Below are 111,834 nucleotides of genomic sequence, written 5' to 3'. Positions count from 1 at the left end.
GGGCCGCCGCAGCGTTCTGCGCGGCTCGCTCGCCGCTTCGGCGGCGCTCACCCTGCCAACGGCACTCGGCTCGGCACCGGCGTTCGCCCTGTCGGGGCGTCCCAAGGCGGGCTGGGGCGTCCAGACGGGCGACGTGACCTGCGACTCGGGGCTGGTGTGGGTGCGGTCCGATCGTCCGGCCCGGATGATCGTCGAGACGTCCGCGACCGAGTCGTTCCGTAAACCGCACAGATGGCACGGCCCGCTGCTCGGCGCGGACACGGACTTCACCGGCACGACCCGACTGCGCGGCCTGCCGTCCGGCGAGCAGATCCACTACCGCGTGCTGCTCGCCGACCCGGACGACCCGCGCCGCACCGGTGAGCCGGTCGCCGGCACGTTCCGTACGGCCTCCGCGCGGCGGCGCGACGGGGTGCGCTTCGTGTGGTCGGGCGACCTCGCCGGGCAGGGCTGGGGCATCAACCCGGAGTTCGGCGGCTACCGGATCTACAACGCGATGGCGGCGCTGGACCCGGACTTCTTCCTCTGCAGCGGCGACAACATCTACGCCGACGGCCCGATCACGGCGTCGGTCGCGCTGCCCGACGGCAGCACTTGGCGGAACATCACCACCGAGGAGAAGTCCAAGGTCGCCGAGACCCTGGCCGAGTTCCGCGGCAACTTCCGCTACAACCTGCTCGACGACAACCTCAAGCGCTTCAACGCGCAGGTTCCGTCGATCATCCAGTGGGACGACCACGAGGTCACCAACAACTGGTACCCCGGCGAGATCCTCGCCGACTCCCGCTACACCGAGAAGAACGTCGACGTCCTGGCCACACGCGCCCGGCAGGCGTTCTCGGAGTACTTCCCCATCTCCACCCTGCGCCGCCCCGACGGCCGCGTGTACCGGGTGGTCAACCACGGTCCGCTGCTGGACGTGTTCGTGCTGGACATGCGCACCTACCGCAACGCCAACTCGACGGACGACCAGGCCACCGACGCGCAGGGCATCCTCGGCGCCGAGCAGCTGAGGTGGCTCAAGCGCGAGCTGTCCCGCTCGCGGGCGGTGTGGAAGGTCATCGCCTCCGACATGCCGCTGGGCCTGGTGGTACCGGACACCGGCGACGGCAAGCCGAACGTCGAGGCCGTGGCGCAGGGCGACCCGGGAGCTCCGCTCGGGCGGGAGCTGCAGATCGCCGAGCTGCTGCGCTTCATCAAGCACCGCAGGATCACCGGCACCGTGTGGCTGACCGCCGACGTGCACTACACGTCGGCCCAGCACTACCAGCCGTCGCGGGCCGCGTTCACCGACTTCGAGCCCTTCTGGGAGTTCGTCTCCGGCCCGCTCAACGCGGGCGCGTTCCCGGCGAACACCCTCGACAACACCTTCGGTCCGGACCGGGTGTTCATCAAGGCGCCCACGACCGCGAACGTCTCGCCCGCCGGCGGCTACCAGTTCTTCGGCGAGGTCGACATCGACGGCGGCAGCGGCGAGCTGACGGTGCGGCTGCGCGAGTCCGACGGCACCGTGCTGTTCACGCAGGTCCTGCAGCCGGGCCGGATCGGTCAGTAACTCCCGTGCCCGGGAGGCCGTAGCCTGGAATCCGTGCCGCGCACCGGCGTCATCCCCCGGGGCGCGGCACGGTCGTATTCCCCGCCCCAGACGGTGTCTTCGCAGGTCAGAGTCCATTGTCAGTGGTCGCCTCTACGGTCTTTCCATGACGCGATCTTTGCAGGCCGTGGCCTACAGCCGACCCTCCGTGCTGGAGTCCGCGGCGGACGGACAGCGCCTGGGGCTCGAGACCTCACGGGGTGCGACGCCCTCGGGCGTGGAGGACCATCCGCGTTTCTTCGCAGGCTTCCTGACGTCTCCTCAGGTGGCTTCCGCCGGGCTGCTCGCGGTGGCCGACGTGGCGGCGGCGCGGTACTACCAGCGGCAGTTGCGCGCCTCTCTCGACCCGGTGGTGACGGGGAACGGCGACCGGCTGCGCTTCGAGTCCTTCTCCGGCTGCTGCGGGGTGTACGCCCGCCTGGACGTGCTGGAGTCGGGCCTGGACGGCGGCGAGGTGGGACACGGCACGACGAACGTCGACGTCAACAACCCCCTGCGTGAGGCCCTGTCGAGGATCGGCGCGGACGATCCGCTCCATCTGCGGGTGGGTCCGCAGGAGTTGGCGGTGACCACGCTGGACGGCCCGGTCGTGGAGAAGAAGGTGCCCCTCCCCGACCGCTGGCTGCGCGGCTTCGCGGAGGCGCAGGTGATAGCGGCCGGCTTCGACCTGCGGGCCGAGCTGCCGGCCGCGGAGGCGGTGCGGTTCCTGCGGGCGCTGCCGCGCGGTGGGGCGCGGGGCGCCTCGATCGGCGCGCGATGGGTGGTGTCTTCGGGGAGCGGGCTGCGGCCGACCATGCGCGCGGTGCCCGGTGCGGTGTGCCTGCCCGGCCCCGAGCGGCTGGTCGCGCTCCAGCGGGTGCTGAGGCATGCCACGGCTCTGCGGGTCTACGGCCCTTCGGTCACGGGCGGCGCCGCCGCGACGGCCAGTGCCTGGGAGGTGGTCCTGCCGGGCATGCGGCTGACCCTGACGCTGTCACCCGACGCCTCGCGCGGCTTCTCCGGCGAGGGCGGTGTCCTGGACGCCCTCGCGGCGGACGAGGCCGCCGAGGACGCGGAGCTGATCGCGGTACTCCTCGCGTGGGAGCCTCGCGTCGAGGTGACCGACCTGTCCACCGCCTCGGGACTCACGCCCGAGCGCGTCCGGGCGGCGCTGGTCCGCCTGGGCACGTCGGGGCGGGTCGGATACGACACGGCGGAGGCGGCCTACTTCCACCGGGAGCTGCCGTACGACGCCGAGCGCGTGGAGCGCCACAACCCGCGGTTGCGTTCGGCACAGGCACTGGTGGCGGCGGGCGCGGTCGCGCTGGACGGCGCCATCGGGACGGTGACGGCCGAGGACGGGCATGTGCACCGGGTGCGCGACGCGGCGGGCGTGCTCAGCTGCAGCTGTCCGTGGTGGGCGAAGTACCGGGGTGGGCGCGGGCCGTGCAAGCACGCGCTGGCGGTGCGGATGGTGCGGCGGGGCATCGCCGCTGCGGAGCGGGACATGGCACGAATCGACGGGGGTGCGCGATGAGTTCGCTGATGGAAGCGGTCCGGGCCGGGCGGACGGCCGAGGTGGTGAGCCTGCTGGACGGGATGACGGATGCCGAACGACGGGCGGTCTTCCCGGAGTTGAAGGCGCTGCGCAAGGAGCTGAGGGCGGATCAGTGGACCGCGCAGGCGCGCAGCGCCTATCCCACCCTGCATGCGGCGGGGACCGCCTGCCAGACCGGTGCGGCCGGCGTATCGAGTTGGCTTGCGGCCTCCGACATGCGCTGGTGGCCCGCTCCGCCCGGGGTGCTGATCGACCTCCTGGGCGACCGGTCCCCCGGCTGGCTCGGCGACGTGGCGCACCGGCTGGCCGAGCGGCCGACCAGCTCGCGTGTGCCGTACGAACTGATGGCGGGACTGGTGCGGCTCTCCGGCTGCCCGGTGCCGACCACGGAGGCCTATGTCCACGGGTGGGTGGAGCACATCGGCCATGTGTGGCAGCGCGGTGACACGATCCTGGACCGGCTGCGCAAGGACCCGCACCTCGCGCAGCTCGCGGCCGCGCTCTTCGAGACGAACGACATCGGCAGCCGTCTGGCATGGACCGCGGACGAGGGTCCGAACAGCTGGACCGAGGCGCTGGCTACGCTCACCGCCGACGGCGTCCTGGACCGGAAGGCGACGGTCGACGCATGCCTGGCCCGGCTGTTGCGCGGCGGTCCGGCCGCCGACCACCGGGTGTTCCTGCGCATGCTGCGCGCCCTCGCACTCACCCGGGACGAGGAGCGGGAGCACACGGCCGAGTGGCTGGCCCTGGCTTCCGACGCCGCGTCCGTGGTGGCCGCGCACGCCCAGTCGGTGCTGGCGTCGCTGGCCCTGGACGGCGAACTGACCACCCGTCAACTGGCCGAGATGTCGGGCGCGGTCCTCTTCCGCACCGAGAAGAAGCTCGTGCGCGCCCAGCTGGTCCTGCTGGGCAACGTTCTCGCCCGCGACGCAGCCGCAGCCGATGAGCTGCTGCCCGCCGCCGCCCAGGCCTTCGGACACGAGGACTCGGACGTGCAGGAGCGGGCACTGAAACTGGTGGAACGGCATGCGGGCAAGGTCGGTACGGCCAAGACACGGGAGGAACTCGGCTGCGCCGCCGTACAGTTGATCCCCACGCTCCGGATGCGAGCCGCCCGGAGCCTGGGGGCGTCCTCCGTGGCGTCGGAGCCGGTGCCCTACGAGGAGATGCTGCCGCCCGCGCCTGAGCCCGTCCGACTCGCGCCCGCACCCGAGTCCGCGGAGGAACTGGCCGAGGAAGTCGGCGCGTTGCTTGCGTCCGACGATGACGTGGCGGCGTTCGAGCGGGCCCTCGACGGACTCGTGCGGCACGCGTACCGCGATCGGGACGTGCTGCTGGAGGCACTCGACCCCGTCGTGGCGCGCCGCTGGTGGGACGGTCGGGAACAGGCGTACGCGTACAGCGCGGACGACTACTTCACCAGGCACCACGGCCTGATCAACGCGGCGCACGGTCTCGAACTCCTGCTGGCGACGCTGCGGGGCAAAGTGCTCACGACCACGCTCCACAAGGCCCTCCACAGCGGGACCGTCACCAGCGACTGCGGCCACAGCCCCCTCACCCGGGCCTTCGAGGCCCGCATCTGGGAGGTGGCGTACCGCATCCGCACCGAGCCTCTGCCGTTCCTGCTCTCCACGCCCACCTGGGGCACGGGCCTGCTGGAGCCGCACGAGTTGGTGACGCGTCTCGACGAGTACCGACAGCTCGGCGCACGGGTGTCGAAGGCCGACTTCGCGCAGGCGCTGCTGCGGGTCCGACGCGGCGACCGTGCGGTGGCCGAGGCGGCCGCGGAGCGGGCGGCGGCGCTGGACACGGCGGAAGGGACGCGTCTCGCCGGGTGGCTGACAGCCGGGGCTCCGGCCGCGCCGGCGTTCCGGCGGCAGACGTCGGGGGACCGCATACTCGTCGAATCCGGGGAGATCGCCGAGCTGCAGAGCGACTTGCCGGCCGAGTTCCGTCCGTTGGGACGGCCGGTGAGCTTCGTCCAGGATCGCCGGCACTGCTGGCACTGGGGCGACGGCATGCGCCGGCACTGGCTGGCCCTGCTGCCGGAGCAGCGCGAACTCGTGGCGGTCAGAATGCTGCGCGAGATGTCGTCGGTCGCCGTCGACGACACCCGGGGCGACGCGGAGGTCCTGCCGCGGCTGGCCGAATCGGGCGGCGAGGCCGGTGACGCGGTGCACCTGGCCGTCGCGTACGGGCTGGGTGCGCGGCACCCGGAGGACCGGCTCGCCGCCGTGGACGCCCTGCTGGTGCTGGCGGCGCGCGGGCAGCTCGACGGGGCCCGGATGGGCGCGGATCTGGGGCAGTTGGTGCGGCGCGGGGCCGTGAAGCCGTCGCGGCTCGTGGAGTCGGCGCGCACCGCGGCGGCCACGGGGGCGAACGCCACCATCTGGGGGATGCTCCGGCACACCCTGCCCGTCCTGCTCGAAGACCTCGCGACTGCCACCGGGGCAACCGCGCCCCCACGAGGACTCGCGGCTCTCGTGGCCGTCGCTGCGGAGTGCGCCGAGCGAACGGGGGCACGCGGGGAACTGCCGCATCTGGCGCGGACAGCGGATCGCCGTGGCTCGTCCCGGCTCGTGGCCCAGGCTCGGCGACTGCGCAGCGCGTTGACGGCCGCCTGACTCGACGAGAAAAGTAAAAAACAATACAAAAAGGTTCTTTACCGCCCGGTCACAAAGCGTTCGTGATCACGCAACACCGTTCCTTCACAGTGGATGCATGAGTCGAGACATATCTGATGTGACGCGTGCGAAATCCGGACGTTCCGCCCACCCCTGGCGGAGGAACGTCGTCCAGGTCGCCGAACTCTTCACGGCGGGGTTCCACTCATGGTGGTCACGCCGCCACGGTCACGCGCCTCCGACGAGCGATACCGGTGCCCGGCCGCGCCCCGAGGCGCAGGCCGGGCCGTCGGAGCCGTCGCCGGAGACGTCCGCGACGGTGACCGATGAAGGCGCCCTCTGGCGGATGCGGACGACAGTGCAGGACGAACCGGGGTCGCTGGCCGTGCTGTGCACGGCCCTCGCCGGCCGGCGGGTGGACATCCTGAGCCTGCAGACACATCCGCTGGCCGAGGGCACGGTGGACGAGTTCCTGCTCCGTGCGCCCGGCGGTCTCACGGCGGCCGACATCGCCCGTGCGGTCTCGGAGGCCGGCGGTGCCGAGACCTGGATCGAGCGGGCCGACGCCCACGACCTGGTGGACGCGCCGACGAGGGTGCTGGGGCTTGCCACCCGTACCGCTCTCGACGCCGCCGAACTACCGCTGGCGCTGCGTCAGTTGCTCGGCCGGTGCACCATCCGCTCGCTGCCCGCCGTGGGCGGAAGGGGCCCCGCACCGGTCCCGGTGGAGGGCGCGCTCGAGGACACCGTGATGCGGCTGCGGGCGCCGGAAGGCGGAGTGATCACCGTGGAGCGGCCGTATCTGCCGTTCACGCCGACCGAGTTCGCGCGGGCGCGGGCCCTCGTGGAGCTGGACGCCCGGCTCGGCCCGCGCGTGCCGCGCAGCCAGGACGTGCTGACCCTGCCCGAGGGCAATGACATCACGGTGCGCCGAGCGGACACCGGTGACGTTCGGGCCGCCAAGGAGATGCACGAGCGGTGCTCGACGCGGACGCTCGGGATGCGGTACCACGGGCCGGTCGGTGACGCGGACCGCTATCTGAACCACCTGCTCAGCCCCCGCTTCGGCCGCACGATCGCCGTGCAGACCGCGTCGGGCCGCATCGTCGGGCTCGGCCACCTGCTGTGGGACGGCGACGAGACGGAGGTCGCACTGCTCGTCGAGGACACCTGGCAGCGGCGCGGCATCGGCAGCGAGTTGCTGCGCAGGCTGGTGGGGATGGCGGTCGAGGCGGGCTGCGAGAGCGTGTACGCCGTGACGCAGTCGTCCAACACCGGCATGGTCGCCGCGATGCGCGCCCTGGGCCTCCCCCTCGACTATCAGATCGAGGAGGGGACCCTGGTGATCACGGCCCGCCTGGCTGCGTCGGAAGTCGAGCCGGAGGGCGCCGTGGGGGTTACGGGGCGACTGTCGAGTGCGGGTGAGATGGGGAGGGTCCAAGCGCCGTAGAGGCCAGGGGCCGTTTGACGGCCGCGGGTGCGCTGTGGCTGGGCGTGACCTGCGGTCGGGCCGCATGCCGTGCCGAAGCCGCTCCCTTGTCGGGGCGCGCCGGCGTTCCCAGCGCTGCGTCGAGATCCGCCCACAGGTCCTCGACGTCTTCGAGCCCCACCGACATCCGCAGCAGTCGGTCGCTCACCCCGGCGTCACGTCGGTCGTCCGCGTCGACGATGCGGTGGCTGATGGACGCCGGGTGCTGGATGAGGGTGTCGACGCTGCCGAGGCTCACGGCGGGGGTGATCAGACGGACGTCGGCGATGACCTCGTGCGGGTCGCCGTGGACCTCGAAGGCGATCATGGCGCCGCCGATGCGCGGATAGTGGACGCGGGAGACGCGCGGGTCGTCGGCGAGGCGGCGGGCGAGTTCGGCGGCGCTCGCCGAGGCGGCCCGTACCCGCACCGGGAGGGTCGACAGGCCCCGCAGCAGCAGATAGCCGGCCAGCGGATGCAGGACACCGCCCGTGGCGAAACGTATCTGCCGCAGCCGCCCGGCGAACTCCTCGTCACAGGCCACCACGCCCGCCATCACGTCCCCGTGCCCGCCGAGGTACTTGGTGGCGCTGTGCAGCACCAGCCGCGCGCCCTGTTCCGCGGGGCGCTGGAGCACCGGGGTGGCGAAGGTGTTGTCCGCGAGCAGCGGCACGGAGCCGCAGGCGTGGGCCACCGCCCGCAGGTCCACCTCGGCGAGCGTGGGATTCGCCGGGGACTCGACCATCACCAGGCCGGTGTCCGGACGCAGCGCCTCCGCTATGCCGGCCGGGTCGGTCCAGGTCACCTCCGAGCCCAGCACTCCGGCGGTGAGCAGATGGTCGCTGCAGCCGTACAGGGGGCGTACGGCGACGACGTGGCGCAGGCCCATCGAGGCGCGTGCGAGCAGGACGGCGCTCAGTGCCGCCATCCCGCTGGCGAAGGCGACCGACGCCTCGGTGCCCTCCAGCCGGGCCAGGGCGGTCTCGAAGCGGGCGACGGTCGGGTTGCCCAGGCGGCCGTAGACGGGTGGGCCGTCCGGCTCGGCTCCGGTGGTGGCGAAGGCGTCGATGCGGGCGGCCTCGCCGCGGCTGTCGTAGGAGGGGTAGGTGGTGGACAGGTCGATCGGCGGAGCGTGCAGGCCCTGCCGGGCGAGGTCGTCGCGGCCGGCGTGGACGGCCTCGGTGGCGAGTGCTCTCGGTGCGGTGCGTACGTCGTCGTACCCGTGCATAAGGTCGTATGCCTCCCTGCTCGCGGGGTCCATGGGCATCCATGGGCTGAAGGCCGAACAGCGGAAGACTGAACAGTGGACGGGGTTCAGCGGTGGAGGACCGTGTTACGTTCGGCCAATGGCCGAATCTGTCGCACTGGATCCGGTCGATCTGCATCTGCTGCGGCTCCTGCAGAACGACGCCCGGACCACCTACCGTGACCTCGCCACGCAGGTCGGGGTCGCGCCGTCGACGTGTCTGGACCGGGTGACGCGGCTGCGCCGTTCGGGCGTGATCCTCGGGCATCAGCTCCGGCTGGACCCGGCCAAGCTGGGCCGTGGGCTTCAGGCGCTGCTGTCCGTGCAGGTCAGGCCGCATCGGCGGGAGTTGGTGGGACCGTTCGTGGAGCGGATCCGGGCGATGCCGGAGTCGCTGACCGTCTTCCATCTGACCGGGCCGGACGACTATCTGGTCCACGTCGCGGTAGCGGACATGGCGGATCTGCAGCGGCTGGTGCTGGACGAGTTCACCTCCCGGCGCGAAGTGGCGAGGGTGGAGACCCGGTTGATCTTCCAGCAGTGGGACTGCGGGCCGCTTCTGCCCCATGACGCGCCGGAGAACACGCCCTCAGCGAAATCGGGCTGATGTGGGACAAGCGCCGGTGAAACCGGGCTGACGCGGCGCCGGTCGCCGTATGAGGATGGACCGCATGTCTGAGACCAACAGCCCGCTGCCCCGCGAGGTCGCCGACGCGTATGTCGACGAACTCATCGCCCTCGACCCGGTGACCGGTACGTACCTCGGCGTGAGGGAGAGTTCGAGCAAGCTTCCCGACCTCTCGCCCGCGGGCCAGGAGGCGCTCGCGGACCTCTCGCGGGCCACGCTCGCCCGGCTCGACGAGGCCGAGCGGCAGCCCGGCGCGGACAGTGACATCGAGCGCCGGTGCGCGCGCCTGCTGCGCGAGCGTCTCACCGCGGAACTCGCCGTGCACGAGGCCGACGAAGGCCTGCGCGCGGTCGGCAACATGGCCACGCCCGCGCATTCGGTGCGCGAGATCTTCACCGTCACCCCGAATCAGACCGACGAGGACTGGGCCGCGATCGCCGAGCGGCTGCGCGCGGTGCCGGTCGCGTACGCGGGCTACCGCGAGTCCCTCGCGCTGGGCCTGGAGCGCAAGCTGTACGCGGCCCCGCGTCCCACCGCCACGTTCGTGGAGCAGCTCACCGAGTGGTCCGACACGGGCGAAGGGCATGGCTGGTTCGAGGACTTCGTGTCCGCCGGGCCCGATGCGCTGCGCGCGGAGCTGGACGAGGCCGCCCGCGGGGCCACGGCCGCCGTGGTGGAGCTGCGGGACTGGATGCGCGACGTGTACGCGCCGGCGATCGAGAGCGCCCCGAACACGGTCGGCCGCGAGCGCTACGCCCGCTGGGCGCGCTACTTCAACGGCACGGACCTCGACCTGGACGAGGCGTACGCGTACGGCTGGTCCGAGTACCACCGGCTGCTCGGCGAGATGAAGAAGGAGGCGGAGAGGATCCTTCCCGGCGCCGCGACCCCGTGGGTGGCGCTGGCGCACCTCGATGAGCGCGGCCACCACATCGAGGGCGTCGACGAGGTCCGCGACTGGCTCCAGGGCCTGATGGACGAGGCGATCGAGAAGCTCGACGGCACGCACTTCGAACTCGCCGAGCCGGTACGCAAGGTGGAGTCCTGCATCGCCCCGCCCGGCGGCGCGGCGGCGCCCTACTACACGGCCCCCTCCGAGGACTTCTCACGGCCGGGTCGCACCTGGCTGCCGACGATGGGGCAGACCCGCTTCCCGGTCTACGACCTGGTCTCGACCTGGTACCACGAGGGCGTGCCGGGCCATCACCTCCAGCTCGCGCAGTGGACGTACGTCGCCGGGAACCTCTCCCGCTACCAGGCCACCATCGGCGGGGTCAGCGCCAACGCCGAGGGCTGGGCACTGTACGCGGAACGGCTCATGGACGAGCTCGGTTTCCTCACGGACCCGGAGCACCGGCTCGGCTACCTCGACGCGCAGATGATGCGGGCCGCCCGGGTCATCGTCGACATCGGCATGCACCTGGAGCTGGAGATCCCGGCCGACTCCCCGTTCCACCCGGGTGAGCGCTGGACTCCGGAGCTCGCCCAGGAGTTCTTCGGCGCGCACAGCAGCCGTCCGGCGGACTTCGTGGAGAGCGAGCTGACCCGCTATCTGACGATTCCGGGCCAGGCCATCGGCTACAAGCTCGGTGAGCGGGCGTGGCTGCTGGGCCGCGAGAAGGCACGCGAGCGGCACGGCGACGCCTTCGACCTCAAGGCGTGGCACATGGCGGCCCTGTCCCAGGGTTCCCTGGGCCTGGACGACCTGGTGGACGAGCTGGCCCGGCTCTGAGGCGGACGCCGGCGCCTGCTGCGGAAGTCACCTTCTGCTGCACGCGCCGGCATCGCCCCCCTCGACGCCGGCATCGCACCCTCAACGCCCGAATCCGCCCTCGGAGTTGATGACCTCCCCGGTGATCCAGCCCGCCTCGTCCGTCGCCAGCCAGGCGATGAGGCGGGCGGGGTCGTCGGGCATACCCCATCGGCCGGTCGGGAAGCGGTCGGCCACGGCCTCGTACGCCTCACCGGTCAGGTAGTCCGTGTCCACGGGGCCGGGGTTGACGGTGTTCACCGTGATGCCCTGTTCGGCGAGCGTGGTCGAGAGCGAGCGGGTGATCGAGGCCAGGGCGCCCTTCTGAAGGGCGTAGGCGATCTCCCCCGGCATGCCGCCCGCGATGTCCTGCCCGGAGGTCATCATCACGACACGGCCGCCGGGACCGGCCGGCCTCAGCCGGGCGTGGGCCTGGACGAGGAGCAGTACGGCGCGGGTGTCGACCGCCCAGTGCGTGTCGAGCATCGCGGCGTCGATCTCGTCGAGGGTGCCGTCGGAGCCGCTGACGGCGTGGTTGGCGATCAGGATGTCGAGTCTTCCGCCGAGTGCCTCCGTGGCCGTGGCGATCAGCTCGGCGGGCGCGGCCGGGTCCGACAGGTCACCGGGTCCCGCGAGGACCTGGGCCTCGGGGTCGCCGAGCGCCTCACGCACGGAGGCGACGACGTCGTCCGGGCTGTCGGCTCCCCAGGGCATCGCGGCGTCGTGCGGCACATGGTGGTGCAGATAGACGCTCGCCCCGTACGCGGCGAGCCGCCGTGCCACCGCATGGCCGATGCCGGCGCGTCTGCTGGCTCCGGTGACCAGAGCGGTCCGGCCGCGCAGGGGCAGGGGGTCGCGGCGCAGGTCTTGGAGGGTGGGGTGCGGGAGTCGGGGCATGGCAGATCATGATGGTGATCTGCCGGGTGCGGCGCACCTGGATATTCACGCAGCTACGTGGCGTCAGTGCGGCAGTCGTCTCAGTTGGACGAGCCCCAGCCAGACCTCGGGGCCTGGCTGCACCTGGGCGGCTCGGACGGCGTACGCCCCCGGCTCCAGGGCCACTCGCAGATGCTCGGTGCGTTCCGTCTCCCGTCCGGGCCAGGCGGAGTCGAACAGGACGACCGTTCCCGGCACCTTCCAGCGCACTTCGTGTCCCCAGACCGCCGTGGCGAGGGCGTCCGGAACCCGGGCCAGCAGTTCCGCTTCGGAGTCGGCCGCGCACCAGCGCACGAAGATGCCCTGGTCGGGCAGGTAGGAGGTCGAGGCGGGCTCGTCGCCGAACACCAGTGCCGCGCTGTCTCCGACAGGAAGCAGTCCGACGAAGCCGTCGATCTCGCAGGCCCGGTCGTAGTCCGAGGCCGTCTCGTCACCGTCCGCGCCCGCCCAGAACGGCAGCACCGTCTCCGGCACCGCTATCAGCGGGCCGCCGCCCGACTCCACCCACTCCACCGCGCCCGGTTCCGCGTATCGCACCATGGCAGCAGAACCTACACGCACCGCGTTGCGCTCGGATCACCGTGCCCAACCCACGTCTCAGCAGCCGCAGTTGTCGGCACCCGCTCGCGGTGCGGTCAGCGGGTCGGCCTCCCGACGCTCCCGCCCCTGCCAGGTCTCGTACTCGAAGCCCTCACGCGCCCAGTACTCGAAACCGCCCAGCATCTCCTTGACCTGGTAGCCGAGTTCGGCGAGGGCCAGGGCGGCGCGGGTGGCGCCGTTGCAGCCAGGGCCCCAGCAGTACGTCACGACGGGTACGGACCTGTCGAGGAGCTGATCTGCCTGCTCGGGGATCAGCGCGGTGGGGAGGTGGAGCGCGCCGGGGATGTGGCCCTGGTCCCAGGACTCGGTGGAACGGGAGTCCAGGACGACGAAGCCGGCGTCGGCATCGGCCGCGAGCGCGGCGGCGACGTCGGACACGTCGGCGTGGAAGACGAGGCTCGCACGGAAGTGGGCGGCGGCGTCGGCAGGCGTGGCGGGCGCGACGCGCAGGACAGCGTTGGGCGTAGTCGTCATGACCGGAAATCTACGACCGGTGATCCACGCCCTGAAGAGGAAATCCCCTCCGCTTCTCTTGTTCCACCGGGGAATGCCCTGCTATTCCTCGCCCATGACCGCGTATTCCCCGGACGCCACCGACTGGCGCATCCTCGACGTCCTCCAGCGCGACGGCCGCGCCAGTTTCGCCGAGCTCGCTCGTGCCGTGTCCATGTCCGCGAGCGCGGTCACCGAACGGGTGCGTCGGCTGGAGGAGGCGGGCGTCATCCAGGGCTACGCCGCCGTGGTGGACCCCGAGCGGCTGGGCATGCCGATCCTGGCCTTCGTCCGCCTTCGGTACCCGAACGGCAACTACAAGCCGTTCCACGACCTGGTCGCCGCGACGCCCGAGATCCTGGAGGCCCATCACGTCACCGGCGACGACTGCTTCGTCATCAAGGTCACGGCCCGTTCGATGCGGCATCTGGAGGAGGTGTCAGGCAAGATCGGCACACTGGGCTCGGTGACGACGAGCGTCGTCTACTCGTCCCCGCTGCCACGCCGCCCGCTCGGTCACTAGCGTCATCCGACACCCCGCTGCCGCAGCACCGATCCCGATCTCCCCTTCACGACCTCCAACTGCGCATGGATCCGCCGCCGCAGATCCGCGACATGGCTGACGATCCCGACGCTGCGGTCGCGCTCGCGCAGGGAGTCGAGAACGTCGAGCACCTCGTCGAGAGTCTGGTCGTCGAGGCTGCCGAAGCCCTCGTCGATGAAGAGCGTGTCCAGGCGGACCCCGCCGGCCTCGTCGGTCACGACGTCCGCGAGACCGAGAGCGAGAGCGAGAGACGCGAAGAACGTCTCACCGCCCGACAGCGTCGCCGTGTCCCGCTCCCGCCCCGTCCAGGCGTCGACGACATGCAGCCCGAGCCCGCTGCGGCCACGACCGGCCCGGTCGTCGGAGTGGACGAGGGTGTAGCGGCCGGACGACATGCGTTGCAGCCGTACGGTCGCGGCGGCGGCGACCTGTTCGAGGCGGGCAGCCAGGACGTACGACTCCAGGCGCATCTTGCGTTCGTTGTCCGACGAGGTTCCGGCCGTGAGTGTGGCGAGGCGGGCCACGCGGTCGTACTCCCGGCGCAGCGGGGCGAGTTGGCGCACGGCGGCGGTCGCGCGCGTGGACAGCCGATCGAGCTCGGTGCAGCGCCGGGCTGCGGCGTCGCGCGCGGAGGCGGCGTCGCGGGCCCGCTGGACCGCTGCGGAAGCGGCCCGCTCCGCGGACCCCACATCGGCCGGCGGCTGCTGGGCGGCGGCCGCGGTGTCGGCCTCGGCGAGGACGGCGCGTACGGCGGACTCCTCGGACTGCCAGGCGTCCAGCCGTCGTTGGAGGTCCCGGTGGGCGGCGTCGTCGAGGAGCGCGGCGGCCGCGGCGTGCGGGGTGTCGAAGCCCGCGCGGAAGGCGGCGTCGGCCAGGCGGGCGTCGGCGTCCTTGAGCCGTTGAGCGACGTCCTCGGCGATACGCGCGGTGTCGGCGGCGTCGGTGAGCAGCTCGGCCTGCCGCTCCAGTTGGCCGGCTCGCGCGGCCACGCTGGCTGCGGTGCCGCGGGCCTGGGTCAACTCCCCCTCCAGAGTGGCCCGTTCCCGGTCCAGCCGCTCGCGGTGGCCCACCCGGGACGCGACTCTGACCGCCGCCCGCTGCCGGTCGGCGGTCCGCTGCTCGTACTCCGCCTCGGCCCGGCGCAGCTCCTCGTGTGCCGGATGCAGCGCGGAGGCGTCCCGGCGGGCCTGCGCCCACAGGCGCTCCAGCTCCTCGCAGTGCGCGGCGAGTTGGTCGGTCGGCGAGTCACCGGCCTCGGCCGTGGCCGCGGCGAGCGCCTCGCGTACGACGCCCAGGTGCCGTTCCTTCTCGCTGTGCCGCTCCTCCGCGTGCTGGTAGGCGGTCAGCGCGCGCTCCTCCGCCTCCCGGTCCACATGCCCGGCGTCCTTGCGGGCGGGGGCGGGGTGGTCGGTGGCGCCGCAGACCGCGCAGGGTTCGCCGTCCTGCAGCTGGGCGGCCAGTTCGGCGGCGATGCCGTTCAGTCGCTGTTCCCTGACGTCGAGCCAGTGCGCCTTGGCCTCGAGCACCTGTTCCTGGGCGAGCCGGGCGTGTTCGGCGGCGGCGTCCGTGTCCCCGGCGAGCTGGTCACGCATCCGCGCGGCACCGAGCCGCTGCTGCGCGGGCTCCCGCTGTACGGCGAACTGCTCGGCCCGGGTCGCGGCGTCCTGGGCGGTGTCGATCCGGGCCTGGAGTGCGGCGCGGCTGTCCTCCCACCCGGCGAGCCAGTCCTCGGCGTCCTGCAGCAGGCCCTCGTCGGCCCGCTCCTGACGGTCCAACTCACCGCGCTCGTCGACGAGTTCGGCCAGGCGCTGCTCACCGCGACGCGCCGACTCCAGTCCGCCCAGTTCCTCGGCCGCCCGGCGCGCGGCGACCGCGAGCCCGGCGGCGCCGGCGCCCGCGAAGGTCTCCGGCAGCAGTCCACGCGCGCGTGCCTCGGCCGCCGTCGCCCGGCGGTGCTCCGCCTCGGCCGTGTCACGCAGCTCCAGCGCGGGCGCCACGGCCTCCGCCTTGCGGGACCGCTCCATCCGGGCCAACGCCTGCCGGTAGCCGTCGGCACGCTCCTCCAGCAGTGCGGCCCGCTCCCCTGCCTCGGCGAACCTCCGCTGCAACCGGGCCACTTCGCGTACGTCGGCCAGGGCGCGATCGGCGGCTGCCTGAGCGGACTCGGCGGCCAGGAGGCGGCAGTGGGCGACGGTCAGCTGCTCGCGGGCGGCGCTGCGGGCGATGGCGGCAGCACCGAGGATGGCCTCGGCAAGGCCCGGCTCGCCCGGTGCGAGGTCCGGCGGCAACCGCATGGCGTTTCCCGCCGCCTGCTGCATCCGGTGGGCGTCGGCCAGCAACGCGGCGTCGCCGTCCCGCACCTGCGCCTCGGCCGCCCGTCGGCGCTCGGCGAGGCGCTTCTCCACCTCGGCGAAACGGTGGGTGTCGAAGAGACGGCCCAGCAGCTTGCCGCGCGCTTCGGCGTCGGCGCGCAGGAAGCGCGCGAAGTCGCCCTGGGGCAACAGCACCACCTGGCAGAACTGCTCGCGGCTCATGCCGAGCAGTTGGGTGATCTCCTCACCGATCTCCTGGTGCGAACGGCTGAGGTCCTTCCAGCTGCCGGCCTGCGCGTCGTACTCACGCAGCCAGGTCTGAGCCTTGTCGACCGTGGTCCCGGGCCGCCCCTTCTTCTTGGCCCGCTCCCAGGGCGGCTGCCGGCTGACCTCCAACCGACGGCCCGCGACGGTGAGTTCGAGCCGGACCTCCGTGCGCGTGCCGGCCGTGGCGTGGTCGCTGCGCAGGGTCATGCCCTGACCGCTCTGACGGGCACCCGGCACGGAGCCGTAGAGCGCATAGCAGACGGCGTCCAGGACGGAGGTCTTGCCGGCGCCTGTCGGTCCGTGCAACAGGAAGAGGCCGGCGAGGGACAGCGCGTCGAAGTCGACGGTCTGCGAACCTCCGAAGGGCCCGAAGGCCGTCACGTCGAGGCGATGGAGCCTCACCGCGCCACCTCCCGCACAACCTCGTCGGCGCGCACCGCGTCGAAGGCGTCCCTCAGCACGCCCTGTTCGTGCTCGTCCGGTCCGGCCCCGCGCACATGCGCCACGAAGTCCTCCGCGATCTCCTGATCGCTCCTGCCCGCGAGCCGTTGCGCATAGGAAACCTCGGGATCGTCGGGTGCGCGCTCGGGGTCGAAGACGAGACTGAGCGTGTGCGGGAAGCGCTCGGCGAGGCGGGCCATGGGGTCCGCCGGGCGCACCGCGTCCGTGAGCGTCGCCTCGACCCAGGCCTCCTCGCACCGCGTGAGCGCCGGGTCGGCGAGCAGGTCCTCCAGCGCCCCCCGGATCCGGGCCAGCGCACGCGGCACCGGGCACTCGACCCGCTCGGCGGTGACCGCTCCGTCGGCGTCCAGATCGACGAGCCACATGCTCTTGCGGTGATCGGCCTCCGAGAAGGAGTACGGCAGCGGCGAGCCCGAGTAGCGGACGCGCTCGGTGATGGTCTGGCAGCCGTGGAGGTGGCCCAGCGCCGCATAGTCGACGCCGTCGAAGACCCCCGCGGGCACTGCGGCCACCCCGCCGACAGTGATGTCCCGCTCGCTGTCGCTGGCCTCGCCCCCGGTGACGAAGGCATGCGCGAGGACGACGGACCGCGTGCCACGCGCGCGTGCGGCGAGGTCGTCGCGCACTCGGTCCATCGCGGCGGCGAGCACTGCCTCGTGCCCGGGCCTGTCGACGCCGAACTCGTCCTTCACCAGGGCGGGTTCGAGATACGGAAGCCCGTAGCAGGCCACATCGCCGAAGTCGTCCCGCAGCACGACCGGCGTCCCGCACGCCTCCGGCTCGGTCCGCAGATGAACACCCGCGCGGCCGATCAGCCCGGCTCCCACACCGAGCCGACGCGCCGAGTCGTGATTCCCGGAGATCATCACGGTGGGCACACCGAGGTCGGCGAGCCGGTGCAGGGCGTCGTCGAACAACTCGACCGCGGCCAGTGGCGGAACCGCCCGGTCGTACACGTCTCCCGACACGACCACCGCGTCCACACCGCGCTCACGCACGGTCGCGACGAGGTGACCGATGAACTCGGCCTGGGCCCCGAGCATGTTCACCCGGTGGAACGCCCTGCCGAGATGCCAGTCGGAAGTGTGCAGCAGTCTCATGATCCCCGAGACTAACGGCCGGGTCTGACAGCACGGGCGCTTACTCCCGTATCGCCCCGTCATGACAGGGGCGCTATACGCCCGTTACGGACATTTCACCCAGCACGCCCTGCCCGCCGTGCAGCACGCCGCGCCACCAGACCCCTCACACGGCCGCTCATGCGTCCCCGTACGCCTCTCCCCCGAGCTCGAACCCCGCCGCCCCCGCCGTCGCGTCCGCGAGCCACGCCCGGAACGACTCCACGTCGGCGTCCGGCAGACCGATCTCGATCGTGACCGCCTCCCCGTACCGCACATCCCGCACCTGGCGCCCGGTCGACCTGAGGTCGTTCTCCACCTTGCCCGCGCGCTGGTGGTCGACGGTCACCGTGGCCAGCCGGAAGCGGCGGCGGGTGAGCGTGCCGAGCTCGTCCATCGCCTCTCCCACGGCGCCGCCGTAGGCCCGGATGAGCCCGCCCGCGCCGAGCTTCACGCCGCCGTAGTAGCGGGTGACGACGGCGACGACGTACCGCATGTCGCGGCGCAGCAGCATCTGGAGCATGGGGACGCCGGCGGTGCCGCCCGGTTCGCCGTCGTCGTTGGCCTTCTGGACCGCGGCGTCGGCGCCGATGACGTAGGCCCAGCAGTTGTGGGTGGCGTCGGCGTGCTCCTTGCGGATGCCGGCGATGAAGTCCTGGGCCTCCTGTTCGGTGGCCGCCGGGGCGAGCGCACAGATGAAGCGCGAGCGGTTGACCTCGGTCTCGTGCACGCCCGCGTGGGCGACTGTGCGGTACTCGTCCTGCATCCGGCCAGCCTATGCCGACCTTCCGCCAACCCTCGTCCGAGGCCCGAGGCCCGAGCCGGGGATCGGTTCACGTCGGCTTCTTGCCTCGCGCCACCATCACCCCCGTCAGCAACGCCGTGCCCGGCGTGAGAGCCCGCCAGCTGGTGCCGTGCCAGGCGAGCACGGCGATCGCCGACGTCGGGAACTTCGTACGGACCTCGTCGAGCGCGCCGTCGAGGTCGTCGCCCGCGAGGGCGAGGACGAGTTCCTCCAGGCCGGGGTTGTGCCCCACCAGCAGCAGCGTCTCGACCTCGGCGGGCACCTCGTGCACGACCGCCAGCAGGTCGGGCACGTCGGCCGCGTACAACCGCGGGTCGTGACGCACCGGTGGCGGCGTGCCCCACTGGGAGGCCGCAAGGTCCCAGGTCGCACGCGCGCGTACGGCGGTCGAGCACAGGGCGAGGTCCGGCAGACAGTCGGCCTCGGCGAGCATCCGTCCCGCAGCCGGGGCGTCGCGGCGGCCGCGTGGGCCGAGCGGACGTTGATGGTCGGCGACGCCCTCCGGCCAGGCGGACTTGGCGTGGCGCAGGACGACCAGGCGACGCAGCGGACCCGCTCCCATGCGCGCGCTCACGCCTGGCTTCCCAGGTCGCGCGCGAGGTCGAGGCCGAGGAGCCGGTCGGCGTAGGCGTACGTCTCGAAGCGAGCGCCGTCCGAGAGCTCCGGCGCGGTCTCCACCCAGCGCAGGACGCCGAGCACGCCGGGTACGTCGAGGTCGTCCTCCCAGGCGGTACGCAGCTCTGTGCGCACCTCGTCGGGGATGGGCCGTGACGGCCGCTGCGCCCAGCCGGCAACGGCACCACGCCAGCGGGCGAGGGTTTCCTGGGCCTCGGCGAGCGCGGCCGCGTCGAGCCGTACGGGCACGTCTCTGCGCCGGGACAGCAGTGCGAGGCGCAGGGCGGCGGGTTCACCCTCCTGCGGCGGCGCCTCCGAGTGAACGGGCGCGACGGCGACCCGTACGCCGTCGGGTTCCGCGTCACCGCCTTCGCGCACGACGTGGATCACCTGCGCCTCGCCCAGGCCGCCCGAGGCCGCGTCCCGGCCGTCCTCGAAGGGCCGGATGCCGAGCGCCGCGGCGCCCGCCTGGAGCTCCGCCTGCTGCCGCTCCTCGTCGAGCAGCGCCCAGACCGGCGTACCGCCGAGCTCCAGGGCGCGGACGAGGAGGTCGGCGACCAAAAGCACCCGCAGGGCGGTGACGTCGAAGCCCTCCGTATGCGCCTCGATGCGGGTCAGGCCGCGGCGGGCGGGCGCGGCGTCGACGGGCTTGCCGGTTCGGGCGTCGATGATGCGCAGCACGGAGCGAGCGTAGGCGCCCGCGCGGTCGTCCGCAGTCATCCGACCCGCTTTCCGGTCAGCGTGGCGGGCGTCCGGTCCGTCCGGAGTTCGCTGGTCATCCATGGTCGTACGGCCCACTCACGCGCGCGAGGCGTCTGTCGTACCCGGGCATCGCCACCCCCTGCCGTGCGGACTGCCCGAACCGTACTGCGCACCTGCCCGCCCGGACAGGAGTTCGGGCCTGGGTTCCCAGAATCCGCGGCGTGTCGGGGAATCCTCGTGGGCCGTCGGCCGTTGTGGGTCATGAAAACAGCTGGACGGCAGTGGTACGAATCACCGGTACGTACGAAGCACAGGGAGGCCCACGGTGTACGGCGACGAGGCAGCGGTCCGCAGGATCCTCACCGAACTGGGCGACACCTGGGCCGTCGTGGGCCTGTCGTCGAACGAGCGGCGGGCGGCGTACGGGGTCGCCGATGTGCTGCAGCGCTACGGCAAGCGCATCGTGCCCGTTCATCCCAAGGCCGAGACGGTCCACGGCGAGCGCGGCTATACCTCCTTGGCGGACATCCCCTTCGACGTGGACGTGGTCGACGTCTTCGTGAACAGCGACCTCGCCGGCCCGATCGCCGACGACGCGGTCGCCAAAGGCGCGAAGGCGGTCTGGTTCCAGCTGGGCGTCATCGACGAGGCGGCGTACGAGCGCACACGCGCGGCGGGACTGGAGATGGTCATGGACCGCTGCCCGGCGATCGAGATACCGCGCCTCGGCGGTCCCCAACGCTGAATCGCCGTTGCCTCGGCCGTCCCCACCACTGAATCGCCGGCCCCGCCGAGCTGCCGTCCCACTGCGCCGCCACTGCACCGAGCCGCCTCCGGGACCCTCCCCTGGCCACGACGACCACCCCATAATGCTCGGGTGACTTCCACCTCCCCCCACCCCAACTCCAGCGCCACGCACCGCTTTCCGGTCGTCATCGTTGGCGCCGGCCCGGCCGGCCTCACCCTCGGGAACATCCTGCGGGCGGCGTCCGTCGACTGTCTGGTCCTGGAGATCGAGACACGCCAGTTCATCGAGCAGCGGCCGCGGGCCGGCGTCATCGAGGAGTGGGCCGTACGCGGACTTCAGCGGCGAGGGCTCGCCGACACGCTGCTGGAGCGGGCACAGCGGCACACCGAGTGCGAGTTCCGGTTCGCCGGGGAGCGCTACCGGTTCGAGTACGCACAGCTGACGGGCGCTCATCACTGGGTCTATCCCCAGCAGTTCCTGGTGACGGACCTGGTGCGCGAGTACGCGGACGTGCGCGGCGGCGCCATACGGTTCGGCGTGCGGGACGTACAACTGCAGGACCTCGACACCGACCGCCCCTCGGTGTCGTACACCTGCCCGGAGACGGGACAGCGGGAGATCGTGCACTGCGACTTCGTCACGGGCTGTGACGGCGCGCGCGGAGTGACGCGGTCGGCCCTGCCCGCCGACCGCGCCCACATCTCCCGCAGCGACTACGGCATCGGCTGGCTGGCGCTGCTCGCCGAGGCACCGCCGTCCTCGGACTGCGTCCTGTTCGGCATGCATCCCAGCGGCTTCGCCGGGCACATGCCGCGCAGCGCCGAGGTGACCCGCTACTACCTCGAGTGCCCGTCCGGCGACGACCCGGAGAACTGGTCGCACGACCGGGTCTGGACGGAGTTGCAGCAACGGCTCGGGGCGACCGGCGCGCCGCCGCTCACGGAGGGGCGCCTCATCGAGAAGCGTGTCCTCGACATGCACAACTACGTGGTCGAGCCCATGGTGTTCGGCCGCCTCTTCCTGGCAGGCGACGCCGCCCACCTGACCGCCCCCATCGCCGCGAAGGGCATGAATCTCGCCCTGCACGACGCCTTCCTGCTCGGCGACGGACTCATCGCCCACCTGACGAAGGGCGACAGCTCCGGCCTGGACGGCTACTCGCAGGCCTGCCTGAACCGGGTGTGGGACTACCAGGAGTTCTCCCACTGGCTCTCCGAGGTCTACCACGGCACGTCCTCGGGCGACCCGTACCGCGCGGGCACCACCCTCGCCCGCCTCCGCCGCATCTTCGACTCCCCGACGGCCGCGATGGCGTTCGCGGAGCAGTACCTGGGCAAGCACGCGAACGCCTGACTACGCTGCTTCGGGACCGAGGTCGCCTTCGAGAACGGTCCGGGTGATCGGGGGACGGTCCCACAGGGCGAGGATCTCGTTGGCGAGGTCCACGATCGGGAGCGGGTGCGGGGCCCCGTCCACCTGGATGGCGGCGGCCGACAGGCTGCGCGGGACGGCCCCGGCGGCGAGCAGGGCGCGCCACTCCTGGGGGCCGAGCTTCAGGAACTCCAGCCCGGTCAGCTTGGCGATCTCCTGCGGGTCGGCGAGTGTGCCGGAGTATGCGGTGAGGGTGCGCAGGCGCGGCAGGCCGGTGAGGGGCGCGAGGCTGAACGGCTCACCGTCCCACACACCGATGCTCAGCGCTTCCAGCCCGGGGTGGGCGGCGGCCTGGATGCTGGTCAGGCTGCTGCTGTTGACCCGCACCACGGCCGGCGGCCGGTCCCCGCGAGAGTCACTGCCCGCTTCCCCGCTCTCCCCGTTCAGCACCAGAGCGGTCAGCGAGTCGGCGAGCAGTTCGGCGCCGATGTTCCACTCGTGGCTGAGCATGACGATCTGCCCGAGGTGCCCGCGCGGGCCGGGTGTCAGGTCGACCGCGATGCGGTCGCCGCCGCCGTTGCCGCCGAAGACGATCCAGCCGGGTGAGCCGACCAGTTGCTGCACTGCGGCGTCGGGCGGGGTGACGACCGCCTCCATCGCCGCGAACTCCCAGCGGCACGGGCGGGAGGAGGCGTCGGCGACGAACAGGTCCTCCAGCGCGAGGAGTTCACAGCCGACTGCGTCGTAGACGACTTCCGCCGTCTCGTAGTCGCCCCAGTCCGCCCATCGCGCCCGCGTCACCCGGTAGAGCGCCTTGAGTTCGTCGGGCAGCGTGACGCCGAGGCGTGCTTCCGCGGCGGCGACTTCCGCCTCGGTGGCGCCGATGGCGTCGGGGAGCCGCTCGCGCAGGGTCCGTTCCAGCTGCGCCGGGTCCGCCGACGGCGCCGGTACCGCGCCGGGCATCGGATCGGGGAGGCGGCGCCACGGCTCGGCCACGGCGTCCTCGACCAGGAGGAGCGAGCCCGGGTACGGACCGGCGATGCCGGGATCCGCGGCGGGACCACAACTGATCAGATGGAGCACGGTCCGACCCGCCGGCGAGATCTCGGCCACGAAGGCGATGTCGTCGGTGTCGGCCTCCAGGAGAGCGTTGCGCACCACCTCGACCGCGTCCCACTCGTCCTGCATGTCCTCGACCTGGGCGGCTCGTCCCGGCTCCGGTGACCGGCGCCGCACGGGCACGCTCCATCCGTACACACCGATCTGGCCGGTCACATACCCGCCCGGGGCGGCCAAGCGCTCCTCGTTGCTCGCCCGCAGGACCCGCAGGATGGGTTCCCAGGTCGCGAAGTCATGTATCGATGGCAACGGTGGCCTCCGGTCGTTCCGTCGGTCGTGACGGAGCCGATTATCGCCGGGACCGGTCGTTCGTCCGCCGGGCGGTGCGACCGGCTTCAGTCGTGCAGCGGCCGGTCGCTGAGCCGGTGGTCCGCCACGTTCAGCGCCTCGTCGAGGAGGCGGCGCAGATGACCGTCGCCGAGCGAGTAGATCACCCGGCGGCCCTCCTTGCGCGTGTTCACCAGACCGGCGAGACGCAGCCGCGCCAGATGCTGGCTGACGGCGGGCCGGGCCGCGCCGCAGGCCTCGGTGAGGGTCGTGACATCCGCCTCGCCGGAGGTCAGCGCGTGCAGCAGCGTGAGGCGGGTGCGGTCGCCGAGCAGGGCGAGGAGTTCGGCGGCGAGTGCGAACTGTTCCTCGCCCGGGGTGCGCGGGTGCGCATCGTGCGCAGTTGATAGGTGCATGCGTGCGCTCATACGCACATAATGGCCTCGTGGACGGCCCGCGTCCACACCCGCGCAACAGACCTCCACACACTCGGGCGACGGAAGGGGAACGCCGTGGGCGAGCGGCACGAGCACCACCACGGGCACGGTCACGACCGGGGCCCGGCGAGCGAGCACGAGCACGCGCACGACCATCCCCACCCGCACGACCACTCCTCCACCGGCCTCCGCCACCGCCTCGCCCACCTCTTCACCCCCCACTCCCACGAGACGGCCGACAAGCTCGACTCCGCGCTGGAGTCCTCGGTCCGCGGCATGCGCGCCCTGTGGGTCTCGCTGGCGGTGCTCGGCCTGACGGCGCTCGCCCAGGCGGTCGTCGTGGTCGCGTCCGGGTCAGTGGCGCTGCTCGGCGACACGGTGCACAACGCCGCGGACGCGCTGACGGCCGTACCACTCGGGATCGCCTTCGTACTGGGCCGGCGCGTGGCCACTCGCCGCTTCACCTACGGCTATGGACGGGCGGAGGATCTGGCGGGCATCGCCATCGTGCTGACGATCGCCGCGTCCGCGGCCTTCGCGGCGTGGACGGCCGTCGACCGCCTCCTCGACCCCCGCCCCATGCAGCAGATCCCGGCGGTGGCCGTGGCGGCAATCGTCGGGTTCGCGGGCAACGAGTGGGTGGCCCGCTACCGGATCCGGGTCGGCCGGGCGATCGGCTCGGCCGCCCTCGTGGCGGACGGCCTGCACGCGCGGACGGACGGCTTCACCTCACTGGCCGTCCTGTTGAGCGCGTGCGGTGCGGCACTGGGCTGGCAACTCGCGGACCCGATCGTGGGGTTGGCGATCACGGCCGCGATCACGCTGGTGCTGCGGGACGCCGCGCGCGAGGTGTTCCGGCGGGTGATGGACGCCGTGGACCCGGCCCTGGTGGACCGGTCCGAGCAGGCGCTGCGGGAGGTCGAGGGCGTACGAGAGGTCGGCGAGTTGCGGCTGCGCTGGATCGGGCACCGGCTGCGCGCCGAGGTGGCGGTCGTCGTGGACGGCGAGGCGACGGTACGGCAGGCACACGCCATCGCCGTCGACGCCGAACACGCGCTGCTGCACGCGGTGCCCCGGCTCACCGCCGCCCTGGTCCACGCCGACCCGGCACCGGTGCCGGGCGAGGCGGATCCGCACCACGCCCTCGCCCACCACACCGTGGCCTGAACCCGCGTACTCAGGAGACGCCGAGCCCCTCCAGCACGACCGCCCCCGGCAGTTCGGCGAACGCCTTGCCCGGCACGAGCAGCTTGCCGCGCCGCCGGCCGCTGCCGACCAGGACGTACGGCAGATCGAGGACGGCCGAGTCCACCAGCACCGGCCAGCCGTCGGGCAGCCCGATCGGGGTGATGCCGCCGTACTCCATGCCGGTCTCGCTCGTCGCCGTGTCCATCGAGGCGAACGACGCCTTACGGGCGCCCAGTTGACGGCGCACCACGCCATTGACGTCGACCCGGGTGGTGGAGAGCACGACACACGCGGCCAGGGACGTCTCGCCGCCGCGCTTGCCGGCGACGACAACGCAGTTCGCGGACTGTTCGAGCAGCTCCCGCCCGTAGTGCTCCACGAACACGGCGGTGTCGGCCCACTGCGGATCGGTCTCGACGTAGATGATCTGCTCGGCGGGGACGCTGCCTTGCCACTGGCGTACGGCGTCGGCAACCGGCCGGGTGAGCTCGTCGAGGCAGTCCGGGGCGGGAGCGGCGTGGTCGAAGTGTCCGATGGGTGCGTCCATGAGCGCACGCTAACAGGACCGCGGAGGCTTCCGGCCGGGCGCCTCAGTGCACGAGGGGAACCGAGACCGTCAGGGTCATCCGCATCGGGACGTCGCCCTGATTGGCATAGGTGTGCGGGGCGTTGGCGTCGAAGGTGACGCTGGAGCCGGCCGCGACGCGGTACTCCACACCCTCGACGGTCAGGGTCAGTTCGCCCGTCGTGACATGGGCGATCTCGACGGTGCCGGCCGGATGCGGGTCCGATCCGCTGTTCTCGCCCGGCATCAGCTTCCAGTCCCACATCTCCAGCGGACCGGGGGCCTCCGTGCCGGCGAGGAGCCTGCTGTAGCTGCCCGCGTCGGTGTGCCACAGCCGGACCACCTGCTCGGGCGGGACGACGCGCACCTTCGGGCCCTGCTCGTAATCGAGGAGGGTCGTGATGCTGACCCCGAGCGCGTCGCCGATCTTGACCACGGTGCCGAGGCTCGGATTCGTGCGGGCCTGTTCGATCTGGATGAGCATGCCGCGGCTGACCCCGGCACGCGCGGCGAGCGTGTCCAGAGTGAAGCCGCGCTCGGTGCGCCAGCGCTTGACGTTGCGCGCCAGGGACTGGGTCAGCAGGTCGAGGTCCGACACATTCCGTCCAACGTTGCGGAGTCCAATATTCTGGATGACAGGGTTTATCCCACTGCACTACGGTGGGATGCACCCGATCGTGCACCGAACTGTACTGCGAGGCATCCGTGACAGCACTCTTCGCCCTGGCCACCAGCCTGCTGTGGGGGCTGGCCGACTTCGGCGGCGGACTGCTGACGCGACGCACCCCGGCCCTGACGGTGGTCGTGGTCTCGCAGGGGATCGCGGCGGTCGTGCTCGGTGTGATCGTGGTGGCCACCGGCGCGTGGAGCGAGGCCGGTGACCAGCTGTGGTTCGCGGTCGCCGCCGGAATCGTGGGCCCGGTCGCCCTGCTCTGCTTCTACAAGGCACTCGCGCTGGGCCCGATGGGCGTGGTCTCCCCGCTCGGCACCGTGGGCGTGGCCGTCCCGGTCGGGGTGGGCCTCTTCCTCGGCGAGCGGCCCGGACTGATGCAGGTCGCGGGGATCGCCGTCGCCGTGCTCGGTGTGGTGCTCGCGGGCGGACCACAGCTGCGGGGCGCACCCGTGCAGCGCCAGGCCATCCTGCTCACGCTGATCGCCGCCTTCGGCTTCGGCACGGTGTTCGCGCTGATCGCGGAGGCGTCGACCACCATCACCGGCCTGTTCCTCGCGCTCTTCGTCCAGCGTGTGGTCAACGTGGCGGCGGGCGGCCTCGCCCTGTACGCCTCCGTCCGGCGGGGCGCCGCCGCGCTCCCGGACGGCATCTTCCCTTGGCGCTCCCTGCCGGCGCTCGCCTTCGTCGGCCTCGCCGATGTGGCGGCGAACGGCACGTATGTGGTCGCCGCCCACCACGGCCCGGTCACCGTGGCCGCCGTGCTCGCCTCGCTCTACCCGGTGGTGACGGCGATGGCCGCGCGCGGTTTCCTCAAAGAGCGGTTGCGGGGCGTGCAGGCGGCGGGCGCGGGGCTCGCCCTGGTGGGGACGCTGGTGCTGGCGACCGGCTGACTCAGGACTCCGCATCCAGCCCAACAAGCTCGGCAGCCCCAGCTCATCCGGCTGAAGACGCTGCCGCCCCCAACCGGCTGACTCAGGACTCCGCATCCAGCTCAACGAGCTCGGCAGCCGCAGGCTCATCCGGCTGGAGACGCTGCCGCCCGCAACCGGCTGACTCAGGACTCCGCATCCAGCCCGACGAACCCGGCAGCCCCCAGCTCATCCTGCTGGAGACGCTGCCGCCCCCAACCGGCTGACTCAGGACTCCGCATCCAGCTCAACGAGCTCGGCAGCCGCAGGCTCATCCGGCTCGGCCGCCGCCTTCTCGCCCGGCCCGTCCTGCTTCGCAGCCGCCTGCTCGACCAGCTCCGCCACCGTCTCGTCGTCCAGCTCGGCCAGCGCCTGGAGCTGCGCGGGGGTGATCCCGTCGGGTATCGGCACGGGCGCCGGAGTCCGAAGCGGCGGCTGCCAGCCGTCGTCGGGGGTCCAGCGCCGTACGACCCGGGCGGGCGCCCCCGCGACGACGGCGTGGTCGGGCACCACGCCCCGGACCACCGCGCCGGCCGCGACGACGACGTTCCGCCCGATCCGCGCCCCCGGCAGGATCACCGCGCCGGTGCCGATCCAGCACCCGGGACCGATCTCGACCGGCTCCATCCGCGGCCACTGCTTGCCGATGGGCTCGTGCGGATCGTCGTACGAGTGGTTCGTGGACGTGACGTACACGTACGGCCCGAAGTAGCAGTCGCTGCCGATGGTGACCGTCGTGTCGGCGATGACATGGCTGCCGCGGCCCAGCACGACGCCGTCCCCTATCCGCAGGATCGGCTCCGGGCCGAGGTCCAGGTCGGGCATCAGACCGGCCGTCAGCGTCACCTGCTCGCCGACGATGCAGTGGGAGCCGAGATGGATCCAGGGTTCGCCGAAGACGGTGCCGAGCGGGAAGGCCAGCCGGGTGGCCTCGCCGATCGAACCGAAGTGGAAGCGGCCGGGGTTCTCGGACGTCACCGAACCCGTGCGCTGCACCCAGGCCCAGCCCGCATGGACGGCGCGCTGCGTGAGGCCGCGCCGCCAGGACGAGAACGTGTTCTTGCGCTTGGGCACCCGCTTACCGTACTGAGCGCGCCGGGCCCTTATGAGGTCGAGGGCCTGTGATCTTCGCCCTACCGGGTGGCGTACGGTGCGCAGTGTCGACGACGTTTGCGGTGAGGAGAGGGCGATGACGCAGAAGGCGCTGGTCATGGGCATCGGGGGCCGGGAGCCGAAGATCGACGAGGCTGCGTTCGTGGCGCCGACCTCGTCGGTGATCGGCGACGTGACGCTGGAGGCGGGGGCCAGCGTTTGGTACGGCGCCGTGGTGCGGGGGGACGTGGAGCGGATCTCCGTCGGGGCCGCGTCCAATGTCCAGGACAACTGCACGTTGCATGCCGATCCCGGTTTCCCCGTGCGCATCGGTGCGCGAGTCTCGGTCGGTCACAACGCCGTGGTGCACGGCGCGACCGTCGAGGACGACTGTCTGATCGGGATGGGGGCGACCGTCCTGAACGGTGCGGTGATCGGGGCGGGGTCCCTGGTGGCTGCTCAGGCCCTGGTGCCGCAGGGGATGCAGGTGCCGCCCGGGTCGCTGGTGGCGGGGGTGCCGGCGAAGGTGAAGCGGGAGCTGACGGAGGAAGAGCGGCAGGGCGTCACGTTGAACGGAACCCTGTATGCGGACTTGGCGAAGGCCCACCGGGACGAGCACGGGGCGTAGAGGTCCTACGCGGTCCGCGGCCCGTCCGTGGCTGGTCGCGCCGTTCTCCACGCCCCTTCAGGACGCGCTTCAGTCCCCGGCGGCCACCGGTTCCGGCTCCGCGTGTGCCGTCTGGACCTTCTTCGCCTTGCGCTTGATGATCAGCATTGACGTCAGGCCGATCAGGACGGCCGCCACCAGGCCCAGCCAGGAGAAGCGCTTCAGCCAGGACTCGGCGACCACTCCGACGTAGTAGATGACCGCGGTCGTGCCGCCCGCCCAGAGGATGCCGCCGAGGACGTTGGCGGTCAGGAACTTCCAGTACGGCATCCGCAGGACGCCCGCGAGGGGCCCGGCGAAGATGCGCAGGAGGGCGACGAAGCGGCCGAAGAAGACGGCCCACATGCCCCACTTCTGGAAGGAGCGCTCGGCGGTGGCGATATGGCCCTCGCTGAAGTGCTTGGGGAATTTCGCGCCCAGCCATGCCAGCAGTGGGCGCCCGCCCTTGCGGCCGATCGCGTAGCCGATGGAGTCACCGATGATCGCACCCGCGGTCGCGCAGGCGCCGAGCACGAAGGGGTCGATCTCACCGTGCTGCGAGGCGAGCAGCGCCGAGGAGACCAGGATGATCTCGCCGGGCAGCGGGATGCCCAGGCTCTCCAGACCGATGACCACGCCGACCAGTAGATAGATGGCGAGCGGGGGCACCGTTTCGAGCCATTCCTGGACGTGCAACGCCGCTTCCTCCCATGTCGTGCACCCTGTGCTTCCCGGCGCACACTCGGTCCTGAGCGTGCGCCGGGGCAGCCTACCCGTTCAGGGTGACGCTCTCGGAGTCCCACAGGTTGCACTGGTGCTCACGGTGCACACCGGTGCTCGGCACGTTCCCGCCGGCGGACGAGGTGCGCAGCGACAGCACCGTGCCGGGCCGGGCCGGCATCGCGGGCTGTCCTGTGGCGCGCGGCACTCCGTCGCGGACGAAGGAGCCCCAGTACTGGATCATCTGCCGCGCCAGCGTCCGCTGCTCGGCGTTCAGCGGTGACCGGAGCCCGAAGTGCTTGAAGAGGTACTGCACCTCGTTGACGTGGGTCGCACCGAAGTCGAAGTCGGTGCCGAGGTTGCGCAGGGAGGCGAACGGCGGGGAGGTGCGGTCGGCGAACTCGTACGCGTAGACCTTGCCGCGCCCGGCGAGCGTGCGGTCGAGGCGGAGCGCCGGGCAGGCGAACAGCTGGTCACCCTGGGCGGTGGCGTACGCGATGGTCGGCGAGGGGTGGGCGGACAGCGGGTAGCGGGCGAGGACCTCGTCGCCGTAGTCCTCCCGCATGACGGCCGGGTACCGCTCGGCGGTCAGCGGGGTTCCGCTCAGGTCGAACCGGGCGAAGGCGAACAGCCGGCCTTCGTCCTGGTTGGCCCCGTTCATGACCGGCACTCCTGCGGCCGCCCCGCGCGCGAACGCCTCCTCGGGCTGCCTCGGCAAGAAGTCGCCGCCGGCCACGGGCGCCCAGTCGAACGCGCTCTGAGCGGCCAGAATCTCGGCGGCCGGCTTGGCACGCAGACATGCCAGGTCGGTACAGCCGAGCTTCTGTGCGAAGTCGGCGCCCTGGGCCACGGCCGTCCCGTGCGGACGGGCGCCGCAGTCGCCGTACGCCCCGCTCTGGATGATCCCGGCCCTGAACAGCCCCTTCGCCGTCGGCGAGGCCAGCTGGGTGCAGACCGAGCGGCCGCCCGCCGACTCGCCCGCGATGGTCACGCGACCCGGATCACCGCCGAAGCGGCCGATGTTGGCGCGCACCCAGCGCAGTGCGGCCTGCTGGTCGAGCATGCCGAAGTTGCCGGAGACGCCGTCGTGCGCCTCGCCGTCGAGCCCGGTCGTGGCGAGGAAGCCCATCGCCCCGAGGCGGTAGTTCACGGTCACCACGACGGTGCCGGTCTGCCGGGCGAAGGTGTCGGGGACGACGTCCTGACCGGCCCCGGCGGTGAGTCCGCCACCGTGGAACCAGACCAGGACCGCACGACGGGCCACACTCTCGGGGACGGACACATGGGGGACGTACACATTGAGGTCGAGGCAGCCCTCGGTGTGGCTGGGTTCCTCGTAGCCGGGGTCCCAACTCGCCCCCTGCACACAGGTATTGCCGAAGTCCTGTGCCGTACGCACCCCTTGCCAGGGCCGGACGGGTCGCGGCTCCTTCCAACGGAGCTTTCCGACCGGCGGCTCGGCGTACGGGATGCCGAGGAACTGCTTCCCCTCGACGGTGATTTCACCCCGCACCCGGCCCGCGTCCGTGCGGATGACGGGCGGGTCGGCGGCGGCCTGCGCGGGCACGGGCGTGACGAGGGCGGCCGCGAGGGCCATCAGCGCGACGGACATACGACGTAACACCGGTCCACCTCCACATTCGTTGACTGTCGAAGGTCGTCGAAGGTTCGAGCGGGGCTGCTGGGCGCGGCGGGAAAGCTATGAGCGTCAGTGACTCGTGTCAACGATCTACGCAAGGAACGGCCGAATGACGCAGGGAACGAAGGAGGGGTCACCCCGGTGGGGTGACCCCTGACTGACTGAGGTCCTAGCGGCGGAGTATGGAGTCGACGGTCGCGCCGGCCGTGCCCACGACCGTGGAGACCGTGGTCGGCACCTTGGCCGTCACATTGGCCGGAAGGGCCACGACGGCATCGACGGGGGTGGCGGGGTCGGCTCCGTTGCCGGAGTCGTCCTGGACGTAGCGGGTCTCGTAGTGCGACTGCGGATCCCCCTCCGGCGGGGCCTGCTCATCGCGTGGAGACTCCGCGTCGGGCGGCTCGGGGCGGGTGGTGCCCGGCGACTCGCGCTCGGGCTCCGAGGGGGCGTCGGGCTGCGCAGGTGCCCCGTTCTCCGGCCCCTGCTTCTCCTCCGGCTTCTCCCCTTTCTTCTCCCCTCTCTTCTCCTCGGCCTTCTTGTCGGACCCGGATCTCTCCCCGCGTACGTCCGCGAGCCCGCCGTCGAGCATCCAGCGCTGCGCCTCGGACCCGTCCCGTTCGGCGACCACCACGCTCACGCCTTCACCGGACGCGACGGCCAGCCCCTCGGAGCGGCGTGGCAGAAGCTCGCCGTGGACGGTGAGGTCGTAGCGCACCTCACCGGCGTGCGCGAGGCAGTCCGCCAGGACGACGGTGCCCTCGTCGGCGTCGGAGTCGAGGCAGAGGGCGGGGTCGGCGGCGCTGCCCAGCAGGCCGTTGTCCCGGTACGACCACTGCTGGGACGCGGCGGACGAGCACGCCGCCAGCTCGGCTCGGGCACCGGTGCGGATCTCGCCGTCGCGGAGGTCCAGGCACAGGCCGCTGTCGAGATTGCGGAGCCGGCCCTGGGCGATCTCGACCGGGTCCTCGGCCGAGGCGGCCGACGGTGAGCCGCCGGACGAGGGCGGGGACTCCGCGCCCGGACGGACGGTCTTGCCGCTGGGCGCACCCCAGGTGGCGCCCGGGGCGGGGACGCCGCTCTCCTCGGTCCAGCCCTTGGCCGTGAGCACCGTCACGAGCAGCGCGAGAGCGGTGAGACCGACTCCCATGGCGACGGCTTTCGGGCGGACGCGCGGCGGAGCCAAGCGCTCCGGCCGGTGCCGCCCGCCATGGCGCGGGCCTTCCAACGGCGTCGGCCCCGAGCCGCCCCGCCGGGGCCGGGAGTCGAGATAGCGCCGGGCGCCCCAGCCGAGCACGGTCTCGGCGAGCAGCACTTCGAGGCCGCCCTCGAAGTGGCTGAGCTGCTCGGCGGCGTGACGGCAGTAGCGGCACTCCATCAGATGCTGCTGGACATCGGGCAGCAGGGCTCCGCCCCGGCGAATGGGGACATCCAGAAGCCGGTTGTAGTAACGGCATTCCCGGGTGGGCGCGAGTTCGCCGTGGGCGCGGACGCATCCTCGTCTGAATTGTTCGCGCACTCCCTCCAGTGCGGCGGAGGCGGTTGCCGCTTCCACCCCCAGCAGACCAGCGGGTATGGTTATCGGTTCCGCCTCGACCTCGGTGTGCCAGAGAAGGCATTGCGAGGCCCCCGACAGAGCACGGAAAGCGCGTTCTGCGATATGCCGCCTTTCGGGCGTCACGGACCGCGCGGCACGCAGCCCGCGGCCGCCCGTCGGTTTGCCGAGTTCCGGCAGCAGAGCGGAAATTTGACCGTCGGACGCCCACTCCTTCACCAGATCCCTTACAGCGGTGAGGAGTTGGGGACGCAGTGCGCCGCCGCCCGGCCGGGCGAGCACGCGGTGGAACGCGGCGGCGGCCACCATGGAGGCCGAACTCTCCGTGGACACCAGGCAGATGGCCGCGTAGTCGTAGGTGGCGCGCCAGTGCCGGGCCATCAGCAGCGCGACGGCATGAGCGTCCTCACCGGCCTTGCCGAGGCGCGCGACGAGATCACGGTCGGACTCTGTGGGGCTCGCCCCGGGCCGTGGCGGGTAGGGCGGTCGTGGGGGGTAAGGGGATTGCACTGAACCATTTCCTTCCCGGCCTCAGGACGGCATGGGGAATGCACGCCCGTCGGAAAGCAGGTGCCTGATTGGTGCGTACCTAGGCCGCGTCACCTGTGGACCGGCTATCGGGGCCGCTCACTTTCGCACAAGCGACGCACAAGAAACAAGAAGTTCGAGTGACCAACGTTCAAAAGACAAGAAATTCAGAATAGTTACCGGCGGTATCCGCACCCGCATTCGATAGCACCGCCAGCGGTACGCCAAGTTGTGTGCAGCCAAGGGCACTTGGTCCACGGAATCTTCAACTCCGCATCGACCGACGACATGAGGGCTGCCGCTCGGCCAGGACGAAGAATCGGCCAGGACACAGAAGAGGGGCCCCGCACCTTCGGCGGGGCCCCTCTTCGTGGTCGTACGGTTCGACTCAGCCGTTCGGCCTCAGCGTCCAGACGACGGTCATCTCTCCGGTCACGGCTCCGTCACCGCGCTGGATCTCGATGGCCACGGGAAACTCGGGCCGCTCCCCCGCGTCCAGCTCCGCGACGACGTCGGCGGCCGGACGGCCCAGCGTCGCGGTGGCGGTGACGGCGCCCATGGCGAGCTTCTTGTAGGCGATCTCGGCGCTGACGGCGAGCGGCACGGCGCGCGAGAGCTGGTCGCCGAACGCGGCCAGCACGATCGCCCCGCTGGCGGACTCTCCGAGCGTGAACACGGCGCCGGCGTGCGGCCCGCCCACGTGGTTGTGGAACTCGCCCTGGTCCGGCAGAGCCACCACGGCCTTCTCCGGCGTGGTCTCCAGGAACTCGAGGTTCAGGGTCCGGGCCATGGGCACGGTGGCGGCGAGCATCTCGCCGATCGACATCTGGTCTGCGCTCATGGCGGTCATGTTACCCATGAGTAGGCTCCGGCGAACAGGTCGTGTGACGGAACAGATAGGTGGTCCGTGAAGGGGACCCGATGGCTGCGACGGCGACGGACGCCGCACGGCTCGAAGCTGTCCATCCGGCCCGTGACCTGCCATTCGTTTGGCAAATCGAGGGCCGGACGGCGATAGTCGGCCGGTGACCTCCGCCGCCGATCCGCCCCGCCGTTCCCGCCGCCCCGCCTGGGCGGGCCGCAACTACAGCCTTCTGACCGCCTCGGCGTTCGTCACGAACCTCGGCAGTCACGGCGCGCTGATCGCCGCGGCGTTCGCGGTGCTGGAGGCCGGCGGCGACGGGGGCGACGTGGGGCTGGTGGCCGCCTCCCGCACGCTGCCCCTGGTGCTGTTCCTGCTGATCGGGGGCGCCGTCGCGGACCGGGTCCCGCGGCACCGGGTGATGGTCGCGGCCAACGCCCTCAACTGTCTCTCCCAAGCCGTGTTCGCCGCGCTCGTCCTCGCCGGCGAGGCCCAGCTGTGGCAGATGATGCTGCTGACCGCCCTCGGCGGTACCGGGCAGGCGTTCTTCAGCCCGGCGGCCGAGGGCATGCTGCTGTCGTCGGTGCGGGGCGAGCAGGCGAGCCGGGCGTTCGCCGTGTTCCGGATGGCCATGCAGGGGGCAGCGGTCGGCGGTGCCGCGCTCGGCGGTGCCATGGTGGCGGCGATCGGGCCCGGGTGGGTGCTGGCGGCGGACGCGGCGGCCTTCGCCGTCGCCGGATCCATGCGGGCGTTCCTCGACGTGAGTCACATTCCGCAGCGCGCGCCGGGCGGCGGCATGCTCGCCGATCTGCGGGACGGCTGGCGGGAGTTCGCCGGGCGGCCGTGGCTGTGGGCGGTCGTGGTCCAGTTCTCCATCGCGAACGCGGTCGTCGCCGCGGCCGACGCGGTCTACGGTCCGCTGGTCGCCCGCGACCACCTGGGCGGGGCGGGCCCATGGGGTCTGGCGCTGGGCTTCTTTGGCGCGGGCACGGTCGCCGGAGCCCTGCTCATGACCCGCTGGAAGCCACGCCGCCTGCTCCTCGCCGGCACTCTGTGCGTCTTCCCGCTCGCCCTCCCTTCCGCCGCGCTCGCGATTCCGGCGCCGATCAGCGTGCTGTGCACGGTGATGTGCCTGACCGGCGTGACGGTGGAGGTGTTCGGCGTCTCCTGGATGACGGCACTCCATCAGGAGATCCCGGAGGAAAAGCTGTCCCGGGTCGCCGCATACGACTGGTTCGGCTCGGTCGCCCTGGTCCCGCTGGCGACAGCCCTGGCCGGCCCCGCGGAGGCGGCGGTCGGGCGCACGTCCGCGCTGTGGGGTTGCGCCGCCCTGGTCGTGGTCGTCACAGCGGGGGCCCTGTGCGTACCGGACGTACGGAACCTACGGCGCCGTACCAAGCAGGTCACCGCGAGCGGCCACCTCGGCTCAGCCGATGCTGAAAGCCCCGTCCGGGGGCTCGGGTGAGGGTACGGCGTCCTCGTCCCGCACCGGGCGGGCCCCGCCGATGAAGTCCCGCAGCGCCGATCCGTGTTCGACCCTCGCAGGAAAGGCATCGGAGGCGGTCAGGCGGGCCAGGGGCGCCAGGTCGAGGGGCCGGTGCGCGGCCACGAGAACCGCGTTGCCGAACCGCCTGCCGCGCAGCACACCCGGCTCGGCGATCAGCGCCAGCTCCTCGAACACCGTGCCGTAGGTGGCGATCTGGGAGCGCAGGAAGGCGAAGGGTGCGGCATCGGCGAGGTTGGCCGCATAGACGCCGCTCCCCCGCAGGACCCGGTCGGCCTGACGGACGTACGCGAGCGACGTCAGGTGGGCCGGCACCCGTGACCCGCCGAAGACATCGGCGACGAGCACGTCGGCCGAGTCGTCCTCGGCCGCTTCCAGCCAGCCCCGGGCGTCCCCGGCGTGCAGCCGGATGCCGGCCCCGTCCGGAACCGGCAGATGCTCGGCGACCAGCTTCAGCAGCCCACGGTCGGCCTCGACCACGTCCTGCCGTGAGCCGGGCCTGGTGGCCGCCAGATACCGGGGCAGGGTGAAGGCCCCGCCCCCGAGATGGAACACGTCCAGCGGACGCCCCGCCTCGGCCACTATGTCCAGAACATGGCCGAGGCGGCGCGCGTACTCGAACTCCAGATGGGTGGGCTCGTCAAGATCGACGTACGACTGAGGAGCCCCGTCGACGGTGAGCAACCAAGCCCGCTTCCGATCGACGTCGGGCATCAGCTTGGCGGTGCCGTAGTCGACGGCGCGGGTGACGGGTATGGGATCGCTCACCTGCTCATTGTGCAGTCCCCCCGAGCCGGGCGACCCTCACACGACGGCAGTCACGGTCCCCGCCCCGACGGTCCGGCCACCCTCGCGGATGGCGAACCCGAGCCCCGGCTCCAACGGCACCTCGCGCCCCAGCTCGACGGTCATCGCAACCGTCTCCCCGGGCCGCGCGACACCCACCTCACCGAGGTCGATGTCACCCACCACATCCGCCGTACGGATGTAGAACTGCGGTCGATACCCGGTGACGACAGGCGTCGTACGCCCGCCCTCACGGGCCGAGAGCACGTACACCTGCGCCGAGAACCGGCGCCGCGGCACCACACTCCCCGGTGCCGCCACGACATGCCCCCGTCGCACCGCGTCCCGGGGAACCCCGCGCAGCAGCAGCGCCACGTTGTCCCCGGCCTGCGCCTCGTCCATCGGCTTGCCGAACGTCTCCAGGCCGGTGACCACGCTCTCCAGCCCGGCCCCGAGCACTTCGACCCGGTCGCCGACCCGCACCCTGCCCCGCTCCACGGCGCCGGTCACCACGGTCCCCCGACCGGTGATGGTGAGCACGTTCTCGACGGACAGCAGGAACGGAGCGTCCACGTACCGCTCCGGCATCGGAACGTACGTGTCCACCGCGTCGAGCAGCGCCTCGACGGACGCCGTCCACTTGGGGTCCCCCTCCAGGGCCTTCAGCCCCGACACCCGTACGACGGGCGCGGCGTCGCCGCCGTAGCCGTGCTCGGTGAGCAGGTCGCGGACCTCCAGCTCGACGAGGTCGATGAGCTCCTCGTCACCAGCGTCGGCCTTGTTGAGCGCGACCACGATGTGGTCGACGCCCACCTGCCGGGCGAGCAGCACGTGTTCGGCGGTCTGCGGCATGATCCCGTCGAGCGCGGAGACGACGAGGATCGCCCCGTCGAGCTGCGCGGCGCCGGTGACCATGTTCTTGACGTAGTCGGCGTGGCCGGGCATGTCGACGTGCGCATAGTGACGGGTGTCGGTCTCGTACTCGACGTGCGCGATGTTGATGGTGATGCCCCGCGCGGCCTCCTCCGGCGCCCGGTCGATGCGGTCGAACGGAACGAAGGCGGAGGACCCGCGCTCGGCGAGGACCTTGGTGATGGCGGCGGTCAACGTGGTCTTGCCGTGGTCGACATGACCCATCGTGCCGATGTTCAGATGCGGTTTGGTGCGCACGTATGCCGTCTTGGACATGGCTGTACCTCGAAGTCTCTGAAGTCTCTGCAAAGGTGATCTCGCGTACGAGCGCTCTCGTGCGAGATGGGGACCCCAAGGACCTGCCGACCCTCCCCCTGCGGGGTCCGCCGGACTTTCCGGAGAGGGTCAGCTTCGGGCGCCGTCGACGGCGGTCAGGAAGACCTGAACGGCAGCCTTCGTGGCATCCGCGACTGCGGATGCTGCGAGGACGAAGGCGTGCCGGAACATGAGGTCGATCATCGTCGACGCCGTGCCCGGCGTCGAATGGTTTTCCGCGGATGGGGAGTTCGAGGCCTTAGGCCCCGATGTTCTTCAGTGCCTCCCGCACCGACAGCGGCGCGAACCTCCCCCGCTCCCGCGCCAGGAACTCCCGTACGGCCTCGGGATCGGTCTTGGCGTACTCGCGCAGGCACCAGCCGATCGCCTTGCGGATGAAGAAGTCGGTGTGTCCGGACTGGCGCAGGCAGTAGGCGAAGAGGCGCCGGGTGTCGGTGTGGTCCTTGTAGCGCAGTTGGTGGAGGAGGGCGGTGCGGGCGACCCACAGGTCGTCGTCGACGATCCAGGCGTCCATGTCGGCGGTGAGCTTCGGGTCGGCCGCGACGAGCCCGCCGACGACGTGCGCGGCGAGTGCGTCGACGGTGTCCCACCAGGAGACGGTGGTGATGAGGTGCCGGGTCACCGGCAGGAAGCCGGAGGAGCAGCGCCCCACGTGCCGGCGCAGATAGTCGACGGCGAAGTAGTGGTACTCGCGCTCGGGCAGCTCCCAGCAGCGCAGGGCAATCGCGGTGCAGTCGGCCTCGTCGGGGCGTGGTGCGACGCCCTTGAGGACGGCGCGGGAGAGGGCGCGGCGCTCGGGGGTGGGGATGCCCAGGAACGGGGCGACGTCCTTCATGTACGCCCGGGCGCCGGCAGCGCGCACCGGGTCCGCTGCGGCGGCGTACGCGGCGGTGAGCCGCTCCAGGACGGTGTCGGCCAGACCACTGCGGGGAACTTCCGTTGTTCCCCCAGCTGTGACGCTCATGAGACGAACCATACGGCGATCACACATCTTTGTCGGTTAGTGTCGCCGGATGCTCGACGATGCCACCACCCGCTCTGGGGGCACCGCCAAGGCCTCTTCCCGGGCCGCCGCCACGGAGCTCGCAGTAGCCGCCCCCGCAGCCGTGACCGTTCCTGTCCCTGTCCCCGTGCCCGCGGGCTTCGCCGCGCGCTGCACGAGAACGCTGCTGTCGCCGTGGTCCCGGCTGTCCCTGCTCCTGGTCCTGCTCGCGGCGGCCGCTTCGTCCGTGCTGCTCTTCGAACCTCAGAAGCTGCTGGCGAACGGCTGGCCGCCCCACGTTGCGGGCCCGGCCGCGATGGTGTTGTTCGCCGTGGCGTACGGGCTGATCACGGTGGCCTTCGTGCCACGGCCGCTGCTGAACCTCGCGGCGGGCGCGCTCTTCGGCTCCGAGTGGGGCATCGGCGCGGCCATGGCGGGCACGGTCCTGGGGGCCGGGCTCGCCTTCGGGCTGGGCCGGTTGCTCGGCCAGGAGGCGCTGCGCCCGCTGCTGCGCGGCCGGTTGCTGAAGGCGGCGGACGGCCAGTTCAGCCGGCACGGCTTCCGTTCGATGCTGGCGGTGCGACTGTTCCCGGGTGTGCCGTTCTGGGCCGCGAACTACGCCGCCGCCGTCTCCCGCATGGGCTACGTGCCGTTCCTGCTCGCGACGGCCATCGGGTCGATCCCGAACGTCGCCGCGTACGTCGTCGCCGGCGCCCGTGCCTCCACGCCGACGTCGCCCGCCTTCCTGATCGCGCTCGCCTGTATCGCCCTGCCGGCGCTGGCCGGCGCGGTGGTGGCGTGGCGCAAGCGCCACCACCTCCGGGGCCGCTGAACCGTTTCGCCTGCTGCGAGGGCGGCTACACCGCCTCCAGGATCATCGCGTTGGCGAGGCCGCCCGCCTCGCACATCGTCTGCAGGGCGTAGCGGGCGCCGCGCTCGCGCATCGCGTGCACCAGGGTCGTCGTCAGTCGGGTGCCGCTGGCGCCGAGCGGGTGGCCGATCGCGATCGCGCCGCCGTGCACATTGACCTTGGCGAGATCGGCGCCGGTCTCCTGCCGCCAGGCGAGCACCACGCTGGAGAAGGCCTCGTTGACCTCGAACAGGTCGATGTCCCCGAGGGACAGGTTCGCCCGGCGGAGCACCTTCTCCGTCGCGGGTATCACCCCGGTGAGCATGAGGACGGGGTCGGAGCCGGTGACGGCGAAGCTGTGCAGCCGGGCCAGGGGGCGCAGGCCGAGCCGGGCGGCCGTCTCACTGGACGTGATGAGCACGGCGGAGGCACCGTCGTTGATGGGGCTCGCGTTGCCCGCGGTGACGTTCCACTCGATCTGCGGGAAGCGCTCGGCGAAGGTGGGGTCCTGGTAGGCGGGCTTGAGGCCGGCGAGGATCTCCGGGGTGCTGCCGGGTCGTACGCACTCGTCGCGCGAGACGCCGTCCAGGGGCGCGACCTCGGCGTCGAAGAGTCCCTTGTCCCAGGCCGCGGCGGCCTTGTGGTGCGAGGAGACGGCGAACGCGTCCATCTGCTCGCGCGTGATCGACCACTTGGCCGCGATCAGCTCGGCGCTGATGCCCTGCGGGACGAGGCCCTCGGGGTAGCGCTCGGCGATGCCGGGGCCGAAGGGGTCCTTGCCGGGCGGCACGTTCGACCACATCGGCACCCGGCTCATCGACTCGACCCCGCAGGCGACGACCATGTCGTACGCGCCCGCGATGACGCCCTGGGCGGCGAAGTGCACGGCCTGCTGGGAGGAGCCGCACTGACGGTCCACGGTGGTCGCCGGGACCGTCTCCGGGAAGCCTGCCGACAGGGCGGCGTAGCGGGTGGTGTTCATGGCCTGCTCGCCGACCTGGTCGACGGTGCCGCCGATGACGTCGTCGATCAGCGCCGGGTCGACGCCCGAGCGCTCGACAAGGGTGCGCAGGGTGTGGGCGAGGAGTTCGACGGGGTGGACGTGCGCCAGGGCGCCGTTCGGCTTGCCCTTGCCTATCGGGGTGCGTACGGCTTCGACGATGACTGCGTCACGCATGGTGCGGGCCTCCTTGGCCGCCGGGGTTCCCGTCGGCGCGATTACCGGTGAGTAGGAAAGTCCAACTCACCATAGCCTGGCGAGTTGGAAAATCAAACCCTCCAGGTTGGAAAGTCGAACCCTCCCCCTAAACTGAGCCGCATGGCCGCCACCAAAGACCCGCGCCCCTGTTCCATCGCCGATGCGCTGGCGCTGGTCGGCGAGAAGTACTCGCTGCTCGTCCTGCGCGAGGTGTGCCTGGGCAACGGCCGCTTCGACCAGCTCGTGCGCAACATCGGCGCCCCGCGCGACATCCTGGCCACCCGGCTGCGCCGCCTCGTCGACGCCGGCATCCTCACCAAGCGCGCCTACAGCGAGCGCCCGCAGCGGTTCGAGTACCGGCCCACGCCGGCGGGGCTGGAGCTGGAGCCCGTCCTGATGACCCTCATGGCGTGGGGCGACCGCCACCTCCGCACGGACGGCGACCGTCCCATGGTGATCGAGCACACCTGCGGCAACGAACTGGTCGCGGTCGTCACCTGCCGGGCCTGTGGCGGCGCGGTGCACCACCAGGACCTCACGGCGCACCCCCAGGCGCCCGGATGGACGGTGACGGGACCGACGGCAGCCTGAGGCCCGTCGCCGCGGCCGGAGCGAGGCCCCTGTGCCGGAGCCGACTTCGAGGGACGCTACGCTGCCCCTCGACACCCGCGATCACTGCGCCGCCACGCGGTGTCCCCCTTCATCCCTTGCCACCATCAGCACTTGGACTCCGTAACTTCATGTCTTGGTTTGAATCCCTCATCCTCGGACTCGTCCAGGGGCTGACCGAGTTCCTCCCCGTGTCCTCCAGCGCGCACCTGCGACTGACCGCGGCGTTCTCGGGATGGGACGACCCGGGTGCGGCCTTCACGGCGATCACGCAGATCGGCACGGAGATTGCCGTACTGATCTACTTCCGCAAGGACATCGGGCGGATCATCTCGGCGTGGCTGCGCTCGCTGACCAACAAGGAGATGCGGCAGGACCACGACGCCCAGATGGGCTGGCTGGTGATCGTCGGCTCGATCCCGATCGGCGTGCTGGGCCTGACGCTCAAGGACCAGATCGAGGGCCCCTTCCGCGACCTGCGCATCACGGCCACCATGCTGATCGTCGTCGGCATCATCATCGGCATCGCGGACCGGCTGGCGGCACGCGACGAGTCGGGTGGCCGGCACCGCGCCGCCAAGCAGCGCAAGGGACTTGAGGACCTGGGCGTGAAGGACGGCCTGATCTTCGGCCTGTGCCAGTCCGCGGCGCTCATCCCCGGAGTCTCCCGCTCCGGCGCCACCATCAGCGGCGGCCTCTTCATGGGCTACTCCCGCGAGTCCGCGGCCCGCTACTCCTTCCTCCTCGCGATCCCGGCCGTCCTCGCCTCCGGCCTGTTCGAGCTCAAGGACGCGATGGAGAGCGACCACGTGTCCTGGGGCCCGACGATCTTCGCGACGGTGATCGCCTTCGTGACCGGCTACGCCGTCATCGCCTGGTTCATGAAGTTCATCTCGACCAAGAGCTTCATGCCGTTCGTCTGGTACCGCATCGCGCTCGGCATCGTCATCATCGTCCTGGTGGCGACGGGCGTCCTGAGCCCGCACGCGGCGGAGTCGGCGGGCTGACGAGACGCCGCCCATGGCGCTCACGCAGCAGTTCGCCCGCGTCACCCCGGCCTACCTCGAACGTTGCCGCACCTTGGCACTCGACTCGCCGGGTGGAGCGCCCGGCTGGGGTCCCCCACCGACCGATCTCCTCGACACGGGCTGGGCGCTTTGGGGCCTCATCCGGTACTGCCGCGCGACGGGAACCGACGCGGACCTGATCGCACTGCTCGACCGGGCTGTCTCCGGGGACACCGGCGGGGACATCGGCTTCCTCGACCACGACGAGTTGTACGACGGCATCGACGGCCCGCCCCGCCTGCTCGCCCCTGCCGCAGTCGCGGAGATTGCCCGCGCCCTCCACGCCGTCGACCTGGACGCCCTCCTGGCCGACCTGCCGTCCCGCCCCGAGGACGCGGCGGCCGCGTGCGGGTTCGGCCGTGAATTCGCCGGTGACGTACGGGACTACCTCATCGCGCGCTTCACGGCGATGCGGGAGTTCTACGGCGGCGCGACGCGGCGTGGGCAGTGCATGGTCCTGTGGACCGACTGAGCGTCCGACCCGCTGACCTTGAGTCAGTGCGAACGCCCGCCGAAACGTCCGCCGCGAAATCCGTGACCAATCACATACGTTCTGCGTAGCCGTCCGGTAGCGCACTGTCAGTCCTTGCCCCTAGGCTTGGCCGCATGTCCCCCCATTCCTTAGGCCCTGGTTCCGTGCGGTCTGCTGCCGAGGTGAACGAGGAGATTCGCGCCCTGTGGCTGCGCGCGGGCGGCTCGCTGTCGGCCCAAGAGCGCGCGGAGTACGAGCTGTTGGTCGTCGAGTGGGCGGCCGCGATCCGCGGTGCGGTCATCGAGGCGGCTTGAAGCAGGACCCCCGGGGCGAGCAGCGCCGGTTGACGTTCGGCCGCGTCCAGGCGGCCAGGTGCGCCAGGACGCCCTCACCCAACGGGTACGGCCGCTCCTTCGGCAACGACTCGGCCGCGCGCACCAGTTCACCCGCCCGCACACGCGCGTGCGTCTCTCTGGCGAGCGGCGTCACATCCTCGATGCCGACGATCCACTCGTCCGCATACCGTGCCGTCGCCTCCCCGCCGAGCCCGAACTGCAGGGACCGGTACGGCAGGGGGTTGAGGCGCGGATCGCGTTCCGGACCCCACTGCACGCGCGCGGGTGCCGCCCTCAACTGCTGCCTCCAGGCGCCCCGGCCACCGTGCAGGGCAGGCACGCAGTGCGAAAGACACGCGTGACGCGGCGCCCACACGAAGCCCTCGCGGCTGATCCCGACGGCGAGGAAGGTCTCCTGACCCTCCTTGGTGGCCCAGCCGCAGCGGTACATCATCCACAGGAAGCGACGGCTTGATCCACGTCATGCGGTCGCGGTTCCAGGAGGACGGAAACCGCCCCCCAGGGCCGCGGCCCGACCGATCTCGGGTCGGTAGGCCTGATAGACGGTGACGGTGGACTCGGTGTGCTGCGCGCACACGGAACTTGGGTTCACGCCCGACGGACCGACCGTTCTGATCATTCACGGGAACAGCCTCGCCCCCGAGCACACCCACATCCACATCCACATCCACCGAATATCGCTGCACGCCCCCTTGGCTCCGTGCACCTCATGCCCAACACTGAGCCGATGACGCAGCGTGTGGAGCTCGCCACCCTGAGGGACCGGCTGGCAGTCGACGGAATGGTCACCGAGTACGCCGTGGCCGTGGACGACGGGGACTGGGAGGCGTACCGGAGTCTGTTCACCCCGGACGGACGCGCGGACTACCGGTCGGCCGGCGGCATCGAGGGGGACGCCGGGAGCGTCGCGACGTGGCTCGCGGAGAGCATGCAGCTGTTCTCGATGCGTCAGTACCTGATCGTCAACCGCAGGGTGCGCTTCGGAATCCTGGAACAGGACATCGGCGACACCGCCGGGGTGCAGGCCGACTACGTCAATCCGATGCGGTTCGCCGAGAACGGCGCCGGCTCCGCCGCCCCCGACTTCGTGTGCGGGGGCCGCTACGCCTTCGGGCTGCTGCGCACGGACGACGGCTGGCGGCTGCGCGAGGTGGTCGTGCAGGAGAAGTGGCGCCGTCTGCCCGACCGGACCGCACCGGCCGTGGCCACCTGACGTGATCACCGGGCCTGATCACCAGGCCTGGTCACGGGGCGTGATCACCTGAGCGGACGCCCACTGTCCCAGTGTCAGTGCCTGGCCTCACACTGGAAGGACGACGGGGTAGGAGGCGATACATGAAGACGATCAACCACTGGCTCGCCTCCCCGTGGCGGCGCTCGATCATCGCCGTCCTGGCCGGCGCACTGCCCGTGCTGGCCTTCCCCGAGCCGTCGTGGTGGTGGTTCGCGTACGTCGCCCTGGTCCCGTGGATCGCGCTGCTGCGCTCCGCCCCGACCGGGCGGCGGGCGCTGCACGACGGCTGGTGGGGCGGATTCGGCTTCATGCTGGCGATGCACCACTGGCTGCTGCCGAACCTGCATGTCTTCACGTTCGTCATCGCCGCCCTGCTGGGGGCGCTGTGGGCCCCCTGGGGCTGGCTGGTGCGCCGCTTCCTGGCCGCGCGGCCCTCCCCGGGGCGGGTCGCGGCGGCTCTCGTCGTGCTGCCGTCCGGCTGGCTGCTGATCGAGCTCGTCCGCTCCTGGCAGGGGCTCGGCGGGCCATGGGGCGTGCTGGGCTCCAGCCAGTGGGAGGTGGAGCCCGCGCTGCGGGTCGCCTCGGTGGGCGGCGTGTGGCTGATCAGCTTCCTGATCGTGGCCGTGAATGTCGCGGTCGCCGTGCTGGTGGTGCTGCGCAGGTGCCGGATCCCCGCGCTGGCCGGGCTGCTCGCCACGGCCGTCGCCGCCTCGGCCGCCTGGGTGTGGTCCCCGCGCCCGCACGTCGAGGACCGGGTCCGGATAGCCGTGGTGCAGCCGGGCGTCATCCCGGGCGCGGGCAAGACCGCCGACCGGCGTTTCGACCGGGAGGAGCAGCTCACCCGCGAGTTGGCCGGCCGGGGCGTCGACCTGGTCGTCTGGGGCGAGAGCAGCGTCGGCTACGACCTCGACGACCGGCCCGACTTCGCGCGCCGTCTCGCGGCACTGTCCCGCGAGACGGAGGCGAACATCCTGGTCAACGTGGACGCGCAGCGCTCCGACCGGCCCGGCATCTACAAGAGCTCGATCCTCGTCGGCCCGGACGGCCCGACCGGCGCCCGCTACGACAAGATGCGCCTGGTGCCCTTCGGTGAGTACATACCGCTGCGCTCGATGCTGGGCTGGGCCACGTCCGTCGGCAAGGCTGCCGCCGAGGACCGCCGACAGGGCACGGAGCAGGTCGTGATGGACGCCGGGCACGGGCTGCGCGTCGGTCCGATGGTCTGCTTCGAGTCCGCGTTCTCCGACATGAGCCGCAACCTCGTCGACAGCGGCGCCGAGGTACTGATCGCCCAGTCGGCGACCTCGACGTTTCAGCAGAGCTGGGCCCCGGAGCAGCACGCCTCCCTCGCCGCACTGCGCGCCGCGGAGACCGGCCGGCCGATGGTGCACGCGACGCTGACCGGCGTCTCCGCCGTCTACGGTCCCAGCGGACAGCGCATGGGGTCCTGGCTGGGGACGAGTGAGAGCACCAGCGCGGTCTTTGAGGTTCCGCTGGCCGGCGGTGTCACGCCGTACGTCCGCTTCGGCGACTGGCCGCTGCAGGCGGCAGTGCTGATCATGGCCGCCTGGGCCGCGACCGAGGGCGTTTCGACCCTGCGGCCCCGCTTCAGGCGCCCTGCTCCTGAACCGCGCGTACGACCCGCTCGCACAGCTCATGGGTCGCCAGCGCGTCCCGGGCGCTGAGCACCTTGCCCGTGCGCACGGCGTCGAGGAAGGCGAGCACCACCTGCTCGATGCCGCGCTGCCGTGCCACCGGCACCCAGTCGCCGCGCCGTCGCACGGTCGGCTGTCCCTTGTGGTCGACGACCTCGGCGAGGTTGAGGACCTGACGCTTGGTGTCCTGCCCGGACACCTCGAGGATCTCCTCGGCCGACCCGCTGAGCCGGTTCATCACGCCGAGCGCGGTGAAGCCGTCCCCGGCTAGCTGCAGCACGACATGGTGCAGCAGCCCGCCCTCGACGCGGGCACGCACGGTCACGTCGTCGACCGGGCCTGGCGCCAGGAAGCGGAGTGTGTCCACGACGTGGATGAAGTCGTCCAGGATCATCGAGCGCGGCTCTTCCGGCAGCCCGATCCGGTTCTTCTGCATCAGGATCAGCTCGCGCGGATGGTCGGCGCACTGCGCGTATCCGGGGGCGTAGCGCCGGTTGAAGCCGACGGCGAGGCTCACGTTCCGCTGCTCGGCGAGCGCCACCAGCCGCTCGGAGTCGGCGAGTTGATAGGCGAGCGGCTTGTCGACGTAGGTCGGCACGCCCGCCTCCAGCAGCCGGGTCACGATCTCCGGGTGTACGACGGTCGGCGCGTGCACGAAGGCGGCGTCGAGGCCCTGGGCGAGGAGCGAGTCGAGGTCCGAGTGCCGCCGCTCCGCCGGCAGATGGAGGCCGTCGGCGACCCGGGCGAGCGTCGCGGGCGTACGGGTCTGCAGATGCAGTTCGACCCCGGGCTGCACACCCAGCACCGGCAGGTAGGCCTTCTGCGCGATGTCACCGAGTCCGATGCAGCCGACCTTCACTGGGTGTTCTCCTCAACTGCTTGCCTGCCGGGGTCTGCCTGGAAGCATACGGCTGCTGCGGCGGCCCCCAGTCGGCGATCGCCTCGAAGCTGCGCAGGAACAGCGCGGGCGCGACCTTGGACAGGCCGGCGAGCGTGGTGTTCCGTACGGCGATCCCGGGGCGGTTCGTCATCAGGTTCAGGCGGGCGACCTTGACGGCCTGGCGGGCCAGGGCGGTCGTACGCGGAAGGCGGGCTGCCGAGTAGGCCGGGAGGTCCGCGCAGTGGTGGGCGAGGACCACGGCGTCCTCGATGGCCTGGTTGCCGCCCTGCCCGAGCATCGGCGGCATGGCGTGCGCGGCGTCCCCGACCAGGGCGACCCGCCCGCGGTGGTAGGCGGGCAGCGGCTCTGCGATGTGGTGGACGTCGTGACGCAGGACGTCCTCGGGGCGGGCGGCGGCGAGGATCGCGGGGATCGGGTCGTGCCAGTCGCCGTAGCGGCGGAGCAGTTCGGCCTTCTCGTCGTCGGGAGCGCGCTCCGAGGCGGGCGTGATCGCGGCGGCGTAGGCGTAGACCCGGCCGTCCTTGAGCGGATGCGAGCCCCAGATGCGGCCCCGGCCCCAGGTCTCGTGCGAGGCGAACTGCGCGCCGGGCACCGGGACCACGACCCGCCACGTGGTGAAACCGGAGTACACGGTGCCGGGATGGTCCGCGAAGAGCACCGGGCGGACGGCGGACCGGATGCCGTCGGCGGCCACCACGAGGTCGGCGTCCATCTCGTCGTCCGGGGTCGCCACGCGCGCCGGACGACCGGCATCGCCGGGGTCGGTGACGGTCGCGGCGACCCCGGTGCGGACGGTCCCGGACGGGAGCAGCGCGGCGAGGCTGTTGATGAGGGTGGCTCGGTGAAGGAGGACGAGGGGGCCGCCGAAGCGTGCGGCCACGGCGTCGGCGTCGGTGCGGGAGAGCCAGCGTCCCGACGGTGTCCGCACTCCCCCGTCGCCCTGCCATGCGGCCAGGTCGCGGATCTCGTCGCCGAGCCCGATGACGTCCAGCGCGCGCAGGGAGTTGGGGGCGAGAGAGATGGCTGCGCCGACCGGCTCCAGGGACGGCGCCCGCTCCAGAACGGTGACGTCCCACCCGCTCCGGTGCAGCGCGGCGGCCGCGGTCAGGCCTCCGATGCCGCCGCCGATCACGACGGCCCGCTTGGACTGTGCCATGGCTCCTCCTGCTGCGACTACAGGTGTAGTGCTCCGGTGCGTCGACTGTACTACAGATGTAGTAACGCGCACTACAGACGTAGTGCAGGAGGTAGGTTGATCTCCATGTCCGTACACACGCCGGGTACCTCGCGCCCCGACCTCATCGCCGACACAGCCCTTGCGCTGCTCGCCGAGCGAGGGATGCGCGGGTTGACGCACCGGGCGGTCGACGAGACGGCCGCGCTCCCCCAGGGCTCGACGTCCAATCTGGCGCGCACCCGACAGGCCCTGCTGGAACTTGCGCTGCGGCGCCTCGCCGACCGCGAGGCGCGGGTCCTGGCGCTGGAGGAGATGCCCGACCCGCGGGGCGGTCTCGACTCGCTGGCCGACGGCCTGGCCCTGGCGACACACCGGGCCCTGACCCGCCACCGCGAACTGACGCTGGCCCGCTACGAACTGGCCCTGGAAGCCACGCGCCGCCCCGAGCTGCGCGCCTACTTCGACGCGACCGGCGCCCGCTTCCGCGACCAGCTCACCGTCCTGATGACCGCAATGGGGTCGACGGACCCGGACCGGCACGTGCTGTCACTGGTCGCCTGGGCGGACGGACTGATGTTCAGCTGCATCGCCGGGTCCTTCGGCTCGGAGGCGCCGAGCCTGGACGAAGTGCGGACGGGTCTGCGCGAGCTGCTCGACGGGATGTTCGGCCGGTGAGCCCCGCGACAGCGAAAACTCCTGTTCAAACGCCCCGAGTTGGGCCACGATGCGGGCATGACCATCGAACGCCATGAGCCCGACACCACCGCCGACGAGCGCTCCATGCTGGAGGGCTGGCTGGACTACCACCGGCAGACCCTCGCCTGGAAGTGCGAAGGCCTGACCGACGCCCAGCTCAGGACGGCCTCCGTGGAGCCGTCCGAGCTGACCCTGATGGGTCTGGTGCGGCACATGGCGGAGGTCGAGCGGTTCTGGTTCCACGAGATCCTCCTGGACGACGACCTCGGGGTGCTCTATTGCAGCGAGGAGGACCCGGATGGCGACTTCCACTTCACCGAGGCCGACACCTGGGACGAGGCGCGCGCGACTTGGCGGAGCGAGATCGACAACGCCCGTCGCAACGCGGCCGGCTTCGGTCTGGACGACCTCGCCAAGGGCCGGAGCCGCAGGGGTGAGCCCTTCAATCTGCGCTGGATCATCACCCACATGATCGAGGAGTACGCCCGTCACAACGGCCACGCCGACCTGCTCCGCGAGCGCGCCGACGGTGCCACCGGCGACTGACGTCAGCCGCGGCAAGAGCGCGCCGCCCTAACGGGGTCAGAGATCACCCGTAGGGAGCAAGGTTCACCCATCCGCTGTCCCGACGGCCGCCGAACCCAGCAGAGTTGCGCGGGTGCATCGAACGACGACCACCGCAACGCTCCTGGTCACCGTGGCCGTCTCGGCCCTCTCCGGCTGTACGACGGTCCAGCGACCGCCGACGTCCGACGCGCCGTCCCAGCCGGCGGCCCCGCGGCCGAGCGGGCACAGGGACCCCGAGATCGTGCAGGCACCGGCCCGCGAGGCCCTGGCGTTCATCGGCCCGTCCCGCCGACCGACCCCCACATCGTCCGCCGCACACTCGACGCGCCCCGGCTCCCCGCCCCCGGCCCACACACCACCGGCACCTGACGCGCACCCTCACCGCCGTCCCGAGCACCAGGAGCCCCACCGCCCGGCCCCCAGGGTCCCGAAGGCGCCGCCGGCCAGCATCCCCGACATGCGGGATTCGCCCCGCCCCGAGGTCCCGAAGAACACGAACGTATGCGCGCTGGGCAAGCAGTACGGCGGCTGGCGGGCCGACAGCCCGGAGTCGAGGATCTGCGAGCAGACATACGGCCATTGAGCGGCGGGTGAGCGGAGGCGGGTGAGCGGACATCCGCCGCCCGCCTCGGTGCCGCCAGGGCCCGGCTCCTCGTTCGCCCCTGTGCTACGGACCCTCCCCCAACCACACTTCCAACCGCCTGATCTCCGCCCGCACCCCGTCCCCGTACCTGTCGTCCGCCAACGCTCCCGCCGCTCCGCGCGCCCGGTGCAGGTGGACGCGGGCGGCCTCGGCGCGATCGAGCTTCACATAGTCGGCGGCCAGATTCAGATGCAGTGAGGGATACAGCGCCCGTACGGCCGGCGCGTCACGTCCGTCGCCGGCACCGGCCCCCTCGGCCTCGGTCAACGCCCGCAGATCCCATGCCAGTTCGTCCGAGGGGTCGTCCTGGGTGTCGGCCAGGTAGTGCGCCAGGGTGCAGCGGTGCAGTGGGTCGCCGTCCTCGCCGAGCTCCGTCCACAGGTCCAGCAGCCGACGCCGGGCCTCCACGCGGTCACCCGCGTGATGCAGCATGACGACCTGGCCGATCCGCGTCAGCACGGCGTCGGGCGCCGTACGCTCCTGTCGCTCCGCCACCGCGTCCTCCGGGCCCTCGTCGGCTGATCCCTCGACGCTAACGGCCCTCACGGGCAATCCCGGTCAGGCGGCTCCGTACGGCACCGGGCCGGTCCGGCGCGGAACCGGCCCGGCCGGGGTTCAGCCGAGGTCGGGGATCCGCCAGTCGATGGGGTCGTGCCCCTGCAGAGCCACCGCTTCGTCGATCTGCGTGAAGGGGCGGGAACCGAAGAACTTCTTCGCCGACAGCGGCGAGGGATGCGCCCCCTTGACCACCACGTGCCGCGTCTCGTCGATGAGCGGGAGCTTCTTCTGGGCGTAATTGCCCCAGAGGACGAAGACCGCGGGGTCGGGCCGGGTCGCCACGGCCCGGATCACCGCGTCGGTGAATTTCTCCCAGCCCTTGCCCTTGTGCGAGTTGGCCTCGCCGCCGCGGACCGTGAGCACCGCGTTGAGCAGCAGGACGCCCTGCTGGGCCCAGGGCATCAGATAGCCGTTGTCGGGGACAGGGAGGCCGAGCTCCTCCTTCATCTCCTTGTAGATGTTCCGCAGCGACGGCGGCGTCTTCACGCCGGGACGCACCGAGAAGCACAGGCCGTGGCCCTGGCCCTCACCGTGGTAGGGGTCCTGGCCGAGGACCAAGACCTTCACCTTGTCGTACGGAGTCGCGTCCAGCGCGGCGAAGACCTCCTCGCGCGGAGGGTAGACGGGGCCCTTCGCCCGCTCCTCCTCGACGAACTCGGTCAGCTCCTTGAAGTAGGGCTGCTGAAGCTCGTCGCCCAGAACCCCGCGCCAGGACTCGGGCAGCATGGCGATGTCGGTCACGTCAACTTCCTCCGGTGTGCGCTCACTTCAGGGTCGCACCAGGTGCGACCCGCGGACGGCCGCGCCGGAGCGCGGCCCCCTTTCGAGCACAGAACCTACAGGCGCCCACTGACAATCGCGCTACCAGCTGGTCTTCCGGGACAGCGTCCACATCGTCATCATTGTGGCGACGTCGATGGACTGCTCCGCGCCGGAGATCTCCTCGCTCGCGGCCACGAACTGCTTGCCTTGCCACAGCGGCAGAAGTCGCGAGTCCTCCACGACGATCTGCTGGACTTCCTCGAACTCCTTGGCCACGGCGCCGCGGTCGCTCTTGCGGCGCGACTGGGGCAGCAACGTTTCGGTGATCTTGGGCGCCACGTAGGGGGTACCGAGTGCGTTCTCCGGGCCGACGAAGGGCGCGACGAAGTTGTCGGCATCGGCGAAGTCAGGGAACCAACCACGGCCGAACACCGGGTATTCGCCGTTCTGGTAGCCCTGCACGTACGTCTTCCAGGGGCGGCTCTTGAGGGTGACGGTGAACAGTCCGGACTCCTCCAGCTGCCGCTTCAGCTCCTCGAACGCGGGCTTGGTCTGCGAGCCGTAGCGGTCGCTGGTGTACCAGAGCTGGAGCGGGACCGGATCGGTGATGCCTGCCTCGGTGAGGATCTTCTTGGCCTTGTCGGGGTTGGGGTTCCCGAAGCTGTCGAAGAAGCTGGTGGTGTGGCCGACCAGACCCCGGGGGATCATGGAGTACAGCGGTTCGACGGTGTCCTTGTAGATCTTGTGGGCGAGCAGCGGTCGGTCGATGACCTGGGCGATCGCCTTGCGAACCTCGGGCCTCTTGGCCCATGGGTCCTTGGGGTTGAACACCAGGTAACTGATCTCCGTCGTGGAGTTCTCGACGAGCTGGAGCCCCTGGTCCTTGCCCTTCACCTGGATGTCCACGGTTTCGGAGGCGGGCAGTCCGCGGTAGATGACGTCGATCTGCTTGTCCTTCAGGGCGTCGACCATGTCGGACGACTGCTTGAAGTAGCGGATGGTGACGCCGTTGTTCTTGCGGTCCGCGATTCCCTTGTAGTTGTCGTTGCTGACGAGCTCGGCCCGCTCGCCGTCCTGGTAGGAGGAGACGCTGTACGGCCCCGAGCCACCGATCTTTCCGTCCTCGCGGAGCTTGTCCGCGGCGTACTCGTCGGGGTTCACGATGGACATCGCGGGCGTGGACAGTACGAACGGGAAGGTGGCGTCGGGCTCGTTGAGGTGGAAGAGGACCTCGCGGTCGCCCTTCACCTGGACCCGGGAGAGGCTCCCCAGCAGTCCCACAGGGCCGCCGTTGACCTTGATCTTCTTGATCCGGTCGATGGAGTACTTGACGGCCTGAGCGTCCAGGTCCCGTCCGTCGGAGAACTTCAGACCCTCGCGCAGCGTGCAGCTGTAGACCGTGGTCGAGGCGTCCGTGAACCTGCAGCTCTCGGCAGCGTCGGGCTCGGGCTCGGACGCGCCGGGGCTGTAGTTCAACAGGGTCTGGAAGACATTGCGGAACAGCTCCCAGGAACTGTCCCAGGCGGCCGCCGGATCCAGCGTGCTTGGGGCACTGGTGGTCCCCACAACAATCGGACTCTCACTTTCGGACGAGTCCGAGGAGAAGACACCACAACCGGCGACCATGCCTATGGCCGTGACCGCCGCCAGCTGGCGGAGGTATCTGTCCCGCTTGAACACGCGCACCATCCTCGATCGGGCATATCACAAGGGTGGCCAGACCATACCGCAGTGTTCGGCCGCTTGGACCTCCGCCCTGGCAAGCCCTTGATCAGCGGGTATGTCGGTGGCAGGAAACCACGGCGCTCTCCCTGTTCACGCCCCCACGAGGTGGGCGCCCGCGCGTTCGTCGACCTCGCCGCGCAGGCGCCCACCGCCGCCGTCAGCCGACGCCGGCGTTGAGGAAGATGCCGCCGTCGACGACCAGCGTCTGCCCGGTGACCCAGTCGGACTGGTCCGAGGTGAGGAACGCGGCGGCGCCGCCGATGTCGGAGGGCACGCCGAGCCGGCCCAGCGGGTAGGACGCGGCAGCCTCCGCCTCCCGGCCCTCGTACAGGGCCTGCGCGAACTTGGTCTTCACGACGGCCGGGGCGATCGCGTTGACCCGCACCTTGGGCGCGAACTCGTGCGCCAGCTGCTGGGTCAGGTTGATCAGCGCGGCCTTGCTGACGCCGTAGGCCGCGATGAACGGCGAGGGCGCGATGCCCGCGACGGAGGCGATGTTGACGATCGCGCCGCCGTTGTCCTTCTGCCAGGCGTGCCAGGTCCGCTGCGCGAAGCCGAGCGCAGAGATCACGTTGGTCTCGAAGACCTTGCGCGCGACGTTCAGGTCGAGGTCGGCGATCGGCCCGAACACCGGGTTCGTACCGGCGTTGTTGACCAGGTGGTCGACGCGGCCGAAGGCCTCCATGGTGCGCTCGACGGCGACGGCCTGGTGGGCCTCGTCGTGCGCCTTGCCGGCCACGTAGATGGCGCGGTCGGCGCCGAGCTGCTCGACGGCCTCCTTGAGGGCGTCCTCGTTGCGGCCGGTGATGCACACGCGGTCGCCGCGGGCGACGAGCGCCTCGGCGACGCCGTAGCCGATGCCTCGGCTGGCGCCCGTGATGAGGGCGACCTTGCCGGAGAGTGCTGGCAGTTCAGTCATGTCCGTGTCTCCCAAGGCCCTAGTCGAGCGGTCCGCCGGCGACGTACAGCACCTGGCCGGAGACGAATCCGGCCGCCTCGCCCGTGAAGAAGGCGATGGCGTTGGCGATGTCGTCCGGCTCGCCGACCCGTGCGACCGGGATCTGCGTGGCGGCGGCGGCCTTGAAGTCCTCGAAGCCCATGCCGACGCGGTCGGCGGTGGCCTTGGTCATCTCGGTGGCGATGAAGCCGGGCGCGACGGCGTTGGCGGTGACGCCGAACTTGCCGAGCTCCTTGGCGAGGGTCTTGGTGAAGCCCTGGAGACCCGCCTTGGCGGCCGAGTAGTTCACCTGGCCGCGGTTGCCCAGCGCGGAGGACGAGGAGAGGTTGACGATCCGGCCGAAGCCCGCGTCCACCATGTGCTTCTGGCAGGCCTTGGACATCAGGAAGGCGCCGCGCAGATGCACGTTCATGACGGTGTCCCAGTCGGCGACGCTCATCTTGAACAGCAGGTTGTCGCGGAGCACGCCCGCGTTGTTGACCAGGATCGTCGGGGCGCCGAGCTCCTCGGCGATCCGCGCCACGGCCGCCTCGACCTGCGCCTCGTCGGAGACGTCGCAGCCGACCGCGATGGCCTTGCCGCCTGCCGCGGTGATCTTCTCCACGGTGTCCTTGCAGGCTGCCTCGTCGAGGTCGATCACGGCGACCGCGCGGCCCTCTGCGGCCAGTCGTACGGCGGTGGCGGCACCGATGCCACGCGCTCCGCCGGTAACCACGGCGACCCGCTGCTCAGTGGTGGACATTGCTGGTTCTCCTCGCCCTCGAGATGCGGCTCGTGCGGCGCGCTCGTTGGTGAGCGACCGCTTAGTACCTTCAGCAGACGTGACGCTAGAAGCCCTGGCACCCGGTGTCAACGGCCGACCGGCTGCGTGTGATCGATTCCCCGTACGACCGGCGCGAACCGGGCGCACCCAGCCATGGTCCCCGCTCGGCCGTGGCCCGCAGTGCATACCCGAACGGCCTACGGCTGCGAGCCGCCGAGCGCAAGGGCCCATAGCGTCGAAGCGCGAAGTCATCGATGGCCGGAAAGGAGGCGCTCCATGCGCCGTCGCACCGGTGCCGTCGGCACGCTGTTCGTGCTCGCCGCGATCGTGCCGTTCGCCGAACCCGCTCATGCACGGGACCTGGACTGCCGCAGTTTCACGTATCAGGAGGACGCGCAGGCCCACTTCGACTCGGACCGGGATGATCCTGATCGACTCGACGAGGATCGGGGACGGGACGACGGGATCGCCTGCGAGTCGCTGCCCCGTCGGGGCGGCAACGGGGACCGCGGCGGCAACGGGGACGACGGGGGCATCATCTCGTCCACGACACGCCCCAGAACCCCTCCCCCGGCGCCCGTGACGCCCGACACTCCGGCCACTGCCATCACGCCTGCCACACCGGCCACTCCTGCCACGCCAGTCACGCCTGCGACTCCGCGTCCGGCCGCCACGCCGACCCGCGGCACGCGAGGCGGGCTGGGCGGGGCCACGTCGTCCGGGCCCGGCGGCTGGGACATCGCGATCGGCCTGGCCTTCGTCACGGGCTCCGCACTCGCGGCCGGTTACGTGGTCAAGCGGCGCAGGGGCTGACGCCCGGCGCGCGTGCGGTGCCGACGCGGGGGCGGTCACCGCACCAGCAGGTCCAGCAGTCGCTCCGTCTCGGCCGCCGGGTCGGCGGTGAGCCCCGTGTGCACGGGCCCGGGCTGCACGACCGTCGAGCGGGGCGCGATCAGCCAGCGGAAGCGTCGCCCCGGATCGTCGCCCGCGGCCTGCCCCGCCGCGTCGCCGCCCGCGCAGACGCCCTCGACGGCACGGAGTGCGGCCCGTACCCCTGCGACGTCGGCATCGGGGTCCAGCGCGCGCAGCCTGGTCTCGTCCAGGTGGGTCCGGGCGGCGACGTAGGACTTCGCCCGGCAGTACACGAGCACCCCGGCGTTGATGCACTCGCCACGCTCGATGCGGGGCACGACGCGCAGGACGGCGTACTCGAAGACGTCGCGGTCGCCGCCCTGGCCCGGCCTGATGAAGTGGCGGTCGCTCACTTGGTCCCCTCGATTCCGTTGACGCGCTCGTGGACGACGGCTGCCCGTGCCAGCAGCGGACGCGCGTAGGCCCGCCTGAGGTCGTCCGCGGTGTCGAAGCCGGGCTCCGCGGCCAGCCAGGCGTCCGGGATCTCGGCGGTCACCTCGGCGAGGAGGTCCTCCGTGACCAGCGGCGCCAACTCGGCGGCGGCCGCCCGTACGTCGGGGGCGAAGCGGGCGAGGGCGTGGTCGAAGGCGTCGTACGGGCGCTCCGCGGAGGCCTGTGCGCCGGGCCAGTTGTGCTGCCAGATCATGGTCGCGCCGTGGTCGATGAGCCACAGTTCGCCCTGCCACATCAGCAGGTTGGGGTTGCGCCAGGACCGGTCGACGTTGTTGACGAGGGCGTCGAACCAGACGACCCGGCCGGCGTCCTCGGAGCTCACCTCGAAGGCGAGGGGATCGAAGCCGAGCGCGCCGGAGAGGAAGTCCATACCGAGGTTGGTGCCGGCGCTGGACCTGAGCAACTCCTGGACCTGCTGGTCGGGTTCGCCGAGCCCGAGCACCGTGTCGAGCTCCACCGTCACCAGCCGGGGCACCCTGAAGCCCAGCCTGCGGGCGAGTTCACCGCAGACGACCTCCGCGACGAGCGTCTTGCGGCCCTGTCCGGCGCCGGTGAACTTCATGACGTACGTCCCGAAGTCGTCGGCCTCGACGAGTCCCGGCAGCGAGCCGCCCTCACGCAGCGGCGTGATGTAGCGGGTCGCGATGACTTCCTTGAGCATCGCCCCAGGTTACTGGCGCGAGGACGGCGCCCGGGGGCGGCCCGGGGGTGCGGTGCGCCGCCGCGTCGACAGCAAACTGACAGCCCTCGACAGGGAACCGACAGCTCCGCTTTACCCACGTCCAGTCGGGACCGGGTCAGGATTTCGACAGCGTCTGAACAGCCGGTCCGAACGGACCGTACCTCTCGGCAGATCACGAATGACCGGAAGGAACGTCAGCATGACCAGCGAATCAGTACAGCCCGTGTCGGGTCCGAGCCGCCGTACCGTCGTGGCGGCGGTCGGCGCGGCGGGGCTCGCCGTTGCGCTGACCGCGTGCGGATCGGACGACGACGCGTCCGGCTCGGCCACCGAACAGGGCGCCGGCGCCGGCGCGACCACCGAAGCGGGTTCGTCCGGCGGCGCCGGTGCCGGCGGTGCGGCGCTCGCGAAGACCGCCGACATCCCGGAGGGCAGCGGCAAGGTCTTCAGCGACGAGAAGGTCGTGGTCTCGCAGCCCGCGGCGGGTGACTACAAGGCGTTCTCCACGATCTGCACCCACCAGAACTGCCCGATGACGGACCTCAAGGAGGACACCCTCTCCTGCGCCTGTCACGGCAGCCAGTTCTCCGTTCTGGACGGCAGCGTGAAGAAGGGCCCCGCGACCCAGCCGCTGGCCGCCAAGCAGATCAACGTGTCGGGCGACTCGATCACGCTCGCCTGACCCGCGACGGCCGCTTGAGGCCGCCCAGTACCTCGTCCGTGGTCGCGACCGTGGCGACCAATGCGAGGGTGTGGCGGATCATCGCCGGGGTGTAGTCGCAGGGCACTCCGGCGATGGCGTCCCGGGGCACGACCACGACGTATCCCCGGTTCACCGCGTCGAAGACGGTGTTGGGGATCGCGACGTTGGCCGAGACACCGGTGACGACGAGCGTGCGGCAGCCGAGGTTGCGCAACAGTGCGTCGACGTCGGTGCCCTGGACCGGGGACAGGCCGTGCAGGCGTCGTACGACGAGGTCCTCCTCGGTGACCTCGATCGGCGCCGCCACGCGCACCGCCGCCGTTCCGGACAACTGCTGGACGGGGAGCCGTTCGGCGGCACGGAAGAGGCGGGCGTTGTGATTGGCGCCACGGCCGTCGGGACGGCGTTCGGCGATCGCGTGGATCACCTGGACGCCGCTCTCGTGGGCGGCGGCGACCAGCCGGGCGACGTTGTCGAGGGCGCCCGAGGAGCGGGCCTCCTCGGCGAGTTCGGGCAGCGCACTGTCCGGTCCGACGACGCCCTGCTGGCATTCGACGGTGAGCAGGACGGTGGTCGCGGGGTCGAGGAGTTCACTGAGCTGTGCGGACGACGGCATGGTTCCCCCTGTGACCTACGGCGTGGGCGGGCGAGCGTAGCCACCATTGCGTGTGGACGGAAGACGACTCATCCTTTTCTGACGTGATGTCAGAGGATCTCTCCTCTGACACGACGTGAGAGAAGAGGGGGCCGCATGACCGTCACTCAGCGCCGGGGCCGGAAGATCATGATGACGTCCGGCGAGCTGGACGAGTTCCTCACCACGCAGCGCACCTGCCGGGTCGCCACGGTGTCCGCCGATGGGTTCCCGCATGTCAGCGCCCTGTGGTTCGCCTGGGACGGCACCTCGCTGTGGCTGTACTCGGTGGTGCGCAGCAAGCGGTGGACCGAGCTGCGCCACGATCCGCGGGTCGCCGTCGTGATCGACACGGGTGAGGAGTACGAGCAGTTGCGCGGTGTCGAACTGTCCGGCACCGTCGAGTTCGTGGGCGAGAGCCCGCGCGTCGGCGAGCTGCGCGCCGAACTCGACGTCCCCGAGATGCTGTTCGCGCGCAAGAACTTCGGCCTCGACGAGATGCCGCACGACGGCAGGCACGCCTGGATGCGGCTGACGCCGCAGAAGATCGTGTCCTGGGACTTCCGGAAACTGGGGTCGCGCTAGGTCGTGTCCGCAAAGTCCCGTCGCGGGGCAGGCGGGACTTTGCGGACACGGCCTAGGGACCTTCAGCCTCCGGCGATCTTCTCGGCCGCCGCCTGCAGGGCCTCCACCGCCGCCCGGATCGACGGGCGGCGGTCGGCGTCCGCTCGCCACACCGCGTACACGTACCGGTGGACCCGGTGGCGCACAGGCACGACCCGCACCCCGGGCGGCATCGGGTCGCGACCCAGCCGGGGCGCGACGCAGACGCCCAACCCGGCGGCGACCAGGGCGAGTTGGGTGTGGTGTTCCTCCGCGCGGTGGGCGATACAGGGCTCGATGCCCTTGGTGCGCAGCGTGTAGACCAGCCACTCGTGACAGAACTCGCCCTCGGGCCAGGAAACCCACTCGTCGTCCGCGAAGTCCTCCAGATCGACCTCCCGCCGCTCCGCGAGCGGATGCCCCTCGGGCATGGCGATCTCCACTCGGTCGTCGAGGATCGCGGCCTTGGCGAGCCCCTCAGGCATGGGCAGTGGCTTGTTGTACCAGTCGAGGACGAGGGCGAGGTCGGCGTCCCCCCGGACCACGGCGGCGACGCCCTCCTCGGGCTCCAGCTCCCGCGACCGCAGGCGCAGCGCCGGGTGGCCGGCCCGCAGCGTGGTGAGCGCTGCGGGGAACAGGCCCCGCAGGGCGGTGGGAAATGCGACCAGCCGGAGCTCACCGACCACCTGGCCGCGCTGTGCCTCCAGATCGGACTGGGCGAGCTCGACCTGCGACAGGATGCGTGCCGCGTGCTCGGCGAGCAGCCGTCCCGCGTCCGTGAGCCGCACGCCCCGGCCGTTCTTGGCGAGGAGCTGCTGGCCGACCTCCCGCTCCAGCTTGGACATCTGCTGCGAGACGGCCGAGGTCGTGATGTGCAGACCCTCGGCGGCACCGCTGACCGAGCCGTGCCGGGCGAGGGCGTCGAGGGTGCGCAGGCGCTCCAGGTTCAACATGTAAGCAATGCTACGAGATACAGCGCCAAAAAACTCGATTGTGCTACGAGATTGTGTGGCGGATCGTTGATCCCATGAGCACCGCCTCCTCCACCAGCGCCGCCTCCACCGGCCCCATCCCCGCCGACCCCGCTTCCACCGGCTCCCGCGCACCGGCCGGGGCCGCGCCGCGCGCCCGCCTCGACTGGCGGCTGCGCTTCGCCGCGCTCTCCCTGATCTGGGGCTTCAGCTTCCTGCTGATCAAGGTCGGCACCGACGGCTACGCCCCCTTCCAGGTCACGCTGGGGCGGCTGTTGTTCGGCACGGCGGTACTCGCGGTCGCGATGGCGGTGAAGCGGGAGCGGTTGCCGCGAGGGGTGCGGACCTGGGGGCATCTGGCTGTCGCCGCGCTCCTGCTCAACGCGCTGCCGTTCTCCCTGTTCGCGTACTCCGAGCTGACGATCCCGTCCACGCTGGCGGGCATCTGCAACGCGACCTCGCCTCTGTGGGGGATGGCCCTGTCCCTGGTCGCCCTCTCGGAGGACCGGCCGACTCGGGTCAGGGTCGCCGGGCTCGGGATCGGCTTCCTCGGCGTGCTGACCGTGCTCGGGGCGTGGCAGGGCTTTCACGGGCTGGACGCCACGGGTACGGCGATGGCACTGCTGGCCTCTTTGAGCTACCCCATCGGCTGGATATACGTCCGGCGTACGCTGGCCGGCTCCGGTGAGTCGCATCTGTCGCTCACCGGTGCGCAGCTGTTGCTCGCCTCGGTACAACTCGCCGTCGTGACGCCGGTGTTCACCTCCGCGCCGACCCGCTTTCCGATGCTGCCGCTGCTCGCGATCGTGGCCCTGGGGGCGCTCGGTACGGGGCTCGCGGTGCTGCTTCAGTACGGGCTGGTCGCGGAGGTCGGGCCGACCACGGCTCAGATGGTCACGTACTTCATTCCTGTCATCGCCACGGCCGCGGGGGTCGCTGTGCTCGGCGAATCGTTGAGCTGGTCCACGCCGGTGGGGGCGGTGATCGTCCTTGTGGGGGCGGCTCTCACTCAGGTGAAGCGGGGCGCCTGACGGGGTGGTCGAGCAGGTCGGCAAGGCCTCGCCACGTCTGGGGCCTGCCGTTCGGATCCAGCCGACAGGCCCTGGGTCGTGTCCGCGAAGTCCCGTCGTTCGCCCGGAGGGCGGGCCCGGCGGCGTCTGGTGCGTGCTCTCGGCGTGCCGGGCGGAGGCCTCGTACTGGACGTACTTGGGCCTTCGCCCGGTGCGGCGGTGGGGGCCCTCCCGCCGCACCCGGCGAAGAGAGTGGGGGAGCGTGCCAGGCGCCGCGGGGCAGGCCGGACCTTGCGGACACGACCTAGGCGTACCCCCTCGGCGGCGCCGAAGCCACCGCCGTCGCCACCGCGTCGGCCAGCGGGGCGATCTCGTCCGCTGCCAGGGTCGCGACGGTGATCCTGATTCCGGGTGGAGCGCTCATCCGGAATCGGGCGCCCGGCGCCACGGCCCAGCCGGCGTGCAGCAGTCGGGCCACTGCACCCGTCTCGTCGGGTACCGGGATCCACACGTTCATGCCGCTGCGGCCGTGTGCCGTGATGCCCCGCTCCGCCAGCGCGGCGATGAGTGCGTCGCGGCGAGCGGCGTACGCCGCTGCCACCGTCGCGGGGTCGACGGCACCCTCGGCCCACAGCCGCGCCAGCGCCCGCTGGCCGATACGGCTCACCCAGCCGGGACCGAGGCGCTGGCGGCCGCGCACCCGGTCGACGGTGACGGGGTCGCCCGTGAAGACGGCGAGCCGCAGGTCGGGGCCGTAGGCCTTGGCGGCCGAGCGGACGAAGGCCCAGGTGCGGGTGGTGCCGGCGAGGGCGTGCAGAGGCAGGTCGACGATGCCGTGGCCGTGGTCGTCCTCGATGAGCAGCACGTCCGGGTGGTCCGTCAGCACGGAGCGCAGGGCACGCGCGCGTGCGGCGGTCACGACCGCGCCCGTCGGGTTCTGCGCCCGGTCGGTGACGATCAGGGCGCGTGCTCCCGCCTCCAGGGCCCGGCGCACGTCGTCCGGCAGCGGACCCTCGTCGTCCACGCCGACGGGTGCCGTCCGCAGCCCCACCGCCGGGACGAGGTCGAGCAGGCTGCCCCAGCCGGGGTCCTCGACGGCGACGGTGTCGCCGGGCTTGAGGTGGGCCGCGAGGACCCGTTCGATCACGTCGAGTGAGCCGGAGGCGACGGCGATCGGACCGTCCGCGACGCCGTCCGCGTCGAACACGGCCCGCGCGCTGCGCGCCAGCTCCGGGTCCACGGCCTCGTCCCCGTACATGACGGGTTCCCTGTCGTTCTGCTCGGCGGCCGCCGTGAACGCCCTGGCCAGGGGCGGCAGCAGCGCGGGGTCCGGGTTGCCTGCGGCCACGTTCCGCACCCCCTCCGGCACGTCCACCCGGATGGACTCGCGCCAGGTCGTGGCCGGCTTGGGGCGTACCCGGCTGCCCCGGCGCCCGGCGGTCTCGATGACCCCGCGCTCCCGCAGGATCCGGTAGGCGGCAGCGACCGTATTGGGATTGACGCCCAGCTCCACCGCCAACTCCCTCATGGGTGGCAGGAGTTGCCCCGGTTCCAGCTCACCGGCACCCACCGCACGCTCGACGCTCGACGCGATGTCCGCTGCGCGACGCCCTTCGATCCGATATCCTCCTAGCACAAAGCAGATTATGCACTAGTGCAATGCAGATCGCAATACGCATCGCAAGGGAGACCGAAATGCAGGGGACCACACAGCCGACGCAGCAGCCCGCCGCCTATCCGGCGACCGACCGCACGGTCCCCACGCGCTCCCCGGACCGGGCCTCGTACGACAAGGAACTCGTGCACGCGATACTCGACGAGGCCTATGTCTGCCACCTCGGCTTCGTCCGCGACGGCGCGCCGGTCGTGCTGCCCACGCTGTTCGCCCGGGTCGGCGAGACGCTGTACGTCCACGGGTCGACGGGTTCGCGCCCGCTGCGGATGACCGGCCAAGCCGATCCGGGCCTGGCGGTGTGCCTGACGGTCACGCATGTCGACGCGCTGATCCTTGCCCGCTCGGCCTTCCACCACTCGATCAACTACCGGTCCGTGGTGGTGCACGGCACCGCGTACGACGTGACGGACCCGCAGGAGAAGCGCACCGCGCTCGACGCGCTCGTCGACCACGTCGTGGCCGGCCGGTCCCAGGACTCACGGCCCGCCAACAAGAAGGAACTGGCCGCCACCGCCGTCATCCGCCTCGACCTCGACGAGGTCTCGGCCAAGCTCCGCACCGGCGGCGTGAACGACGAGCCCGAGGACCTCGCCCTCGCCCACTGGGCCGGTGTCGTCCCCCTGCGCAAGGGCTACGACGCGCCCGTCGGCGACCCCGAACTGGCCCCCGGCACCGAACTCCCGCCCTACCTCAGGGCCCTGTGATGCTGATACACCCCTGGGACGCGCCCCGCGACGACACCGAGTGGCAGCGTTGGCTGGCCGTCCACGACTTCGGGCACCTCGTCGTCAACGGCCCGGACGGCGAGCCGCCGTTCGCCCAGCCCCTGCACTTCGCGTACGACGGCGAGCGCGGCGAGGTCGTCACCCACCTGGCCCGCCCGAACCCGATGTGGCCGGCACTGCTGACGCGCCCCGAGGTCGTACTGAGCGTGGTCGACGACTACGCGTACGTCCCCGGCCCGTGGCAGGCGGCGCCGGACCAGGCACCCGAGCACGGCGAACCGACCAGCTTCTACGCAGCGGTCCAACTCCGCTGCCGGGCCCATGTCGTGGACGAACCGGCCGAGAAGGCCGAGCTGCTCAACCGCCAGGTCGGCCACTTCCAGCCGGAGGGAGGCTCGGCGGAGGTGGCGGTCGGCGAGGCGCCGTTCGGCAGGCTGTTGGCCGGCATCCGCGGGCTGCGGCTCGAAGTCACCGGCGTGCGCGCGAAGTTCAAGTACGCGGGCAGGCGCACCCCGGAGGTGCAGGACCGGATCGCCGCGAAGCTGGCGGACCGGGCCGGCCCGGGTGACGCGGCGGCTCGTGAGCACCTGCTGCGCCGGCGCGCGGACTGAGGGAGCGGGCGCTCGACGACCCTCCACCCACCCGAGGGGCCCCGCACCGGGCGGTGCGGGGCCCCTCGCACTCACGCCGGCAGCCGCCGCGCGCCCCGGGCCTCCGCCACCGCGAGCCCCGTGACGGACCCGAGCATCAGCAGGGTGCCCGCGAGGGTCGGTGCCGTCAGGTGCTCGCCGAGCAGGACGACGGCCAGCACCGCCGCGCTGACCGGCTCCAGCAGCATGATCACGGACACGGTGGCCGACCGTACGGCGGCCGCGCCCGCGAAGTAGAGGGCGTACGCGAGGGCGGTGGGGACGGCCGCGATGTACGCCAGCAGCCAGCCGAGCCGTACGGGTTCGGCCGTGTGCGGCACGAGTCCCTCGGCGAGGGCGAACGGCAGCAGGCACAGGCTGGTGACCGCGAAGGACCGGACGGACGTACTGGCGGCGTCGGCCCCGCCGTCGCGGCCCCACTTCCGGGTCAGCAGGGTCATCACGGAGTACCCGGCCGCGGAGACGAGCGCGAGCAGCACGCCCCACGGCCGTACGGTCGCGCCCTCGCCGCCGAGGGCCAGCACCGCGAGCCCGACAAGAGCGCCGGCCACGGCCGCGACGCCCCCGCGGCCGAGCCGCTCCCCCAGCGTCAGCCGGGCGCCGAGCGCGATGAAGACGGGGCCGGCGCCGAGGGTGACCACCGTGCCCACGGCGAGTCCGGTGACGTCGACGGCAGCGAAGTACGCCGTCTGGAACACGGCGAGTCCTACGCCGGTGGCCCCGGCCCGCAGCGCCTTGCGACGGAACGGCTCGGCCGGGACGGCCTGCGCATGCGCACGGACGCGTGGCCGCAGGAGGCGGACGGCCAGCAGCAGCACGAACCCGATCGCGCAACGCCAGAAGGAGAGGGCGACCGGTCCCATGTCACTGGCGCGGTAGACCAGGGAGGCGGCGGCGCCCGCGGTTCCCCAGGCGGCACCGGCGACGATCAGATAGAGAAGGCCACGCCCGATGGGCAGGCCGGAGACAGCGGTGTTCGACACGAGTTTTTCTCCGCAGACATGCAGAAGTGCTGGGTGGAGCCCGGCTCAGCGGGTTCCGTGGACTTCGTCTGCGGGCAGCACCGTTCTGCCCGGCGTGACGCCGGGCAGGCGTTCCGGAGGGCCCGCCTCAGGCGGCCGGAGGCGGAAGAACGAGTGCCGTGGAGTGCATGATCCGGACCCTATGCGGCCGGCTCGCGGGCGGACAAATCCCTTTCCGGACCGCCGCTCGCCACCGGCTCCGAGGAGCCCTTCGCGGGCGCCGACGACTGCGCGATGAAGGCACCGGCCAGGACGACCGCGCCACCGATGATCTGCGGCGCGGAAAGGTGCTCGCCCAGCAGGAACCATGCGAGGACGGTCGCGATGACCGCTTCGAGGCATGCGACGACACCGGCGACCTGCGGTGAGAGCCGGCGTACGGAGACGACTCCGGTGACGTACGCGATGACGGTGGCGACCAGGACGATCCAGGACAGCAGGAGGGCGGCCGCGACCGGGGTGCCGTCCATGTGCGCGGTGCCGCCGAGCACGGACCAGTCCATCGTCCAGGGGCGGGCCACCACGGTGAGTACGCCGGCACCGATCAGGAGGCCGTAGGCGATCACTCCGAGCGGGTCGGGGGCGTCGGCGCCGGAGTCGCTGCCCTGGTCGGACAGGACGAAGTAGCCGACCTGGCAGCAGGCGGCGCCGAGGGCGAGGAGCAGACCGAGCGCGTCGAAGCTCAGCCCTGACCAGATCTCGACGACACAGGCGAGTCCGCCGACCGCGAGGACGACCCCGACCGCTGCGGCGGGCGTGACGGGCCGCCGCTGCACGAACCGCACCCAGCCAAGGACGAGCGCGGGGGCGAGGTACTCGACTAGCAGCGCGACCCCGACCGGGATACGGGATATCGAAGCGAAGTAGAAGGCCTGCACACCGGCCACGCCGAGCAGTCCGAACCCGGCGAGCAGGGCGGGGCGGCGGCGCAGCAGCGCGCGGTGGCGCACGGCGAGCGGCAGCATCACGAGGGCCGCGCCGGCGACCCGCAGCCACACGACGTGCAGTGGGTCGAGCCCCGCCTCGATCAGTGGCTTGGCCGCGACGCCGGACCCTCCGAAGGCGACCGCGGAACCGAGCGCCAGACCGAGCCCGACGCCCTTGCCGCGGCCGGCCTGACGTTTTTCAGACATACGCACCGACACATGATGACAGCCGATGACATGAGCGTCATCCCCAATGACACCTGTCTCAGCGGGTGGACGAGGAGTCGCCTCGCGATGCAGCCGGCGAGTGCGCGGGCCTGGGTCGTGTCCGCAAAGTCCCGCCCGCCCTCCGGGCGAACGACGGGACTTTGCGGACACGACCTAGCAGGCGGGTTCGGCGCCGCCGACGTATTCGTCCCGGTGTTCGTCGATGCGGGTGCGCAGCGCGTCCGCGTCGATTCCGGCGCGTGCGAGCACCTCGACGGCGCGGGCCTGCGGGTCCACGACGATCGCCGCGAGGAGGTCGATGCCGCGGGCCTGTGTGTCGCCGCGCAGGGTGGCGCGTCGGCAGGCGTACTCCATCGCGCCCGCGGCCAGCGGGGAGAACCCGTCACCCGCCATCGCCACGGGGACGCCGCCGGAGTCCTCGACGGAGCCCTGCCAGCGCAGGCCGTAGCCGATGGTGCGCTGGACGAGGTAGCCGAGGAGGCGGGCGATCTGGGGTCCGTCGCCGAAGGCGGCGTACACGTCCCGGTCGTGCTCAAGGAGCGAGTGCAGCAGATGGGCCGTGTCGATCTGCCGGTCCCCGTCCCTGACCGCGCGGCGGCGGGCGCCGGAGATCACCGCTGCCAGCTCGTCGCTCAGCCTGGCATCGTCCGCCGCGGCGTCCGGGCGCCGGCAGTCCTGCGTCTGGGCCGGCTGCCGGGGGATACGGGGTTGCACATCCCCTACCTCATCAACCACTTCGAGCCGAGTCATCCCCGAGGGGAAGCATTTGCGCGTCCCACACAGAGTGGACTCCGGAGGCCGGAATCTCCTCCTTACGGATGAGATCACGCCGAACGACGCTGATGGGCGCGCGCCGCCTTGTGGTGCACCTCGGTCGACCTGTCCGGCGTCTCCACATTTCCTGACGGTTCATCAGTATTGAATGTTCCACGTCCCACGGCTACGTTCCGCGACACCGTAGCCCGAGACGAAGGGGTGGTCGCATGGCCGAAGTCAGCGCGGAGGCACGCATCGAGGCACCGGCCGAAAAGGTCTGGGCGCAGCTGACGGACTGGTCGTCATGGAGCCAGTGGAACGCCACCCACACCAGCTTCCCGGGCGGCGGCCCCGCGGCCCTCGAAGTGGGCGGGACCTTCCAGGAGAACATGAAGCTGATGGGGTTCCCGGCCGAGGTCGAGTGGACCATCGAGGAACTGGAGCCGGCACGGGTGCTCGCCATTCGCGGCAAGGGGCCGATGGCGGTGACCGTGGCGACGCGCTACACCCTGACCCCGGACGGCGACAGCGCCACGACCGTGCGCATCGACGGGGAGTTCACGGGTGCGGCGGTGTCGTTGATGGCGGGCAAGCTCAAGGACTCGGCGACGGCAGCCCTGAACGAGTCGCTGCGGAAGCTGGCGGGCCTGGTGACCTGAAGGCCCTCGCCGCACACGTGAAAGCGCCCCGCGGATCACTCCACGGGGCGCATTCAGCCGCTCCTCGCCCGACCGTCAGTCCTCGTCGGCGAGGATCAGGTACAGCCGCTTGCGGGCGTCGTTGATGACGGTCAGCGCCTTCTCGCGCTGCTCCTTGCTGCCCGTCTTCCAGACCTGCCCGAAGGCCTCCATCAGACCGAAGCCGGCCTGGCGGATCTCACCGAGGGCCTCCCAGTCGACACCACGGGAGGCTTCCTCCCAGGGCGCCTCGGGCCCTGCCTCGGCCGCCTCGCGGCCCGCTTCCGTGAGCGAGAACAGCTTCTTGCCGCCCTCGCTCTCACTGGCGATCAGGCCCTCGTCCTCCAGCAGCTGAAGGGTGGGGTACACCGAGCCGGGGCTGGGCTTCCACGCCCCGCCGCTGCGCTCGGCGATCTCCTGGATCATCTCGTAGCCGTGCATGGGGCGGTCCTTCAGCAGGGCGAGGATCGACGCGCGCACATCACCGCGCCGTGCCCTCCCCCGCGGTCCGCCTCGACCACCCCTCGGCCCCCAGGGCCCGGGCCCGAATCCAGGCCCACCGAAACCGGGGCCCCCATGGCCACCCGGCCCGAACGGCCCGAAGGCGCCGCGAAGCCCCTCGAAGCCACCTCGGCCGTGATGGCCGTGTCCACCGTGTCCACGCTCGAATCCATGGGAACGCATCGCAATCACTCCATCCATCGTTGATCTGTCGCGATGGCTCAACGATATATCGGTAGAGTTCGTTAGGCAAGAGTGGAGGTGAGATGCGGTGGCGACCCGAAATCGGTCCAGCACCCCCGAATTGGCCTTGGCCGCCCGCTCCGCACGCCCCCTACCGTCTCCGTCATGCGGATTCGAATCGTCGATGCCTTCTCCGACCGCCCCTTCGGCGGCAACCCGGCCGGGGTGCTCCTCCTGGACGGCTTCCCTGAGGACGGTTGGCTCCAGAACGTGGCCATGGAGGTCAATCACGCCGAGACGGCGTTCGCCCACCCGTTGGAGGAGGGCGGGGAGGCGGACTGGGCGTTGCGGTGGTTCACGCCCGTCGCGGAGGTGGCGATGTGCGGGCACGCCACGCTCGCCACGGCCCACGTGCTGCACAGCACCGGCGCTCACGAGGGACCCGTACGGTTCGCCACCCGCAGCGGCGTCCTCGTCGCCACGCCCCGCGAGGACGGCTCCATCACGCTCGACTTCCCCACCGCCCCCCTCACCCCGGTCGACGTACCCGACGGGGTCGCGCAGGCGCTGGGCACAGAGCCGCTCGTGGCCCTCGACACGGGTCCGAACGTGGGCGACCTGCTCCTCGAAGTCGCCGACGAGAAGACGGTCCGCTCCCTGCGCCCCGACCTCAAGGCTCTCGGCGCGTATTCCGAGCGCGGCATCATCGCCACCGCCCGCGCCGAAGACCCCGCCCGCGGCTACGACTACGTCTCCCGCTGCTTCTTCCCGAATGTAGGCATCGACGAGGACCCCGTCACCGGCAGCGCCCACACGGCCCTCGCCCCCTTCTGGTCCGAGCGCCTCGGGCGCACCGACCTCACCGGCCTGCAGGCCTCCCGACGCTCCGGCCGCATCCGCACAAAACTGCGCGGCGACCGCACGCTGCTGAGCGGCCACGCGGTGACCGTCATCGAGGGCGAGCTGATCGCCTGACAACGTCATCCGGCCTGCGAGTCGACGGTGCCGCGGGCCCGGCCGGGCATGCCGAGGGGGGCGTACGACGGTCTCGTACACCCCCCTCGGCATGCTTACGGCGACTGTCCACCCGTCGGCCTGTCGACCTGTCGACCTGTCGACCTGTCGATCCATCGACCGATGTCACGCCGTAGGCAGCCACCCCACCTTCCCGGCCAGCAGCGCATACCCCACGAACGCCCCTATGTCGAGCAGGGAATGCGCCACGACCAGCGGACCCACCCGGCCCCAGCGCCGGTACAGGTAGACGAACACCACGCCCATCGCCATGTTTCCGATGAAGCCGCCGATGCCCTGGTAAAGGTGGTACGAGCCGCGCAGTACGGAACTGGCCACCAGCGCGGTGCCGGGCGTCCAGCCCAACTGGTCCAGCCGGCGCAGCAGATAGCCGACGACGATGACCTCTTCGAGGATCGCGTTCTGCATCGCCGAGAGGATCAGCACCGGGTACTTCCACCACACGTCGGGCAGCGCCTCGGGCACCACGGTGAGGTTGAAGCCGAGGCCGCGAGCGGCCAGGTAGAAGGCGATTCCGGTGCTGCCGATCACCGCCGCGACGCCCGCGCCACGGCCGAGGTCCAGCCAGGGGCGAGTGCGGTCGAAGCCGAGGGTGCGCAGGCTCTGCCCCTCGCGCATCAGGAAGTGCGCGACGAGCGCGACGGGGATCAGGGCGGTGGTGATGCCGAAGAGCTGCCAGGCGAGATCCAGCCAGGGACGCCCTGGCGCGGCCGAGGCGTTGAGCGTGGCCGCCTGGTCCTTGAGGCCCCCCGGTTTGGTGACCGAGCCGACAAAGCTGATCAGGGCGGACACACCACTCGCACCGAGCGAAAGCCCCAGGACAAGCAGCGTCTCATCACGGAAGATCCGTCGCGAGGGCCGCTCATGCGGAAAAGAATCGGCCACGGGGCCTGCCTCGCCCTGCACACCTGCCTCCAGTTGAGTAATCCCGCCTCATCCTCATCGCCACCCCGCTAGGGTCTCGAATGCACTTACGAAGACCGTGCGCGACAGGCCGTTGGGGGGACGGGCGCCGTACGGGGCGTACCGCCCCTTTGCCTGCCATACGGCCGGACTCCGGCACGGGGTTCAGCAGGGCAACAGGGAGGGGCACCACCGTCATGGGACGTCACAGCTTGCCCGATCAGTATGGGGCGGGCGGCAGCGACCCCCGTCGACCCGGCCTCCGTCGACGCGCCCGCCGCCGCACGGTGGTCATCGCGACCGTCCTCGTCCTGACCGTCGCCGGCGGTACGGCTGTGGCGGTCAGGGGCGGGTTGCTCTCCTTCGGCTCCTCCTGCCAGGACGACCCGGTACGACTGACCCTCGCAGTCTCCCCCGACCTGGCCCCGGCGCTGCAAACGGCGGCGAAGCAGGCCAGGGAGGCCGACCTCACCTCCGATGGGCGTTGCGTTGCCGTGACGGTGAGCGCTCGCGAGTCCTACGAGGTCGCGGACACGCTCCGGGCGGGCAAGGGCCCCGACGCCGAGGTGTGGGTGCCGGACTCGGAGCTGTGGCTCCAGCGGCTCACGGCGGACGGCGGCGTGTCCGCGGTCTCCACGGTGGGCCATGTCGCCTCCACGCCGGTCGGGGTGGCGATGGTGCCCGCGGCCGCGAAGTCGTTGGGGTGGCCGAGGAAGACGTACAGCTGGCTGGAGCTGGCGGGCGCCCGCCTGCGCGACGACTCACTCCGGCTCGGCGCGGCCGACCCCGCGCGCAGCGCGAGCGGGCTGCTCGCCCTCACGCAACTGAGCACGGCCGCCGCCGAGGGCGAGGGCGGGGACACGCAGGCCGCGGCGCTGATGAAGGCGCTGTCGCAACGTGTCTCCGACAGCGACGGCCAGGTGCTGGAGACCCTGCCGCGCGATTCCTCGGGCACCGAGCTGGGCAACCCGAAACGCAATCAGGCGCTGGTCGTGAGCGAGCAGGCGGCGCACATGTACAACTCGGGGACGGACGGCGGGAGCAGCCTGGACTTCTTCTACCCGAAGGACGGCTCGCCCCGCCTCGACTACCCGTACGCCCTCCTCGACCAGACAGGGCTGACGACCGACGAGAGCCGGGCCGCGATCCGGTTCATGAGCTACCTCGGCGACGCTCGGCAGCGGCGGCTGCTGGAACGGCACGGCTTCAGGGCGTCCGACGACGCGGCGCCGCCCGACGCCCTGGTCACCCGGGCAGGCGGCAGCAGCCCGCAGCCGTACACGGAGCCGGCGGGCCGACCGGCCTCGGCGGTCGCGGTCCAGGAGACGCTCGGCGTGTGGACGATCACCGTGCAGAGTGCGCGGATCACCACGGTCGTGGACGCCTCCGCATCCATGGCCGAGCCGGTGCCGGGCACCGAGCAGTCACGGATGGACGTCACCAAGGCATCGCTGCTGCAGGCTCTCGCCACGTTCACGTCCGACGACGAGATCGGCCTGTGGGACTTCTCCACCGAGCTGGACGGCGACAAGGACTACCGCGTCCTGGTGCCGACCGAGCGGCTCGGCGACGGGAACGGCGACAGGGCGCAGCGCGAAAGGCTCTCGACGGCGTTCGGCAGCCTGGAGCCGGTACCCAACGGTGGGACCGGCCTGTACGACACCACGCTCGCCGCCTACAGGGCGGCGACCGACTCCTACGCCAAGGGCAGGTTCAACGCACTGGTCCTCCTCACCGACGGCAGGAACGAGGACCCGGGCAGCATCGCGCGCGCCGACCTCATCGCCCGCCTGGAGCGCCTCACCAACCCCGAGCGCCCGGTCCCCCTGATCATGATCGCTGTCGGCCCCGACGCCGACCGCGAGGAGGCCGACCGCATCGCCAGGGCGACGGGAGGCTCGGGCCACGAGGTGACGGACCCGTCCCAGATCCACTCGGTGATCCTGAAGGCCATCGTCGGGGCGGCGTCCCCCGGCGCCCCGGACTGAGAGGCCCACGCCCGGCCACCGCACCCGTCCCGCCGGGCATCACCCCAGGGGCACCGGCTCCAGCAGCCCCACCGGCCACGTGTGCACCGGATCCCCGCGGTGCATCAGCTCGCGGTACCGGCGCGTCGTCGCCGCCAGGGCCGCCTCGCGGGACAGGCCCGACTCCAGGGCCCGGTGGAAGGTGGCCGCCTGCCAGGACGCGCCGTTCGTGCGCCTTCGGCATCGCTCGTCGATGACGCCCAGGTAGAAGTCCCGGTCCGCCGGCTCGACGCCCCACGCGTCCAGGCCGACCTCGGCGAGCGGCAGCAGTTCGTCGCGTACGAGGCTCACCGCGTCGACCTCGGTCGTCCCGCCGTACCGCCCCCGCCGGGGCCAGCGCAGCCGCGCGTCGATGCCGTGCCTGCACGCCTCGTCGAAGTTGGCCGCCGCCGCCTCGAAGGGCAGCCGGGTCCACACGGGCCGCGTCTCCTCGGCGAGGGCGCGGACGAGGCCGTAGTAGAACGCCGCGTTGGCGACGACGTCCGTGACGGTCGGCCCGGCGGGCAGCACGCGGTTCTCCACACGCAGGTGCGGGACGCCGTCGGCGATGCCGTAGACCGGCCGGTTCCAGCGGTACACGGTGCCGTTGTGCAGGACGAGTTCGGCGAGCGACGGTGTACCGCCGGCGTTCAGGACCTCGAGGGGATCCTCGTCGTCGCAGATCGGCAGCAGGGCCGGGAAGAACCGCAGGTTCTCCTCGAAGAGGTCGTACGCCGAGGAGATCCACCGCTCCCCGAACCAGGTGCGCGGCCGCACGCCCTGGGCCTGGAGCTCGGGCGGGCGGGTGTCGGTGGACTGCTGGAACAGCGGTGGCCTCGACTCCCGCCACAGCTCGCGCCCGAAGAGGAACGGCGAGTTGGCGCCCACGGCGACCTGCGCGGCGGCGACCGCCTGGGCCGCGTTCCAGACGTCGGCGAAGCGGCCCGGGGTGACCTGGAGGTGCAGCTGCACGGAGGTGCAGGCGGCCTCAGGGGCGATGGAGCCCGAGGTGCACGTCAGGCGCTCCACACCGTCGATGTCGAGCGTGAACTCCTCACCGCGGGCCGCCACGATCTGGTCGTTGAGCAGGGTGTAGCGGTCGACGGCGGAGAGGTTCGAGGAGACCAGGTCGTCCCGGTCCAGCGTCGGCAGAATGCCGATCATCACGATTCCGGCGTCGAGCTCACCTGCTTTTCGGTCGGCATATGCCAGTGACGTACGGAGCTCTTCGGCAAGCCGGTCGAATACCCGCTCCTGAAGCCGGTGCGGGGCGATGTTGACCTCCAGATTGAACATGGCGAGTTCTGTTTGGAAATCACGGCTGGCGATCCGCTCCAGTACCTGCATGTTCAACATTTTCGGCATGCCGTCGGCGCCGGCGAGATTCAATTCGATCTCCAGCCCCATGAGGTTCTTGGGGCGGTCGAACCGCTTCTCCTCCAGCAGCCGCTCCAGGCCCGTCAGACACTGCCGCAGCTTCTCGCGGTAGTTCTGGCGATCGGACAGATCGAACCGACCTGCCACGACCTTCTCCCCCATCGAAGCTTCCCTCCTCGGATGGCCGGCTCTGAGGGCCCGGTCGGCGGATCCTGGATCCTGCCGCCCGGTCCCGGGTCAGGTGGGATGATGCCCAGCAGAAGCGATCGATAACGTCCCGCGTCGACCCGGCGCCCGCTACGCTGTCGGACGTGACCGGCGGCACATTCACCGGGCATGGAGCACGGTGCAGTTGCGGATGGCTTCCGAACTCGTGAAAAACGCCGACGAGAATTGGCCGACCGCACCCCGGGTGTTTTTCGAGGTCATAGGTGTATCGCCGGTCGGCAATCGGGATGATTCCCACAAAACACCGGCTGAATGGGCCCTTGCCGGGTGCGCCAAAAGCGGCTAGATGAAACATCGTCTGAACACTCGTCGTATAAACTCCGCAATCAAGGCAGAGGGTTGGCGCCCACGGTCCCGGGACCTGCCGTCAGGTCACGCAGGACAGGCCTCACTCACCCCCCGCGCTCCCAGACCCCGGCCCCCGCCTCTCTGACCTCCGTGAGCAGACAGCGCCGTCCGCCCCCGCCACGCCCTCGCGCCACCGTGCCTGTCAATGAGAGGCGACCCACCATGCCGCTGCATGTTCCCCCGGCTCCCGCGCCCGCACTTCGCTCCGTCCTCACCGCACTCGGCTCGCCCACCGCGGTCCGCGAGGCCCGAACACCCTCCCTGCGCGCCGCCCAGGGCCCCGCCACACCCGAACTCCCGCTGCCCGTGCACGTCGTGGACGAGATCACCCCGGCAGGCGTGACCGCGACCCGGCTGGCCGGCTGGCGCTTCCTGATCCGGTGCGGCGAACGAGCAGTGGCCGCGGCCGAGACCCGGCTGACCCCGGACGGCTGGACGTTCTCGCACTTCTTCGAGGGCCCGTACATCGCCTCCACCGAGCGGGCACTGCGGCAGGCCGAGACGATCGCACAGCCCTACCAGGCGCGCCTGCTGTCGTTCCCCGGCCTCTACATGCTCACCCTCTGGCTGCACGGCGACTGCACCGCGGACGCCACCGCCGGCCACCCGGCCGCCACGGACCTCCTCGTGCCGCTGGCCCCCGCCCCGCCCGGCATCGCGGCCCATCTGCCGCACCTGGTCGCCGAGCTGCTCCCGGTGCTGACCCACCGCGCGACTCCGGCTCCGCTGCCCCCACTGCCTCCGCTGCTCGGCTCACCCGCCTGACAGCGCACCGCGCGAGCGCCCGCGTGCCCCGCCGCCCCGATCCCGGGTTGCGGGGCACGCCGCTGCAAAAGACGCGACAGACACGCGACACCGCCGCACTCGGAACTCGTACGAGCAGGATTGCACTCGCCTGAGCGCACAATAGTCGAGCGTGCGAGAAAAGTATCGCTCGCGCGAGCGACAATGCGCTCGAACGAGCCACTCAAGGCCCCGGCCCGTACGGACTAGCCCCATCCGACCACGGCGAACCACCCGAAATGACAGTGGAGTTGGGATGAACCGTCCGCGCGGGTGATGCGTCATCAACCTGTGAGAAAGCGGTGCTGCGAAATCCCTGCGGATTGACGCCCGTGGGGCAACACTGGGTTCCGACCGACTAATCACAACGGGGGGCGGCCATGAACGAAGCTTCACGCCGCGAAACAGACGCCACAGCCATCTCACACATCACGACAGAGCGAAAGATCCCATCCATGTGCCAGCACCAGCCACCGTGTCCCTCAGCCGACTCCGCCGACCGGGAATCCGCCCGTCTCGTGGCGCACCACCCGGAGCAGGGTTGGAGCCTGCTGTGCAACGGTGTCCTGCTCTTCGAGGACACCGGTGAGCTCCTGCCGGACGGCCAGATCATCGCCCCGCACCGTCCGCTGGGCACCGGCAAGGTGATGACCGCCGCGTAGCGCCTGCCGGCAGCACGCCGGAGAGGTCCTGCAGCACTACCGGGCGACGCGATGACCGACGCCCGGCGTACTCCCAGGGGCCGGTCGCAGACCCTGACTGCGAGCCGGCCCCCACGTGTATCCAGGGGTGGTCACTCAGCGTAGTTCTCCGTGCGCCTGAGGCGGCGGCCCACCTACCTCAGCCGCCTCAGCGCCTGCCGTATCGCGAAGTACGCCGGCTTCGGACGCAGTTCCTCGTCCCACGGCAGCGCGGCACCCTCGCCCTCGAAGAACGCCGGGATCCAGGAGTACTTGTCGGTGTAGTCCCAGACGGTGATGCCCACACACCGGCGCACGGCCAGGCACGCCCCGGTCAGGTCCCGGTACCACTCGGCCTGCTGGGCCAGTTTCTCCTCGGTCACCGGCAGGATCATCCGGATGTCGACCTCGGTGAGCGCGGTGTCGAGCCCCAGCCCGGCGAAGCGCCGGAGATTGTTCTCCAGCGTGGTCGGATAGCCGTACTGCAGGGCCAGGTGCGCCTGGAGGCCGATGCCGTCGAGCGGTACTCCCTGGGCCTTCAGCTCTTTGGCGAGACGGAAGTAGGCGTCGCTCTTCGGGCCGACCGCCTCGATGTTGTAGTCGTTGAGGTAGAGCTTGACCTTCGGGTCGGCCTGGCGGGCCCAGCGCAGGGCGTCGGCTATGTAGCCGGGGCCGAGCGTCTTGTGGAAGACCGTCTCGCGGTAGGTGCCGTCCTCGTTGAAGGCCTCGTTGACGACGTCCCAGGCGAACACCTTGCCGCGGTAGTGCCGTACCTCCTTCTGGATGTGGTTCTTCAGTACGGCCCGCAGCTCGTCCGCCGTCCACTCGCGGCCCGTCAGCCAGCCGGGCAGCTGGCTGTGCCAGACGAGGGTGTGGCCGCGCACCTTCTGGTGGTTGGCGCGGGCGAGGTTCACGATCTCGTCGCCCTTCGAGAAGTCGAACACACCCTGCTGGGGCTCGGTGGCGTACCACTTCATGCCGTTGCCGGGGGTGATCTGGTCGAACTCGCTGCCGAGGAGCGCCTTGTACGGCCCGTCGACCAGCTCGGGGTTGTCGGTCGCGCTGCCGAAGTAGCGGCCCTGGCGCTGGGCGAGGTCGGCGAGGGTGGGCGGTTTGCCGTGGGCCTGGGCCGCCGGGCCGCTCGCCACACCCGCGGCGACCAGGACGGCGGCGAGGGCGCAGGCGAGTCTCAGACGGTTCTTGCGCATGGTGCGACTCCTCACGTAGCGGTGGTGTGTTGAGCCGTACGTCCGCCCGCGCGCGTCAACCCTTGGTCGCGCCGGCGGTGAGGCCGCCGACGAGCTGGCGCTCGGCGACCGAGTAGAAGGCGAGGGCGGGGACCATGGCCAGCACCAGGTAGGCGAAGACGCGGGCGTAGTCCGCGGAGTACTGACCCTGGAACTGCTGGACGCCGATCGGGATGGTCCACCAGGTGGAGTCGGTGAACACCAGCAGCGGCAGAAAGAAGTTGTTCCAGCTGGTGACGACGGCGAGGACCGAGACGGTGCCCAGCGCGGGCCGTGCCATGGGCAGCAGCACCCGCCAGAAGAAGCCGAGGGGGCCGCACCCGTCGAGCGTGGCCGCCTCCTCCAACTCGCCGGGGATCTCCCGGAAGAAGCCGCGCAGGATGATGATGGTCATCGGCAGCCCGAAGGCGGCCTGCGGAAGGATCACGCCGAGCGGATTGTCCAGCAGGCCCAGGGAGCGCAGCAGCAGGAACAGGGGCAGGGCCGCGACCGCGAAGGGGAACATCAGTCCCATCGTGAAGAGGGTGAACAGCGCCTCCCGGCCCCGGAAGGCGAACCGTGCGAAGGAGAAGGCCGACAGCGCGGAGACCGCCACGACCAGGACGGTCGTCCCCACCGCGATCAGCGTGCTGTTGCCGATCAACCGCCAGAAGTCGCCCGAGCCGAGGATGTCCGTGTAGTTGCCGGCCACCCACGACTCCGGCAGTCCGACCGGGTTGCGGGACAACTCGTCGGTGGACTTGAAGCCGGACACGACGGCGTAGAGCAGCGGCACGACCATCACGGCGCCGACCACCAAGAGGATCACGTGCAGCGGCAGACTCGTCCTGCCGGTCTTCCTGCCCGTCTTCCTGCCCGTCTTCCTGCCCGTCTTCCTGCCGGACCTGGCCGTCACTTGGCGCCTCCCCGCATGGTCGTGGTGGCCCCTTCGAGGTCGCGGCGGAGCACGAACCGCTGGTAGGAGAGGGCGAAGACGAGGCTGATGCCGAACATGACCACGCTGATCGCGCTGGCGTAGCCGACCTGGTGGCGCTTGAAGCCGTACTGGAACATGGTCACGGCCATCGTCTCGGAGTGGTGGTCGGGACCGCCGGCGGTGGTCACCCAGACCAGGTCGAAGAGCTGGATCGACCCGATGACGGACAGGAACACGCTGATCCGCAGAGTGGGCGCGAGGAGCGGCAGCGTGACGCCGCGGAAACGCTGCCAGGCGTTCGCGCCGTCGACCAGCGCGGCCTCGGTCAACTCCGCGGGGATGGACTGGAGTCCGGCGAGGTAGAGCATCATGTGGAAGCCGAAGTACTTCCATGTCATGACCAGGAAGAGTGTGGCCATGACGGTGGACGGGTCGGCGAACCACTCGCCGCCGAGCCCGTCGAGTCCGATGCGGCCCAGGATCTGGTCGGCGAAGCCGTCGTCGGGGGCGAAGATCATGCCGAACAGGACGCCGGTGATGGCCTCGGACAGGACGTACGGCCCGAAGAACAGCATCCGGTAGAAGGCCCGGCCGCGCAGCTTCTGGTTGAGCAGTACGGCCATGGCGAGCGCGAACGGCAGCTGGACGGCGAGCGACAGCACGACCAGGACCAGGCAGCGCCACAGGTCGCCGAGGAAGACGGGATCCTGGAAGAGTCTGGTGAAGTTGTCGGCGCCGATGTAGTCGGACGGCATGCCGAAGCCGCCCCAGCGGAAGAAGGCGGCATACAGCGCGAACAGCATCGGCAGCAGCACCAGGACGAGGAACAGCACCAGCGCGGGCACCTGGAAGCCGACCGCGGTGAGCCAGTGCAGCACTCGACGCCGGGACCGCCCGCGGGCCGCGCCGGTGGGCGGGGGCGGGCGATCGACGCCTGGCCCGGTGCGCTTGTCCGGCAGGAACGTGGAGGTCATCGCCGGCTACTGCTCTTCCTTCGCGGTCTGCGTGATCGACTCGGCGACCTGCTGGGGCGACTTGGACCCGGCGACGAGCGCGCCGACGCTGTCGTTGACCTCCTGGCCGACGGCGGGCGCGTAGGCCTGGTCGAGATAGAGCTGGAAGCCGGTGGCGCCCTTCAACTGCGCCTGTACGGCCTTGATGTTGGGGTCGGTGAGGGCCCTCTCGGCCGCCGGGACCACGGGCAGGACGCCGGTCTTCTTGACGAGCTCCACGTCCGTCGCCTCGGAGGCGAAGAACTTCAGGAAGTCGACGGCGGCCTGCGGAGCCCCGCTGCGCAGGGCGTGCCCGCCACCCCCGCCGAACACCTCGGTGATCGTGCCCTTGCCCCCGTCCACCGCGGGGAACGGGAAGAACCCGAGATCGTCGCCGAGGCCCTTGCCGGCGTCGGCCTGGACGACCGGGGCCCACTGGCCCATGAGCTCCATCGCCGCCTTGCCGTTGCCGACGGCAGCGGCCTGACCGGTGGGGGTGGAGTAGGCGGCGCCGAGGAAACCCTTCTGGAACGGCTGGAGGTCGACGAGCTCCTGGAGGTGCCGGCCGGCCTGCACGAAGGGGTCGCCGGTGAAGTCCTTGTCGTCGTAGGCCTTCTGGAGGGCGGAGGCGCCCGCGGTGCGCATCGAGAGGTACGCCCAGTAGTACATGCCGGGCCACTTCTCCTTGCCCGCGAGAGCGAGCGGCGTGGTGCCCTTGGCCTTCAACTTCCGTACGGCGTCGAGGAAGTCGCTCCAGGTCGTCGGCGGCTCGGTGATGCCCGCGTCCTCGAAGAGGGCCTTGTTGTACCAGAAACCGATCATGCCGATGTCGAACGGGATGCCGTAGACCTTCTGGTCGAGGAGGTACGGCTCCTTCGCGACCGGCAGCAGGCCGTCGGCGAAGTCCTTGGTGCGGTCGGTGAGGTCCTCGACGAGCCCGGCGTCGGCCTGCTGCTTCAGGACGCCGCCGCCCCAGGTGTGGAAGATGTCGGGCAGCTTCCCGGAGGCGGTCAGGGCCGTCATCTTCGACTTGTAGGCGTCGTTCTCCAACTGGACGATCTTTACCTTCACCTTGGGGTTCTGGGCCTCGAACTTCTCGGCCAGCGCCGCCCAGACGCTCTTAGTCGGCTCGGTGGTGGAGATGTTCCACCACTCGATGGTGGTCGTGCCGTCCGACGACCCTCCGTCCGAGTCGCCGCCGCAACCGCTCAGTGCCGTCATGCCCACACCGGCCCCGGCGGAGGCCGCCAGGAAGCCGCGGCGGGACAGTCCCGGGTCGCCCATCATGCGCTCCTTGGGTACGGGACGGCGCGTCCATGGCCACACCGTCCGTTGCATCGAAAGTTTCGGAATGAATTCAGAAAGCTTCGCTGCTGCCGCACCCTAGAGACAGCTACCAAACGGTGGCAACCCTTTGAGCAAGGTGAATTGGGCTCTCCTTGCTCAGTCTGGGAGCTGCTCGAAACATTCGACTCCGGAGGCGAACTTTACGGTCGCCCTGACGCCGGACGTCTCAGAGGCCGACGTCGCGGCGGCGGATGTCGTCCAGGGACTCGCGGCGAATCAGGAGCCGGGCGTGGCTGTCGGCCACGGCGACCACCGGTGGGCGGCCCACCAGGTTGTAGCCGGAGGCCATGGACAGGTGGTAGGCGCCGGCGGCCGGGACTGCGAGGAGGTCTCCCGGGCGGATGTCGTCGGGGAGTTCGACGTCCGCGGCGACGACGTCGCCCGCCTCGCAGTGGCGGCCCACCACGGTCACCGGAGCGAGGGCGGCGGTACTGTGCCTGCCCACCAGCCGGGGCGCGTAGCGCACCCCGTACAGAGCGGGCCGCGGGTTGTCGCTCATGCCGCCGTCCACCGCGACATAGGTGTGCGCACCGGTGCGCTTGACGGCGAGGACGTGGTAGAGCGCAATGCCCGCCGGGCCCGCGATCGCTCGTCCCGGCTCGATGATGAGGCGCGGCACCGTGAGCCCGGCCGCCGCGCAGGCCTCGGCCAGTTCCGTCCGCACCCTGCGCGCGAGCAGGGTCAGGTCCAGGACCGGCTCGCCGGGCCGGTAGGCGATGCCGTGGCCGCCGCCCAGGTCGAGTTCGGGCAGGACCAGGCCGTGCTGCTCGTACAGCCGGGCCATGAGGCCGACGATGCGCCGTACGGCGGCGATGTAGGGCTTCACGCTGGTGATCTGCGAGCCCAAGTGGCAGTGCAGGCCGGTGAGTTCGAGCTGCGGCTGGTCCAGGATCCGGGCGATGGCGTGCTGCGCGTAGCCGTCCGGGATGGACAGACCGAACTTCTGGTCCTCGGTCCCGGTGCGGATCTTCTCGTGCCCGCCGGCGCTGATGCCGGGCACGACGCGGACCATGACCTTCTGGTGGCCGTCGGGCCCGACCGCCGCGGCCAGCCGGGCGATCTCGGACGGGCTGTCGATGACAATGCGGCCGACGCCGAGGCGAAGCGCGGTCTCCAGGTCACGCGGCGACTTCGCGTTGCCGTGCAGCACGATCCGCTCCGGCGGGAAGCCGGTGGTGACCGCGAGTTCCAGTTCACCGGCCGAGCAGACGTCCAGGCCAAGGCCCTCGTCGGCCATCCAGTGGACCATCGCGCGGCACAGGAACGCCTTGGCCGCGTAAAGGACTTCGGCGTCCGGGAAGGCGTGCCGGTAGGTGCGGCAACGCTCGCGCACCTCGGTCTCGTCCAGCACGTAGACGGGGGTGCCGAAGCGATCGGCGACCTCGGCCAGGGGCACACCGCCGACGGCGAGGTCACCCGGGCGGGACTCGGCGGCCGAGACGGGCCAGACGGACAGGGCATCGGCAGGGCCGGCGGTCGCGGCGGAGGCCGTGGCCGTGGGTTCGTGAAGCGTGGTCATGGCGGGCCCCCTCAGCCGATCCGCAGGGCGGGAACAGGGACGACGGGCTCGATCGGCGTGGGAGCCGGTGCCGCGAACTGCGGGTCCACCGTGACGGTGGTGACGCCGAGCGGTGCGGCCAGGGCGCGCAGGGCAGGCTCGGCGAGCCTGATCCAGGGCTGCTCGGGGCCGAGGGTCGCGGCCAGCTGCCGCGATGACGTGAAGCCTACGGCCGTACGGTCGCCGAGGGGCGTACGGAAGAGGCGGGCCGCACAGGCGGCGGCCGGTCCCGGCCGGACCGGAACGTACAGAGGGCCGGCCGGGAACCGTTCAGAGGGCTCCGGGTCTTCGTCGTACTGGATGTCTGCCATGGGGTGCCTCCGGGAGGAACCGAGGTGGATCGGGTGGGTGGCTTGACAGCCCCGGCGCGGGGAGGCGGACCGGGGCTTGCCACCGACGGTATGCCCGATGACCGGGGTGTTCGGGCGGTTCATGACGCGATGCTGACGGCGATCGGCCGGACACTGACGGGACGTTGACGCGGAGCCCGGCCCGCCGGGGCGAAGGCCGTCAGAGCCGCGCCAAGAAGTGCCGTCGGGGCTGGCTGCGGGCCTGCGGCAGGCGTGTGATGGGAGCGGCCCGTCGAGGGCTTCCCGCGAGAACGGCTCGCGGGCGTGTGCGAAGAACGGTGGAGTCATGTCCGGTTCCGGCAGCGCCGCGACAGCACGGGTCGTGGTCGGAGTGAGCGGTTCCGTGGGCAGCTTGACGGCCCTGCGCCGGGCCGCCGACGAGGCGCGGCGGCGGGGCGCGCAGCTGTGGCCGGTGCCGGCATGGCAGCCGCCCGGCGGGGACCCCGTCGCCCGGCGCGGTCCAGGGGTGAGCCTGATGCAGGGCGAGTGGCAGCGCCTGGCGCGCGAGCGTCTGGTCACCGTCCTCGGCGACGTGTTCGGCGAGACCGGCCCCGGCGTGTGGATGCACGCCCTCGTCGCGCGTGGCACTCCGGGACAGGCACTGGTCGAGATCGCCGACGGCGAGGACGACATCCTGGTCGTCGGCGCCGGCCGGCGCAGCCTCCGGCATCGCGCGTGCTGCCGCTCGGTGACCCGCTACTGCCTCGCCCACGCCGCCTGCCCGGTCCTCGCGGTACCGCCGTCACCGCTGGAGTTTGAGCTGGCGGCCGTACACCGGCGCAACGCCTGGCGACTGCGGCTGGACACACGGCACTTGGCGAAGGAGACGGCGCGGCCGGACGGGGCGTGACCCCGGGGGCCACACCCGGTACCGGCCATGGCCCGTGCTCCGGGCGTCTACGGCATTGCCGCAGCCGGCACCTCCGTCTCCCCCGGCCGCCTTCCCCGCGCCATCCGCAGACTCAGCACCATCGTCAGCCCGCCCCCGGGCGTGTCCTCGGCGTTGACCGTGCCGCCCATCGCCTCCGCGAAGCCCCGTGCGACCGCGAGCCCGAGCCCGACGCCGGCACCGCGCGGGGCGTCGCCGTAGCGCTGGAAGGGCTCGAAGATGCGTTCCTTGGCCTCGTCCGGGACGCCCGGGCCGCGGTCGACCACGCGTACCTCGACCCGGTCGGCGATGGCGCTCGCGGCGACCAGCACCGGTTCGTCCTGGCGGCTGTACTTCACGGCGTTCTCGACGACGTTGGCGACGACACGCTCCAACAGACCCTTGTCCACGGAGACCATGGGCAGCGTCTCCGGGATGTCCAGTTCCACGCTGTCCCCCGGAACCCCGCCGAGCGCCGTCGGCACCACCTCGTCGAGGTCGATCTCCCTGATCAACGGCTTGACCGTGCCGGTCTGGAGGCGCGACATGTCCAGCAGGTTGCCGACCAGGTGGTCGAGCCGGTCGGCGCCCTCCTCGATGGCCTCCAGCAGCTCGGCCTCGTCCTCCTGCGACCAGGCAACGTCGTCCGATCGCAGCGAGGACACCGCCGCCTTGATGCCCGCGAGAGGAGTACGCAGGTCATGGCTGACGGCGGCCAGCAGCGCGGTACGGATGCGGTTGCCCTCGGCCAGTTCCTTGGCCCGGTCGGCCTCGCGGCGGAGGCGCCGGCGGTCCAGGACGACGGCGGCCTGTGCGGCGAAGGCGGCGAGCACCCGGCGGTCCTCGGCGGGCAGCACCCGCCCCGTCAGGGCCAGGGCCATGTGGTCGCCGACCGGCACGTCCACGTCCGCGTCGTCGGGGTTCCGGCAGGGCCGGGGTCCCACGCTGCCCGCGCAGGTCCACGGGGCGACGTCGCTCTCCCGCTCCAGCAGAGCCACCGACCCCATGCCGAACGTCTCGCGGACGCGCTCCAGCAGCGCCTCCAGACTGGTCTCACCGCGCAGGACGTTCCCGGCGAGGAAGGAGAGGATCTCCGACTCGGCGCGCAGACGTGCCGCCTGGTGGGTGCGGCGGGCCGCCAGGTCGACCACGGAGGCCGCCGCCACGGCCACGCCGATGAAGATCGCGATGGCGACGATGTTCTTCGGGTCGGCGATGGTCAGAGTGTGCACAGGTGGCGTGAAGAACCAGTTCAGGAGCAGCGAACCCACCACCGCGGAGGCCAGTGCCGGCAGTAGCCCGCCGAGAAGCGCGACGGCGACCGTCAGCGCCAGGTACAGCAACATGTCGTTGGCGAGGCCGACTTCCGGCGCGACGTGCGTCAGCAGCAGGGTGAGGACGACGGGGCCGAGGACCCCGGCCAGCCAGCCCCAGATGATCCGCGCCCGGCCGAGCCGTGCCGTGCGGGCGACGGGCAGCCCGCGCCCCTTGCCCGCCTCGCCATGGGTGATCAGGTGGACGTCGAGGTCCGGACCCGAGTCCCGGGCGACCGTGGCGCCGACGCCGGGCCCGAGGACGTACTGCCAGCTCTTGCGGCGGGAGACGCCGAGGACGATCTGGGTGGCGTTGACGCCGCGCGCGAAGGCCAGCAGGGCCGCCGGGATGTCGTCCCCGACCACGTGGTGGAAGGTGCCGCCGAGGTCCTCGACGAGGGTGCGCTGGACGGCCAGCTCCTTGGGCGAGGCGGAGGTCAGGCCGTCGCTGCGGGCGATGTAGACGGCGAGCACCTCGCCGCCGGCGCCCTTCTCCGCGAGCCGGGCCGCCCGGCGGATCAGCGTCCGCCCTTCCGGACCGCCGGTCAGGCCCACGACGATCCGTTCCCGCGAACCCCATATGGTCGTGACCTCGTGCTCGCTGCGGTACGCGTTGAGGTACTCGTCGACGCGGTCGGCCACCCAGAGCAACGCCAGCTCCCGCAGTGCGGTCAGGTTCCCCGGCCTGAAGTAGTTGGACAGGGCCGCGTCGACCTTGTCCGGCTGGTAGATGTTGCCGTGCGCCATCCGCCGCCGCAGCGCCTGTGGCGACATGTCGACCAGCTCGATCTGGTCGGCCCTGCGCACCACCTCGTCCGGCACCGTCTCCTGCTGCCGTACGCCCGTGATCGACTCGACGACGTCACCGAGAGACTCCAGGTGCTGGATGTTGACGGTCGATATCACGTCGATACCGGCGGCGAGCAGCTCCTCCACGTCCTGCCAGCGCTTGCCGTTGCGCGAGCCCGGAATGTTGGTGTGGGCCAGCTCGTCGACGAGCGCCACCTGGGGCCTGCGGGCGAGGACGGCGTCCACGTCCATCTCCGTGAAGGACGAGCCCCGGTACTCCAGTTCCTTGCGACGTATCTGCTCCAGGCCGTGCAGCATCACCTCGGTGCGCGGCCGGTCGTGGTGTTCCACGAACGCGACCACGCAGTCGGTGCCCCGCTCCACGCGCCGGTGCGCCTCGGAGAGCATCGCGTACGTCTTGCCGACGCCCGGTGCCGCACCGAGATGGATCCGAAGCCTGCCGCCTCCCATGTTCACCCTTCGAAGCGGTAACCCATGCCGGGTTCGGTGATGAGATAGCGAGGGTGCGAGGGGTCCGCCTCGAGCTTGCGGCGCAGTTGAGCCATGTAGACCCGCAGGTAGTTGGTCTTGCCGCTCCGGGACACCCCCCAGACCTCCCGCAGCAGGTGCTGCTGCGTGACGAGGTGCCCGGGACGGATCACGAGGATCTCCAGCAGATGCCACTCGGTCGGGGTGAGGCGTACGTCGCGGCCGGCCCGTACGACCCTCTTGGCCAGCAGGTCGATGGTGAACTCGGCGGTCGCCACGTGCGTCGTGCCGGGAGCGAGTGGGGTCCCCTCGGAGCGGCGCACCGCGGCCCGCAGCCGGGCCATGAGCTCGTCCATGCTGAAGGGCTTGGTGACGTAGTCGTCGGCGCCCGCATCGAGCGCGGCCACCTTCTCGTCGGCGGCCCGACGGGCCGACAGCACCATGATCGGCACACGGGTCCAGCCGCGCAGCGCCGTGATGACGTCGACCCCGTCCATGTCGGGCAGGCCGAGGTCGAGCATCACCACGTCCGGCTGACGCGCGGCCGCCAGCCGGAGGGCCGTGGCGCCGTAGGGCGCCGCGTCCACTCCGTACCGGCGTGCCCGCATGTTGATCACGAGTGCTCGTACCAGCTGGGGGTCGTCTTCCACGACCAGCACCCGGGTCATCGGTCAGTCGCCCTTGCTGAGTTCCTTGAGCGCGATGTTGAGTTCGAGGACGTTCACGCGTGGCTCACCGACGAAGCCGAGCGTGCGTCCCTCGGTGTGGTCGTCGACCAGCTTCTGCACCCGGGCGACGGGCAGGTCGTTGTGCTCGGCGACCCGGTGGACCTGTATGTCCGCGTACTGCGGGGAGATGTCAGGGTCCAGGCCGGAGCCGGAGGAGGTCACCGCGTCGGCGGGGACCTGGGAGGGCCTGACCGTGTAGCCGGGTACGGAGTTGTCCTTGACGACCTTTGCCTTCGCCTCCTTCACCCACTGGATCAGCTCGGGGTTGTCGCCGGAGCGGTTGCTGGCGCCGGACAGGATCAGCTTGTACTGCGTGTTGACCGAGTTCTCTCCCAGTCCGTTCGCGGGACGGGGCTGGAAGTAGTCCAGGCTGTAGCCCTGTTGACCGATCAGCGAGGAACCGACGACCTTGCCGTCCGCCTTGATCTCCGAGCCGTTCGCCTTGTCGCTGAAGAGCGCTTGTGCCACGCCGGTGACGGCCAGCGGATAGATGACGCCGGTGAGCAGGGTCAGCACGAGCAGCGCCCGCAGACCCGCGCCCAGCAATCGTCCGGTGTTCACAACGGAGTTGTTCATGGTCCTTCACCACGCCTTTGCGAATTACAGCCCGGGGAGCAGGGAGATGAGCAGGTCGATGAGCTTGATGCCGATGAACGGAGCGACCAGTCCGCCCAGCCCGTAGATGGTGAGGTTCCGCCGGAGCAAGCGGTCCGCGCTGAGCGGCCGGTACTGCACGCCCTTCAGGGACAGCGGCACCAGCGCGATGATGATCAGCGCGTTGAAGACGACCGCGGACAGGATCGCGGAGTCCGGCGAGGACAGGCCCATGATGTTGAGCTTGTCCAGGCCCGGATAGACGGCCGCGAACAGCGCCGGGATGATCGCGAAGTACTTCGCGACGTCGTTGGCGATGGAGAACGTGGTCAACGCGCCCCGGGTGATCAGCAGTTGCTTGCCGATCTCGACGATCTCGATGAGCTTGGTCGGGTTGGAGTCGAGGTCGACCATGTTGCCGGCCTCCTTGGCGGCCGACGTACCCGTGTTCATCGCCACGCCGACGTCCGCCTGGGCCAGCGCGGGCGCGTCGTTCGTACCGTCACCGGTCATCGCGACGAGCTTGCCGCCGGCCTGCTCCCGCTTGATGAGCGCCATCTTGTCCTCGGGAGTCGCCTCCGCGAGGAAGTCGTCCACGCCCGCCTCGTCGGCGATCGCCTTGGCGGTCAGCGGGTTGTCACCCGTGATCATGACGGTCTTGATGCCCATGCGGCGCAGTTCCTCGAACCGCTCCCGCATACCGTCCTTGACGACGTCCTTGAGGTGGATGACGCCTAGGATCCGGGCGCCCCCGGAGTCCTCCACCGCGACGAGCAGCGGCGTGCCGCCCGCCTCGGAGATCCGGTTGGCGACGGTGTCCGCGTCGTCCGCGACGGTGCCGCCCTGCTCCCGCACCCAGGCGATGACCGAACCGGCCGCGCCCTTGCGGATCTTGCGTCCGTCGACGTCCACGCCGGACATCCGGGTCTGCGCGGTGAAGGCGATCCACTCGGCACCGGCCAGCTCGCCCTGGTGACGCTCGCGCAGGCCGTACTTCTCCTTCGCCAGTACGACGACGGAGCGGCCCTCGGGCGTCTCGTCGGCCAGCGACGACAGCTGGGCGGCGTCCGCCAGCCGGGCCGCCGTCGTCCCGCTCACCGGCACGAACTCGGCGGCCTGGCGGTTGCCGAGCGTGATGGTGCCGGTCTTGTCGAGCAGCAGCGTGGAGACGTCACCGGCGGCCTCGACCGCCCTGCCGGACATGGCGAGTACGTTGCGCTGGACCAGCCGGTCCATGCCCGCGATGCCGATCGCGGAGAGCAGGGCGCCGATCGTGGTCGGGATCAGACAGACCAGCAGGGCGACCAGCACGACCATCGTCAGGTGCGTGCCCGCGTAGTCGGCCGGCGGCGGCAGTGTTGCGCAGGCGAGCAGGAAGACGATCGTCAGCGAGGCCAGCAGGATGTTGAGCGCGATCTCGTTCGGTGTCTTCTGCCGGGCGGCGCCCTCGACCAGGTTGATCATCCGGTCGATGAAGGTCTCGCCGGGCTTCGTCGTGATCTTGATGACGATGCGGTCGGAGAGGACCTTCGTACCGCCGGTGACGGCCGAACGGTCGCCGCCGGACTCACGGATGACGGGCGCGGACTCGCCGGTGATGGCCGACTCGTCGACGGACGCGACGCCGTCGACGACGTCACCGTCGCCGGGGATGACATCTCCCGCCTCGCAGACGACGAGGTCGCCGATCCTCAGCTCGGTGCCGGCGACGACCGTGCCGTCGACCTTGCGTGCCACGGTGTCGGTCTTGGCCTTGCGCAGGGTGTCGGCCTGCGCCTTGCCGCGGCCCTCGGCGACGGCCTCGGCCAGGTTGGCGAAGAGCACGGTCAGCCACAGCCAGGCGCTGATGGTCCAGCCGAACCAGTCGCCGGGGTTCTTGAACGAAAAGGCGGTGGTGAGGACCGATCCGACGAGCACGACGAACATGACCGGGGACTTGACCATCACCCGTGGGTCGAGCTTGCGGAAGGCGTCCGGCAGCGACTTGACCAGCTGCTTGGGGTCGAAGAGGCCGGCACCGACACGACCCTCGGGGGCCTTGTGCCCGGTGGGTACGTCGCTGTGCGGCGCCCGGGTCGGGGTGACTGTGGACATGGAGCCCTCTTGCTTGTCGATACGAGTGGTCATGACGCCAGCCCCTCGGCCAGCGGACCCAGCGCCAGCGCCGGGAAGTACGTCAGACCGGTGATGATGATGATCGTGCCGACCAGCAGACCCGCGTAGAGCGGCTTGTCGGTCCGCAGCGTGCCCGCGGTCTGGGGGACCGGTTTCTGCTCGGCGAGCGAGCCGGCCAGCGCCAGCACGAACACCATCGGCAGGAAGCGGCCGAACAGCATGGCCAGGCCCAGCGTCGAGTTGAACCACTGGGTGTCCGCGTTCAGACCGGCGAAGGCTGAGCCGTTGTTGTTCGAGGCGGACGTGTAGGCGTACAGGATCTCGGAGAATCCGTGCGCCCCGCTGTTCGTCATGGAGTTGCCCGGCGTGGGCAGCGCCATGGCCGCGGCGGTGAAGGTCAGCACCAGGGCCGGAGTGATCAGGATGTAGCAGGCCGCCAGCTTGATCTCGCGGGAGCCGATCTTCTTGCCCAGGTACTCGGGCGTACGGCCGACCATCAGACCGGCGATGAACACCGCGATGATCGCCATGATCAGCATGCCGTAGAGGCCGGAGCCGGTACCACCGGGCGCGATCTCGCCCAGCATCATCCCGAGCATGGTGATACCGCCGCCAAGTCCCGTGAACGAGGAGTGGAAGGAGTTCACCGCACCGGTCGAGGTGAGCGTGGTCGCCGTGGCGAAGATCGACGAACCGCCGACTCCGAACCGGACCTCCTTGCCCTCGTACGCCCCGCCCGCGAGGTCGAACGCCGGACCGTGGTGGGCGAACTCGGTCCACATCATCAGCGCCGTGAAGCCGAGCCAGATGGTGGCCATCGTCGCCAGGATCGCGTAACCCTGCTTCACCGAGCCGACCATCAGACCGAAGGTGCGGGTCAGCGCGAACGGGATCACCAGGATCAGGAAGATCTCGAACAGGTTCGAGAACGGGGTGGGGTTCTCGAACGGGTGGGCACTGTTGGCGTTGAAGTAACCGCCACCGTTCGTGCCCAGTTCCTTGATCGCCTCCTGCGAGGCGACCGCGCCGCCGTTCCACTGCTGCTGCCCGCCCATGAACTGGCCGACCTCGTGAATGCCGGAGAAGTTCTGGATGGCGCCGCACGCGACCAGGACGACCGCGGCAACGGCCGCGACCGGCACCAGAATGCGTACGACGCCGCGCACCAGGTCGGACCAGAAGTTGCCCAGCTCACCGGTGCGCGAGCGCGCGAACCCGCGCACCAGCGCCACGGCCACGGCGATGCCGACGGCCGCGGACACGAAGTTCTGCACGGCCAGCCCGGCGGTCTGCACGACGTGGCCCATGGCCTGCTCGCCGTAGTACGACTGCCAGTTGGTGTTGGTGACGAAGGACACGGCGGTGTTGAAGGCCTGGTCCGGATCGATCGCGGAGAAGCCCAGCGAACCGGGCAGCACACCCTGGAGCCGCTGCAGCAGGTACAGGAACAGCACGCCCGCCACCGAGAAGGCGAGCACACCACGCAGATACGCCGGCCAGCGCATCTGCGTGTCGGGGTCGGCACCGATGCCCTTGTAGATCCACTTCTCGACACGCCAGTGCTTGTCGGAGGAGTAGACCCTGGCCATGTGGTTGCCGAGGGGTATGTAGGCGAGAGCCAGCGCGCCGATCAGGGCGAGCAGTTGGAGGACGCCTGCGAGTACGGGACCCATGTCTGCTCTCAGAACCTCTCCGGGAAGATCAGGGCGAGGATGAGATAGCCCAGCAGGGCGACGGCCACGACGAGGCCGACGATGTTCTCGGCGGTCACAGCTTGGTCACCCCCTTGGCGACGAGCGCCACCAGCGCGAAGCACACGATCACGGTGACGACGAAGGCCAGATCGGCCATCGTGAACTCCTGGAGTGAGGATCGGTTGAACAGGGACGATTCGAGGAAACAGCCTGTGTGGCCGGATTCGGCCACCGTTGACGGGTCCCTTACGGCGCTCTGCGCCTCCTTGACGGGACTCATACGCGGCCCGGCCCGAGGTCAGGACAAGCGGAACCGCAGCCGGCAGATCACCGCGTCGGTCTCCCGCCGTACGGCGTGCGCGACGACGGCGCCCCGCTGGTTCTGAAGGAGCCGCTGCCACAGCCGCTCCGGCTCGGTGTCCGGGATCAGGACGGTGACCCGGGTGGCCGGTTCGGCCGCCATGACGTCCCGCACGTAGGCGGCGATGGGACGGCCCGGACTGCGCCGCTCGCAGGTCAGCCGCACCAGAGGCACGCCGGGGTCCCACTCGGCCCAGGACCGCTCCAGGGCGTGCAGGGCGGCCCGGTCCTCGGGGTCCGGGTAGCAGACGGTGACGGCACGGACCTCGTCGCCGAGGGAGGCCGCGGCGGTCAGGGCCTCCGAGGTGAGGCGGGACAGGGATGACACGGGGACGATCACGACGGACCGGGCGCGGTGCGGACGCTCGGGGACACGGCCGAGCCCCAGCCGCTCGCCGATCCGTCCATAGGCGCGGTGCACGGTCTCGAAGGCCACGACCAGCAGGGGCAGGGCGATCACTGTCAGCCAGGCGCCCTCCTTGAACTTGGTGGTGGTCACGACGACGGCCGCGACACCGGTGAGCAGGGCACCGAAACCGTTGAGCGCGGCCTTCCCCTGCCACCCCGGCCCCTTTCCGAGCCGCCAGTGCCGGACCATGCCGACCTGGGCGATCGTGAAGCCGACGAAGACGCCGATGGCGAACAGCGGCACCAGGGTGTTGGTGTCACCGCCGGAGAAGACCAGCAGCGCGGCGGAGACGACGGCCAGGGTCAGGACACCGTGCCGGTGGACCTGACGATCGGCCTTGAGCATGAAGACGTGCGGCAGATAGTTGTCGCGGGCCAGCAGCTTCAGCAGCACCGGAAGGCCGCCGAAGGAGGTGTTCGCGGACAGGGCCAGCAGGATCATCGTCGCGAACTGGATGACGTAGAAGGCCCAGTTGTGGCCGAGCGAGGCGTCCGCGAGCTGGGCGAGGACGGTGACGCCCTCGACCGGCTGGAGGTGGAAGCGCGAGATCAGTACCGACAGGCCGATCAGCATCACACCGAGCACGGCACCGAGGGCGAGCTCCGCGTGCTGGGCGCGCTTGGCGCGGGGGACTCGGAAGGAGGGGACGGCGTTGGCGATGGCCTCGACGCCGGTGAGGGCGGAGCAGCCGGAGGCGAAGGCCTTCAGCAGCAGCAACGCGCCTACGGTCGTGGCGTTGTCGGCGAGCACGGAGGCATGGCCGGCCGCGGCCGCCGTGCTGACCGGCTCGGACCGGAACAGGCCCACCCCGATCAGCACGAAGATCGATCCGACGAACACGACGGTCGGCACGATGAATACCCTCGCCGACTCCACGATGCCCCGGAGGTTGACGGCCGTGACGAGCGCGAGCACGGCCAGGCACAGCCACAGGCGGTCGTCGTAGAGGGCGGGGAAGGCGGAGGTCAGCGCCGCCACGCCGGCCGTGACGGCGACGGCGACGTTGAGGACGTAGTCCAGGACGAGCGAGGCCGCCGCGACCAGGCTCGTGCGCCTGCCCAGGTGCGTCCTGGCCACGGCGTAGGAGCCGCCGCCGTCCGGGAAGGCCGCGATCACCTGGCGGTACGAGGCGACCAGCACCGCCAGCAGGGCGGCGATGGCCAGCGTGACGGGAAGCGTGAAGCCGAGGCCGTGCGCGCCGGCGGCGGCCAGGACGAGCACGATCGCCTCGGGCCCGTAGGCCACCGACGCCATGGCGTCGAGCGAGAGGGCGGCCAGCCCGGTGACCGCGGTCAGCCGGTGCCGATCACCGGTGTCCGGCGGCTCCTCGTCGGCGACGGGCGCCCCGGGCTCGTTGGCAAGGACGGACATGGTGCGGGCTCCTTCGTACGGGACGAAAAGCCGCACGCGGAAACCCGCGCGCGGGCACCAAGGTTCTGTCCGGATCCCGCCGTTCCCTGCCACTCCTTGCGCGTTCTTCGCGCTGAACCGACCGTCCTTGACGGCACTTTGACGCCCCGAGGGGGCTCGGGGAACTTCGCGGCCGGCCAGGGTCAACCCCTACCGGCCGAACCGCAGGCACCGCTCCCGGCGAACACCGTCACGCTGGGTGTCCACCCTCGGCAGACCGCCTCGCCCGCCACGCGCGGCCCGTCCCCGCCCCTATGTCCCCGGAGCTCGATCAATGCTGTTCGCCACGCCCCGACCCGGCCAGTCTTAACGGAAGCTTGACGCCCATGACCCCCTGATCCGTGGGCCCATGCGTCACTCTCCGCTTACGCTGATCCCGCCGTCCGCGTGATGGCCGAAATCGCGCCGACCCGCACATCAGGAGCACGCCGATGGCCACGACCGAACACTCGACGTCCAGTCGCGTGCGCTCCTGGATGCTGCAAGGGCTGTCCGACATGGGCAAGGGCCACGGCCCCGGGGGCCCGCACGCCGAGCCGGAGCCCGCACACAAGGGCCGGCCCTGGTACCGCGTCATGTGCCTCACCGGCGTCGACTACTTCTCGACCCTCGGCTATCAGCCAGGAATCGCCGCCCTTGCGGCCGGCCTGCTCTCCCCCATCGCCACGATCGTGCTCGTGATCGTCACGCTGGCGGGCGCCCTGCCCGTCTACCGGCGGGTGGCCGAGGAGAGCCCGCACGGCGAGGGCTCGATCTCGATGCTGGAGCGGCTGCTGTCCTTCTGGAAGGGCAAGCTGTTCGTCCTGACCCTGCTGGGCTTCGCCGCCACCGACTTCCTGATCACCATCACCCTGTCGGCCGCCGACGCCTCGACCCACCTGGTCGAGAACCCGCACCTGAACAGCGCCCTGCACGACAAGCAACTGCTGATCACCCTCATCCTCGTGGCCCTGCTCGGCGCGGTGTTCCTCAAGGGGTTCCTGGAAGCGATCGGCGTCGCCGTCGTCCTGGTCGGCATCTATCTCGCGCTGAACGCGGTCGTCGTGGTCTCCGGCCTCTGGCACGTCATCACCGAGGGGCATGTGATCACCGACTGGTCCAGCGCCCTCACGGCCGAGCACGGCAACGTCTTCGTCATGATCGGCGTGGCCCTGATCGTCTTCCCCAAGCTCGCGCTCGGCCTGTCCGGCTTCGAGACCGGCGTCGCGGTGATGCCGCACGTCAAGGGCGACCCGGGTGACACCGAGGCACAGCCGCAGGGCCGGATCCGGGACACGAAGAAGCTGCTCACCACCGCCGCCCTGATCATGAGCTGCTTCCTGATCACGACGAGCTTCATCACCACGCTGCTGATCCCTGAGAAGGAGTTCGAACCGGGTGGCCAGGCCAACGGCCGCGCGCTCGCGTTCCTCGCCCACGAGTACCTCGGCAACGCCTTCGGCACGGTCTACGACGTCTCGACCATCGCCATCCTGTGGTTCGCCGGCGCCTCCGCCATGGCCGGCCTGCTCAACCTGATGCCGCGCTATCTGCCCCGCTACGGCATGGCACCGCACTGGGCCCGCGCGGTGCGCCCGATGGTCATCGTCTTCACCCTGGTCGCCTTCCTCGTCACCTGGATCTTCGACGCGGACGTCGACGCCCAGGGCGGCGCTTACGCCACCGGTGTCCTGGTGCTGATCAGCTCCGCCGCGATCGCCGTGACCATCGCGGCCCACAAGGCCGGTCAGCGGAACTGGACCGTCGGCTTCGCGGTCATCTCCGCGGTGTTCCTGTACACCACCGTCGTGAACGTCATCGAGCGCCCCGACGGTGTGAAGATCGGCGCCTGCTTCATCGCCGGCATCATCCTCGTCTCCCTGCTCTCACGGCTGATGCGCGCCTTCGAGCTACGCGTGACCAGCGTGACGCTGGACGACATGGCGGAACGTTTCGTCCGGGACATGGCCAGCCGCAAGATCCGGTTCATCGCCAATGAACCCGACCGGCGCGACAAGGCCGAGTACCGCGACAAGATCGAGCAGATCCGCAACGACAACGACGTCCCCGTCCAGGAGGACTTCGTGTTCGTCGAAGTGACGGTCACCGACCCGTCCGAGTTCGAGGCGGGCGTGACCGTACGCGGCGAGGTCCTGCACAACCGCTACCGGGTCCTCACCCTGGAGTCCTCCTCCATCCCCAACTCCCTGGCCGCGCTGCTCCTGCACGTCCGCGACACGACGGGCTGCATCCCCCACATCTACTTCGAGTGGACCGAGGGCACTCCCTTCGCCAACTTCCTGCGCTTCTTCCTCTTCGGCCAGGGCGAGGTCGCCCCGGTCACCCGCGAGGTGCTGCGCGAGGCGGAGCCCGACCGTGACCGCCGGCCCCGGGTGCACACCGGCTGAAACGGCCGCGGGCATCAGGATCGCGTCAAGGTTGCACCGGTAAGGCGTCAGAGCACCGACAGCTGCGGTCCCTCCGGCGCCCCGGAGCCCTACCGTCTGCACTGTGCAGGGAAGCGGACCCCTTCCGGTGCCGACCGGCGACCGCCACTGGCGTGGCAGCGCCTGGTTCGCGGTGGGCTGCGCGCTGGCCTTCCTCGGCATGACCCTGCTGGTCGACCTGGACGGGGAGACGCTGACACCGCCCCGCGCCCTGCTGTGGCTGGCCCTGACCGCTCTGCTCTTCACGATCCTGCTCCCCCAGCGGGTGACCGCGGGGCCGGGCTGGCTGGCGGTGCGTGGCCTCGTACGACGGCAGTCGGTGCGGACGGACGCGCTGGTGGCCGTACGACAGCACGGCCGCGTCTCCGCCCTGCTGACCCTGCGCGACACCGACGGCTGCCGCCTGGACCTGGATCCGCGGATCCTCGTCGCCAACCCGCTGCTCTGGCACGAGTTGGACACCGGGGTACGGCGCTCGCTCGAACGCGGGACGCTCCTCGAAGGCACGGACGTGGTCGAGCGGTTGGGGCATCAGATCGACGACGCCACGGCACAGGCCGTGCTCAGGGCGTCGGGGATGTTCTGAACGCCGTGCGCCGCGGGGGACGTACCACTATTCGGCCGTACTGCATCCGCCCGGCGATCTCGACCCGCAGGACGACCGGCGCACTTGCCTCAGCGGCCGGACGCGTCCTGACCTTGGCGTAGTCGATCGCCAGGGAGTCGGTGTCCACCACCATGCCGGGCCGCGTGACCAGCCTCAGTGTGCCGCCGCGCATGTCCAGGTCGATCCGCAGGGCCCCGCCGGCCATCACCGCCTGCGTGAAGTCGAGGGTCACATCGCCCCAGGACGACTCGATCTCCAGCCGTCGGGGCACCACCCACTCCCCGCACCGCCGAACCGCCCTGTTGCGCGATCCGGACGACGTCCTTGACCTCGACGCCGCCCGGCGCCGCCGGCAGATCCACCGTCAGTTCGGCCAACTCGCCCACCGTGCGGGCGGAGAGAGCGGCGGTCACCCGCTCGTCCAACTCCTCAATGGTCAGCCTGCCCTCCCCCGCCGCAGCGTTCAGCACGTCCACCGCGCGGTCCCGGTCCACGTCCGAAGCACGCAGCCCCGTGTGCGACAGCTCAGCCGCCATACCCTCACCCCGTTCGAACCCGACCGCCCCCACTGACGCCATATCGCGTTATACCCAACGGCCAACCCACTGCCTCGAGTTCCCCGCCCGGCCCCTATCGTGACCGGCATGCAGTCCTACACGATCGGCCAGGCGGCGCGGCTGCTCGGCGTGAGCCCCGACACCGCGCGCCGCTGGGCGGACGCAGGCCGCGTCGCGACCCACCGCGACGACACCGGACGACGACTCATCGACGGCAAGGACCTCGCCGCGTTCTCCGTCGAACTCGCCAGGTCCGGCGCCGACGGGGAGGAGGCCTCCTACACCTCCGCCCGCAACGCCTTCCCCGGCATCGTCACCGCGATCAAGCTCGGCGACGTCGCGGCCCAGGTGGAGATCCAGGCCGGCCCGCACCGACTGGTCTCCCTCCTGACCCGCGAGGCGGTCGAGGAACTGGGCCTGGAGGTCGGCATGGAGGCCACCGCCCGCGTGAAGTCGACGAACGTCCATATCGACCGCACGTAACCGGACAGTCGACGCCGTTACGGTAGGGACCGGAGTCCGCAAACCCGTACAAATCCCCATCCTCTCCCGCTCCCACACCAACCGTCTGCGAGGCGTCCCTCCATGAGCCTGAGCATCCGCAACCAACTCCCCGGCACCGTCACCGCCATCGCCCCCGGCGAGGTCATGGCAACCGTCAAGGTCCACCTCGACGGCGGTCAGGACCTCACCGCGGCGATCACCCTGGACGCCGTCGAGGACCTCGGCCTGGCCGAGGGGACCGGCGTGACCGCCCTCGTGAAAGCCACGGAGATCTCCCTCGCCACCGCACCGATCAGCGGCCTGTCCATCCGCAACCAACTCCCCGGCACGGTCACCGGCATCGCCACGGGCGGCGCGATGGCCTCGGTGAAGATCGCCGTGGACGGCGGCGTCGTGACGGCGGCCATCACCAGGGACGCCACCAACGACCTCGCCCTCGCGCCCGGAATGCCCGTAGTCGCCCTGGTCAAGGCGACGGAGGTGGCACTGACGACGGCGTGACGCGGGAGGGCTCCGCCCGCCGACGTGAGGCCAGACGGGTGCCCCCGCCGCCGGCCTGACGCACGGGGGCTGCCCCCACCGGCCCGACGCACGGGGGCTGCACGCACCGACCGCACGCACAAGGGCCGCACCCCGGCCTCACGCACGAAGGCCGCACCCCGACCTCACGCACAAGGGCCCCGCCCGGCCGAACACGGCCAGAGCGGAGCCCTCGATCATCTACGCCGGTGCGTCAGCCCTCGTACGCATCCATCGGCGGGCAGGAACACACCAGGTTCCGGTCGCCGAAGGCCTGGTCGATCCGGCGCACCGGCGGCCAGTACTTGTCGGCGGCCGACACCCCGGCCGGGAACACGGCCTCCTCGCGGCTGTACGCGTGCTCCCACTCACCGCCCAGCGCACCGGCGGTGTGCGGAGCGTTCCGCAGCGGGTTGTCGTCCGCGGGCCACTCACCCGACCCGACCTTCTCGATCTCCGCACGAATGGCGATCATCGTCTCGCAGAACCGGTCGAGTTCGTTCAGGTCCTCGGACTCGGTCGGCTCGATCATGAGCGTTCCGGCCACCGGGAACGACATCGTCGGCGCGTGGAAGCCGTAGTCGATGAGCCGCTTGGCCACGTCGTCGACGCTCACCCCGGTCGCCTTGGTCAGCGGCCGCAGGTCGATGATGCACTCGTGCGCGACGAGCCCGCCCGGCCCGGTGTAGAGCACCGGGTAGTGCGGCTCCAGCCGCTTGGCGATGTAGTTGGCGGACAGCACCGCCACCTGCGTGGCCCGCTTGAGCCCCTCGCCGCCCATCAGCCGTACGTACGACCACGAGATCGGCAGGATCCCGGCCGAACCCCACGGCGCGGCCGAGATCGGGCCGACGCCCGTCTCCGGCCCGGCCGCGGGCTGCAGCGGGTGGTTCGGCAGATACGGCGCCAGGTGCGCACGCACACCCACAGGGCCGACGCCCGGACCGCCACCGCCGTGCGGAATGCAGAAGGTCTTGTGCAGGTTCAGGTGCGAGACGTCACCGCCGAAGTGCCCCGGCTTGGCAAGCCCCACGAGGGCGTTGAGGTTGGCGCCGTCGACATACACCTGCCCGCCGGCCTCGTGCACCTGAGCGCAGATGTCGGCGACGTGCTCCTCGAACACCCCGTGCGTCGACGGGTACGTGATCATCAGCACCGACAGCTCGTCCCGGTGCTTCTCGATCTTCGCCCGCAGATCCTCGACGTCGATCTCACCGTCGTCGGCGGTCTTCACGACGACGACCTTCATACCGGCCATGACGGCGCTGGCGGCGTTGGTCCCGTGGGCGGACGACGGAATCAGACAGACGGTGCGCTGCTCGTCCCCGTTGGCCCGGTGGTACCCGCGTACGGCGAGCAGCCCGGCCAGCTCACCCTGCGACCCGGCGTTGGGCTGCAGCGACACCTTGTCGTAGCCGGTGACCTCGGCGAGACGTTCCTCCAGCTCGCGGATGAGCGTCAGATAGCCCTGCGCCTGCTCGGCGGGCGCGAAGGGGTGCAGCTGCCCGAACTCCGGCCAGGTGACCGGCTCCATCTCGGTCGTCGCGTTGAGCTTCATGGTGCAGGAGCCCAGCGGGATCATGCCGCGGTCGAGCGCGTAGTCGCGGTCGGCGAGCCTGCGCAGGTAGCGCAGCATCGCGGTCTCGGAACGGTGCTGGTGGAAGACGGGGTGCGTGAGGACCTCGTCGCTGCGCAGCAGCCCGCCCGGAAGGGCGTCCTCGGCTCCCTCGTCCAGCGCCTCGACGTCACCCTCGACCCCGAACGCCGTCCATACGGCACCCAGTTGGGCCCGCGTGGTGGTCTCGTCGCACGCGAGGGACACGTGGTCGGCGTCGACGAGGCGCAGGTTGACGCCGTTCTGCCGGGCGGCGGCGACAACTTCGGCGGCCTTCTCGGGCACTCGCACGGTCAGCGTGTCGAAGTAGGAGCCGTGCACGACCTCGACACCACCGGCCGTGAGGCCCGCGGCGAGGACGGCGGCGTACCGGTGAGTGCGCCGGGCGATACCGCGCAGCCCGTCGGGACCGTGGTACACGGCGTACATCCCGGCCATCACCGCGAGCAGCACCTGCGCGGTACAGATGTTGCTGGTCGCCTTCTCCCGCCGAATGTGCTGCTCACGCGTCTGGAGAGCCAGCCGGTACGCCCGGTTCCCGTCGACATCCACGGACACACCCACGAGCCGCCCCGGCAGGCTGCGCGCGAACTTCTCGTGTACGGCCATGTAGCCGGCGTGCGGCCCGCCGAAGCCCATCGGCACACCGAACCGCTGCGTCGTCCCGACCGCGATGTCCGCCCCGAGCTCACCGGGGGACTTCAGCAGTGTGAGCGCGAGCAGATCGGCGGCGACGGTGACGAGGGCGCCGAGCTCATGGGCCTGCTCGATGACGGGCTTGATGTCCCGTACGACGCCGGAGGCGCCGGGGTACTGCACCAGCACGCCGTTGATCTCACGCCCGGCGATCTCGGCCGGAATGCCGTCGCTGAGGTCGGCGACCACGACCTCCACGCCGGTGGGCTCGGCACGGGTCTCGATCACGGCGATGGTCTGCGGAAGCACGTCCGCGTCGACCAGGAACAGCCCCTTCTTGTTCTTGCCCATCCGCAGCGACAGAGCCATGGCCTCCGCCGCGGCGGTCCCCTCGTCCAGCAGCGAGGCACCGGAGGTCGGCAGTCCGGTGAGGTCGGCGACCATGGTCTGGAAGTTCAGCAGGGCCTCGAGCCGCCCCTGCGAGATCTCGGGCTGATACGGCGTGTAGGCCGTGTACCAGGCAGGATTCTCCATGACGTTGCGCAGGATGACCGGCGGCGTGAAGGTCCCGTAGTACCCGAGCCCGATCATCGAGTCCAGCACCTGGTTGCGATCGGCGAGCGATCGCAGCTCGGCGAGCACCTCGGCCTCGGTGCGCGCCCCCGGCAGTTCGAGGGAGTCGGCGTTCTTGATCACATCCGGCACCGCGGCGGCGGTGAGTTCGTCGAGCGAGCCGTACCCGACCTGGGCGAGCATCTTGGCCCGAGCCTCATGATCAGGACCGATATGACGCTGCTCGAACGGAATACCCTGCTCGAGCTCGGAGAGCGGAATGCGATGGGCGGTCATTGCGGAGGCCTCCTGGTCTGACACGACCTTCGAGGGGCACCACGGCGCGGGTACCCGGACGGCCTCCCCCTCTGTCATCTCAACCTGAGAGCTTCACCGGGTCACCACAAGGTGCCCGGTTTTCACCGTCGGTGAGAGCGGAGGCCATCGACACCCGCCCTGCTTTCCAGAGTGACCTCGTCCGTGCGGTACGTGTGCCTGAGAGATTCCGGGGAGGATTTGCTCCTTCGGCGCCTCCGGATGGTTCCCGGAGGACTCTCCCGCACGGGGTCAGCAGCCGCTAGCCAGCCTACCAGCGGGGTCAACGCACGGTCCTTCGAGTGGCCGGGCTCACCAATGTGCCCTTTCGTAGTGCTTACGGATGAGTTGCGACCAAGTGGAGGGCCCGTGCAGACCGACATCGATCCGCGCAATCTGATCGGCCGCAAGGCTTTCGACCGCAACGGCACCAAGATCGGCACCATCGACGAGGTCTACCTCGACGACGCGACCGGAGTGCCGGAATGGGCGGCGATACGCACCGGTCTGTTCTCCCGGGACGCCTTCGTCCCCCTGGAGCCCAGCGATCTGGTCGAGGGCAGCCTCCACGTCCCCTTCGACCGCGCCCTCATCAAGGACGCCCCCGATTTCGGCGTGGGCCGCCACCTCTCCCCCGAACAGGAACTCCAGCTCTACCACCACTACGGCCTCGACGTAACGTCCGCGCCCCCACCCCCCGACCGGGACTTCGGCAACCTGGCAACCACGGAAACCCCGGACGACAACGGCCCCCGCACATCCCGCCCTCACTCCTGAAGACGCCCCCTTCCACCGCACATCCCCAGGCCCACGGAGGTCACGCCCACCTCCGCGCGGTCGAGTTCTCTTGCCCCAGCCGCACCCCATCGCAACGCAACGCCGCGGCGGCGCCCACCCGGCAGCCGACCTCACCCAGCTGCGGGCAGCCGTGCCGCTGGGGCGGCACGGGTGGGCGCAGCGGCACCCCGCAAGCGCGGGCGAGCGACCCACCCCCCTTCGGCGCCCCCAACGCCGGGCCCCCGGGGCACCAACCCGCGTCCGGTTCCGCCCGCCCCCGCCCTACCCAGGCACCACAGGCGGCGCCTCCCCCACGCCCCCACCGCCCCGCTCCCCTTCCCGCCCCAGGAGACCTGCCTCCACGCCTAGAACCCCACCAACCCCATGCCCCCCACCTCCCGCATCTCCCCCGGCGCCCCCATACCTCGCCCGCACCAACGGCAACGGATCCGCTGCCTCCAACCCCGGATCGTCGACCCGGAACGTCCGCACCCGCCCCGGCCCCGACGACTCAGGCGTCTCGAACCGCACAGTCACCCGCCCCAGCCCACTCCCCTGCACCCACCCGTGCCCGTGCTCGACGTGCCGCACATCGTGCCCCGCCACCCACCGCCGCTCGACGGGCGGCGCAGCCTCCCGCTCCGCAAAGGCCTCCTCGGGATCGCCCTCCTCGCCGTGCTCGACCCGCTCCCCCGCCACCTGCGCGAACAGATCCTCCTGCGTGTAGTCGGCCAACCCGGTGACCCCGACCCCCAGCAGCCGTACCCCACCCGTCGTGTCCACGGAATCCAGCAGCCGCAGCGCGGCCTCGCGCACCACACCCGGGTCGTCCGTCGGCCCACGCAGCGTCTCGGACCGGGTCAGGGTCGAGAAGTCGAACCGACGCACCTTCAGCACGATGGTCCGCCCGGACAGGCCGGCCCCCCGCAGCCGCCGAACACAACGATCGGCCAGCCGCTGCACCTCCAGCCCCACCCGGACCCGGTCATGAATGTCCACGTCGTACGTGTCCTCGACCGACACCGACTTGGCCTCCCGCTCGGCCACCACGGGCCGCTCGTCGTGCGCCAGCGCCATGGCGTACAGGGCATGCCCATGAGCCTTCCCCAGCAGCCGTACGAGCTCGTCCTCACCCGCCTCGGCGATCTCGTCGACCGTGTGGATTCCGGCCCGCCGCAGATGGTCCCCGGTCGCCGGCCCCACCCCCGGCAGGGTCCGCACCGACATGGGCGCGAGCAACGCCCGCTCCGTCCCCGGCTCGATCACCACCAGCCCGTCGGGTTTGGCCTCCTCCGAGGCGATCTTCGCCAGCATCTTGGACGCGGCGAGGCCCACCGACCCCGCGAGCCCGGTGACGGCCCGTATGTCGGCGCGCAGCTTCACTCCCACCAGCCGCGCGGACTCCTCGTCCCAGGCCGCTCCTCCGGCCTCCAGGTCCACGAACGCCTCGTCCAGGCTCAGCGGCTCCACCAACGGCGACAGCTCCCGCAGCAGGCCCATCACCTGCTCGCTGACGTCGCGGTAGATCCCGAAGCGCGGCACGAGATACGCGGCATTGGGCGCCAACCGGCGCGCCTGCCCCATGGGCATCGCCGAGTGCACCCCGAACACCCGGGCCTCATAGGACGCGGTCGCGACGACTCCCCGCGGACCGAGCCCGCCGACGATCACGGCTTTGCCGCGCAGGCTCGGCTTGGATGCCTGCTCCACCGAGGCGTAGAAGGCATCCATGTCGAGATGCAGGATCGTAGGCGCGTTCCTCACATCTCCGATGCTGCCTCACGTTACTGACAATGCCCTGCTGCAACCGCCTGATACGCCGCCCAGGCAGGCCCATCGACCCCATTCCGCCCGCCGCCACACTGCAACTGCGACGGCGTCCCGGCGAGGGCTGCTCAGACCGCCCGGTTTCGCCGCCGAGCCAGCTCGTCCGCCGGATTGTGCCCGACCAGGGTCTCGCCGGTGTCGATGCGCTCCCCGTGCAGCTGCGACAAGGCGCTCTCGACGTCCCGCCACACCACACCCACGGCGATCCCGAAGACCCCCTGCCCACCCTGGAGCAGCGCGTGCACCTCGTCCGGGGAACTGCACTCGTACACCGTCGCACCGTCGCTCATCAGCGTCAGGCGCTCGAGATCCCGAAAGCCGCGCTCCCGCAGATGCTGCACGGCGGTACGGATGTTCTGCAGTGACACACCGGTGTCCAGGAACCGCTTGACGATCTTCAGGACGACGACGTCCCGGAAGCTGTAGAGCCGCTGCGTCCCGGACCCGTGAGCGGGCCGCACGCTGGGCTCGACAAGGCCGGTGCGCGCCCAGTAGTCCAGTTGCCGGTATGTGATGCCCGCGGCCGCGCAGGCCGTCGGACCGCGATAGCCGATCTGCTCGGTCGCCATGGACGCCGCCCCTCCGCCGCTGCTCGGCACGGCCGTCGGTCGCTGCGGAGCGTGATCGGCCGCGCTGCCCTGAAGCGGGCTGGTGTGAAGCGGGTACGGGCCGCTCGCCCCGAGACTGCGTCCGGGGGCACCCCCAGCCGTACCGTCGCCGCTGCTTCTCACGCCGACCTCCGTCCTTGACCTGCCTTCTCGACGGTAGGCAGTCACCAGGGGTGCGTCAACGATCGCCACACTCGGCACGCCGAGTGATAATCACCCTAGGAGTGGTTTCCCGTGCCCCACCGCGGGGAAAGGCTAGCCGAATGCGCTCGAAGCAGGCCGCAGGACGCTCTCCCTCGCCGCTGGCAAATGCCGGCATTTGAGCCGTAACGGACTGTGGGCCCCGCCACCACGGACCGCGAGTCCGCCGGGCGCCCACACCGCCTCACTGGCTGCTGGTGCCGAAGTCCTCGGGCGAGATCTGGTCGAGGAACTCGCGGAACTTCTCCACCTCGTCCTCCTGCTCGTCCGGAATCGCGATGCCCGCGTCGTCGAGCACGCCGTCGCTGCCGTAGATCGGCGTTCCGGTGCGCAGGGCCAGCGCTATGGCATCGGAGGGGCGGGCGCTCACCTCGACGCCGCTGGCGAACACCAGCTCGGCGTAGAAGACGCCCTCACGCAGATCCGTGATGCGTACTTCGGTGAGCTCCTGGCCGACGGCCTCCAGCACGTCCTTGAACAGGTCGTGGGTCAGCGGTCGCGCGGGGGCCATGCCCTGCTGGGCGAAGGCGATAGCCGTCGCCTCCCCCGGCCCGATCCAGATGGGGAGGTAGCGGTCGCCTCCCACTTCACGCAGGAGCACGATCGGTTGGTTGGAGGGCATTTCGACCCGGACACCTACGACATCGAGCTCGTTCACACAGCAACCCTAGGCCGTGCTCGGGACGTTTGGGTAGTCGGGCCGAGAACGGGTGGCCGATCCGGGCTCCCCGCCCCCGCCCGGCTCAGGGCAGCCGCACGCCGAGAGCGGTCTGCACCAGGGCGGCGTGCAGCTTCACAGCCAGCCCCGCCAGTTCCTTCGTACGCGCCTCGGCATGAGCCCTGGTCTGCGGATTGCGGTGCCGCCGCAGAGGCGCCACGACCTGGTCCACCAGCCCGGCCTCACGGTCGGCGGCGGCCTTCATCACTCGCAGATGCCGTGGCTCGATCCCGAATCGCCCCAGCTCGACGACGAGCGAGGCCACGGTGACGGCCTCCGCGTCGTACGCCCCGTCGGGAAACGGGGCGATCAGGCCGTACGACTCCCATTCCGCGAGCTCCTGCTCAGCGATCTCGGCGGCGAGGAGCAGCTCGGCCCGCCCGATCCGGGCCGCGGTGGGAGCCTCGACGGGCTCCAGGACCGTTTCTCCATCGCGCTGCCGGCACACGGTCGGCAGTGGTGCTGCCTCACCGCGCTCCATGGCGTCCAGATGCTCGCGGATCACCTTGAGCGGCAGATAGTGGTCCCGCTGCATCCGCAGGACGTGGCCGAGCCGCTCGACGTCCTGCGCACTGAACTTGCGATACCCCGAGGGGGTCCGCTGCGGCTCGACGAGACCCTCCGACTCCAGGAAACGGATCTTGGAGATGGTGATGTCAGGGAACTCGTCGCGCAGCACGTTCAGCACTGTGCCGATGCTCATCAGCCGACCGTCCGTGGCGGCGATGCCGTTTCCGGCACCGCCGCTCGGTGTTTTCAGCATGGACCTTCCCTGGGTCTCCCCGGACGGGCTCCGGGGGAGGGTCAGTAGCCCCGCTGGCTCGCGTAGAAGACCAGCCGGTACTTGCCGATCTGCACCTCGTCACCGTTGTTCAGAGCGACCTGGTCGATCCGCTCGCGATTGACGTACGTGCCGTTCAGGCTGCCCACGTCGGCCACCGTGAACGAGCCGTCCTGAGCGCGACGGAACTCCACGTGCCGGCGCGAGACCGTCACGTCGTCCAGGAAGATGTCGCTCTGCGGGTGCCGCCCGGCCGTGGTCAGATCGCCGTCCAGCAGGAAGCGGCTGCCCGAGTTCGGACCGCGGCGCACCACCAGGAGCGCGGAGCCCAGCGGCAGCGCGTCGACCGCCGCCTGCGCCTCCGGAGACAACGCAGGGATCGCCGTCTGACCGGTGGTCTCGGCGTCGTAGGCCTCAAGGCCGGAGATGGAGATCGTGGAGGTCGTCTCGGAGGGACGCTCGGGCGTGGCGCCCGGCCGCAGCGGGGCGCCGCAGTTGGAACAGAAGCGGCTGTTCTCCGCGTTGCGGTTACCGCACCTCGTACACACCAGGGCCGACATCGGGGAAAACCCTCCACCCGTACTTGAGGTTGACGGTTGCCCGAAACCTATGTCGCCGGACTGGCCAGGGTCAACTGACGGCGCGCCCTGACCACCGGAAATGTCACCACCCGGTCCAGGCACCTGGTCCCTGAACAGTGGGCGCTGGCCCTCATCGTCCCCCTGCGCGCGGTGACGAGCGGTCGCGTTGTCGCCACTCTCTCGCGCGCTCTTGCCGAACAACTTCGCAAACAACTTCACGGGCGATTCCCCTTGACCGAAATAGACCCGCCCGTGGGGCAGGACGAACCCTGACTGCACTCCCTGGCCGACCCGGACACCCTCACAACGTCCGTCTCCACCAGACAGTTTCCACCACGCACCACCCATTCGGTGCGCCGACCCCCCGCAACCTCATGCCCTCGCCTGACGTCCCCCATGCACCGCCGGTTCACTGGGAGGACGACCGAGCGTAGTCAGGCCGCTTCGCCGCTCGCAAGGCGTCCACGACGATCTTGTCCGACCGCTCGATGGTCACGGTGGCCTGCTCCTTCTCGAGAGTCTGAACCACGCCTCCAGGGATGTTGAGCGCTGGTTCGAGGTCCTGCGACTTGCCGATGACCTTGAAACGATACGGAGCGTTGATCTTGTTCCCGTCGACGCTCACGCTGTTGCCGGCGTCGGTCAGATAGGTGCCGGCGACGACGCGTATGCCGTTCACCTGGATCGCTTCTGCGCCGGCCGCGCGCAGCTCCTGGATCGCGTCGAGCAGCATGTCCGCCTCGACCGTCCCCTTCGTGTCGTCGATGGTCATCGTGATGCCAGGCCCCTGAGCCGCCACCGTGCCCGCCAGAATGCCGAGTTGCCTCTCCTTCTCGACCGTCTGCTTGCGGGCCTCCTCGGCCTGGTTCGAACTGTTCTCCAGCTCATCTCGCTGCTTCTCGAGACCTTGCTTCTCGTCCTCAAGACGCTGAGTACGGTCATCCAGTTCATCGAGGATGCGAACAAGATCTTCCTGACGTGCGCCGCGCAGGGCCCCGTCACCCTCACTGTTCGACGCGACCTGGACGGCCAGGCCGAAGCCGAGGCCGAACAGCAGGACAGCGACGATGAGTTGGGCCCGGCTGACCCGCGGCGGCCACAGCCCCTTCACGAGCCGCTGCCGACCCGTGAGGTCGCTCGACTGCCCCTTGGCGCCGTCCGCGGCCTCCGAGGCGTTGTCCACGGCCTCGGCCGCGCGGCCCGCTGGCATCTCCTCGGGCAGCTCCTTGCGCAGCCTGTTCTCCGGTGCCTCGTCGTGGTTGCTCATCGGCCTCACGCCCGGAACACGTGCCGGCGGATCGCCGCAGCATTCGAGAAGATACGGATGCCGAGAACGACGACCACGCCGGTGGACAGCTGGGCGCCCACGCCCAACTTGTCGCCCAGGAACACGATCAGCGCGGCCACGACCACGTTGGACAGGAACGACACGACGAAGACCTTGTCGTCGAAGATGCCGTCGAGCATGGCCCGCAGACCTCCGAAGACGGCGTCGAGAGCCGCCACGACGGCAATCGGCAGATAAGGCTCGACGACCGCCGGAACCTCAGGCCGGACCAACAGGCCGGCCACGACGCCCACGACGAGGCCCAGTACGGCGATCACGATGTGCCCTTCTCGGTTTTCTCGGTGTTCGGCTGTGCTGTACGTACGGTCACGCTGGGGGCGGCGGGGAGCCGAAGGTCGTCCTGCACGGAAATGCCGGTCCGGATCCCGAAGTTCTCCTGCAGGGCGTGCAGATACAACCCGTCGGCGCTGTCCTGGAACCTGGTGCTCAACCGCTCGCCATCCCCCACCGCGAGCACCGTGTACGGCGGCACCAACGGCTTGTTGTCGACCAGTATTGCGTCTCCCGCGGCCCTGATCGCCGACAGGGCCGTCAACCGCTGCCCGTTGATCGAAATGGCCTCGGCGCCCGACTCCCACAGCCCGTTGACCACACGCTGCATGTCGCGGTCGCGCACCCGGCCGGTGTCGGAGAACCCGGACGTTCCGCGCGGGTCGCCGTCGCCGCCCGAGGCGGTCTCCTTGGAGTCGTTGACGATCAGCTTCACGCCGGGACCGTGCACCTCGACAGCACCCGCCAGGATGCCCACCAGCTCCCCCTGGTCACTGTCACCGGTCGACTTCAGCGCCTCACGCTGCCGCGCGCTCACGTCGTCGCGCAGCTTGTCGACGGTCTCTTCCAGCTGGTCCGCCGCCGCGGTCTCACGGTCGATGCGGTCGACCAGCTCCTCGCGCTCCTTCGCCACGACGGGCGCCGCGACCCTCGCCTGCGCAGCCCCAACGGTCACCACGAGCGCCGCGAGCACCAGACCGGCAGCGAGCCCCAGCTTCGCCCTCAGCGTCTTGGGCAGCCCTCCGTCGCCCGCAGCCTTCTTGCGCGCGGCTGCCTCGGCGTAACCATCGTCGAGGCTGTGATCCATGACGTTGGTGAGCAGCGACATGGACGCGTCCGGGCGCGCTGGGCGCGTGGGTGTGCTCCGAACGGGGGGCTGCTGCGGCATGCCGCACATCGTCGCACGTCGTCGCCGATACCTCCGAATGGCCCCACCGGCGTGCCGGACAGGCCCCTTGGGGGTTGCCTGTCCGGCACACGCGCGTGGTCACGTACGTCAGCGGCCGGCGCTGTCCACGACCGCCGCCCATTCGTCGAGCAGAGCCTGCGCGGAGGCGTCGTCCGGGCCTTCCGCCCACAGATGGGTGACCGCCTCGGCCGGGTCGGGCAGCACCATCACCCAGCGCCCGTCCGTCTCCACGACCCGCACACCATCGGTCGTGTCGACAAAGCGATCTCCGGCCTCCTCCACGACCCGCCGCATCACGAGCCCCTTGACGGCCCAGGGCGTCGCAAGATCCCGCTTGATGACATGGGCCCGCGGAATCCGCGCGTCGATCTGGCTGAGCGTGAGCTGCGTCCGCGCCACCAGGCCGATCAGCCGTACGAAGGCCGCCGTACCGTCGAAGACACTGCTGAACTCGGGGACGATGAACCCGCCCCTACCGTCGCCGCCGAAGATCGTCGTGTCGTCGCGACCGACCCGGGTCAGGTCGTCCGGCGACGTGGTCGTCCATTCCACCTGCGTCCCGTGGTACGCCGCCACCTGCTCGGCGATCCTCGTCGTGGTCACCGGCAGCGCCACACGCCCGCTGCGTCGCTCCGCGGCCACCAGGTCGAGCATGACGAGCAGAGCCCGGTCGTCCTCGACGATCCGCCCCTTCTCGTCCACCAGCGACAGCCGCTCACCGACCGGGTCGAACCGCACCCCGAACGCGGCCCGCGCGGACGCCACGATCTCTCCCAGCCGCACCAGCCCCGACCGCCGCGTATCCGCAGACTCCGTGGGCCTCGACTCGTCGAGACCGGGGTTGATCGTCAGCGAGTCCACACCGAGCTTGCCGAGCAGGCTGGGCAGCACGAGCCCCGCGCTGCCGTTCGACGCGTCGACGACGACCTTGAGCCCCGACTCCGAAATCCCCGTCGTATCGACATTCCGCAGCAACGACCCGGTGTACGAGTCGAAGACACTGGCCGGGAAATGCAGGTCCCCGATCTCTCCGGGGAACGCACGCCGGTACTCCTGCCGCGCGAAGACCCTGTCCAGCTTGCGCTGACTGGCCTGCGACAGATCGGCACCCCGGCCGTCGAAGAACATGATGTCCACGGAATCCGGCACACCGGGCGTCGTACGGATCATGATCCCGCCGGCACTGCCCCGCGCAGTCTGCTGCCGCGCCACGGGCAGCGGTACGTTCTCCAGGTCCCGTACGTCGATGGCACTGGCCTGCAGCGCCGAGATGACCGCCCGCTTGAGCGCACGGGCACCGCGGGAGTGGTCGCGAGCCGTGGTGACGGTGGACCCCTTCTTCAGGGTCGTCGCGTACGCGCCGGCGAGTCGCACGGCTAGCTCGGGCGTGATCTCCACGTTCAGGATTCCTGAGACGCCACGGGCACCGAACAGATGCGCCTGGCCCCTCGACTCCCAGATCACCGAGGTGTTGACGAAGGCGCCGGCCTCGATGGTCTTGAACGGATAGACGCGCACATTGCCCTGGACGATCGATTCTTCACCGATCAGGCATTCGTCGCCGATGACCGCGCCGTCCTCGATCCGGGCCGCCCGCATGATGTCGGTGTTCTTCCCGACGACGCACCCACGCAGATTGCTGTGCTGCCCGATGTACACGTTGTCGTGCACAACAGCCTTGTGAAGAAAGGCTCCGCTCTTCACGACCACGTTCGACCCGACGACGGTGTGCTCACGGATTTCCACACCGGCCTCGACCTTGGCGTAGTCCCCGATATACAGGGGCCCACGAAGCACGGCGTCAGGATGCACCTCGGCGCCTTCGGCCACCCAGACACCCGGGGAGATCTCGAAGCCGTCGAGCTCGACGTCGACCTTGCCCTCCAGGACGTCGGCCTGCGCCTTCACATAACTCTCGTGGGTGCCGACGTCCTCCCAGTACCCCTCCGCGATATAGCCATAGATCGGCTTGCCTTCCTTCATGAGCTGCGGGAAGACATCGCCGGACCAGTCCACGGGGACGTCGACCTCGACATAGTCGAAGACCTCGGGCTCCATGACATAGATGCCGGTGTTCACCGTGTCCGAGAAAACCTGACCCCAGGTCGGCTTCTCGAGGAAGCGTTCGACCTTGCCTTCCTCGTCGACGATCGTGATGCCGAATTCCAGCGGATTGGGCACACGCGTCAGACAGACCGTGACGAGGGCACCCTTTTCCTTGTGGAAGTTGATCAGCTCGGTGAGGTCGAAGTCGGTCAGGGCATCACCGGAGATGACGAGGAAAGCATCGTCCTTCAACGCCTCCTCGGCGTTCTTGACGCTTCCAGCGGTACCGAGTGGCTTCTCCTCATTGGCATAGGTGAGCTCCATACCGAGCTCTTCACCGTCACCGAAGTAGTTCTTGACCAGAGAGGCCAGGAATTGAACTGTCACGACGGTTTCATTCAGCCCATGCCTTTTGAGCAGCCGCAGAACGTGCTCCATGATCGGCCGGTTGGCCACCGGCAGGAGCGGCTTGGGCATGCTTGAGGTCATGGGACGAAGGCGTGTGCCTTCGCCCCCGGCCATCACGACGGCCTTCATGTCGGAAGCGTCCTCCTCGAAGAGACGACTGTCTAGCCGACTTCACCCGTCCAGATTGTCCCGCACTTTTCCGCCGCGGGCCATCGAGCGCCAAGCGCTCCAATCCGCGAGCTCAATCGGCCATGGCGTCCGCACGGACCAGGCGGCGGACTTGTACCACGTAGAGGACTCCTGCCCACCAGTACAGGGTTGTACCCCATCCGGCGAACGCCCATCCGAAAATAGCAGCGAGTGACGGGATCCATCCGCTTCCGTCGCTGAGCAGCAGCAACGGGAAGGCGTACATCAGGTTGAACGTGGCAGCCTTCCCAAGGAAGTTCACCTGAGGTGGCGGATAGCCATGGCGTCTGAGGATGCCCACCATCACCAGCAGAACCAGCTCACGCGCCAAAAGTGCAGCGGTCAACCAGACCGGCAGAATCTCGCGCCAGGTGAGGCCGACCAAAGTCGAGAGAATGTAGAGCCGGTCGGCCGCAGGGTCGAGAAGCCGGCCCAGGCTGCTGATCTGGTTCCAGCGCCGCGCGAGCTTGCCGTCCAGGTAGTCACTGACGCCACTCAGAGCCAGCACCAGAAGTGCCCAGCCGTCACTCTTGGGCCCACCGAACTCAGGCCTGAGAATCAGCCACAGGAACAGCGGCACACCAAGGAGCCGCGCCATGCTGAGGATGTTGGGGATAGTGAGCACTCGATCCGTCTGGACGCGAGTCTCCTGGACCTCCACCCGAGGGCCTCCTGTGGGAAACGTACCTACGATGCCCCCTGACCCTACCTCAACGCAAAAAAGCTCTGGCCCTCGGGCTGTATGCCCAAGAGCCAGAGCTCTAAAAGGAGTTCGGCGGCGTCCTACTCTCCCACAGGGTCCCCCCTGCAGTACCATCGGCGCTGTAAGGCTTAGCTTCCGGGTTCGGAATGTAACC

Annotated in this window: 106 protein-coding genes, 1 rRNA gene, 2 pseudogenes and 1 riboswitch (1 of these 110 only partly in view); of the genes and pseudogenes, 40 read left to right on the top strand and 69 right to left on the bottom strand. The window is 70.7% G+C overall.

Features of this window, described 5'->3' with window-relative positions:
• The 4 genes from ACZ7L5_RS33875 to ACZ7L5_RS33860 all read left to right on the top strand — a co-directional run.
• Window positions 1-1,555: the 3' portion of an alkaline phosphatase D family protein gene (locus tag ACZ7L5_RS33875; protein ID WP_471521697.1), read on the top strand. The gene continues 20 nt to the left of window position 1, outside the view; the window shows 1,555 of its 1,575 coding nt (coding positions 21-1,575); the start codon falls outside the window, past its left edge; it ends in the stop codon at window positions 1,553-1,555.
• A gap of 145 nt (window positions 1,556-1,700) precedes the next feature.
• The gene (locus tag ACZ7L5_RS33870) at window positions 1,701-3,110 is read left to right on the top strand and encodes an SWIM zinc finger family protein (RefSeq protein WP_471521695.1); all 1,410 of its coding nucleotides are present in this window, start codon (window positions 1,701-1,703) and stop codon (window positions 3,108-3,110) included.
• Complete coding sequence (locus ACZ7L5_RS33865; RefSeq protein WP_471521693.1) at window positions 3,107-5,761, top strand: DUF7824 domain-containing protein; 2,655 nt, start codon at window positions 3,107-3,109, stop codon at window positions 5,759-5,761. The genes ACZ7L5_RS33870 and ACZ7L5_RS33865 overlap by 4 nt, the downstream gene beginning before the upstream one ends.
• A 97-nt stretch (window positions 5,762-5,858) precedes the next feature.
• Window positions 5,859-7,211, top strand: coding sequence for a GNAT family N-acetyltransferase (locus ACZ7L5_RS33860; RefSeq protein ID WP_471521691.1), 1,353 nt, complete (start codon window positions 5,859-5,861; stop codon window positions 7,209-7,211).
• On the opposite strand, the gene ACZ7L5_RS33855 is transcribed toward ACZ7L5_RS33860, so the two are convergent.
• Window positions 7,159-8,457, bottom strand: a complete 1,299-nt coding sequence (locus ACZ7L5_RS33855) for a trans-sulfuration enzyme family protein (protein ID WP_471522092.1) — start codon at window positions 8,455-8,457, stop codon at window positions 7,159-7,161. The genes ACZ7L5_RS33860 and ACZ7L5_RS33855 overlap by 53 nt on opposite strands.
• Window positions 8,458-8,575: 118 nt before the next feature.
• On the opposite strand from ACZ7L5_RS33855, the gene ACZ7L5_RS33850 reads away from it, so the two are divergent.
• Window positions 8,576-9,082 (top strand): Lrp/AsnC family transcriptional regulator, encoded by a 507-nt coding sequence (locus ACZ7L5_RS33850; protein ID WP_363036860.1) that lies wholly within the window; start codon window positions 8,576-8,578, stop codon window positions 9,080-9,082.
• A 64-nt stretch (window positions 9,083-9,146) separates the two neighbouring features.
• Window positions 9,147-10,835, top strand: a complete 1,689-nt coding sequence (locus ACZ7L5_RS33845) for a DUF885 domain-containing protein (protein WP_471521689.1) — start codon at window positions 9,147-9,149, stop codon at window positions 10,833-10,835.
• 81 nt (window positions 10,836-10,916) lie between these two features.
• Here the strand turns inward: ACZ7L5_RS33845 and ACZ7L5_RS33840 are convergent, their stop codons facing one another.
• From ACZ7L5_RS33840 to ACZ7L5_RS33830, 3 genes are all read right to left on the bottom strand, one after another.
• Window positions 10,917-11,750, bottom strand: coding sequence for an SDR family oxidoreductase (locus ACZ7L5_RS33840; RefSeq protein ID WP_471521687.1), 834 nt, complete (start codon window positions 11,748-11,750; stop codon window positions 10,917-10,919).
• Between the two features lie 63 nt (window positions 11,751-11,813).
• Window positions 11,814-12,329, bottom strand: a complete 516-nt coding sequence (locus tag ACZ7L5_RS33835) for an immunity 21 family protein (RefSeq protein WP_328883078.1) — start codon at window positions 12,327-12,329, stop codon at window positions 11,814-11,816.
• Window positions 12,330-12,386: 57 nt separating this feature from the next.
• Window positions 12,387-12,863 (bottom strand): rhodanese-like domain-containing protein, encoded by a 477-nt coding sequence (locus tag ACZ7L5_RS33830; RefSeq protein WP_471521685.1) that lies wholly within the window; start codon window positions 12,861-12,863, stop codon window positions 12,387-12,389.
• A gap of 94 nt (window positions 12,864-12,957) precedes the next feature.
• Here ACZ7L5_RS33830 and ACZ7L5_RS33825 point away from each other — a divergent pair, with 94 nt between their 5' ends.
• Window positions 12,958-13,404, top strand: coding sequence for an Lrp/AsnC family transcriptional regulator (locus tag ACZ7L5_RS33825; RefSeq protein WP_471521683.1), 447 nt, complete (start codon window positions 12,958-12,960; stop codon window positions 13,402-13,404).
• 2 nt (window positions 13,405-13,406) lie between these two features.
• Here ACZ7L5_RS33825 and ACZ7L5_RS33820 read toward each other — a convergent pair whose 3' ends face one another.
• The 5 genes from ACZ7L5_RS33820 to ACZ7L5_RS33800 form a co-directional block, all read right to left on the bottom strand.
• Window positions 13,407-16,406, bottom strand: a complete 3,000-nt coding sequence (locus tag ACZ7L5_RS33820) for an AAA family ATPase (RefSeq protein WP_471521681.1) — start codon at window positions 16,404-16,406, stop codon at window positions 13,407-13,409.
• Window positions 16,403-17,566 (bottom strand): exonuclease SbcCD subunit D, encoded by a 1,164-nt coding sequence (locus ACZ7L5_RS33815; protein WP_471521679.1) that lies wholly within the window; start codon window positions 17,564-17,566, stop codon window positions 16,403-16,405. Before ACZ7L5_RS33815 ends, ACZ7L5_RS33820 begins: the two co-directional genes overlap by 4 nt.
• A 157-nt stretch (window positions 17,567-17,723) precedes the next feature.
• On the bottom strand, window positions 17,724-18,350 hold the full coding sequence (locus ACZ7L5_RS33810; RefSeq protein ID WP_471521677.1) for a YigZ family protein: 627 nt from the start codon (window positions 18,348-18,350) through the stop codon (window positions 17,724-17,726).
• 67 nt (window positions 18,351-18,417) lie between these two features.
• Window positions 18,418-18,963: a SixA phosphatase family protein gene (locus ACZ7L5_RS33805; RefSeq protein WP_471521675.1), complete on the bottom strand. Its 546-nt coding sequence runs from the start codon at window positions 18,961-18,963 to the stop codon at window positions 18,418-18,420.
• Window positions 18,960-19,724, bottom strand: a complete 765-nt coding sequence (locus tag ACZ7L5_RS33800; protein ID WP_471521673.1) for a hypothetical protein — start codon at window positions 19,722-19,724, stop codon at window positions 18,960-18,962. The genes ACZ7L5_RS33805 and ACZ7L5_RS33800 overlap by 4 nt, the downstream gene beginning before the upstream one ends.
• 307 nt (window positions 19,725-20,031) lie before the next feature.
• On the opposite strand from ACZ7L5_RS33800, the gene ACZ7L5_RS33795 reads away from it, so the two are divergent.
• Both ACZ7L5_RS33795 and ACZ7L5_RS33790 read left to right on the top strand, forming a co-directional pair.
• Window positions 20,032-20,451, top strand: coding sequence for a CoA-binding protein (locus ACZ7L5_RS33795; protein ID WP_471521671.1), 420 nt, complete (start codon window positions 20,032-20,034; stop codon window positions 20,449-20,451).
• Window positions 20,452-20,583: 132 nt separating this feature from the next.
• Window positions 20,584-21,807 (top strand): 4-hydroxybenzoate 3-monooxygenase, encoded by a 1,224-nt coding sequence (locus tag ACZ7L5_RS33790; RefSeq protein ID WP_471521669.1) that lies wholly within the window; start codon window positions 20,584-20,586, stop codon window positions 21,805-21,807.
• Here the strand turns inward: ACZ7L5_RS33790 and ACZ7L5_RS33785 are convergent, their stop codons facing one another.
• Both ACZ7L5_RS33785 and ACZ7L5_RS33780 read right to left on the bottom strand, forming a co-directional pair.
• Complete coding sequence (locus tag ACZ7L5_RS33785) at window positions 21,808-23,193, bottom strand: SMI1/KNR4 family protein (RefSeq protein WP_471521667.1); 1,386 nt, start codon at window positions 23,191-23,193, stop codon at window positions 21,808-21,810.
• Between the two features lie 86 nt (window positions 23,194-23,279).
• Complete coding sequence (locus tag ACZ7L5_RS33780; RefSeq protein ID WP_363036836.1) at window positions 23,280-23,639, bottom strand: ArsR/SmtB family transcription factor; 360 nt, start codon at window positions 23,637-23,639, stop codon at window positions 23,280-23,282.
• An 84-nt stretch (window positions 23,640-23,723) separates the two neighbouring features.
• On the opposite strand from ACZ7L5_RS33780, the gene ACZ7L5_RS33775 reads away from it, so the two are divergent.
• A complete protein-coding gene (locus tag ACZ7L5_RS33775; protein ID WP_471521665.1) occupies window positions 23,724-24,815 on the top strand; it encodes a cation diffusion facilitator family transporter in 1,092 nt (363 codons plus the stop codon).
• 10 nt (window positions 24,816-24,825) lie between these two features.
• On the opposite strand, the gene ACZ7L5_RS33770 is transcribed toward ACZ7L5_RS33775, so the two are convergent.
• On the bottom strand, window positions 24,826-25,383 hold the full coding sequence (locus tag ACZ7L5_RS33770) for a YbaK/EbsC family protein (RefSeq protein ID WP_363036832.1): 558 nt from the start codon (window positions 25,381-25,383) through the stop codon (window positions 24,826-24,828).
• A gap of 43 nt (window positions 25,384-25,426) precedes the next feature.
• Window positions 25,427-25,999: a helix-turn-helix domain-containing protein gene (locus ACZ7L5_RS33765; RefSeq protein WP_471521663.1), complete on the bottom strand. Its 573-nt coding sequence runs from the start codon at window positions 25,997-25,999 to the stop codon at window positions 25,427-25,429.
• Window positions 26,000-26,106: 107 nt separating this feature from the next.
• Here ACZ7L5_RS33765 and ACZ7L5_RS33760 point away from each other — a divergent pair, with 107 nt between their 5' ends.
• Window positions 26,107-26,964 (top strand): EamA family transporter, encoded by an 858-nt coding sequence (locus ACZ7L5_RS33760; protein WP_471521661.1) that lies wholly within the window; start codon window positions 26,107-26,109, stop codon window positions 26,962-26,964.
• A gap of 246 nt (window positions 26,965-27,210) precedes the next feature.
• Here the strand turns inward: ACZ7L5_RS33760 and ACZ7L5_RS33755 are convergent, their stop codons facing one another.
• Window positions 27,211-28,056, bottom strand: a complete 846-nt coding sequence (locus ACZ7L5_RS33755) for an acyltransferase (protein WP_471521659.1) — start codon at window positions 28,054-28,056, stop codon at window positions 27,211-27,213.
• 115 nt (window positions 28,057-28,171) lie between these two features.
• On the opposite strand from ACZ7L5_RS33755, the gene ACZ7L5_RS33750 reads away from it, so the two are divergent.
• On the top strand, window positions 28,172-28,702 hold the full coding sequence (locus tag ACZ7L5_RS33750; RefSeq protein WP_471521657.1) for a gamma carbonic anhydrase family protein: 531 nt from the start codon (window positions 28,172-28,174) through the stop codon (window positions 28,700-28,702).
• Window positions 28,703-28,771: 69 nt separating this feature from the next.
• On the opposite strand, the gene ACZ7L5_RS33745 is transcribed toward ACZ7L5_RS33750, so the two are convergent.
• The 4 genes from ACZ7L5_RS33745 to ACZ7L5_RS33730 form a co-directional block, all read right to left on the bottom strand.
• A complete protein-coding gene (locus tag ACZ7L5_RS33745) occupies window positions 28,772-29,416 on the bottom strand; it encodes a DedA family protein (RefSeq protein ID WP_328883060.1) in 645 nt (214 codons plus the stop codon).
• A gap of 73 nt (window positions 29,417-29,489) precedes the next feature.
• On the bottom strand, window positions 29,490-31,052 hold the full coding sequence (locus tag ACZ7L5_RS33740) for a carboxylesterase/lipase family protein (RefSeq protein WP_471521655.1): 1,563 nt from the start codon (window positions 31,050-31,052) through the stop codon (window positions 29,490-29,492).
• Between the two features lie 196 nt (window positions 31,053-31,248).
• Window positions 31,249-33,141 carry a ricin-type beta-trefoil lectin domain protein gene (locus ACZ7L5_RS33735; protein ID WP_471521653.1) on the bottom strand — a complete coding sequence of 631 codons (1,893 nt, stop codon included), beginning with the start codon at window positions 33,139-33,141 and terminating at the stop codon, window positions 31,249-31,251.
• Window positions 33,142-33,547: 406 nt separating this feature from the next.
• Window positions 33,548-33,985: a DUF4442 domain-containing protein gene (locus ACZ7L5_RS33730; protein WP_471522090.1), complete on the bottom strand. Its 438-nt coding sequence runs from the start codon at window positions 33,983-33,985 to the stop codon at window positions 33,548-33,550.
• 199 nt (window positions 33,986-34,184) lie between these two features.
• Here ACZ7L5_RS33730 and ACZ7L5_RS33725 point away from each other — a divergent pair, with 199 nt between their 5' ends.
• A complete protein-coding gene (locus tag ACZ7L5_RS33725; RefSeq protein WP_471521651.1) occupies window positions 34,185-35,486 on the top strand; it encodes an MFS transporter in 1,302 nt (433 codons plus the stop codon).
• Here the strand turns inward: ACZ7L5_RS33725 and ACZ7L5_RS33720 are convergent.
• The 3 genes from ACZ7L5_RS33720 to ACZ7L5_RS33710 form a co-directional block, all read right to left on the bottom strand.
• Complete coding sequence (locus ACZ7L5_RS33720; RefSeq protein ID WP_471521649.1) at window positions 35,448-36,293, bottom strand: spermidine synthase; 846 nt, start codon at window positions 36,291-36,293, stop codon at window positions 35,448-35,450. The two genes, ACZ7L5_RS33725 and ACZ7L5_RS33720, sit on opposite strands and share 39 nt — an antisense overlap.
• A 36-nt stretch (window positions 36,294-36,329) precedes the next feature.
• Window positions 36,330-37,499, bottom strand: a complete 1,170-nt coding sequence (gene tuf, locus ACZ7L5_RS33715) for an elongation factor Tu (RefSeq protein WP_363036812.1) — start codon at window positions 37,497-37,499, stop codon at window positions 36,330-36,332.
• Between the two features lie 298 nt (window positions 37,500-37,797).
• Window positions 37,798-38,523: a DNA alkylation repair protein gene (locus ACZ7L5_RS33710; RefSeq protein ID WP_471521648.1), complete on the bottom strand. Its 726-nt coding sequence runs from the start codon at window positions 38,521-38,523 to the stop codon at window positions 37,798-37,800.
• A gap of 49 nt (window positions 38,524-38,572) precedes the next feature.
• Here ACZ7L5_RS33710 and ACZ7L5_RS33705 point away from each other — a divergent pair, with 49 nt between their 5' ends.
• Window positions 38,573-39,373 carry a TVP38/TMEM64 family protein gene (locus ACZ7L5_RS33705; RefSeq protein ID WP_471521646.1) on the top strand — a complete coding sequence of 267 codons (801 nt, stop codon included), beginning with the start codon at window positions 38,573-38,575 and terminating at the stop codon, window positions 39,371-39,373.
• Between the two features lie 25 nt (window positions 39,374-39,398).
• Here ACZ7L5_RS33705 and ACZ7L5_RS33700 read toward each other — a convergent pair whose 3' ends face one another.
• A complete protein-coding gene (locus tag ACZ7L5_RS33700; RefSeq protein ID WP_383233849.1) occupies window positions 39,399-40,568 on the bottom strand; it encodes a thiolase family protein in 1,170 nt (389 codons plus the stop codon).
• A gap of 141 nt (window positions 40,569-40,709) precedes the next feature.
• Between ACZ7L5_RS33700 and ACZ7L5_RS33695 the strand changes: the two genes are divergently transcribed.
• The 4 genes from ACZ7L5_RS33695 (at window position 40,710) to ACZ7L5_RS33680 (ending at window position 43,051) form a co-directional block, all read left to right on the top strand.
• The gene (locus ACZ7L5_RS33695) at window positions 40,710-41,180 is read left to right on the top strand and encodes a winged helix-turn-helix transcriptional regulator (protein ID WP_362378810.1); all 471 of its coding nucleotides are present in this window, start codon (window positions 40,710-40,712) and stop codon (window positions 41,178-41,180) included.
• A gap of 149 nt (window positions 41,181-41,329) precedes the next feature.
• Window positions 41,330-42,205, top strand: coding sequence for an undecaprenyl-diphosphate phosphatase (locus ACZ7L5_RS33690; RefSeq protein ID WP_471521643.1), 876 nt, complete (start codon window positions 41,330-41,332; stop codon window positions 42,203-42,205).
• 13 nt (window positions 42,206-42,218) lie between these two features.
• Window positions 42,219-42,737: a DUF1877 family protein gene (locus ACZ7L5_RS33685; RefSeq protein ID WP_471521641.1), complete on the top strand. Its 519-nt coding sequence runs from the start codon at window positions 42,219-42,221 to the stop codon at window positions 42,735-42,737.
• Window positions 42,738-42,871: 134 nt separating this feature from the next.
• Complete coding sequence (locus ACZ7L5_RS33680) at window positions 42,872-43,051, top strand: hypothetical protein (protein WP_328883049.1); 180 nt, start codon at window positions 42,872-42,874, stop codon at window positions 43,049-43,051.
• Here the strand turns inward: ACZ7L5_RS33680 and ACZ7L5_RS33675 are convergent.
• Window positions 43,035-43,716 (bottom strand): annotated as a pseudogene (locus tag ACZ7L5_RS33675) (DUF4291 domain-containing protein). The gene ACZ7L5_RS33680 and the pseudogene ACZ7L5_RS33675 overlap by 17 nt on opposite strands.
• 104 nt (window positions 43,717-43,820) lie before the next feature.
• On the opposite strand from ACZ7L5_RS33675, the gene ACZ7L5_RS33670 reads away from it, so the two are divergent.
• Window positions 43,821-44,306, top strand: a complete 486-nt coding sequence (locus tag ACZ7L5_RS33670) for a nuclear transport factor 2 family protein (protein WP_471521639.1) — start codon at window positions 43,821-43,823, stop codon at window positions 44,304-44,306.
• A gap of 122 nt (window positions 44,307-44,428) precedes the next feature.
• Window positions 44,429-46,012 (top strand): apolipoprotein N-acyltransferase, encoded by a 1,584-nt coding sequence (lnt, locus tag ACZ7L5_RS33665; protein WP_471521637.1) that lies wholly within the window; start codon window positions 44,429-44,431, stop codon window positions 46,010-46,012.
• On the opposite strand, the gene ACZ7L5_RS33660 is transcribed toward lnt, so the two are convergent.
• Both ACZ7L5_RS33660 and ACZ7L5_RS33655 read right to left on the bottom strand, forming a co-directional pair.
• Window positions 45,936-46,841 carry a Gfo/Idh/MocA family protein gene (locus tag ACZ7L5_RS33660; RefSeq protein WP_471521635.1) on the bottom strand — a complete coding sequence of 302 codons (906 nt, stop codon included), beginning with the start codon at window positions 46,839-46,841 and terminating at the stop codon, window positions 45,936-45,938. The two genes, lnt and ACZ7L5_RS33660, sit on opposite strands and share 77 nt — an antisense overlap.
• Window positions 46,813-48,039, bottom strand: a complete 1,227-nt coding sequence (locus ACZ7L5_RS33655; RefSeq protein WP_471521633.1) for an FAD-dependent monooxygenase — start codon at window positions 48,037-48,039, stop codon at window positions 46,813-46,815. Before ACZ7L5_RS33655 ends, ACZ7L5_RS33660 begins: the two co-directional genes overlap by 29 nt.
• A 105-nt stretch (window positions 48,040-48,144) precedes the next feature.
• On the opposite strand from ACZ7L5_RS33655, the gene ACZ7L5_RS33650 reads away from it, so the two are divergent.
• The 3 genes from ACZ7L5_RS33650 (at window position 48,145) to ACZ7L5_RS33640 (ending at window position 49,906) form a co-directional block, all read left to right on the top strand.
• Window positions 48,145-48,735, top strand: a complete 591-nt coding sequence (locus tag ACZ7L5_RS33650; protein WP_365054530.1) for a TetR/AcrR family transcriptional regulator — start codon at window positions 48,145-48,147, stop codon at window positions 48,733-48,735.
• 57 nt (window positions 48,736-48,792) lie between these two features.
• The gene (locus ACZ7L5_RS33645) at window positions 48,793-49,302 is read left to right on the top strand and encodes a DinB family protein (RefSeq protein ID WP_365054527.1); all 510 of its coding nucleotides are present in this window, start codon (window positions 48,793-48,795) and stop codon (window positions 49,300-49,302) included.
• 112 nt (window positions 49,303-49,414) lie between these two features.
• Window positions 49,415-49,906: a hypothetical protein gene (locus tag ACZ7L5_RS33640; RefSeq protein WP_471521630.1), complete on the top strand. Its 492-nt coding sequence runs from the start codon at window positions 49,415-49,417 to the stop codon at window positions 49,904-49,906.
• Between the two features lie 84 nt (window positions 49,907-49,990).
• Here the strand turns inward: ACZ7L5_RS33640 and ACZ7L5_RS33635 are convergent, their stop codons facing one another.
• From ACZ7L5_RS33635 to fabG, 5 genes are all read right to left on the bottom strand, one after another.
• Window positions 49,991-50,461, bottom strand: a complete 471-nt coding sequence (locus ACZ7L5_RS33635; RefSeq protein WP_471522088.1) for a hypothetical protein — start codon at window positions 50,459-50,461, stop codon at window positions 49,991-49,993.
• 120 nt (window positions 50,462-50,581) lie between these two features.
• Window positions 50,582-51,265, bottom strand: coding sequence for a uracil-DNA glycosylase (gene ung, locus ACZ7L5_RS33630; RefSeq protein ID WP_328883040.1), 684 nt, complete (start codon window positions 51,263-51,265; stop codon window positions 50,582-50,584).
• A gap of 120 nt (window positions 51,266-51,385) precedes the next feature.
• Window positions 51,386-52,966, bottom strand: a complete 1,581-nt coding sequence (locus ACZ7L5_RS33625) for an ABC transporter substrate-binding protein (protein ID WP_471521628.1) — start codon at window positions 52,964-52,966, stop codon at window positions 51,386-51,388.
• Between the two features lie 202 nt (window positions 52,967-53,168).
• A complete protein-coding gene (locus ACZ7L5_RS33620) occupies window positions 53,169-53,930 on the bottom strand; it encodes an SDR family oxidoreductase (protein ID WP_363036786.1) in 762 nt (253 codons plus the stop codon).
• 19 nt (window positions 53,931-53,949) lie between these two features.
• Window positions 53,950-54,711 carry a 3-oxoacyl-ACP reductase FabG gene (gene fabG, locus ACZ7L5_RS33615; RefSeq protein ID WP_217209622.1) on the bottom strand — a complete coding sequence of 254 codons (762 nt, stop codon included), beginning with the start codon at window positions 54,709-54,711 and terminating at the stop codon, window positions 53,950-53,952.
• A 297-nt stretch (window positions 54,712-55,008) separates the two neighbouring features.
• Here fabG and ACZ7L5_RS33610 point away from each other — a divergent pair, with 297 nt between their 5' ends.
• Window positions 55,009-55,545 carry an excalibur calcium-binding protein gene (locus ACZ7L5_RS33610; RefSeq protein WP_471521626.1) on the top strand — a complete coding sequence of 179 codons (537 nt, stop codon included), beginning with the start codon at window positions 55,009-55,011 and terminating at the stop codon, window positions 55,543-55,545.
• Window positions 55,546-55,580: 35 nt separating this feature from the next.
• Here the strand turns inward: ACZ7L5_RS33610 and ACZ7L5_RS33605 are convergent, their stop codons facing one another.
• Both ACZ7L5_RS33605 and ACZ7L5_RS33600 read right to left on the bottom strand, forming a co-directional pair.
• On the bottom strand, window positions 55,581-55,997 hold the full coding sequence (locus ACZ7L5_RS33605) for a DUF3037 domain-containing protein (protein ID WP_328883036.1): 417 nt from the start codon (window positions 55,995-55,997) through the stop codon (window positions 55,581-55,583).
• Window positions 55,994-56,758 carry a HipA family kinase gene (locus ACZ7L5_RS33600; RefSeq protein ID WP_471521624.1) on the bottom strand — a complete coding sequence of 255 codons (765 nt, stop codon included), beginning with the start codon at window positions 56,756-56,758 and terminating at the stop codon, window positions 55,994-55,996. Before ACZ7L5_RS33600 ends, ACZ7L5_RS33605 begins: the two co-directional genes overlap by 4 nt.
• 220 nt (window positions 56,759-56,978) lie before the next feature.
• Between ACZ7L5_RS33600 and ACZ7L5_RS33595 the strand changes: the two genes are divergently transcribed.
• Window positions 56,979-57,461: a Rieske (2Fe-2S) protein gene (locus tag ACZ7L5_RS33595; protein WP_471521621.1), complete on the top strand. Its 483-nt coding sequence runs from the start codon at window positions 56,979-56,981 to the stop codon at window positions 57,459-57,461.
• Here ACZ7L5_RS33595 and ACZ7L5_RS33590 read toward each other — a convergent pair.
• Complete coding sequence (locus ACZ7L5_RS33590; protein WP_471521619.1) at window positions 57,448-58,098, bottom strand: cysteine hydrolase family protein; 651 nt, start codon at window positions 58,096-58,098, stop codon at window positions 57,448-57,450. The genes ACZ7L5_RS33595 and ACZ7L5_RS33590 overlap by 14 nt on opposite strands.
• Before the next feature lie 135 nt (window positions 58,099-58,233).
• On the opposite strand from ACZ7L5_RS33590, the gene ACZ7L5_RS33585 reads away from it, so the two are divergent.
• The gene (locus ACZ7L5_RS33585) at window positions 58,234-58,701 is read left to right on the top strand and encodes a pyridoxamine 5'-phosphate oxidase family protein (RefSeq protein ID WP_362378782.1); all 468 of its coding nucleotides are present in this window, start codon (window positions 58,234-58,236) and stop codon (window positions 58,699-58,701) included.
• A 62-nt stretch (window positions 58,702-58,763) separates the two neighbouring features.
• On the opposite strand, the gene ACZ7L5_RS33580 is transcribed toward ACZ7L5_RS33585, so the two are convergent.
• Window positions 58,764-59,672, bottom strand: coding sequence for a LysR family transcriptional regulator (locus ACZ7L5_RS33580; RefSeq protein WP_363044532.1), 909 nt, complete (start codon window positions 59,670-59,672; stop codon window positions 58,764-58,766).
• A 38-nt stretch (window positions 59,673-59,710) separates the two neighbouring features.
• Between ACZ7L5_RS33580 and ACZ7L5_RS33575 the strand changes: the two genes are divergently transcribed.
• Complete coding sequence (locus ACZ7L5_RS33575) at window positions 59,711-60,721, top strand: DMT family transporter (RefSeq protein WP_471521617.1); 1,011 nt, start codon at window positions 59,711-59,713, stop codon at window positions 60,719-60,721.
• A gap of 283 nt (window positions 60,722-61,004) precedes the next feature.
• Here ACZ7L5_RS33575 and ACZ7L5_RS33570 read toward each other — a convergent pair whose 3' ends face one another.
• Window positions 61,005-62,336 carry an aminotransferase class I/II-fold pyridoxal phosphate-dependent enzyme gene (locus ACZ7L5_RS33570; RefSeq protein WP_471521615.1) on the bottom strand — a complete coding sequence of 444 codons (1,332 nt, stop codon included), beginning with the start codon at window positions 62,334-62,336 and terminating at the stop codon, window positions 61,005-61,007.
• 59 nt (window positions 62,337-62,395) lie between these two features.
• On the opposite strand from ACZ7L5_RS33570, the gene ACZ7L5_RS33565 reads away from it, so the two are divergent.
• Complete coding sequence (locus ACZ7L5_RS33565) at window positions 62,396-63,079, top strand: pyridoxamine 5'-phosphate oxidase family protein (RefSeq protein WP_471521613.1); 684 nt, start codon at window positions 62,396-62,398, stop codon at window positions 63,077-63,079.
• Window positions 63,079-63,711, top strand: coding sequence for an FMN-binding negative transcriptional regulator (locus ACZ7L5_RS33560; RefSeq protein WP_471521611.1), 633 nt, complete (start codon window positions 63,079-63,081; stop codon window positions 63,709-63,711). Before ACZ7L5_RS33565 ends, ACZ7L5_RS33560 begins: the two co-directional genes overlap by 1 nt.
• 71 nt (window positions 63,712-63,782) lie before the next feature.
• On the opposite strand, the gene ACZ7L5_RS33555 is transcribed toward ACZ7L5_RS33560, so the two are convergent.
• The 3 genes from ACZ7L5_RS33555 to ACZ7L5_RS33545 all read right to left on the bottom strand — a co-directional run bounded on the left by ACZ7L5_RS33555 (window position 63,783) and on the right by ACZ7L5_RS33545 (window position 66,640).
• On the bottom strand, window positions 63,783-64,733 hold the full coding sequence (locus tag ACZ7L5_RS33555; RefSeq protein WP_471521609.1) for a DMT family transporter: 951 nt from the start codon (window positions 64,731-64,733) through the stop codon (window positions 63,783-63,785).
• Window positions 64,734-64,912: 179 nt separating this feature from the next.
• Window positions 64,913-65,905: an EamA family transporter gene (locus tag ACZ7L5_RS33550; RefSeq protein WP_471521607.1), complete on the bottom strand. Its 993-nt coding sequence runs from the start codon at window positions 65,903-65,905 to the stop codon at window positions 64,913-64,915.
• 174 nt (window positions 65,906-66,079) lie between these two features.
• Complete coding sequence (locus ACZ7L5_RS33545) at window positions 66,080-66,640, bottom strand: hypothetical protein (RefSeq protein ID WP_471521605.1); 561 nt, start codon at window positions 66,638-66,640, stop codon at window positions 66,080-66,082.
• A gap of 269 nt (window positions 66,641-66,909) precedes the next feature.
• Between ACZ7L5_RS33545 and ACZ7L5_RS33540 the strand changes: the two genes are divergently transcribed.
• Complete coding sequence (locus tag ACZ7L5_RS33540; RefSeq protein ID WP_363042648.1) at window positions 66,910-67,341, top strand: type II toxin-antitoxin system Rv0910 family toxin; 432 nt, start codon at window positions 66,910-66,912, stop codon at window positions 67,339-67,341.
• A gap of 75 nt (window positions 67,342-67,416) precedes the next feature.
• On the opposite strand, the gene ACZ7L5_RS33535 is transcribed toward ACZ7L5_RS33540, so the two are convergent.
• Entirely contained in the window at window positions 67,417-68,043 is a 627-nt protein-coding gene (locus ACZ7L5_RS33535) for a PadR family transcriptional regulator (protein ID WP_471521603.1), read from the bottom strand.
• A 165-nt stretch (window positions 68,044-68,208) separates the two neighbouring features.
• Here ACZ7L5_RS33535 and ACZ7L5_RS33530 point away from each other — a divergent pair, with 165 nt between their 5' ends.
• Window positions 68,209-69,018: a PhzF family phenazine biosynthesis protein gene (locus ACZ7L5_RS33530; protein ID WP_471521601.1), complete on the top strand. Its 810-nt coding sequence runs from the start codon at window positions 68,209-68,211 to the stop codon at window positions 69,016-69,018.
• 165 nt (window positions 69,019-69,183) lie between these two features.
• Here ACZ7L5_RS33530 and ACZ7L5_RS33525 read toward each other — a convergent pair whose 3' ends face one another.
• The gene (locus tag ACZ7L5_RS33525) at window positions 69,184-69,984 is read right to left on the bottom strand and encodes a CPBP family intramembrane glutamic endopeptidase (protein WP_471521599.1); all 801 of its coding nucleotides are present in this window, start codon (window positions 69,982-69,984) and stop codon (window positions 69,184-69,186) included.
• Between the two features lie 194 nt (window positions 69,985-70,178).
• On the opposite strand from ACZ7L5_RS33525, the gene ACZ7L5_RS33520 reads away from it, so the two are divergent.
• Entirely contained in the window at window positions 70,179-71,969 is a 1,791-nt protein-coding gene (locus ACZ7L5_RS33520; RefSeq protein ID WP_471521597.1) for a substrate-binding and VWA domain-containing protein, read from the top strand.
• A 39-nt stretch (window positions 71,970-72,008) separates the two neighbouring features.
• Here the strand turns inward: ACZ7L5_RS33520 and ACZ7L5_RS33515 are convergent, their stop codons facing one another.
• Window positions 72,009-73,526 (bottom strand): glutamate-cysteine ligase family protein, encoded by a 1,518-nt coding sequence (locus ACZ7L5_RS33515; protein WP_471521595.1) that lies wholly within the window; start codon window positions 73,524-73,526, stop codon window positions 72,009-72,011.
• 576 nt (window positions 73,527-74,102) lie between these two features.
• Between ACZ7L5_RS33515 and ACZ7L5_RS33510 the strand changes: the two genes are divergently transcribed.
• Together ACZ7L5_RS33510 and ACZ7L5_RS33505 are read left to right on the top strand one after the other, a co-directional pair.
• Window positions 74,103-74,705, top strand: a complete 603-nt coding sequence (locus ACZ7L5_RS33510; protein ID WP_328883017.1) for a hypothetical protein — start codon at window positions 74,103-74,105, stop codon at window positions 74,703-74,705.
• Between the two features lie 473 nt (window positions 74,706-75,178).
• On the top strand, window positions 75,179-75,385 hold the full coding sequence (locus tag ACZ7L5_RS33505) for a DUF5999 family protein (RefSeq protein ID WP_030053671.1): 207 nt from the start codon (window positions 75,179-75,181) through the stop codon (window positions 75,383-75,385).
• 173 nt (window positions 75,386-75,558) lie between these two features.
• On the opposite strand, the gene ACZ7L5_RS33500 is transcribed toward ACZ7L5_RS33505, so the two are convergent.
• From ACZ7L5_RS33500 to ACZ7L5_RS33475, 6 genes are all read right to left on the bottom strand, one after another.
• Window positions 75,559-76,611: an endo-1,4-beta-xylanase gene (locus ACZ7L5_RS33500; RefSeq protein WP_471521593.1), complete on the bottom strand. Its 1,053-nt coding sequence runs from the start codon at window positions 76,609-76,611 to the stop codon at window positions 75,559-75,561.
• Window positions 76,612-76,666: 55 nt separating this feature from the next.
• Window positions 76,667-77,431 (bottom strand): carbohydrate ABC transporter permease, encoded by a 765-nt coding sequence (locus tag ACZ7L5_RS33495; protein WP_471522086.1) that lies wholly within the window; start codon window positions 77,429-77,431, stop codon window positions 76,667-76,669.
• 110 nt (window positions 77,432-77,541) lie between these two features.
• The gene (locus ACZ7L5_RS33490) at window positions 77,542-78,540 is read right to left on the bottom strand and encodes a carbohydrate ABC transporter permease (RefSeq protein WP_471521591.1); all 999 of its coding nucleotides are present in this window, start codon (window positions 78,538-78,540) and stop codon (window positions 77,542-77,544) included.
• Window positions 78,541-78,546: 6 nt separating this feature from the next.
• Entirely contained in the window at window positions 78,547-79,842 is a 1,296-nt protein-coding gene (locus ACZ7L5_RS33485; protein ID WP_471522084.1) for an extracellular solute-binding protein, read from the bottom strand.
• A gap of 229 nt (window positions 79,843-80,071) precedes the next feature.
• A complete protein-coding gene (lysA, locus tag ACZ7L5_RS33480; protein ID WP_471521589.1) occupies window positions 80,072-81,424 on the bottom strand; it encodes a diaminopimelate decarboxylase in 1,353 nt (450 codons plus the stop codon).
• Between the two features lie 11 nt (window positions 81,425-81,435).
• Complete coding sequence (locus tag ACZ7L5_RS33475; protein WP_471521587.1) at window positions 81,436-81,774, bottom strand: SAV_915 family protein; 339 nt, start codon at window positions 81,772-81,774, stop codon at window positions 81,436-81,438.
• Between the two features lie 325 nt (window positions 81,775-82,099).
• Between ACZ7L5_RS33475 and ACZ7L5_RS33470 the strand changes: the two genes are divergently transcribed.
• On the top strand, window positions 82,100-82,663 hold the full coding sequence (locus ACZ7L5_RS33470; RefSeq protein WP_471521585.1) for a universal stress protein: 564 nt from the start codon (window positions 82,100-82,102) through the stop codon (window positions 82,661-82,663).
• 47 nt (window positions 82,664-82,710) lie between these two features.
• Here ACZ7L5_RS33470 and ACZ7L5_RS33465 read toward each other — a convergent pair whose 3' ends face one another.
• The 8 genes from ACZ7L5_RS33465 to ACZ7L5_RS33430 are packed head-to-tail and all read right to left on the bottom strand — an operon-like array spanning window position 82,711 to window position 92,543.
• Entirely contained in the window at window positions 82,711-85,254 is a 2,544-nt protein-coding gene (locus ACZ7L5_RS33465) for a sensor histidine kinase (RefSeq protein ID WP_471521583.1), read from the bottom strand.
• A 2-nt stretch (window positions 85,255-85,256) separates the two neighbouring features.
• Window positions 85,257-85,940, bottom strand: coding sequence for a response regulator (locus tag ACZ7L5_RS33460; RefSeq protein ID WP_471521581.1), 684 nt, complete (start codon window positions 85,938-85,940; stop codon window positions 85,257-85,259).
• A 3-nt stretch (window positions 85,941-85,943) separates the two neighbouring features.
• Window positions 85,944-86,576 carry a potassium-transporting ATPase subunit C gene (locus tag ACZ7L5_RS33455; protein WP_471521579.1) on the bottom strand — a complete coding sequence of 211 codons (633 nt, stop codon included), beginning with the start codon at window positions 86,574-86,576 and terminating at the stop codon, window positions 85,944-85,946.
• A 24-nt stretch (window positions 86,577-86,600) separates the two neighbouring features.
• Window positions 86,601-88,688, bottom strand: a complete 2,088-nt coding sequence (kdpB, locus tag ACZ7L5_RS33450) for a potassium-transporting ATPase subunit KdpB (RefSeq protein WP_471522082.1) — start codon at window positions 88,686-88,688, stop codon at window positions 86,601-86,603.
• Window positions 88,689-88,717: 29 nt separating this feature from the next.
• Entirely contained in the window at window positions 88,718-90,382 is a 1,665-nt protein-coding gene (gene kdpA / locus ACZ7L5_RS33445) for a potassium-transporting ATPase subunit KdpA (RefSeq protein WP_471521577.1), read from the bottom strand.
• 8 nt (window positions 90,383-90,390) lie between these two features.
• Window positions 90,391-90,480, bottom strand: a complete 90-nt coding sequence (gene kdpF, locus ACZ7L5_RS33440; protein ID WP_256916116.1) for a K(+)-transporting ATPase subunit F — start codon at window positions 90,478-90,480, stop codon at window positions 90,391-90,393.
• Window positions 90,477-90,683 carry a hypothetical protein gene (locus ACZ7L5_RS33435; protein WP_471521575.1) on the bottom strand — a complete coding sequence of 69 codons (207 nt, stop codon included), beginning with the start codon at window positions 90,681-90,683 and terminating at the stop codon, window positions 90,477-90,479. Before ACZ7L5_RS33435 ends, kdpF begins: the two co-directional genes overlap by 4 nt.
• Before the next feature lie 18 nt (window positions 90,684-90,701).
• Window positions 90,702-92,543, bottom strand: coding sequence for an APC family permease (locus ACZ7L5_RS33430; protein WP_471521573.1), 1,842 nt, complete (start codon window positions 92,541-92,543; stop codon window positions 90,702-90,704).
• A 470-nt stretch (window positions 92,544-93,013) separates the two neighbouring features.
• Between ACZ7L5_RS33430 and ACZ7L5_RS33425 the strand changes: the two genes are divergently transcribed.
• Window positions 93,014-94,969 (top strand): APC family permease, encoded by a 1,956-nt coding sequence (locus ACZ7L5_RS33425; RefSeq protein WP_471521571.1) that lies wholly within the window; start codon window positions 93,014-93,016, stop codon window positions 94,967-94,969.
• A 103-nt stretch (window positions 94,970-95,072) separates the two neighbouring features.
• Window positions 95,073-95,594, top strand: a complete 522-nt coding sequence (locus tag ACZ7L5_RS33420; RefSeq protein ID WP_365066990.1) for a hypothetical protein — start codon at window positions 95,073-95,075, stop codon at window positions 95,592-95,594.
• Here the strand turns inward: ACZ7L5_RS33420 and ACZ7L5_RS33415 are convergent.
• Window positions 95,572-95,886 carry a hypothetical protein gene (locus ACZ7L5_RS33415; RefSeq protein WP_471522123.1) on the bottom strand — a complete coding sequence of 105 codons (315 nt, stop codon included), beginning with the start codon at window positions 95,884-95,886 and terminating at the stop codon, window positions 95,572-95,574. The genes ACZ7L5_RS33420 and ACZ7L5_RS33415 overlap by 23 nt on opposite strands.
• A gap of 139 nt (window positions 95,887-96,025) precedes the next feature.
• A pseudogene (locus ACZ7L5_RS33410) lies at window positions 96,026-96,151 on the bottom strand (DUF1707 SHOCT-like domain-containing protein); the annotation flags it as partial.
• 108 nt (window positions 96,152-96,259) lie between these two features.
• Between ACZ7L5_RS33410 and ACZ7L5_RS33405 the strand changes: the two are divergent.
• Together ACZ7L5_RS33405 and ACZ7L5_RS33400 are read left to right on the top strand one after the other, a co-directional pair.
• Window positions 96,260-96,655, top strand: coding sequence for a TOBE domain-containing protein (locus tag ACZ7L5_RS33405; RefSeq protein WP_328883002.1), 396 nt, complete (start codon window positions 96,260-96,262; stop codon window positions 96,653-96,655).
• A gap of 102 nt (window positions 96,656-96,757) precedes the next feature.
• On the top strand, window positions 96,758-97,177 hold the full coding sequence (locus ACZ7L5_RS33400; protein WP_471521569.1) for a TOBE domain-containing protein: 420 nt from the start codon (window positions 96,758-96,760) through the stop codon (window positions 97,175-97,177).
• A 232-nt stretch (window positions 97,178-97,409) separates the two neighbouring features.
• On the opposite strand, the gene gcvP is transcribed toward ACZ7L5_RS33400, so the two are convergent.
• Window positions 97,410-100,295 carry an aminomethyl-transferring glycine dehydrogenase gene (gene gcvP / locus ACZ7L5_RS33395; protein WP_471521567.1) on the bottom strand — a complete coding sequence of 962 codons (2,886 nt, stop codon included), beginning with the start codon at window positions 100,293-100,295 and terminating at the stop codon, window positions 97,410-97,412.
• 176 nt (window positions 100,296-100,471) lie between these two features.
• Window positions 100,472-100,568, bottom strand: a riboswitch (glycine riboswitch).
• Between the two features lie 114 nt (window positions 100,569-100,682).
• On the opposite strand from gcvP, the gene ACZ7L5_RS33390 reads away from it, so the two are divergent.
• Window positions 100,683-101,090, top strand: coding sequence for a PRC-barrel domain-containing protein (locus ACZ7L5_RS33390; protein ID WP_471521565.1), 408 nt, complete (start codon window positions 100,683-100,685; stop codon window positions 101,088-101,090).
• A gap of 282 nt (window positions 101,091-101,372) precedes the next feature.
• Here the strand turns inward: ACZ7L5_RS33390 and ACZ7L5_RS33385 are convergent, their stop codons facing one another.
• The 11 genes from ACZ7L5_RS33385 to rrf all read right to left on the bottom strand — a co-directional run.
• Window positions 101,373-102,854, bottom strand: a complete 1,482-nt coding sequence (locus ACZ7L5_RS33385; protein WP_471521563.1) for a DNA polymerase IV — start codon at window positions 102,852-102,854, stop codon at window positions 101,373-101,375.
• Between the two features lie 131 nt (window positions 102,855-102,985).
• The gene (locus ACZ7L5_RS33380; RefSeq protein ID WP_328882997.1) at window positions 102,986-103,648 is read right to left on the bottom strand and encodes a MerR family transcriptional regulator; all 663 of its coding nucleotides are present in this window, start codon (window positions 103,646-103,648) and stop codon (window positions 102,986-102,988) included.
• A gap of 262 nt (window positions 103,649-103,910) precedes the next feature.
• The gene (locus ACZ7L5_RS33375) at window positions 103,911-104,384 is read right to left on the bottom strand and encodes a bifunctional nuclease family protein (RefSeq protein WP_004002801.1); all 474 of its coding nucleotides are present in this window, start codon (window positions 104,382-104,384) and stop codon (window positions 103,911-103,913) included.
• Window positions 104,385-104,469: 85 nt separating this feature from the next.
• A complete protein-coding gene (gene ftsR / locus ACZ7L5_RS33370) occupies window positions 104,470-105,207 on the bottom strand; it encodes a transcriptional regulator FtsR (RefSeq protein ID WP_471521561.1) in 738 nt (245 codons plus the stop codon).
• Window positions 105,208-105,248: 41 nt separating this feature from the next.
• Entirely contained in the window at window positions 105,249-106,154 is a 906-nt protein-coding gene (locus ACZ7L5_RS33365) for an FHA domain-containing protein (RefSeq protein ID WP_471521559.1), read from the bottom strand.
• 61 nt (window positions 106,155-106,215) lie between these two features.
• On the bottom strand, window positions 106,216-107,073 hold the full coding sequence (locus ACZ7L5_RS33360; RefSeq protein ID WP_471521557.1) for a DUF881 domain-containing protein: 858 nt from the start codon (window positions 107,071-107,073) through the stop codon (window positions 106,216-106,218).
• Window positions 107,074-107,078: 5 nt separating this feature from the next.
• Window positions 107,079-107,411, bottom strand: a complete 333-nt coding sequence (locus tag ACZ7L5_RS33355; protein WP_003988855.1) for a small basic family protein — start codon at window positions 107,409-107,411, stop codon at window positions 107,079-107,081.
• Complete coding sequence (locus ACZ7L5_RS33350) at window positions 107,408-108,322, bottom strand: DUF881 domain-containing protein (RefSeq protein ID WP_362378734.1); 915 nt, start codon at window positions 108,320-108,322, stop codon at window positions 107,408-107,410. The genes ACZ7L5_RS33355 and ACZ7L5_RS33350 overlap by 4 nt, the downstream gene beginning before the upstream one ends.
• A gap of 99 nt (window positions 108,323-108,421) precedes the next feature.
• Window positions 108,422-110,917 carry a sugar phosphate nucleotidyltransferase gene (locus ACZ7L5_RS33345; RefSeq protein ID WP_471521555.1) on the bottom strand — a complete coding sequence of 832 codons (2,496 nt, stop codon included), beginning with the start codon at window positions 110,915-110,917 and terminating at the stop codon, window positions 108,422-108,424.
• A 112-nt stretch (window positions 110,918-111,029) separates the two neighbouring features.
• Window positions 111,030-111,638, bottom strand: coding sequence for a CDP-alcohol phosphatidyltransferase family protein (locus tag ACZ7L5_RS33340; RefSeq protein ID WP_328882991.1), 609 nt, complete (start codon window positions 111,636-111,638; stop codon window positions 111,030-111,032).
• A 109-nt stretch (window positions 111,639-111,747) separates the two neighbouring features.
• Window positions 111,748-111,834 (bottom strand): 5S ribosomal RNA (rrf, locus tag ACZ7L5_RS33335); the annotation flags it as partial.

This window comes from Streptomyces sp. NPDC107528, assembly GCF_055639295.1.
Note: the sequence above shows the minus strand (reverse complement) of the source record. Positions and strands in the feature narration are given on the sequence as shown.

Coding starts and splice junctions, on each gene's coding strand:
- ACZ7L5_RS33695 (WP_362378810.1), top strand. CDS start 40,710: ATGGCCGCCACCAAAGACCCGCGCCCCTGTTCCATCGCCGATGCGCTG.
- ACZ7L5_RS33685 (WP_471521641.1), top strand. CDS start 42,219: ATGGCGCTCACGCAGCAGTTCGCCCGCGTCACCCCGGCCTACCTCGAA.
- ACZ7L5_RS33535 (WP_471521603.1), bottom strand. CDS start 68,043: ATGCGTTCCCATGGATTCGAGCGTGGACACGGTGGACACGGCCATCAC.
- ACZ7L5_RS33840 (WP_471521687.1), bottom strand. CDS start 11,750: ATGCCCCGACTCCCGCACCCCACCCTCCAAGACCTGCGCCGCGACCCC.
- ACZ7L5_RS33865 (WP_471521693.1), top strand. CDS start 3,107: ATGAGTTCGCTGATGGAAGCGGTCCGGGCCGGGCGGACGGCCGAGGTG.
- fabG (WP_217209622.1), bottom strand. CDS start 54,711: ATGTCCACCACTGAGCAGCGGGTCGCCGTGGTTACCGGCGGAGCGCGT.
- ACZ7L5_RS33455 (WP_471521579.1), bottom strand. CDS start 86,576: ATGAACAACTCCGTTGTGAACACCGGACGATTGCTGGGCGCGGGTCTG.
- ACZ7L5_RS33680 (WP_328883049.1), top strand. CDS start 42,872: ATGTCCCCCCATTCCTTAGGCCCTGGTTCCGTGCGGTCTGCTGCCGAG.
- ACZ7L5_RS33645 (WP_365054527.1), top strand. CDS start 48,793: ATGACCATCGAACGCCATGAGCCCGACACCACCGCCGACGAGCGCTCC.
- ACZ7L5_RS33550 (WP_471521607.1), bottom strand. CDS start 65,905: ATGTCTGAAAAACGTCAGGCCGGCCGCGGCAAGGGCGTCGGGCTCGGT.
- ACZ7L5_RS33520 (WP_471521597.1), top strand. CDS start 70,179: ATGGGACGTCACAGCTTGCCCGATCAGTATGGGGCGGGCGGCAGCGAC.
- lysA (WP_471521589.1), bottom strand. CDS start 81,424: ATGACCACGCTTCACGAACCCACGGCCACGGCCTCCGCCGCGACCGCC.
- ACZ7L5_RS33810 (WP_471521677.1), bottom strand. CDS start 18,350: ATGCAGGACGAGTACCGCACAGTCGCCCACGCGGGCGTGCACGAGACC.
- ACZ7L5_RS33560 (WP_471521611.1), top strand. CDS start 63,079: ATGCTGATACACCCCTGGGACGCGCCCCGCGACGACACCGAGTGGCAG.
- lnt (WP_471521637.1), top strand. CDS start 44,429: ATGAAGACGATCAACCACTGGCTCGCCTCCCCGTGGCGGCGCTCGATC.
- ACZ7L5_RS33460 (WP_471521581.1), bottom strand. CDS start 85,940: ATGACCCGGGTGCTGGTCGTGGAAGACGACCCCCAGCTGGTACGAGCA.
- ACZ7L5_RS33580 (WP_363044532.1), bottom strand. CDS start 59,672: ATGTTGAACCTGGAGCGCCTGCGCACCCTCGACGCCCTCGCCCGGCAC.
- ACZ7L5_RS33620 (WP_363036786.1), bottom strand. CDS start 53,930: ATGACTGAACTGCCAGCACTCTCCGGCAAGGTCGCCCTCATCACGGGC.
- ACZ7L5_RS33830 (WP_471521685.1), bottom strand. CDS start 12,863: ATGACGACTACGCCCAACGCTGTCCTGCGCGTCGCGCCCGCCACGCCT.
- ACZ7L5_RS33505 (WP_030053671.1), top strand. CDS start 75,179: ATGTGCCAGCACCAGCCACCGTGTCCCTCAGCCGACTCCGCCGACCGG.
- ACZ7L5_RS33690 (WP_471521643.1), top strand. CDS start 41,330: ATGTCTTGGTTTGAATCCCTCATCCTCGGACTCGTCCAGGGGCTGACC.
- ACZ7L5_RS33470 (WP_471521585.1), top strand. CDS start 82,100: ATGTCCGGTTCCGGCAGCGCCGCGACAGCACGGGTCGTGGTCGGAGTG.
- ACZ7L5_RS33655 (WP_471521633.1), bottom strand. CDS start 48,039: ATGGCACAGTCCAAGCGGGCCGTCGTGATCGGCGGCGGCATCGGAGGC.
- ACZ7L5_RS33345 (WP_471521555.1), bottom strand. CDS start 110,917: ATGAAGGCCGTCGTGATGGCCGGGGGCGAAGGCACACGCCTTCGTCCC.
- kdpA (WP_471521577.1), bottom strand. CDS start 90,382: ATGGGTCCCGTACTCGCAGGCGTCCTCCAACTGCTCGCCCTGATCGGC.
- ACZ7L5_RS33365 (WP_471521559.1), bottom strand. CDS start 106,154: ATGGGTGGTGCGTGGTGGAAACTGTCTGGTGGAGACGGACGTTGTGAG.
- ACZ7L5_RS33780 (WP_363036836.1), bottom strand. CDS start 23,639: ATGAGCGCACGCATGCACCTATCAACTGCGCACGATGCGCACCCGCGC.
- ACZ7L5_RS33855 (WP_471522092.1), bottom strand. CDS start 8,457: ATGCACGGGTACGACGACGTACGCACCGCACCGAGAGCACTCGCCACC.
- ACZ7L5_RS33740 (WP_471521655.1), bottom strand. CDS start 31,052: ATGTCCGTCGCGCTGATGGCCCTCGCGGCCGCCCTCGTCACGCCCGTG.
- ACZ7L5_RS33590 (WP_471521619.1), bottom strand. CDS start 58,098: ATGCCGTCGTCCGCACAGCTCAGTGAACTCCTCGACCCCGCGACCACC.
- ACZ7L5_RS33845 (WP_471521689.1), top strand. CDS start 9,147: ATGTCTGAGACCAACAGCCCGCTGCCCCGCGAGGTCGCCGACGCGTAT.
- ACZ7L5_RS33700 (WP_383233849.1), bottom strand. CDS start 40,568: ATGCGTGACGCAGTCATCGTCGAAGCCGTACGCACCCCGATAGGCAAG.
- ACZ7L5_RS33515 (WP_471521595.1), bottom strand. CDS start 73,526: ATGGGGGAGAAGGTCGTGGCAGGTCGGTTCGATCTGTCCGATCGCCAG.
- ACZ7L5_RS33815 (WP_471521679.1), bottom strand. CDS start 17,566: ATGAGACTGCTGCACACTTCCGACTGGCATCTCGGCAGGGCGTTCCAC.
- ACZ7L5_RS33595 (WP_471521621.1), top strand. CDS start 56,979: ATGACCAGCGAATCAGTACAGCCCGTGTCGGGTCCGAGCCGCCGTACC.
- ACZ7L5_RS33850 (WP_363036860.1), top strand. CDS start 8,576: ATGGCCGAATCTGTCGCACTGGATCCGGTCGATCTGCATCTGCTGCGG.
- ACZ7L5_RS33565 (WP_471521613.1), top strand. CDS start 62,396: ATGCAGGGGACCACACAGCCGACGCAGCAGCCCGCCGCCTATCCGGCG.
- ACZ7L5_RS33600 (WP_471521624.1), bottom strand. CDS start 56,758: ATGCTCAAGGAAGTCATCGCGACCCGCTACATCACGCCGCTGCGTGAG.
- ACZ7L5_RS33670 (WP_471521639.1), top strand. CDS start 43,821: ATGACGCAGCGTGTGGAGCTCGCCACCCTGAGGGACCGGCTGGCAGTC.
- ACZ7L5_RS33705 (WP_471521646.1), top strand. CDS start 38,573: ATGCTCGACGATGCCACCACCCGCTCTGGGGGCACCGCCAAGGCCTCT.
- ACZ7L5_RS33350 (WP_362378734.1), bottom strand. CDS start 108,322: ATGTGCGGCATGCCGCAGCAGCCCCCCGTTCGGAGCACACCCACGCGC.
- ACZ7L5_RS33495 (WP_471522086.1), bottom strand. CDS start 77,431: ATGGTCGTGCCGCTGCTCTACGCCGTCGTGTCCGGCTTCAAGTCCACC.
- ACZ7L5_RS33730 (WP_471522090.1), bottom strand. CDS start 33,985: ATGTCGATCGGCGAGATGCTCGCCGCCACCGTGCCCATGGCCCGGACC.
- ACZ7L5_RS33425 (WP_471521571.1), top strand. CDS start 93,014: ATGGCCACGACCGAACACTCGACGTCCAGTCGCGTGCGCTCCTGGATG.
- kdpB (WP_471522082.1), bottom strand. CDS start 88,688: ATGTCCACAGTCACCCCGACCCGGGCGCCGCACAGCGACGTACCCACC.
- ACZ7L5_RS33430 (WP_471521573.1), bottom strand. CDS start 92,543: ATGTCCGTCCTTGCCAACGAGCCCGGGGCGCCCGTCGCCGACGAGGAG.
- ACZ7L5_RS33610 (WP_471521626.1), top strand. CDS start 55,009: ATGCGCCGTCGCACCGGTGCCGTCGGCACGCTGTTCGTGCTCGCCGCG.
- ACZ7L5_RS33360 (WP_471521557.1), bottom strand. CDS start 107,073: ATGAGCAACCACGACGAGGCACCGGAGAACAGGCTGCGCAAGGAGCTG.
- ACZ7L5_RS33870 (WP_471521695.1), top strand. CDS start 1,701: ATGACGCGATCTTTGCAGGCCGTGGCCTACAGCCGACCCTCCGTGCTG.
- ACZ7L5_RS33860 (WP_471521691.1), top strand. CDS start 5,859: ATGAGTCGAGACATATCTGATGTGACGCGTGCGAAATCCGGACGTTCC.
- ACZ7L5_RS33710 (WP_471521648.1), bottom strand. CDS start 38,523: ATGAGCGTCACAGCTGGGGGAACAACGGAAGTTCCCCGCAGTGGTCTG.
- ACZ7L5_RS33825 (WP_471521683.1), top strand. CDS start 12,958: ATGACCGCGTATTCCCCGGACGCCACCGACTGGCGCATCCTCGACGTC.
- tuf (WP_363036812.1), bottom strand. CDS start 37,499: ATGTCCAAGACGGCATACGTGCGCACCAAACCGCATCTGAACATCGGC.
- ACZ7L5_RS33400 (WP_471521569.1), top strand. CDS start 96,758: ATGAGCCTGAGCATCCGCAACCAACTCCCCGGCACCGTCACCGCCATC.
- ACZ7L5_RS33540 (WP_363042648.1), top strand. CDS start 66,910: ATGGCCGAAGTCAGCGCGGAGGCACGCATCGAGGCACCGGCCGAAAAG.
- ACZ7L5_RS33530 (WP_471521601.1), top strand. CDS start 68,209: ATGCGGATTCGAATCGTCGATGCCTTCTCCGACCGCCCCTTCGGCGGC.
- ACZ7L5_RS33485 (WP_471522084.1), bottom strand. CDS start 79,842: ATGGGCGACCCGGGACTGTCCCGCCGCGGCTTCCTGGCGGCCTCCGCC.
- ACZ7L5_RS33490 (WP_471521591.1), bottom strand. CDS start 78,540: ATGACCTCCACGTTCCTGCCGGACAAGCGCACCGGGCCAGGCGTCGAT.
- ACZ7L5_RS33770 (WP_363036832.1), bottom strand. CDS start 25,383: ATGGACGCACCCATCGGACACTTCGACCACGCCGCTCCCGCCCCGGAC.
- ACZ7L5_RS33465 (WP_471521583.1), bottom strand. CDS start 85,254: ATGGGAGGCGGCAGGCTTCGGATCCATCTCGGTGCGGCACCGGGCGTC.
- ftsR (WP_471521561.1), bottom strand. CDS start 105,207: ATGCTGAAAACACCGAGCGGCGGTGCCGGAAACGGCATCGCCGCCACG.
- ACZ7L5_RS33435 (WP_471521575.1), bottom strand. CDS start 90,683: ATGAGTCCCGTCAAGGAGGCGCAGAGCGCCGTAAGGGACCCGTCAACG.
- ACZ7L5_RS33800 (WP_471521673.1), bottom strand. CDS start 19,724: ATGACTGCGGACGACCGCGCGGGCGCCTACGCTCGCTCCGTGCTGCGC.
- ACZ7L5_RS33835 (WP_328883078.1), bottom strand. CDS start 12,329: ATGGTGCGATACGCGGAACCGGGCGCGGTGGAGTGGGTGGAGTCGGGC.
- ACZ7L5_RS33650 (WP_365054530.1), top strand. CDS start 48,145: ATGTCCGTACACACGCCGGGTACCTCGCGCCCCGACCTCATCGCCGAC.
- gcvP (WP_471521567.1), bottom strand. CDS start 100,295: ATGACCGCCCATCGCATTCCGCTCTCCGAGCTCGAGCAGGGTATTCCG.
- ACZ7L5_RS33500 (WP_471521593.1), bottom strand. CDS start 76,611: ATGCGCAAGAACCGTCTGAGACTCGCCTGCGCCCTCGCCGCCGTCCTG.
- ACZ7L5_RS33475 (WP_471521587.1), bottom strand. CDS start 81,774: ATGGCAGACATCCAGTACGACGAAGACCCGGAGCCCTCTGAACGGTTC.
- ACZ7L5_RS33405 (WP_328883002.1), top strand. CDS start 96,260: ATGCAGTCCTACACGATCGGCCAGGCGGCGCGGCTGCTCGGCGTGAGC.
- ACZ7L5_RS33750 (WP_471521657.1), top strand. CDS start 28,172: ATGACGCAGAAGGCGCTGGTCATGGGCATCGGGGGCCGGGAGCCGAAG.
- ACZ7L5_RS33585 (WP_362378782.1), top strand. CDS start 58,234: ATGACCGTCACTCAGCGCCGGGGCCGGAAGATCATGATGACGTCCGGC.
- ACZ7L5_RS33510 (WP_328883017.1), top strand. CDS start 74,103: ATGCCGCTGCATGTTCCCCCGGCTCCCGCGCCCGCACTTCGCTCCGTC.